Source organism: Rhizobium herbae (assembly GCF_017873135.1).
GTDB classification, from domain to species: Bacteria; Pseudomonadota; Alphaproteobacteria; order Rhizobiales; family Rhizobiaceae; genus Pararhizobium; species Pararhizobium herbae.
Genome location: NZ_JAGGJV010000002.1, coordinates 115,344 through 228,301, shown reverse-complemented (window position 1 = coordinate 228,301; position 112,958 = coordinate 115,344). Strand labels below are relative to the sequence as shown.

Here is a 112,958-nt window from a genome sequence, read left to right as displayed (position 1 = left end):
GGCGCAATTCTGGGCCTACCTGAAGGGGCTGACCGAGGGCAATCTCGGCCGCTCCTATGCCCAGAAGACCGATGTCGGCGCGTTGATCGCGGCTAGACTTCCGGCAACGCTGATCCTGATGGCCGCCGGCATTTTCGTTGAAGTGCTGCTCGGGCTGTTTCTCGGCGTCATCGCCGCCGTCCGGCGCGGCGGCCCGGTCGACCGCTTCGTGATGATGGCCTCGTTCGTCGGCGTCTCGGCGCCGCAGTTCGTCGCGGCCCTCCTGCTTCTCTATGTCTTTGCGGTGACGCTCGCGTGGTTTCCGATGAGCGGCTTCGGTACTTTCGCCCATGTCGTGCTGCCGGCCACCACGCTCGGCATCCTCGGGGCCGGTTGGTATGCGCGCATGGTGCGCTCGGCGATGATCGACGTGCTCAACCAGGATTATGTCCGCACTGCCCGCGCCAAGGGGCTCTCTTCCGCGCGCATCGTCTTCCGCCATGCCCTGCCCAACGCGCTTTTGCCTGTTATCGCCATGATCGGCATCGATATCGGCCAGTTCATGAGCGGCGTGGTCGTGGTCGAGGCGGTCTATGGCTGGCCCGGCATCGGCCAGCTGGCCTGGCAGGCAATCCAGCAGGTGGATATCCCGATCATCATGGGCGTCACCCTGGTCTCCGCGCTCGCCATCGTCCTGGGCAATCTCGTCGCGGACGTCATCGCACCGCTCATCGATCCGCGCATTCGTGCGCGCTAGTCCACATCAGCAACCAAAAAGGGGAACTCAATAATGTTCAAACGCTGGCTTCGAAACTCGACAATCGCGATGGCCCTCGCCTTCATGCCGCTGCCCGCCTTCGCCCAGGATGCCATCAAGCAGGGTGGCGATATCGTCATCACCTACAAGGACGACATCGCCACGCTCGATCCGGCCATCGGCTATGACTGGGTCAACTGGTCGATGATCAAGAGCCTCTATTCGCGGCTGATGGACTACACGCCGGGCACGCCGGATCTGATCCCGTCGCTGGCGGAAACCTACGAGGTCTCGCCCGATGGCCTGACCTACACCTTCAAGCTGCGCAAGGGCGTGAAGTTCACCAACGGCCGCGAGGTCGTTGCGTCCGACGTGAAATATTCGATCGAGCGCGCCGTCGATCCGAAGACCCAAGGCCCGGGCGCCGGCTTCTTCGGTGCCATCAAGGGCTTTGACGCCGTGACCGGCGGCGCATCGACGACGCTGGAAGGCATCGCGACGCCGGATGATTCGACCGTGATCTTCACCCTGTCGCGTCCGGACGCCACCTTCCTGCACGTGCTCGCCATCAACTTCGCCTCCGTCGTGCCGAAGGAAGCCGTCGAAGCGGCTGCCGGCGATTTCGGCAAGAAGCCGGTCGGCTCCGGCACCTTCGTGCTGAAGGAATGGACCGTCGGCCAGCGCCTCGTATTCGAACGCAACCCGGATTATTTCGTCAAGGACATGCCGCATATCGACAAATTCACCGTCGAAGTCGGCCAGGAGCCGCTGGTCGCGCTGCTGCGCCTGCAGAAGGGCGAGGTCGACATTGCCGGCGACGGCATTCCGCCGGCGAAATTCGTGGAAATCAAGAATTCCCCGGAGGGCGCCGACATCATCGTTGATGGTGCACAGCTCCACACCGGCTACATTACGCTCAACACCAGGGTAAAACCCTTCGACAATGTGAAGGTGCGCCAGGCCCTCAACATGGCCATCAACAAGGAGCGCATCACCCGCATCCTCAACGGCCGCGCCACCGCCGCCAACCAGCCGTTGCCGCCACTGATGCCGGGTTATGACAAGAGCTTCACCGGCTACGCCTTCGATGTCGAGAAGGCCAAGGCTCTGCTGGCCGAAGCCGGCTTCCCGGATGGTTTCGAGACCATCCTTTACTCGACCAACACCGATCCGCAGCCGCGCATCGCCCAGGCGATCCAGCAGGATCTGGCCGCTGTCGGCGTCAAGGCCGAGGTTCGCGCGCTGGCGCAGGCCAACGTGATCGCCGCCGGCGGCACCGAAGGTGAAGCGCCGATGATCTGGTCGGGCGGCATGGCCTGGATCGCCGACTTCCCGGATCCGTCCAACTTCTACGGTCCGATTCTCGGCTGCGCCGGCGCGGTTCAGGGCGGCTGGAACTGGTCATGGTATTGCAACAAGGATCTCGACGCCCGCGCGATCGCCGCCGACTCGATGTCGGACCCGGCAAAGGCAACGGAGCGTCAGGCCGTGTGGGGCAAGATCTTCACCGACATCATGGCCGATGCGCCGTGGATCCCGCTCACCAACGAGCGCCGCGTCGTCGCCAAGTCGCCGCGCATGGGCGGCTCCGGCGATATCTACGTCGATCCGACCCGCGTCATCAACTACGACGCGATCTTCGTGAAGGATTAAGACAACGAACCATGGCTCCGGCGACTTTTTCGGGGCCATGATCGTCGGAGCCATGATCGTGAGGGGCGCACGCAAGATGCAGCCTCTTCTCCCCAGCGGGGAGAAGTGCCGAGCGAAAGCGAGGCGATGAGGGGGCGGCACGGCACAAGTGAGGAGTGCTTAGCCCCCTCATCCGACCCTTCGGGCCACCTTCTCCCCGCTGGGGAGAAGAGGGAGCATGCCGCTCCTGCCAACCAAGAATACCGATATGCGAGCACGTCAGTAATCCGATGGGCCGCGCTTCCAAGGGAGAACAACCAATGTGCGTCGCCTGCACCCATACCATCCACCGCGCCCAGCACAATTTCGGCTGGAACAAGGATTTCGAACCGGCTGTCGTCGCCAAGCCGGGTGAGACCATCCATTTCGAATGCCTGGATTCCTCTGGCGGCCAGCTCGGTGCCGGCTCGACGCTGGAGACGCTGGCAGCGCTCGATTTCGGCAAGATCAACCCGGTCACAGGCCCGGTCTATGTCGAGGGTGCCGCCCCCGGCGATGCCCTCAAAGTGACGATCCGCCGCTTCATTCCCTCCGGTATCGGCTGGACAGCGAATATTCCCGGTTTCGGGCTTCTGGCCGACCAGTTCACCGATCCCGCCCTGCATATGTGGTCCTATGATGCCATCAGCATGGCTCCGTCGCTCTACGGCCCCGGCGGCAAGGTGCCGCTCAAGCCGTTTGCCGGCACCATCGGCGTCGCCCCGGCCGAGCCCGGCCTGCATTCCGTCGTGCCGCCGCGCCGCGTTGGCGGCAATCTCGATATCCGCGACCTGACCTCGGGCGTGACGCTTTATCTCCCCGTCGAAGTCGAAGGCGCGCTCTTCTCGATCGGCGACACGCACGCCGCCCAGGGCGACGGCGAAGTCTGCGGCACGGCTATCGAAAGCCAGATGGAAGTCGAGGCGACGATCGAACTGGTCAAGGATGCGCGCCTGCAAAGCCCGCGCTTCACCACCACGGAGCCAGTCACCCGCCATCTCGACGGCATGGGCTATGAGGTTACCACCGGTATCGGCCCCGATCTCATGACCGGCGCCCGCGAAAGCGTCATGCGGATGATCGACCTGCTGGTCGCCGAACACGGCATGAACCCCGTCGACGCCTATATGCTCTGCTCGGTCTGCGGCGATCTGAGAATCAGCGAAATCGTCGACATGCCCAACTGGGTGGTGTCCTTCTACTTCCCGAGGATCGTGTTCGCGTGACATTTCCGACTGCCGCCCCAACGGTTCTGACCGTCAACAAGCTCTGCGTCGATGCCCGCACGCCGGAAGGTCTGCGGCGCGTGCTCGACGATATCAGCTTCGAGCTGAAACTCGGGGAAACGCTCTGCATCGCCGGCGAGAGCGGCTCGGGCAAATCCGTGACCTCGCTCGCCATCATGGGTCTTCTTCCGAAAGCCTCCTTGCAGATCGCCTCCGGCAGCATCGCGCTGGAAGGCCGGGAACTCTCCCGCCTGTCCAACAGCGCCATGCGCAGCGTGCGCGGCGGCGATATCGCCATGGTGTTCCAGGAGCCGATGACCTCGCTCAATCCGGTGATGTCGATCGGCGCGCAGCTGACCGAGGCCATCCGCGAGCATCAGGGGTCGCAGGGCAATACGGCGGAGGCCGTGGCGTTGCGCATGCTCGATGCCGTCCATATCACCGAACCTGCCAAGCGGCTGAAACAGTTTCCGCACGAACTGTCCGGCGGCATGCGCCAGCGGGTGATGATCGCCATGGCGCTCTCCTGCCGGCCGAAGGTGCTGATCGCCGACGAGCCGACAACGGCGCTCGACGTCACCGTACAGGCGCAGATTCTCAAGCTGATGGACGAGCTGAAGCGCGAATTCGGCGCCTCGATCATCCTCATCACCCACGACATGGGCGTCGTTGCCCAGATGGCCGACCGCGTCGTCATCATGCAAGCCGGCCGCATCATCGAACAGGGCAATGCCCTCCCGGTCTTCAATGCCCCGAAGGAACGCTACACGCAGGATCTCTTGGCGGCAGTGCCGCGTCTCGGTGCTCACGCCGGCACCGACGGGCCGCCGCGTGTGAGCCCACAGATTGGAGAGGCGCCCGCGCTCGATCGCGCGCCCGTCCTGACTGTCCGCAGTCTCGACGTCACCTATGGCAAGGCCACCGGCTGGCTCTTCGGCAAGAAGCCGCCGGCTTCCGCCGTCAGCGGCGTTTCCTTCGAAATCCTCCCCGGCCAGACGCTCGGCCTCGTCGGCGAAAGCGGCTCGGGCAAGTCCACCACTGGCAAGGCGGTGCTCGGCTTGATCCCCTTCACCGGCGACGTTGTCATCGACAACTGCAATATCGGCGGCCTTAGCCAGCGGCAGATGCGGCCGGTGCGGCGCAGCGCCCAGATGATCTTTCAGGACCCCTACGCCTCGCTCGATCCGCGCATGGCGGTGGGTGCTGCGATTGCCGAGCCGCTGATCATCCATGGCCTCGCCAACAAGGGCGAACGCGGGGACCGGGTCGCCGAGCTGCTGCGCCGGGTCGGCCTCGATCCGGATGCCGCCAGTCGTTATCCGCATGAGTTCTCGGGCGGACAGCGTCAGCGCATCTGCATCGCCCGTGCGCTGGCGCTGAACCCGAAACTGATCGTCGCCGACGAAAGCGTCGCGGCGCTCGACGTCTCCGTGCGCGCCCGCGTGCTCGACCTGATGCTTGAACTGCAGGAAACGCTGGGGCTTGCCTATCTGCTGATCTCGCATGACATGGCGGTGATCGAGCGCATGTCGCACAATGTCGCGGTCATGCGTTCCGGACGGATTGTCGAGATGGGATCGCGCCGGTCGGTCTTCGAGAGCCCGCGGGATGCCTATACGCAGGCCCTGATGGCAGCGGTGCCTATCCCGGATCCGGCTTTGCGCCACGTGGCGTGAGATACCCGCCGCAAAGCTCGTGTCCATGGCGGTTTTTCAGCCGGAAGCCGGTTTCTCACCCGCAGCTTTTGCCGTCGGCATATTGCGCGCTTCCAGCCGCTCATGCAGATTATCGCGCAGTTTCAGAAATGCAGAGTGGTCGGGGATGAGCTCGATCGCTTTGGACGCGGATCGTAGCGCCTCTTCGTATTTTTCCTGAAACAAAAGCGCGCGCCCCTCCAGCCAGTAGGCATGGGCGTATTTCGGGTCGGCGGTCAAAGCCTTGCGGGCATAGGCGAGTGCCTGCTCCACGCGCATCGTTTCCTTCTGCAGCAGTTTCCTGCCCAGAAAAATCATCGCTTCTGGAGTGGCTCCTTTGCAATCGGCGGCCTGTCGTGCCACCCGCATCCCTTCCTCCCTCTCCTCAAGGTCAAACAGGATCTTGCTCAAGGTAAGCATGGCCCAACTATCTTCCGGCCTTTCCTTGACAAGGTCTCTCCCCAAGGCCGCAGCCCGCGCGGGATCACGCTGCCTTATGATGCCGATACATTTGCGCCAGACATGGCTGCCGGTTTGCCGCAATATCGGCTCAACCATTTGGCCGGCGTTGACTGTCCGAGCGAGAACAACTGACACTTTTTCCTTTTGAACGTCATCCAGATTTTTGTACGTCATCAGGATAAGCTCAATGACGTCGCTCAATTCCTTGCTTGCGCGATGCAAAATCGAAAGAATGGATTTTTCCTGCGACTGCGGCGGCCCGGTTTCTTCCTTCGCTGCTGTGACAAACGCTGAAATATGCGCCTTCAGCCGCTTCGTGATCGCTTCTTCCGAGGAGATATCCACCCAATGCTCATTCAAGAGATAGCCGAGTTGGCTGCGGGTTTCCGGCGGTAACGGGGCGGGAGTGTCAAGGAAAATCCTGTTCAGATCGTCCAGCGTCTCCATCGCGGCCGTCATGTGGGAATATTCGCTGAGGGCAAACGAATAGACGCGCTTGCCGTGTATCAGAGCTTGCAGCCCCACACCGGAATTCGACACCAGTACGCAACGGCTCGCTGAAATAAGCCGATGGATGGAACCCTGGCTTATATGAACGAATGGATGCCCTTCCAGTTCCTTCAGAATTTTGCCGATGGCGACAGAATCGCAGAGTGGATGCCGTTTCAAAACAACATGCCGGCCATGTTGCGTCGCCAGTTCCGCCAGTTTGCGGATGACTTCGAACTGCGTAAACCGCGCAAGTTTGAGCACTTCGTCGGAGTTGACCTGCAACGGATAGAAAACGAAATCGCCGGCAGCGGCGACCTCCGGCTCAAGCTCATTATCTGATTGCTTCAGAGCGGAGAAGTTCTCTTCGAAAAATTTGCGCTTGTAGTGCGCGATAACGCTTTCAGCTTCATCCAGATCGTAGTGCGCGGCCAGTTCCTGCAAGTCCCGACGGTTGGCGAGTTCGCTCCAGCCACTATAGCCCCCCGCGTCGAAGTACCAGAGGCCGGGCAAAGCGCTCGGCTTGATGCAATAGCTGTTCTTTTTCGGTCTCTGCGCATGAAACGCATAGTAGATACCATCCTCGAAATCCAAGTGCTCCTCGTTCCCGAGAAAAGGAACGGTTTTGAACAGCTCAATTGGAATATTGAGACCGATAGCCGCCGATATGATCGTTTGGTAGCCTTGTCTGATCTCGGCATGATTGTGGTAGCGGGAAACCGAGAAACTGTTTGGTATGTCAATAAAAAGTTTCATGGTCCCCGGTCCGCGTAAGGCCTCGAGTGGGTCCGCATCAGCCGGAATGCACCGCTCGATGCTCGTGCAAAAACTGGTGCTCCGGCAGTTTCTCCCGCAAGATCGGCAATCTGCACAACATGCTTTCTTGTGTACGACTGCCGATAGAAATTCAAGTCGGTAGATTCGACTTTGGCGCCGGGCGGTTTTGCGAGCATCGCGACGCGCCCTGCCGGACATGGAGGCCATGGCCTTGCAAGTGTGCTATCGCATTTTTCAAGACGCGTCTTTACAGCATGGTCCTTTTCAATCATTAACTCGCTCCGGCAGGAGGCCAGGGCGGACGAACAGCATGCAGATAGCAATCATTCCGGCGCGCGGCGGCAGCAAGCGCATACCGCGAAAGAACATCAAGCTTTTTGGCGGACAGCCAATGATTGCCTGGCCGATCCGCGCGGCACTCTCCAGCAAACTGTTCGACCACGTCATCGTCTCGACGGATGATGATGAGATCGCCGAAGTCGCCAAGGCTTCGGGCGCCAGCGTCCCGTTCCGTCGTCCGGCGGAGTTTTCGAACGATCACAGCCCGGCACGCGATGCGATCAACGATACCATCGCCCAGGCAGAGGCATTCTACGGCAAAGCGATCGTGTCGGCCTGCTGTATCTACGCGACCAGCCCTCTCATCGAAGCCGAAGACCTCAATGCTGCCCGCAACCTTCTCGACGAACCGCCGGTTCCGAACTTCGTTTTCGCGGCAGCCACCTATCCACATCCGGTTCAGCGGGCCATGCTGCGCGACGAACCGCTCGGCGTCCGCATGCTGTATCCGGAACATATGAAGACCCGTAGCCAGGATCTGCCCGAGGCATTTCATGACGCCGGCCAGTTCTACTGGGGCTGGCGCGACGCCTTCATGGATCGCGAGCCGATGTTTTCGCCCCTCTCGCGCCCCTATCTTCTGCCGCGCAGCAGGGTTCAGGACATCGATACGCCGGAGGATTGGGAGTTCGCCGAACTGCTGTTTGCCGCCAGAAACGGGATATCGCGCGCCGGATGATCATTCCCGTCGTCTTTCGTTGCAATGCGAGTTCGCGCGTCGGCCTCGGCCACCTCATGCGTTGCCGCGAAATGGCCCGCTTGCTGACGGAGCGCGGGCACGTCTGCGCAATCGTCGGCCCATCCGAAGACCTCCGCGAGCCGAATGATGCCAAGCTTTTTTCGCGCTGGATCCCGCTTTTGGGAGACTATAGCTGCGAGCAGGACGCCAGGGATTTTCTGGCAGTGTGCCGCGAGATGAACGCGGTCCATGCGGTAATGGACGACTACCGTGTCGATCCGGCCTATCAGGCGAGCCTGAAGGCGCATGGCATCCGCTTCCTGCAGCAGTTCGATGCGAGCAAACCCTGGGATTTCCACGCCGACATCATCGTCAATTCGAACCCCTACGAGCGGGCGGAAGACTACGCCGCCTATGTCAAGAATCCGAATGCCCGGCTTCTGCTCGGTCCACGCTATGCCGTGTTGCGCCCGGAGTTCAGCGCGCTCGACATTCGGCCGGCCGGCCGGCCGGTGCAGCGGATTCTGGTATCCTTCGGCGGCGGCGACGATCTCGGTGCCATTCGATTGACGCTGGAAGCATTGATGGAGACGGCCGGAGCGCAAAACGTCACGGCGATCGTCGTGTCTGGCAACAGCAATCCGCGCAACAAGGCGAACGAGAACCTCATTGCCGAACTCCCCAAAGGTCGTGCTGAATTTTTTATGCACCCAAAAAAGGTCGCGGAATTGATGAATTCCTGCGATCTTGCCATAATTGCAGGCGGAACGATGAGTTATGAGGCAGCATTGTGCACTCTACCGATGATATTAGTTGCACTTGCGCCCAATCAAGTGCGTCCATGCCGCGGCTGGGCGGACAAGGCCGGAGCAAAAATGCTGGGGACGATCGACAACGTGACGAGGAGCATGATCCGCGAAACCATAGAGCCTCTGCTCGCCGACACGGCGCAGCGGACAGAGATGGCCGTTCGCGGACAGGCGATGGTCGACAAATCCGGCGGGCTGCGCCTGATAGCTGCGCTACTTGAGGAAGACGCGATATGAGGAAGACGGCTCTCGTTCTGGGAACCAATGCAGGTCAGGCCGACCTGATTCGGTACCTGAAAACAGCAGGCTGGAGAGTGGTCGGCTGCTCGCCCATCGTCGGTGAAGTCGGACAGCAGTTCTGTGATGCCGTCGAACACGTCAATATCGTCGATCTCGATGCGCTCGAAGCCGTCGCGCGCAAGCACAGTGTCGATATCATCTATTCCATATCATCGGATGTCGCGATCAAGTCCGTCGTGGCCCTGAGCGAAAGGATGGGCCTGCCGCATTTCTTCGACAGCGCCTTCATCGACCTCCTGGACAACAAGGCAGCTCTCCGGGCGTTCCTGACGCAGCACGATCTCAGCCCTGTGCCCTTTCGCCATGTCGCAACAGTGCAGGACGCCGCGGGCTGGAGCGCCTTTCCCTGCGTGGTCAAGCCTGTCGATGGACAGGGCCAGCGCGGCGTGGTCAAGGTCTCCAACCCCGTTGAACTCGCCGATGCGGTCAACCAGGCGCTGGAAATCTCGCGATCGAAGAAGGCCATCGTCGAAGCCTATCTCGATGGCGTCGAGGTTTCCTGCAACGTGCTGATCTGCGATGGCAAGACACAATTGAAGGTCCTGTCCGAGCGCCTGGTCCACAAGGGCCTCGCCCTGGGTCTGCCGGCCGGTCATCTCATCCCGCCGGTGCATGTGTCTGCCAGGCACCAGGAAGAGGCCCTCGCCCTGGTGGATGCGATCATCGCGAAAATGCAGATCAAGGCAGGCGTGCTTTATTTCCAGATGATCATCACCGAGGGCGGTCCCCGTGTCGTCGAGATCGCACCACGGCTGGACGGCTGCCATATGTGGCGTCTGATCAAGGCGTCGTATGGTGCCGACCTCGTCCAGATGACAGTGGATTGCCTGACCGGAAAATCGGTCGGCAAGGTCGCACCGGAATATTCCGGCCCCAATATGGAACTGATGTTCCAGCAGATGCCGCCAGGTGGAAATTTCGACCGCATGAAATTCCCGAAGCCGGACAATTTTGCCTACCACGAGTACCGATACAAGGACGGCGAGGCTGTAAGGGCCGTGAACGGCACGCTCGAAGTCGTCGGCTACTATGTGCGGGAATCGGCATGAAGATCGAGACCGGCGCGATCGCGATAACAGGCGGTTCAGGGTTCATCGGACGATATCTCGTCGATGACCTGAAAGCAGCGGGTTACGCACCCGTCGTGCTGGGCCGCGCCCCCGCGCCGGATGCCCGTGCCCGGCAGACGGATTACAGTCGCGAAAGCCTCAAGTCCGTGCTCGAAGGCGTGGACGCCGTCGTGCATCTTGCCGGACGTCGCATGACCCGCGAAGACAACCAGGATGATGTGTCGCCGTTTCTCCATCCGAATGTCGAAGTCGTCGGCAACCTCATGGCCGCCTGTGCATCGGCTGGCGTCAGGAAGGTCATCTACGCATCGACGATCGCGGTCTATTCGCCCGCAAGCGGCCTTCCCTACAAGGAAACGTCCCCGCCTCGCCCCATCAATGCTTATGCCCTGTCGAAACTGATGGGCGAATCCTGCGTGGAAATGCATGCGCGTCTTCATGGTTTGGCGGCGCTGTCCCTTCGTTTCGCAGCCGTCTACGGCCATGGCGAAAAAGGCACTCCGGCGCTGATGAAGTTCATCGATCAGGCCGGCAAGCGTGAAAAGCTGGTGCTGAAGGGAAATATGGACTATCGCATCGATCAGATTTATATCCGCGACGCGACGGCGGCCATTCTGTCGTCTCTGCGCACCCCCTGTTCGGCGGGGGTTTTCAATATCGGCGGCGGCCGGGCTTTGCCCGTGCTTGAAATCGCCGAAACGGTCAATGACGTCTTTGACAATACCGGCAATCTTTCCGTCGAAGACGAAGTGAAGAAAGAGGCGCCCAGAACCGTTATGGATCTGGAAGCAGCCCGAGCGACATTGGGATGGGAACCGCGCTTTTCGCTGCGCAGCGGCCTCGAAGATTTTCGCAGTACACGCGACCTCGCAGCCTAGAGGGCTGACGAATTTTCGATATCCGTTTGAAAGGTGTTTATGAATGCTTACATTGAAAGAGGAACTCGGCGCGGCGCATGGTTTGAAGGCGGATGGCTCGCCGTTCATCATCGCGGAAATGTCGGGCAATCATAATGCCTCGCTGCAGCGCGCGCTTGAGATCGTCGATGCCGCGGCCGCCACTGGCGCACATGCCCTGAAGATCCAGACGTTCACCGCCGACAGCATGACGCTGGACCTCGACGAAGGCGAGTTCTCCATCCGCGACCCGAAGTCGCTCTGGGCGGGTCGTCGCCTGTACGACCTTTATGAAGAAGCCAAGACTCCGGCCGAATGGCACAAGCCGATTTTCGATCGCGCCCGCGAAAAAGGGATCCTCTGCTTCTCGACACCCTTCAGCGAAGACGCCGTGGAGTTGCTCGAGTCGCTGAATGCACCCTGCTACAAGATCGCCTCCTTCGAAGCTGTCGACCTGCCGTTGATCAAGGCAGTGGCCAGCACCGGCAAACCGATGATCATCTCCACGGGCATGGCAACGGTCGTCGAGATCGCCGAAGCGGTCGAGGCGGCGATGTCGGCCGGCTGCACGAACCTGACGCTGCTCAAATGCACCTCCAGCTATCCGGCCTCTCCGGAAAACACCAACCTTCTGACCATCCCGCAGATCAAGGCGACCTTCGGCTGCAATGTCGGCCTGTCGGACCATACGCTCGGTATCGGCGTTTCCGTGGCCGCAATCGCGCTCGGCGCCAGCGTCATCGAGAAACACTTCATCATCGATCGCAGCGAAGGCGGCGTTGATTCCGCCTTCTCGCTGGAACCGGGTGAATTCACCAGCCTCGTGGACGAGACCGAACGCGCCTATCAGGCGCTCGGGCGGATCCACTTCGGCGGCACGGCTTCCGAGCAGGCCGGCCGCAAGAAGCGCCGTTCACTTTATATTGGCGAAGACCTGAAGGCAGGCGACATCCTCACCCCTTCATCGTTACGCCGCATCCGCCCTGGCTCGGGCCTCGCACCCAAATACTATGAGATGCTCCTCGGCCGCCGTGTTGGCCGCAATGTCAGCCGCGGCACGCCAATGAGCTGGGATCTACTGGAGGGGGAAGACAGTTGACACCGATCAAACAACAGCCAGCCAAAGGCGGCACTCTTTCACGCCTCAAGCGCGACCTGCTGTACCATGCACCCCGGTTGCTGGGGGGATGGTTATCCGCAAGAAGTCTGCCACGCCTTGCGCTTGCAACCCTGAAAATCGCAGACAGCAACGGCCCGGCCACCCTCAAGATGCTGCGCCAGCTTGAAAGGACGAGCCGTCTATCCGGCCAGTTTACGGCTGCGGAAGAGTATCGGTTGCGGCGGCAGAACGGTGAATTGATCAACTATGCCAAAACCAAGAATTTTCAGAGTATTTTCGAACGTCTCGCACAGTTGGAGAAAGTGGAGCAGCCGGCGCCGATTGAAGTCGGCCGGCTGATCTCCAGGGAGATCGTGACCGAAGGCGGACGCCGCGTTCTTTTGAAAGCGGCCCGGGCCGTGCGCAAGAAACATCCCCGCAGCGTCTACCTTATTCATATCGTCACGATGTGCGAGGCGATGCAGGGCGACTACCGCAAGGCGAGCCAAACCCTCGTCCGCGAACTCGCGCGGCCGCATCTCGCTGATAATCCGAAAGAAAAGCGCCGATTCACGGCCCTGCGCAACTGCTGGCGTACTGTCGATCAGATTGCCCGCGATCAGATGGATTTTGCCGATGATTCCTCAAGCACCAGCACCGTCGTTGAAGCATCGGACACCAAGGCGGATCTGCAGTCCGGGAGCTTGCTCGGGGACGGCGAACAGTCGCTCGAAACCGCAAGCTACGTAAATATTGCAGAGGGAGCGGAAGCGGCGCCGGAGAGCCAGGCCCAGGCTCTTCCCGAAAGCACTCGACAGCTTCTCCGCTTCAAGGAACATTATCTGCAGGGACGTCTGCACTCTGAATATCTTGAGGCGTGCGACCGTGACTTCCAGGAAGCGCCGACACTGATCGCCAAGCTTCATGTTATCGGAGAAATGCTGCGGCAGGGCGTGCGGCGTGTAACCAGCTATGCCGATGCCTACGATCTTGCGAGAACACGGATGCTGGAGCTTGTTGCGGAACATGAAGGCATTTTCGGACGCAACGTAAGGAAGGCCGGTGGGCAGAGGCAGGTCGTTTCCGAATTGTGCATGATGCTCAATCTCTCGCGGAAACTCGGTCTGGCCGAGGAAAGTGCCCAGATCATCCGGAGATGCCTCACTCTCTCGAAGAAACCGGGTTATCAACCGTTGATCTGGGCTGCCGCCGCCGAAATTTCAGCCGAGGCTGAAGACATGAGGCATGCAAACAAAATAATCTCCAACGTGTCGCATATTCTGCCACTCAGAGCACTGGACATTAAAAGCTATTTTCGCTGGGCAAAATCGTCCGGCCGATACAAAGACGCGGTAGCAATGTTCGATAAGCTGCCTGAGAACTTTCGGGTGATGCCGTGCTGTCTCGAATACGTCAATATTGCAGAGCGGCAAGGCCGGTTTAAGCAGGCGCTTGACATTGTCTATGACATTCACGGTCAGATGCTGTCGGAACCTGGGCGCTTCTCCCCCACGCTGAGCTATCAGCTGATCAATCGTATCGGAGAATTGAAATTCCTCGATAAGACGGCAAAGATATTTGCAAGCGTTCCGCAGCCGAGACGCCCGAAAGGCGTCGTCCTGGTTTCTCCGCGCAACATAAGCCAGTTGCGGCTTTATCCGATAAAAGTTCTCGTCGAGATGAAAAAGCAGGGATGGGCCGTCATCCCGACGGTCGAAGGGCTGCTTCCGATCGAAAAAACTGGAATCCGTGCCATCGACGCCATGAACGGCGCCGTGATGCGAATGAGCGCTATTCATCCCAGCCGCGCCAAAATCCTACCGGATGTCTCCGATTTTACGTTCGAACCGGCGAAGGGTAGCCTGCGCTGGGGCGACATGGACCTCTCCCATCCCATCTGGGAAGACGCCGCGATCAATCGTCGTTGCTACAATGTCGACTATGGCTGCCCGTCGCTTCAGCGTTATATCAGCGGACTGGCCAGCTGGACGCGCTGCACGGCGCGCGTTCTCGACTACGCCCACGCAATCCAGCAGGAAACAGGCCTGCGTTTCGCTACGATGTCGTTGTACAATAATCGCCTGCCCGATTCATTGCATCGATTCTTCTGCGAGCAACGCGGCAATCCCGATACGTTCTTCTTCCTGCATGCCGCCAACGGGTATCAAAACTACTTCACCAATTTTTCGACCAATGTATCCCAGCGGCTCGTGCTGCGGAACATGACGCGCCATAAAAACGTCAGGTCGGCGAGCTTCCCCGTTCCGGAGAATTTCGAACGCTACTATCAGGATCGCCGCTTCCAGGCACCGGAAATGCTGGAGCGGTTTGAAAACGTCACAAAAGTGAAGCGCTCGACCAGCGGCGTCAAGACGCTTCCGCCGGAAGCCGTCGAAGCCAGGGAGAAAATCGCGGCCTGGCGCGCGAAAGGCGGCAAGGTCGCCTGTGCTTTCGGAAAAGTGGTCTGCGATTCCGGCCTGCCATTCGATGGCGGTCCCGCCCATACCAGCATGAAGGATTGGATCAACAACTGCGTGGAAGCCGTCGATGGCAGCAATACGTTGCTGCTGATCAAACCGCATCCGCACGAGATAAACAACGAGATCGCCACCTTCCCGAATGAGTTCTTCGCAGATCTGATCGAGAATCCATCGAGCGAGAATGTCATGGTTCTGGGCCATCGCTGGTTCGATATGCATGACATGAAGGACCTCATCGATGTCGGCCTCATATACAACGGAACAACGACGATCGAACTCGGGATCATGGGGATTCCCTGCATTCTCGCGGGCCACTTCGCACCGATCGACTACCCGATCGGACACCCGGTTCCCAAGAACAGAGCGGACTTCGAACGGATGCTTCGCTTTGAAAGCCCGATCGTCGCCGCACGCGACATCCGCGAGCGCGCAGCGTGCTGGCTGGAGTATATGGCCAGCGAAAGCTTCACTCTGCCATATCGGTACCATACCCGGCCGGTGACGAATAAAACGCTGTATCCGCCGATCTGGTATCAGGAAGATCTGAAGAAGCGCCGGGACCCGGCCGTGCGTGAACTGACTGCACGTGCCCTTGGCACGGGGCGGGAGCCGGGCGCAGAGGAAGTTGCCGCATTTCCCGAACCTGCCATGCAGTTGAGCGCCTAACACTCGCAGAGAAAAGTTCTGGAATCATGTTCGATCTTTCTTCAATCTTCGACCGTCTTTTCCCCATTTGCCGAAGCATCACGGGGCCTGGCCTTCGCGAAAGCCTTCAAATCCTTGGGGAATACATACCGCTTGAAATGCATGGGATCGCCAGTGGCCAGACCGTCCTGGACTGGACCGTGCCGGACGAATGGTCCGTCGAAAGCGCGCGGCTTGTCGGGCCGGATGGAAGTGTCATTTGCGACTTCGCGCAGAACAACCTTCATCTCGTGAATTATTCCGTTCCGCATTCAGCCAGCATTTCGCTTGCCGAGCTTCAGCCGCACCTGCATTCGTTGCCCCATCTGCCGGATGCCATTCCCTATGTAACCAGCTACTACAGCCCGCGCTGGGGCTTCTGCCTGACCCACCGGCAGCGCGAAAACCTGCCTGAAGGGCAGTATACGGTCGACATAAGAACGAAGCTTCAGCCTGGAGAGGTCAATTTTGCGACGTCTGTGCTGCCGGGGGAAACCGAAAAGACGATCCTGATTTCATCCTACCTTTGCCATCCGAGCATGGCCAACAACGAACTGTCCGGCCCACTCGGACTGCTTCGCATGTATGAGCGCATAAAGGCGATGCCGCACCGGCATCACACCTATGTCTTCCTGCTCTGCCCGGAAACGATAGGTTCGATCTGCTATCTCAGCCGCTTCGGGGAAGAGATCGGCAAACACCTCGTCGGCGGCATGGTCTTGACCTGCCTCGGCGGTCATCGCGATACGCTGAGCTTCAAGATGTCCCGGCAGGACTGGGTGGCGACGCCCGGCCCGATTGACAGGCTCGCGAGGACTTTTGCCGCGCAGTATCCCAACAGGTTCGAAATCCGGGAGTTCACACCGATATCGGGTTCGGATGAAAGGCAGTTCTGTTCGCCGGGCTTCAACCTCCCCGTCATCCAGGCGGCCCGTACTGTCTACGGGCAGTTTGTCGAATATCACACGTCGGCGGATGACAAGCGGTTTATGCGGATTGAACAGGTGGAGCGCGCAGCCGATGCTCTGAGCGAATTTATCGAAGTATTCGATTTGCACGATAGCTTCCTGGAAAACACGCATCCTTACGGCGAGCCCCAGCTTGGGCGGCGCGGACTTTATCCGACCATCAATTCTCCCATGAACCGGGGCAGCTCCAGTGATGGCTTTACCGATCACCGCACGACCCTGAACAGGCTTTTGATGATGCTTTCGCTTGCGGATGGAAAGCGGGGGTTGTTGGAAATTGCTGCGAAAATCGGTTGCGGAGCCGATCAGTTGATACCGATTCTCAGGGAGTTGCAGAAAATGGACATGATAAAAACGGTTCTAAAAACCTAGTCTAGCAGAGGGAGGAACGACTGCCGTGACAGAATTTTTGACGCGCCAATGGAAAGACGCGGGACTTGACGAGAACGATGTCGTCCTTATTCACAGCAGCATCAAAAGAACATGCGCTCTGGGCTATTCGCCTGCCCAGATCCTTCAATCGTTCATCGATGCCGTCGGGCCGGGCGGCACGGTTATATTTCCGTTGTTCAACTTCGACTTCTGCAAAGGAGCCGATTTCGACATCCGCGAAACGCCGTCCCACATGGGCACCCTTACCGAGGCCGCGAGAGCCTATCCTGGAGCTGTGCGGACAGGTCATCCCGTCTATTCCTTCGCGGTGATCGGCGCCGCGAAGGACCAGTTCTCCACGATTGCCAACAAGAGCGCCTACGGGAAGGACTCTCCGTTCGGAAAAATTATTGAACTGAATGGAAAGGTTGCCGTTCTTGATATGCCCGGCCAGAACAGCATGACCTTTTATCACCACGTCGAGGAAATGTGCGACGTGCCTTACCGTTACCACAAGGATTTTTCGGGAAAATATACGGGATGGGACGGCAGCCCGGATACGAGAACATTTTCCATTTTCGTGCGCGATCTCGAAAAGGGTGTTTTGACAGACGTTGAGGGAATGGAGAAGCGTTTATGGGAGGCGGGGATTTACCGCGGAAGCAGGCCGAAGGAGGGGCCTGGATTGCGCGTTGCTCGAACGAGCGAGCTTTTTGATGCCGTGCGCTCGGTGATCGCGTCGGGACAGGCGGAAGGGGTTCTGTTCAGTTACAAATAGCGAACAGACCGTTTCATTTGCAGGCATTCAAATGTAAGTAACTGATCACCGAGCTAGGTGACTGGAACGTTCATCGAGGCACTGTTCCCGTTTGCACCCAAAATTGGCGAGACAAACGCGATAAAGTCGTTGCCCAGGCTAACAGTGTCCCATAATGGGTACGCAACAAAGAAAACAAGAGTGAAAAAAGATGTTTAACGACAAGAATATCCTTATTACCGGCGGCACCGGAAGTTTTGGCAAAAAATATGTCAGCACGCTGCTTGCCCGTTACAAGCCGCGCAAGATTATCGTCTATTCGCGCGACGAGTTGAAGCAGTACGAGATGGCGCAGACCTTCAATGCGCCGCAGATGCGCTACCTCATCGGCGACGTGCGCGACGGACAACGCCTCGGCGTTGCGATGGAAGGCGTCGATTACGTCATTCACGCCGCGGCCCTCAAACATGTGCCAGCCGCCGAATACAACCCGCTCGAATGCATCAAGACCAATGTTGACGGCGCGCAGAATGTCATTACCGCTTCGCTGCAGAACAACGTCAAGAAGGTGATCGCGCTGTCGACGGACAAGGCAGCCAACCCGATCAACCTCTACGGCGCCAGCAAGCTTGCCTCCGACAAGCTGTTCGTCGCGGCCAACAACATGACCGGTTCCAAGGTAACGCGTTTCGGCGTCGTTCGTTATGGCAACGTGGTCGGTTCGCGCGGCTCCGTCGTGCCGTTCTTCGAAAACCTCGTCGCTCAGGGCGCAACCAGCCTACCGATTACTGATCCGCGCATGACGCGTTTCTGGATTTCGCTGCAACAGGGCGTCGATTTCGTCCTGAAGAACTTCGAGCGCATGCATGGCGGCGAAATCTTCGTCCCGAAAATCCCGTCGGTTCGTGTCACCGACCTCGCGTCGGCCATCGCTCCCGGCCTCGAACAGCACGTCGTCGGCATCCGCCCGGGCGAGAAGCTGCATGAAGTCATGTGCCCGGCCGACGACAGCCATCTGACGCTGGAATTCTCCGACCATTTCGTCATTCAGCCGACGATCAAGTTCTTCGACCGTGACGTCAAGTTCAGCGAGAATGTTCTGGGTGAAAAGGGCACGCTCGTCGAAGAAGGCCACGGCTATGATTCCGGCACCAACCCGCATTTCATGACGGTCGAGGAAATCCGCGCCTTCAACGAGATCGCACAGCAATGATCCCCTACGGTCGTCAGGATATCAGCGACGCGGACGTCGAAGCCGTCCGCGCAGCCCTTTTGAGCGACTTCATCACCCAGGGACCGGCCATCGCGGCCTTCGAAGCCGCGATTTCCGGTTACTGCGGCAGCACCTACGGCGTCGCCATGAGCTCGGCGACCGCCGCGCTGCATGTGGCCTGTATGGCGCTGGATCTCGGGCCGGGCGACTGGCTCTGGACCTCGCCGATCACGTTTGTGGCGTCGGCGAACGCCGCTCTTTACTGCGGTGCGCAGGTCGATTTCGTCGATATCGACAAGACGACCTACAATATGTGCCTCGACGCTCTCGAGGCAAAGCTCGAAGCCGCCGAGCGTGACGGCAAGCTGCCGAAGATCGTCGTTCCCGTGCACTTTGCCGGCCAGTCCTGCGACATGGTCCGGCTCGCCAGGCTGCGCGACACGTATGGCTTCCGCATCATCGAGGATGCCAGCCACGCGATCGGCGGCAGCTATCACAATGCGCACGTCGGCAATTGCGCCCATAGCGATATCTGCGTGTTCTCCTTCCACCCCGTCAAGATCATCACCACGGCGGAGGGCGGGCTTGCCACCACCAACGATCCGGAACTGGCGCACCGCCTGTTCACCCTGCGCACCCATGGCATCACCCGCGATGCGTCGCGCATGGAAAACGGTTCGGAAGGCCCCTGGTACTACGAGCAGCTTGAACTCGGCTACAACTACCGCATGACCGACATTCAGGCAGCACTCGGCACCAGTCAGTTCGCCCGGCTCGATTCGTTCATCGATGCCCGCCACGAGCGGCGCAAGATCTACGATCAGGGTCTCGCGCATCTGCCGCTGACCCTGCCCTATCAACCGGATTTCCAGCGCTCCGGGCTGCATCTCTATCCGATCCTGCTTACCGACGAAGCGCCGGTGAACAGAAGACAGGCCTTCGACGCCCTGCGCGCCGCCGGCATCGGCGTGAACGTCCACTATATCCCGGTCTATCGCCAGCCGTATTACGTCCGCATGGGGTTTGACCGCGCGTCGTTTCCAAATGCCGAGGACTATTACAGCCGGACGATCTCGATCCCGATGTATGCGCAACTGACGGCGGACGACCAGAACACCGTCATGTCGGCGCTGACGGCCATACTCGCCTGAGCCATCCGGAGCGGGCGGCATTGTCCGCCCGCTCCCTGCCATCGATGATCATGTCGACGACCGCCTCAAGGGGGTGATGAGCGAGATGCACCGATCCGGTCCGACAGAATCCTCTCCGACATAAACCGATGCAAAAGGGCCGTCTCCACGGTCCTTTCTTGTGCCTGCCCTGCAAGATGCTGGCGGAAAGAACGTTATTCGATTTTTGATAATTCATTCGATTGACTTATTTCGTAACTCGATCTATATATGCACCATGTCTAAAATTGAAACCGATCCAAATACTCCGTCATCCCGCCGCGACGCGACGCGCGAAAAGCTGCTCGCAGCCGCGCTCGACGTCTTCGGCCGCTATGGCTTCGATGGCGCCTCGACAAGGCAGCTTGCCGATGCGGCGGGCGTCAACCTGCAGGCCATTCCCTATTATTTTTCCGGCAAGGAAGGCCTCTATATCGCCACCGCCGAGTATCTGACGGAGATGATCGGCAGCCATATCGGCGACATGCGCCAAAAGGTCGGCGCCCGCATCGCAGCGCTCGATGCATCGCGCGAAAGCATGACGCCCGCGGAAGCCCGCATCTACCTCTCCGAGATCGCCCAGACGATGGTCGCACTCTTTGTCAGCAAGACGTCCGAATCCTGGGCGCGCTTCATCATCCGCGAGCAGATGGAGCCGACCGAAGCCTTCACCCGGGTCTACCAGGGCATCATGCGGCCGATGATCGAGATTGCCCGACGGCTGATCGGAACCATCCTTGGCGAGGATCCGGCTTCAGAGCATGTGCGGCTGCGTGCCTTTTCCTTTATCGGCAGCATCATGGTCTTTCGCATGGCGCATGCCGCAGTCCTTGCCCAGATGGAATGGGACAGAGCCGGCCCGGACGAGGTCGCAACCCTGCGCAAGCTTGCCGCCGAACTCGTCGCCGTACTCGAGCCTGTCAAAGGAGGTGCTCAATGAAAAAGATCGTCGTTCTCATTCTGCTGCTCGCGGCAGCGGGCGGCGGCGCCTGGTGGTTCGAACTGCCGGCAAAACTCGGATGGCAGGACGCTGGCCGGAAAGACTTCGTCCTCTACGGCAATGTCGATATCCGCCAGGTTTCGCTTGGCTTTCGTGTCAACGGCCGCCTCTCGGAGGTCACCGCCGATGAGGGCGATGTCATCAGGAGCGGCACCGTGCTGGCCAAGCTCGACGGCCGGCCCTACGACTATGCCGTCCGCTCGGCGGACGCCAATGTCGCAGCGCTTCGCGCCACGCTCGACAAGCTGAAGGCGGGACCGCGTCCGACCGAAATCGCCCAGACGCGCGCCGCCTACAATGCGAGCCTTGCCGATCTCCAGAATGCCGAACTCGAGCTCGACCGTGCCCGGCAGCTCCGCCCGCGCGGAACGATTTCGCAGGCGGCTTTCGATCAGGCCGTCGCCGCCAAGGCCATGGCAGCAGCCCGCGCCGAATCCGCCAAAGAAGCGTTGAAGCTGATCGAGGAAGGCAGCCGCGTCGAGGATATCGCCACGGCTGCCGCGCAGCTGCAGGCCGCCGAAGGTGCATTGGAATCGGCCCGCACATCCCTGGAGGATACGGAACTGCGCGCGCCGAATGACGGCATTGTCCTGTCGCGGGTGCGCGAAACCGGCGCGATCGTCGCACCGGCCGATATCGTCTTCGTGCTGTCGCTGACCCAGCCGGTCTGGGTGCGGACCTATGTCTCCGAGCCCGATCTCGGCCGTATCCATCCCGGCATGAAGGTCAAGGTCAGCTCCGATACCCGCCCGGACGACGCCTATGACGGCACGATCGGCTTCATTTCGCCGGTCGCCGAATTCACCCCGAAGACGGTGGAAACGCCGGAACTTCGCACCGACCTCGTCTATCGCCTGCGCATCGTCATCGACAAGCCGGGTGAAGACCTGCGCCAGGGCATGCCAGTCACCGTGCGCTTTCCCTCAACTGCGGCAGACGGACAATGACCACCGGAGCCGGCAAAGCCGAACTGGTCCGGCTGTCTGACGTGACCAAGCGTTTCGGAGACGCGGCACCCGCGCTCGATGCCGTTTCGGGCTCCATCCTTGGCGGCGAAATCACCGGGCTTGTCGGCCCGGACGGCGCCGGCAAGACGACGCTGATCCGGCTCATGACCAGCCTGATGCTGCCCGACGGCGGCACCGTCGAAGTCCTCGGCTTCGATACCGCCAAAGATCCCGCCGCAATCCAGGCGTCGATCGGCTATATGCCGCAGCGGTTCGGGCTCTACGAGGACCTGTCGGTGCAGGAGAATCTCGATCTCTATGCCGATCTGCGCGGTCTGCCGAAAGCCGAGCGCGCGGCGGTCTTCGACGAGCTTCTGACCTTCACCGACCTCAAGCGCTTCACAAGCCGTCTGGCGGGAAAGCTCTCCGGCGGCATGAAGCAGAAGCTGGGGCTTGCCTGCGCGCTGCTCAAGAAGCCGCGCCTGCTTTTGCTCGACGAACCGGGCGTCGGCGTCGATCCGATCTCGCGCCGGGAACTCTGGAAAATGGTCGAGAACCTGACCAATGAAGGCATCGGCGTCGTCTGGTCGACCGCCTATCTGGACGAGGCCGAGGCCTGCGATGGTGTGCTTTTGCTCAATCAGGGCAAGCTTCTCTTCTCCGGCAAGCCGGCGGACATGACCGCCCGGGTGGAGAACCGGGTCTTCAAGGTCTCCGGCATTGTTGGCCGCAAGCGGCAGGTGCTGGCAAAGCTGCTCGACGAAGACGGTATCATCGACGGCGTCATCCAGGGCGAGGCCATCAGGATCGTCACCCGTGACGGTGCCAAGCCGGAAATCCTGTCGGCCGGCGACGGCGCGAAGGCTTCCCCCGCGCCGCCGCGCTTCGAGGACGCTTTCGTCGATATGCTCGGCGGCGGCCCAGGCGGTCGCTCCAAACTTGCCGAGGCCCAGCAGACGCTCACGGCCAGGGACGAGCGGCCTGTCATCGAGGCGAAGGGACTGACAAAACGCTTCGGCGACTTCACCGCAGCAGACGACATCACCTTCGATATCCGCCGCGGCGAGATCTTCGGCCTGCTCGGCCCCAATGGCGCCGGCAAATCCACCACCTTCAAGATGCTCTGCGGCCTGTTGAAACCGACCGCCGGCGAAGGCCGCGTTGCCGGTTTCGATCTGCGCCGGGATGCCGCGGAAGCGCGCAACCAGCTCGGCTACATGGCCCAGAAGTTTTCACTCTACGGCGATCTCAGCATCGGCCAGAACCTCGATTTCTTCGCCGGCGTCTATGGCCTGTCCGGCCAGCGAAAGCGCGAGCGCGTTGCGCTGATGAACGAGATCTTCGATTTCGGCCGCCATGCCGGGCAATCCTCCAAGGATCTGCCGCTCGGCCTGAAACAGCGTCTGGCGCTCGCCTGCGCCGTCATGCACGAACCGCGGGCACTGTTCCTCGACGAGCCCACCTCCGGCGTCGACCCCATCACGCGACGCGAATTCTGGACGCATATCAACGCGCTGGTCGAAAAGGGCGTCACCGTGCTGGTTACCACCCATTTCATGGAGGAGGCCGAATATTGCGACCGGATCTCGCTGATCTATCGCGGCCGCTCCATCGCGCTCGGCTCGCCCGACGAGCTGAAAGCAGGGGTCGTCACCACGGATCAACCGGATCCGACCATGGAAGACGCCTTCATCGCGCTGATCGAGCGGTCGGAAGCGCAAACGAAGGAAGCCGCATGAGCGCGTCATCGGACAGGATCAGGCGATTTGCAGCCCTTGTGCGCAAGGAGAGCTATCAGGCCGTGCGCGACCCCAGCACGGTCCTGATCGCCTTCGTGCTGCCGCTGATCCTGCTCTTCCTGTTCGGTTACGGCGTTTCGCTCGATACCACCCGCACCCGCGTCGGCCTCGTCATGGAGGAAACCACGCCGCTGACCCAGGCGCTTGCCGCCAGCTTCCAGGCGTCACGCTATTTCTCCGTCACCACCAGCCAGGACCGCCGGGTTTTCGAGGAGGACCTCGTCAACGGCCGCATTCGCGGCATCCTCGTCATCCCCGCCAATTTCACCACCGATTATGCCGCCGGCAATCGCCCGCGCATCCAGGTGATCGTCGACGGCTCGGAGCCCAATACGGCAAATTTCGTCCAGAACTATGCGCAGGGCACCGTCGCCAATTGGGAACGGCAGCGCCAGGCGCTGGTGTCCGAGGGTTCGAACACCATTTCCATCGAGCAGCGCTTCTGGTTCAATCCGGAACTCACCAGCCGCTATTTCCTCGTGCCCGGCTCGATCGCCATCGTCATGACGCTGGTCGGCACGCTGCTGACCTCACTGGTCGTCGCCCGCGAATGGGAGCGCGGCACGATGGAAGCGATGATGGCGACGCCGGTGACGGCGATCGAGCTGTTGATCGGCAAGATCTTCCCCTATTTCATCCTCAGCCTCGTCTCGATGACGCTCTGCGTGCTGCTGGCGGTCTTCCTGTTCGGCGTGCCGTTCCGCGGCTCGGTGCTGGCGCTGTATGCCCTGTCGGCGACGTTCCTTGTCCCGGCGCTTGGCCAGGGGCTGTTGATTTCGGCGGCGACGAAGAACCAGTTCCTCGCCTCGCAGCTGGCGCTGATCTCCGCCTTCCTGCCGGCCTTCCTCTTGTCCGGCTTCCTGTTCGAAATCAATTCCATGCCCACCGTCATCCAGTGGATCACCTTCATCGTGCCCGCCCGCTATCTGATCCCGAGCCTGCAGACCGTGTTCCTCGCCGGCGACATCTGGCCGATGTTCCTGCATTCGATGGCCGTCATGCTCCTGATCGGTACGGTGTTTTTCCTGGCTGCCGCCCGCAGCACGCGCAAGAGGATCGGCTGATGTGGTGGACGCGGCTTCGAGCCCTGATCGTCAAGGAATTGCTGGCGGTACTGCGCGACCCGAAGAGCCGCGCCATCCTGATCGGCCCGCCGATCCTGCAACTGCTCGTCTTTTCCTATGCGGCGACGCTCGAGGTGCGCAATGTCGACGTGATGATCCTCAACCGCGATAGCGGCCACTGGGGGCAGGAACTGGTCGAGCGCATCGAGGGGTCGCCGACCTTCCGCCGGATCGAGATGGCTGCCAATCCTGAGCAGGTGCGCGCGGCGATCGATGCTCAGGAGGTCATCGCCGCCGTCGAGATCGGCCCGGATTTCTCCCGCGGCATCGAGGCCGGAACGCCGGTCGACCTGCAGCTCATCCTCGACGGGCGCCGCTCGAACGCCTCGCAGATCGTCTCCGGCTACCTCACGCAGATTGCCGGAACCCTCGCCGCCGAGACACCGGCCGGCAAACGCGGCGCCGCGCGCACGGTCTCGACGATCCCGCGCAACTGGTTCAATCCCAACCTCACCTATCAATGGTTCATGGTGCCGAACCTGATCGCCAGCATCGCGCTGCTGATCGGCCTGATCGTCACGGCGCTGTCGATCGCGCGCGAGCGCGAACTCGGCACGTTCGACCAACTGATGGTCTCGCCGCTGCGCGTCCACGAGATCCTGATTGGAAAACTCCTGCCGCCGATGATGATCGGCCTCTTCCACATCACCGCCTATATCCTCGCGGCCATCTTCATCTTCGATCTGCCGCTCAGGGGATCGCTGGTCCTGCTCTATGGCAGCGCGATCTTCTATCTCGCCTCCGTCGTCGGCATCGGACTGTTCATATCGGCGCTGTCGATGACGCAGCAGCAGGCCATCCTCGGCGCCTTCCTGTTCATGGTGCCCGCCATGCTCTTGTCCGGTTTCGCCACGCCGATCGAGAACATGCCCGAATGGCTGCAACCGGTGACGCTGGTCAACCCGCTGCGCTATTTCCTGATCATCGTGAAGGGCGTCTTCCTGAAAGACATCAGCCTTGCCGAAGTGGTGAACCAGACCATTCCGCTCTGCCTGATCGCCATCGTCACGCTCAGCGCCGCCGCCTGGCTGTTCCGGCGGCGGCTGGAATAGCCGGGCCATTTGACAGTTCGCGCGGAGCGACCCACTCGCTTATGGTTTTGGAAACCACAACCCAGGATAAATAACCCCGACACCTTCTTCATCGTCGCCGTTGCATGTAACCGTACACATCCTGAGCACATCGCTCGTTTTACGGGTGTCTAATTTATGAAGATCCTATTGCAGGCCGTGACCGGCTTTTTGCTCCTTTTCATCATTACCGTCTGGTTGGGTGGGCTGCGCCTGGTGGTCGTTCCACCCGCTTCCCTGTTGATGCACCCGACGACCGCGCTGGTTGCCGATGGACACACCTATCGTATGATCGACAGCCCGCAGGCCATGTGCGGCAGGCTGGCCAATCCCGCCACGGACTGCGAGCAGGTCGCGATCCGGAAACTGTCCAAGGACGCGCTTGTCAAACTTCCCTTCAACCGGTGGCTCTATGAATTCACCGATCCGGAACGGCCGGTACGGGACTTTCTGTTCGGCGAGGCGACCCTGCGAAGCTCGATCTGAACGGCACGGTGCAGGACCTCTTTTGGCAACCGGAAGAGCCTTGCATCCAGCGCAGTCGTCGCTTGCCCTGTCATACTTAAGTTTTTGCGATTGGCTCCCCGCTTGCGCGATCGGCGATTTCCTTCGTCCCTGTTTCCGGCTAAGCAAGAGACAAAGACGACGGGAGGGGACATGCGCAACATCATCGAAACCGTGGAAGCGCGTCGCGCCGAGGCCCGTCTCGGCGGCGGGCAGAAGCGTATCGACGCGCAGCATGCCAAGGGCAAGCTGACGGCGCGCGAGCGCATCGAGGTGCTGCTCGACGAAGGCTCCTTCGAAGAATACGACATGTACGTCACCCACCGTGCCGTCGATTTCGGCATGGCCGAGCAGAAGGTCGCGGGCGACGGCGTCGTTACCGGCTGGGGCACGATCAACGGTCGCCAGGTCTATGTCTTCTCGCAGGATTTCACCGTGCTCGGCGGCTCGCTGTCGGAGACTCACGCGCAGAAAATCTGTAAGATCATGGACATGGCGGTGCGCAACGGCGCTCCCGTCATCGGGCTGAACGATTCGGGCGGCGCCCGCATCCAGGAAGGCGTCGCCTCGCTTGCCGGCTACGCCGAAGTGTTTCGCCGCAATGCCGAGGCCTCCGGCGTCATTCCGCAGATTTCCGTCATCATGGGCCCCTGCGCCGGCGGCGCCGTCTATTCGCCGGCCATGACCGACTTCATCTTCATGGTGCGCGATTCCTCCTACATGTTCGTCACCGGCCCCGACGTGGTGAAGACCGTCACCAACGAGATCGTCACGGCCGAGGAACTCGGTGGCGCCGGCACCCATACGAAAAAATCCTCCGTCGCCGACGCGGCCTACGAGAACGACATCGAGACGCTGGAGCAGGTGCGCCTGCTGTTCGATTTCCTGCCCCTCAACAACCGCGAGAAACCGCCGGTCCGCCCCTTCCACGATGATCCCGCCCGCATCGAAATGCGCCTCGATACGCTGATCCCGGATAGTTCCGCCAAGCCCTACGACATGAAGGAACTGATCCACGCAATCGCCGACGAAGGCGATTTCTTCGAGCTGCAGGAAGCCTTTGCCCGCAACATCATCACCGGCTTCATCCGGCTGGAAGGGGAGAGCGTCGGCGTCGTCGCCAACCAGCCGATGGTGCTGGCCGGCTGCCTCGACATCGACAGTTCCCGTAAAGCTGCCCGCTTCGTCCGCTTCTGCGATGCCTTCTCGATCCCGATCCTGACGCTGGTCGACGTGCCCGGCTTCCTGCCCGGCGTGGCGCAGGAATATGGCGGCGTCATCAAGCACGGCGCCAAGCTGCTGTTTGCCTATTCACAGGCGACTGTGCCGATGGTCACGCTGATCACCCGCAAGGCCTATGGCGGCGCCTATGACGTCATGGCCTCCAAGCATATCGGTGCCGACGTCAACTATGCCTGGCCGACCGCCGAGATCGCCGTCATGGGTGCTAAAGGGGCGACTGAAATCCTCTACCGCTCGGAACTTGGCGACGCAGACAAGATCGCCGCTCGCACGAGCGAATACGAAACCCGCTTCGCCAACCCTTTCGTCGCCGCCGAACGCGGCTTCATCGACGAGGTGATCATGCCGCATTCCTCCCGGCGCCGCATCGCCCGGGCGTTCGCCTCGCTGAGGAACAAGCGCAAGGAACAGCTGTGGCGCAAGCACGACACGATCCCGTTGTGACGGGATCGGCCGGAGAAAACTGATGTCGGTCCAGACAAGCAAATTCCTGAGTTATGTGCTGCGCCATGCGCCGGAAAGCATCGGCTTGACGCTGGACGTCAACGGCTGGGCGGACATTGCCGACCTGATCGACAAGGCGAACGCCGCGAACCAGCCGCTCGATATCGACACTCTTCATGCCGTCGTCACGGAAAGCGACAAGAAGCGGTTCAAGATTTCCGAGGACGGGAAACGCATTCGGGCCGCACAGGGACATTCCGTCCCCGTCGCGCTTGGCCATGCCCCCATCGAGCCGCCGCCGATCCTTTATCACGGGACAGCGACCCGTTTCCTGGACAGTATCCGGGAGAAGGGTCTGCTGGCTGGTGAGCGCCAACAGGTCCACCTGTCGTCCGATATGCTGACAGCCGAGAAAGTCGGCCAGCGGCACGGTAAGCCGGTGGTGCTGACTATTGATGCCGGGCGGATGTTTTCTGAGGGCATTTCGTTCTTCCAGGCGGATAATGGCGTCTGGCTGACCGATACGGTGCCTCCTGCCTATATCGCCATCGAGCCTGAGGGCGGTCTGCCGTGACATCCACCCGCCCCGCCGCCAATGGTGTTGAAATCAGCCGCTGATCGAGGAAAAATGCAGACGACGCCTCCCTATATGCCCATCGTTGCATTTGATTTCTCAAGCCACTATCAAGGACCAAATACATGACCGAAAAATCCCCAGCCGACAATTTCCCCGCCGGCTACGAAGTCCCAAAAGTCTGGACCTGGGACAAGGCGAATGGCGGCGCGTTCGCCAATATCAACCGGCCGATTGCCGGCCCGACCCACGACAAGGTGCTGCCGGTCGGCAAACATCCGCTGCAGCTGTATTCGCTGGCGACGCCGAACGGCGTCAAGGTCACCATCATGCTGGAAGAGCTTCTGGCTGCCGGCCACGCGGGCGCGGAATACGATGCCTGGCTGATCAGGATCGGCGATGGCGACCAGTTCGGCTCCGGCTTCGTCGACGTCAATCCGAACTCGAAGATCCCGGCCCTGATGGACCGCTCGACGCCGGAGCCGACCCGCGTCTTCGAATCGGGCTCGATACTGCTTTATCTCGCCGACAAGTTCGGCGCCTTCCTGCCCAAAGACCACAAGGCGCGCACCGAAACGATGAACTGGCTGTTCTGGCAGATGGCGTCCGCGCCCTATCTCGGCGGCGGTTTCGGCCATTTCTATGCCTATGCCCCGATGCATATCCAGTACGCGATCGACCGTTTCGCCATGGAAGTGAAACGCCAGCTCGACGTGCTCGACCGGCATCTCGCCGACAACCGCTACATGGCAGGCAGCGACTATTCGATCGCCGACATCGCCATCTGGCCGTGGTACGGCAATCTGGCACAGGGCAAGCAGTATGGCGAATCCGGCACTTTCCTCGACGTTCAAAGCTACAAGCATGTCCAGCGCTGGACCGCTGAAATCGCCGATCGTCCGGCCGTCAAGCGCGGCCGCATCGTCAACCGGATGATGGGCGATCCGTCAGAACAATTGCACGAACGCCACGACGCCTCCGACTTCGAGACGAAGACGCAGGACAAGATCGCCCCAGATCAGACCAAGGCCTGAAGGAAACCGGAATGCCCAAACGGCCCGACATGACGAAACACCGAGGCTTTCCCTCCGGCATGCCGGGCCATGGCCATCATTTCACCATCCGGCGCGCAAACGAGAAAGGGGTGACGCCGCTGAAAGCTCTGCAGCGCCTCGCCCGCCCGAACTCGATCGAACACCGGGTGGACGCCGCCTTCCTGCACGCCCTCTGGCACCATTTCGGCGCCGAGCCGTTCGAACGCGGCAATCTCGATGCCGGACGGCTCAACCTGTTGTTCGGCCGCGAGGTCGTGCCGGCCGAGGAGCCGTTCGATCCGACGTCCTATGAGGCCTTGCTGCGGATCGATGAACGGGTGGGACGCAAGAGTTTCCCGGAAGCCTTTGAAGACGTGATGGAAGTGTGACGCCATGGCCAAGACCCCTGAAATGCCCAAGCATCGCGGCTTTCCACCCGGACTGCTCGGAACCCAGTGGCAATTCACGCTGCGCCGGGCCAATTCCAGGGTCACTCCTTTGACGGCCTGGCCGCGGCAGCGGACCATGGACCAGACGGTGGCACTTGCCGACATCGGCTTCGTGCAGGCCCTCTGGCAGTATTTCGGCACGACGCCGTTCCAGCGCGGCAATCTGGACGGAGAACGGTTGTGCCGCCTGTTCGGGCGCGAACTGCTGCCGGCGGAAAGAGGCTTCGATCCGGCCTCATACGAGGGACTGCTGAAGCTCAACGAGCCCCTGGCCCGCAAGAACTTCCCGCAAGCCTTCGAGGAAGCTTGATCCTCAAGTAAGCATAAATACAATGTAATACCCTTGGAGGATATAAATAATGAAGATTTTCATCAGCTGGTCAGGCGATTATTCAAAACACTTGGCCATCGCATTGCGAGATTGGATTCCATGCGTCATTCAATCGTGTGAGGTTTTTGTCTCCGCGCATGATATAGGTGCTGGAGAACGCTGGCAGAATAAAATCAATAGTGCCCTTGATCAGATCGATTTTGGTATCGTAATTCTAACATCTGAAAATAAAGATCGGCCATGGATAAATTTCGAGGCCGGAGCTTTAGCAAAGCACCTGGAAAGATCCAGGGTGATGCCAATATTGTGCGGCATGAAACTACTTGAGCTTTCCAGTAGTCCATTGAACCAATTTCAATGCGTTAATCTAGACAAATCTGGCATTAACAGCGTGATGACCTCTTTATTTGAAGGATTGAGCGATGATGACGCTCTAACAGAGATCGTATTCTCCAGAACTTTTGAGACTTGGTGGCCAAATTTAGATGGTCAAATAGAAGATATAAATAGCACGAAAAAGAAGACAACGGAGCCGAAAAAAACAGAAGAGGATCGGATAGGAAATATAGAAAAGGCTGTATCTGACATTATCGGCCTAATACAAAATAAAGAACCATCTGCGAAGCCCATAGCAACGACGCGTGAAATATCCGCCGAAGAATTTTTTACGCTTCCAGATTCTGAGATAATGACTGCAAGAGTTACTGCTCGCGCTATTACGGCCAAAGCCAAATCCAAGTCGGAAATAGAGAGAGCGATTAACTATATCAGTAAGAGAAAGCCGATCACACTTCAGAAAAGCCACCTTCCTACCTTGCGCGAGAAATTGGCTGCTTTGGATGGTGAATAAAAAATGATCTCTAAAATCCTCATCGCCAATCGCGGCGAAATCGCCTGCCGGATCATCAGGACGGCGAAGAAGATGGGCATCGCCACCGTCGCCGTCTATTCCGACGCGGATGCCGATGCGCTGCATGTGAGACAAGCCGACGAAGCGGTGCATATCGGGCCGGCGCCGTCCAGCCAGTCCTATATCGTCATCGACAGGATTCTTGAGGCGATCAAAAAGACCGGCGCCGATGCGGTGCATCCGGGTTACGGCTTCCTGTCGGAAAATGCCGTCTTTGCGCAGGCGCTGGAGAAGCAAGGCGTCGCCTTCATCGGCCCGCCGGTGGGCGCGATCCAGGCGATGGGCGACAAGATCACCTCGAAGAAGCTCGCCGCGGAAGCCGGCGTCTCCACCGTACCCGGCCATATGGGCCTGATCGCCGATGCCGAAGAGGCCGTCAAGATCGCCGGCGAAATCGGCTATCCGGTGATGATCAAGGCATCGGCCGGCGGCGGCGGCAAGGGCATGCGCATCGCCTGGAACGACGGGGAAGCGCGCGAAGGATTTCAATCCTCGAAGAACGAGGCCAAGGCTTCGTTCGGCGACGACCGCATCTTCATCGAGAAATTCGTCACCCAGCCGCGCCATATCGAAATCCAGGTGCTCGGCGACACGCACGGCACCGTTCTCTATCTCGGCGAGCGCGAATGCTCGATCCAGCGGCGAAATCAGAAGGTCATCGAGGAAGCCCCCTCACCTTTCCTCGACGAAAAGACCCGCCGCGCCATGGGCGAACAGGCGGTCGCCCTGTCGAAGGCGGTCGGCTATCATTCGGCCGGCACCGTCGAATTCATCGTCGACGGCGACCGCAATTTCTACTTCCTCGAAATGAACACCCGCCTTCAGGTCGAGCATCCGGTGACCGAACTGATCACTGGCATCGATCTGGTCGAGCAGATGATCCGTGTGGCTGCGGGCGAAAAACTGCCCTTCGGCCAGAACGACGTGCATCTCAACGGCTGGGCGATCGAAAGCCGGCTCTATGCCGAGGATCCCTACCGCAACTTCCTGCCCTCGATCGGGCGTCTCACGCGCTATCGTCCGCCGAAGGAAGGCGCGCATGCCGACGGCACCATCGTGCGCAACGATACCGGCGTCTTCGAAGGCGGCGAGATCTCGATGTATTACGATCCGATGGTGGCGAAACTCTGCACCTGGGCGCCGGACCGGCTGACGGCGATCGATGCCATGTCCGCGGCACTCGATGACTTCGAGGTCGAGGGCATCGGCCATAACCTGCCCTTCCTGTCGGCCGTCATGCAGCACGACCGGTTTCGCGCCGGCCGGATCACCACCGCCTTCATCGTCGAAGAATTTCCGGACGGTTTCCACGGGGTCGAACCGGACCCGGCGTCGGCGCAAAAACTGGTCGCGGTCGCAGCGCTCGTCCATCAGGCGCTGCAGAGCCGCGCGGCGCAGATTTCCGGCACGATCGGCAATCACCGCCGGGTGATCGGCAAGGACTGGGTCGTCACCTTTGCGGGCCAGGAGCATGCCGTGACGCTCAATGCATCCGCCGATGGCGCCTATGTCGAGCTTTCGGATGGCAATGCATTCGCCGTTGCCGGCGACTGGACGCCCGGCCGCAGTCACGCCACCTTCAATGTCGGCGGCACGGCCATGGGCGTGAAGATCGACCTTTCGGGCACCGCCATCCGCCTGCGCTGGCGCGGCATCGACGTGCGCGCCCATGTCCGCAGCCCGCGCGTCGCTGAACTTGCCCGGCTGATGCCGAAGAAGGAGCCGCCGGACACCTCGAAAATGCTGCTCTGCCCGATGCCCGGCGTCATCACCGCGGTTGCCGTGACCCAGGGCGAAACCGTGGAAGCCGGCCAGACGCTGGCGACGGTGGAGGCAATGAAGATGGAGAACATTTTGCGCGCCGAACGCCGGGGCGTGGTCAAGCGGGTCGCGGTCGCTGCCGGTGCAAGCCTGGCGGTGGATGAATTGATCATGGAGTTCGAGTGATGGGATTCAGATGCTCGATACTCTACTTCCGAGAATCTTCGAAAACTGCGATTTTGGATGCTGCGGGATTTACCGAGAGCACCACGGAAGACTCTTACAACGAAGAGCAATTCAGCGGCGCTTCTATAAATGAAAGCTCTTATCTGATCTGGCAAAATTGGCGGAAAGGCAGTCTCTCTGAGCCCGACTATATTAGAATATCCAACGACATCAGTTTATTAGCGTGCGATGTCTGTGAAACCACAATGTTCTGCAGCACTTCCTTCTTCAGGGGAGGAAAACAGGTATGGAGCGTTGCACACAATCCGGAATACGGGCTTGATCACGTTTCTCTAACCGGCGACGTACCTGATACGATAACCGCGACCGTCACCACGCTTCGTGAAGAAGCAAAAATTAGCCAAGAAGGTGTCGATGACGTGGACTTCTACTTCGAGGTCCCCGTGGAGTTATTTCGGACAATCTCCGGCGTGAGACATGATTTGGTGAACTCATTCTCATTTTATGCTTTGGAGTTCAAACAAGCCGCACCAAAAAAGCGATTTTGGAAGCTGTGGAGATAGTTCGTGAAAGCTGGCCCGGCCGCGATTTTTGCTTCGAGTATTATGGGAGAGGAATGGACGCCTGAAGCTGCAGCTTTGTGCATTGTTAAGGCGCGGAAGGAATGAATCATGACGAGCAGTAAAACGTTGCAAGATTGGGCCGCCCTCGCCGAACGCGAACTCAAGTCCTCGCCCGACAGCCTCACCTGGCAGACCCCCGAGGGAATCGCCGTCAAACCGCTCTATACGGAAGCCGATCTGGAGACCGCCGGCCATCTTGGCTCGCTGCCGGGCCTTGCGCCGTTCACCCGCGGCCCGCGCGCCACCATGTATGCCGGGCGGCCCTGGACGATCCGCCAATATGCCGGGTTCTCGACCGCCGAGGCTTCGAACGCCTTCTACCGCAAGGCGCTCGCCGCCGGCCAGCAGGGCGTCTCCGTCGCCTTCGACCTTGCCACCCATCGCGGCTATGATTCTGACCATCCCCGCGTCGAGGGCGATGTCGGCAAGGCGGGCGTGGCGATCGATTCGGTCGAGGACATGAAGATCCTGTTCGACGGCATACCGCTCGAAAAGATCTCGGTCTCGATGACCATGAACGGCGCGGTCATCCCGATCCTCGCCTCCTTCATCGTCGCCGGCGAGGAACAGGGCGTGCCGCGTTCGGAGCTGTCCGGCACCATCCAGAACGACATCCTCAAGGAGTTCATGGTCCGCAACACCTATATCTATCCGCCCGAGCCCTCGATGCGGATCGTCGCCGACATCATCGACTATACCGCCCGCGAAATGCCGAAGTTCAATTCGATCTCGATCTCCGGCTATCACATGCAGGAGGCCGGCGCGACGCTGGTGCAGGAACTCGCCTTCACGCTCGCCGACGGCCGCGAATATGTCCGGGCAGCCATCGCCAAGGGCCTGAGTGTCGACGAATTCGCCGGTCGCCTGTCGTTCTTCTTCGCCATCGGCATGAACTTCTTCATGGAGGCCGCCAAGCTGCGTGCCGCAAGGCTGCTCTGGACCCGGATCATGGAAGGCTTTCATCCGAAGAAACAGTCCTCGCTGATGCTGCGCACCCATTGCCAGACCTCCGGCGTCTCGCTTGCCGAACAGGACCCCTACAACAACATCATCCGCACCGCCTTCGAGGCGATGTCGGCCGTGCTTGGCGGTACCCAGTCGCTGCACACCAATTCCTTCGACGAGGCGATCGCGCTGCCGACCGAATTCTCCTCGCGCATCGCCCGCAACACCCAGCTCATCCTCCAGCACGAGACCGGCGTCACCAAGGTGGTCGATCCCTTGGCCGGCTCCTATTACGTCGAAAGCCTGACGGCCGAGCTTGCCGACAAGGCCTGGGCGCTGATGGAAGAGGTGGAAGCGTTGGGCGGCATGACCAAGGCCGTGGCCGATGGCCTGCCGAAGCGGCTGATCGAGGAGGCCGCCACCCGCCGCCAGGCCGCCGTCGACAAGGGTGAAGAAGTGATCGTCGGGGTCAACAAATACCGGCTCGAAACCGAAGACGACCACGACATCCTCGACATCGACAATGCCGCCGTCCGCACGTCCCAGATCAGGCGCATCGAGGAGACCCGGCGGCGGCGCGATACGGCAGAAGTCACCGCCGCGCTCGAAGCCCTGACGCAGGTGGCGCGCAGCGGAGACGGCAATATCCTCGAAGCCGCCGTGACCGCGGCTCGCGCCCGTGCCACCGTTGGCGAAATCTCCGATGCCCTGCGCACCGTCTTCGGCGATCACACGGCCGTTCCGGAAGTGGTCAGCGACATCTATGGCCACGCCTACAGGGACGAGCCGGAACTGGCGACACTCGCCGCCCGGCTTTCCGACTTCACGCGGGCGATCGGCCGCAAGCCGAAGATCATGGTCGCCAAGCTCGGCCAGGACGGCCACGACCGCGGCGCCAAGATCATCGCGTCGGCCTTCGGCGATATCGGCTTCGACGTTCTGGCCGGCCCGCTGTTCCAGACGCCGGAGGAAGCGGCCGACATGGCGCTTTCAGCGAAAGTCCATGTCGTCGGCGTCTCGTCGCTGGCCGCCGGCCACAAGACGCTGCTGCCGCAACTGGTCGAAACGCTGAAAACCAAGGGCGGCGGCGATGTCATCGTCGTCTGCGGCGGCGTCGTGCCGAGGCAGGATTACCAGTTCCTGATGGACCATGGCGTCGCCGCCGTCTTCGGTCCCGGAACCAATGTCATGGAGGCGGGCCGGGCCGTGCTCGATCTGCTGGAAGGCCGGCTGCGCAACGCATGAGGCGGCGTTTCACCCCAATTAATCATCGCTCAAAAGTTCTGCTTCCGAATTCAAGGAAATGTCGCATTCTGTTCACGTGCTCGGGTGATTCGCCTCATGTGCCTGCGTTCAGGCCGGACTGAGAGCTGAACGACAACGCTAAATGATTTAGCTGGGGGCAAGCGCCATGCGGAAGCGCGACGACGTCGAAAACTGGGCGGTTTACAGGGCACAACAGATCCTGATGCGCGAGGGCATGGACCTCGCGCTTTCGGCTCGCGATCTTGACAGCAGTACGATCCGGGCGAAGGGAAAGCTGCTGGCGATGGCCATCGCCGCGTCCCTTCTCGAGGCGTCCGCGGTCGCCGCGGAATGACCTGACGCAACAGTCCGTCAGGTCCAGCCCCTGCACGGTGGCCCCGGTCGAGTGCCGGGTTGCCAACCCCCTAAATCTGGGAATTGTCATCGTGTTCGATGGCTCTACACTATCATTCCAAACTAGGTGTGTTTCGAACGATAGGGTGGAGCAATGTCGTTTCTGTCGGACATGGCCTTGAATCAGAGCGAAATCGAAGTGGTCTGCGGCGCGCTGGAGGAATGGTGCGAACGGACGAGCACTACGCTCGATAGCGATGACGGCCGCGATGCCGCCACCGTCATGCTCGGGCTTTACAAGACCGGCCACGGGACCAAGGGCGCCATTCTCGAAGCGATGCGCCGCGTCAACGGCGAATGAGCTTCGTCCGACCCGACTTGCATGGTGCAAGTCCAGGCTCTATTGAGGAGCCATGCAACGCAAGAGCTTCGATGACATGACCTGCCCCATCGCCCGTACCCTCGACCGGGTCGGCGAATGGTGGAGCATTCTCATCCTGCGCGACGTCTTCTTCGGCCGCACCAAGTTCGACGAATTCCAGAAGAGTACCGGCATTGCGCCCAATATCCTGACCCGCCGGCTGAAATCGCTGGTCGAGGCCGGTCTGCTGGAAAAGCGCGCCTATCAGGATCGCCCGGTCCGCTACGAATATCTGCTGACCGACATGGGCCGCGAGTTGCAGCCGCTTTTGATCGCGCTCTCCATGTTCGGCAACCGCCATTTCGCCGATCGCGGCGTGACGATGCGGATCACCGACACGGAAACCGGCGCCGCCGCGCTGCCGGTTTATATCGACAGCCTCACCGGCAAGCCGATCGATGCCGATACCTTCTCCCTGAAATCGGTCCGCCAGGCCTGAATTTTCCCCGCCCTGCCGGGATGCGGTAAACTCCAGCCAGTCGATGCGGTGCGCCGCGATTGTGGGTTTGAAATATCTTTCTCCTGACGTCCCGCGCGTCACCGCCTCTCCATATTTTCGACGACCGACTTGCATGGTGAAAGTTTTTCGATTAGTGGCTTGCATAATGATAGTCTAAAATCGTGAATGCTCTCCCTTATCCGCTTTTCACCGGGAAATCCGACCTTGCTTTCGACAATCCTCTCCAGACGGCTTGAACAGCGCGATGTCCACTACGGCTGGATCGTCGCCGCCACCGCCTTCCTCACCATGCTGGTGACCGCAGGCACGATCGGCGCGCCTTCGGTCCTGATCCTGCCGCTGCAGAAGGAATTCGGCTGGGAGGCGACGCAAATCTCGGCGGCGCTTGCCATGCGCTTCCTCCTGTTCGGCCTGATGGCGCCCTTTGCCGCCGCCCTGATGAACCGCTTCGGCATGCGGCGGATGGCGCTGACGGCAATCACCGTCGTCTTCACCGGCATGGGCTTGTCACTGTTCATGCGCGAGGTCTGGCAGTTGATCGTACTCTGGGGCTTCGTCGTCGGTATCGGTACGGGACTGACGGCCATGGTAATGGGCGCTACGGTTGCCACACGCTGGTTTACCGCGCGGCGCGGCCTCGTCATCGGCCTGCTGACGGCAAGCACCGCCACCGGCCAGCTGGTCTTCCTGCCGCTGATCGCGGCGTTGACGGAAGCTTACGGCTGGCGCGCGGCGATCCTGTTCATTCTCGCCATGCTGCTCGTCTGCGCCGCCACGATGCTGCTGTTCATGCGCGATCGTCCATCGGATCTCGGCCTGCGCCCCTATGGTCAGGTCGTGGATGACCCGCCGGTGACCGGCGGCCTCAAGACCAACTCGCCGATCGACGTTCTGATCGACGCATCGAAGACGCGGATCTTCTGGATGCTGTTCCTGTCGTTCTTCGTCTGCGGCGCCTCGACCAACGGCCTCATCCAGACGCATTTCGTCTCGCTCTGCGCCGATTACGGCATGACGGCGATCACCGCGACCGGCGTGCTTGCTATCATCGGCCTGTTCGATTTCGCCGGCACCGTCGCCTCCGGCTGGCTGTCGGATCGCTACGACAACCGCTGGCTGCTGTTCTGGTATTATGGCCTGCGCGGCCTGTCGCTGCTCTGGTTGCCCTTCACCGGCTTCGAGTTCCTCGGTCTGTCGATCTTCGCCATCTTCTACGGGCTCGACTGGGTGGCCACTGTCCCGCCGACGGTGAAGCTCACCGCCCAGCATTTCGGCCGCGAGCGGGCCAACATGGTGTTCGGCTGGGTGTTCACCGGCCACCAGATCGGCGCCGCCTTCGCAGCCTTCGGCGGCGGCTTCATCCGCGACAACTACGCGAGCTACCTGCCCGCGCTGATGATCGCCGGCGCGCTTTGCCTGATGGCAGCACCCTTGGTGCTTTCGGCGGGCACGGCAAAACTGAAGCCGGCGACGGTCAGTTGACGCTGGTCAATTCACGCTGACGGGCTTGGAGCGCATGCGCGACACCGTCTCGCGCTCCGCCCGCTTGCAGCGCATCGGCGGCAGGTTGCGGTCCATCAGGTCCATGTCCTCCAGCACCATGTCGCCCATCTTCTTGAAGGCGCTGTCGAGCGCGCCGGCCCGGTGGGCGGAGCGCAGGAAGCCCTTGAGACGGCGAACGGGATGATCAATCGGCAGCGGCTCGTCGGGATAGACGTCGCTCGCCGCAACGATATGGCCGCTGGCGACCGCCGCCATCAGTGCGTCGAAATCGACGACGTTGGCGCGGCTGAGCAGGATGAAGGCGGCGCCGGGGCGCATGCTGGCAAAGGCATCAGTGCCGAGGAAATGCTGGTTCTCGCTGGTGACGGCCGCAACGACGAAAATGAAGTCGCTCTGCGTCAGCACCTCCTCGAGGCTCGATGGCTTGACGCCGTTGTCGATCAGGATCGAGGCCGGCATCCAGGGATCGTAGACGCGGGTATTGGTGCGGAAACCGGACAATACGCGGTTCAGCGCCTTGCCGAGATCGCCGAAGCCGATGATGCCGACATCCGCGCCGGACAGCAGCCGCGACCTGGCATTGCCCTCGCCGCCCCAGAGCTCGCGGCCCTCGCGGAAATCGACATCCGCATCGACGATGCCGCGGGCGATGTTGAGCGCCATGGCAAGACCCATCTCGGCGACCGGCTCGGCAAACACCTGCCCCGTCGTCACCACATGGATGCCGCGTGCGAACAGCACCTCGTAGGGCATGTTGTTGATCAGGTTGCTCTCGACGTTGAGGATGCAGCGCAGTTGCGGCATGCGCTGCAGCGTCTCGGCACTTAATGGCGGCTGGCCGATGATGTAACGCGCCTCGCCAAGGATATCGTCGCCCAGCCCTGCAATATCATCCGGATCGGCTTCGACGATGCGATACTTTGCTTTGAGCTGCTCCAGCGCCACTGGTGTGAAAATCAGATCGAGCGTGCGCGGCTCCGGCGCGCAGATGACCAGGGGGCGTAGCGTTTCAGGCATGATATCGTCTCCCAGGCCGGGCTTGGGAAGGCCCGGCACGCCTCGTTGCGGCAAGTTGTATTGATGATCCGGCAATTTGCAAGGAGATCAGCTGCGGGTTGGGGGCCTAATAATTCAAGCCGCGCAGCTGTCGCTCGATCGACCGCGGCGATCGTGGAGACTGGAACACCGGCCCATCGCCCTTACGGCAATTGTTGACGGTCTGATAGCGCTGTCCATGGGTGGGATTGCCATGGATCTCCACGACAGATTGTTCGCAGATGATACGCTTGGCGTCCTCCGCCTCTTCCGGCGACTTGACCCCCGGCAGGTCGGTATAGAACTGGCCGGGCTGAACCGGCTCCAGCCACGATGAACCCGCGTTCGCGGGGAGGACAGAAGCGAGCAATGCCATGGACAGGAAGGCGGCCTGCGGGATCAACATGTGCGTTCCATAACGTTTAACCCGTCTACGAATATGAGGCGACGGTATCGTTTTCAATGAAGTTGCGCTATAGCCCAACACCTTGAACCAATGCGCGGCGCTTGCCCGGCTGATGTGGGGTTTTCCATGGCAAATACAATACGGCTTCACGAAGGCGACATTTCAGTTGAAGACGCCGCCCGCTACAAGGGCGCCATCGCCATCGATACCGAAACGCTCGGCCTCATTCCGCGCCGTGACCGGCTCTGCGTCGTCCAGCTTTCGCCCGGCGACGGCACGGCCGACGTGATCCAGATCGCCAAGGGCCAGAGGCTGGCCCCGAACCTCGTCGCCATGCTGGAAGACCCGACCCGCCAGAAGATTTTCCACTTCGGCCGGTTCGACATCGCCGTGCTGTTCCATACCTTCGGCGTGACGACGACGCCGGTGTTCTGCACCAAGATCGCCTCGCGGCTGACGCGGACCTATACGGACCGGCACGGGCTGAAGGACAACCTGAAGGAACTGCTCGAGGTCGATATTTCCAAGCAGCAGCAGTCCTCCGACTGGGCGGCGGAAAAGCTGTCGCCGGCACAGCTGGAATATGCGGCATCCGACGTGCTGCATCTGCATGCGCTGCGCGACAAGCTGACCGCACGCCTCATCCGGGACGGCCGCATCGATCACGCCGACGCCTGCTTCGCCTTCCTGCCGACACGTGCCAAGCTGGACCTGATCGGCTGGGAAGAGACCGACATCTTCGCCCACAGCTGATGCGACCGGTCGGAGAGCACCAGACCGGCCCATTCCTCGAACCGGTGCGGATCTGGATTCGCCGAGTTCGTTCTGTTCGGACTGAAGCAGGCATGGTCGTGCCTGTTCGGCGCGCTGGCGCCGTTCCTGATCTGCAAACCCAAGCTTCCGGATGATCAGGCGGCGTGCCGCAAGGTTGCTGCCGTGTGACGATGTCCGGCCCGCGCAATCGCGGTTAAGGCCAGGTTAACGGTTGCGCCTTATCCTCCGGGCACAGCCGCTACGATCATGGACCGACACCGATGATGCTGCCCCCGACCCAACAGGCCTCCGCCACGCTTGTCACTTCGATGGTGCAATCGATCGTCGACGACATCGAGAAGCGCCGCCTCGAGGAAGAGGAAAAGGCGAAAGGCAAGAAGGAAGAGGACAAGGTCATCAGAGCCCGCGTTACCTCCGACGAGGTTTCGCAGGCGGCCAATGCCCGGATCAACGAGCATTTCTTCGGCGCGCTGAAGCGCGACGAAAACCCGATGGCGACACTGGCGGCACGCTTCTCGGCCGTGATGGGCGTGACGCAGGGCGCCGATGAATCCGACATGGACTACGGCAGCCGGCTGGAAGACGCGCTGGCAATCACCAAGCTGGTCGCCAAGAAGGACGCGGACGGCAAGCCGACGGTCGTCGGCCTCGCAACCTTCCGGGTCTCGGTCGACGACCTGACCGCGGCGGTTGACGGTACCGACGAGAACCCGACAGGGATGACGGCGCTGCTGGCAAGGTTCGTCCAGCGCAACGATCTTCAGCAGGCCGACGGCGAAGACGACAGCGACTACACGCTTCGCCTGCGGGCCGCCCTGACCAGTGCCCGGGCAGGCCTGACTTCCAGCGTCGCCGAAGTGGAGGCCAAGAGCGGCCTACAGGACATCGGGGTCACCGCGCAGGAGATGATCGAGGCGATCAAGCGCCCGTATGGCGAAACCGCCCAGAAGATCAAGACGATCCTCGACGACAAGGCAGCGGAGGAGAAATTCCTCACAGCCGACGTCAGCAAGGTCCTGCAGCGCCTCGAAGACGTCGCAGATCCCAAAACCGTCGAGGAATTGAAGACCGAACGGCTGGAGAACGACCCGACCAAGGTCGAGGATGCCGAAACCCGCAAGGAACGCGAGGAATCCATCCGCGCACTGGAAGCCGGAGAGAAGCTCGAAGACGTCAAAGAGCTTCACGAGGTGATCCGCAAGGGCAATGAGGCTGCCGCCAAGGGCGAAACCGACGGCAAGACCGACATCGATCAGACCGGCCAAAGTGCCGGCGCCATCGCGATCCAGACCATCCAGGTACTCGCTGCCGGGGTCGAGATTGCCGAGGCACAGGCATCCATCGAAAGCAATCGTGCAAACCAGTCGCCGGCGCTGCAGGACGGCGGGCAGGCCAGTGACGATCCGCACCAGACCCCGAGCGACGAAGATCAGGCCGTCATGCTTGCCCGCGCCGGCCAGGCCAGCGAAGAACAGCGCGATGAAGACGCCACCAAGGACATTCTCGCGGTCACGATCGATGAAAACGGCATCTACGAACTGCTGGCGAAAAAAGACGCCGCCTGATCACGGCTTGCGCCGCACGATCCCGAGCCGGGCCATGACCTCTTTGGGGATACCATAACGCTGGACGGCGTCGCGGTTGGAGCGCAGGCCGCAGATTTCGCGCTGGATGAAGAACGCCCAGACGACGTCGGCGGCATCGTTGAGCAACTGCTCGCGCCGCTCCGGCGTCGTGCCCGCATCCTTCAGCATACTGAGCGCCGCGATCGCCTTTTCCACCTTCAATCCGTGCCGCCCGAGCGCATCCGCCCGCTCCGACATCAGCTCGTATTCCAGGAGGTTGAGGCCGGTATCCCTGGCAAAGGACGGGGACAGGGATTGGGGCGGACGGACCGTCATCTGCAGGCTCCAATGGTGACGGAGCAAAGATGGGACGGTCTCGGCCTTCAGGCAATATCCTATTTCGCCCGGGCGCGAATTTCCTCGAAGCTCCAGTCCTTCAAAAGGTCGCCGTTTTTCCAGACCGTCTCCAGATGATTGCGACGGTCCTTCAGCTCGTCGAGACGGGCCGCCTCAAGGCCGACGAGGCCGCTGACGACCGCCTGGCGGCCGGCTTTCGATGCCTTGACGTTCATCGTGGCCGGACGCTTGAAGACGTCGTGCCATGTGCCGGTGTCGTCCTGCCGGGCATTGGTTTTCATGGCGAAGGAATAGGTGTCGCGATTGACCTTCTGCAACAGGCCGCCGCCCATGCCGAAGGCGATATTCTCGGCGGAAAAGCCGAAGGCTTCCAGCCGGCCGAGGATCTGGCTGATATCGGCGTTGGAAATGCCGTCGCCCTGGATGACGCGGACGGACTTGTCGAGAACCTTGTAGCCCTTGCCGTTCAGCGTCGAGCCGAAATGATAGTCGAGCTGCTTGACCACATGCACCGGCGTCTCGATCGGATCGCCGCTGTCGGGCCGGATGACCACCGTACCGCCGCTGGCTCTGACCTTTTCGCGCAATTGCTCGCCCCAGATTTCCGAGACCGCATAGTTGATATCGTAGCTATCGGAGACGACGGCAAACATGCCTACGCCGGCGAAACGGTCGATCATGTTGGAATAGGCCTCCGCCTCCCGATCGACGCCCCATGCGGTCATGGTCGAATGCTCGGACGCGGGGATAGAGAAACCAGCCATGTCGGCACCATAGTACCGCCGGGCGTAGAGCACGCCGGTCACGGTATCGGTGCCCATGAAGTTGACGAGATGGGCGGCACCGCCAATGCCGGCCTGCTCAAGCGCACCGACGCCGCGGGCGCCAAAATCGTGCAGGCGGAAGGGCAATACGGCTTCCGGATCGTCGCAGGTCTTTTCAAGAATCGGCCGGATGATCTGCTTGATCTTGCGGGCATTGCTGGCGACGGAGGACGGATACCAGACGGCGCGCAGCAGCGCGGTCTCGATATAGGATGTCAGCCAGAATGATTCGGGATCGGTATTGACCACCTGCACCATCGGCACGCCACGTCGCAGCAGGGTGCCTTCCGGCAGGGCCTGGATTTCGAGCGGCAGGTAGCCGCCGAAATGCTCGACGATGCGCATCCAGCCAGCGCGATTGAACGGTAGGCCATGGGCAAGGACGATCGCCTCGGCTTCGGCGACATCGGCCCGTGTCACCGGCTTGCCGAGATATTCCTTCAGGAACATCTGCAGGCCGAAAAACACCACATCGGCCTGATCCGGATGCCCGCGCGTCTCGATATAGGCGGAGATACCCTGCGTGCCCGGCGGATACTGGAGGAAATGGCTGAACTTGTAGCTGTCGGTGTTGAGGATCAGGTTGGTCGGATTCATCGCATTCCTCCCGAAAGCAATTGCATGTCGGCCGCGCGATAAACGGCGGCGCAGCGCAAAGATGTACGCGAGCGGCAAAAAGGCGGCAAGGGCCAACGGGCACCTTGTCGTTTTGGATGACACCCCGTTCGCACCACCAGTATGGTTAATATTCTATCAATCATTCTGTCCTAGTATGAATGGATACAATGCTCGGCCACCTGTGGTCCCGAAGCAGCCGCCGCAACCTGGTTTGGCCGTGAACGAGCCGTCGGGCATGCGCATGAAGCGCCCTCATTCCTTCGACATACGCCTGGCGTCATCCGGTCCCATGGCCGCATGCCGGAATTTATACGGCCCTTCGGCCTCAACCCGAACCTGACGGAGATTGCGATGCTGATGCCCATTCTCACAGTCAAGACGTCGGTTACCGCGGCGGCACAGGCGGCGGCCGTGGTCGAGACCGCCACGCCCAGGGAACGCACTCTGCCACTGCCGGTGCGGATTTCGGGAAACCAGTCGGAGGCGGTGCTCAAGATCCTGGAGACGCTGAACCGCCATCTGGTGGGAAGCGAGCCACTGCCGAAGGAAGCGCTGATCCGCCTGCTCGACACGCTGGCAAAGATCCTCAAGTTTCCGCCGCTGCCGCAGGAGACCCTGCGCGACTTCAGCAAGCGGCTTGCCGTCTTCCTGGAAACGCTGCCGCCGGCGGCACGGCTGGCCCTGGAAAAACAGCTGGGACAGCGCAATCTGGCGGTCTCGATCCGGATTCTCGCCGAGGCGCTGAAGACCCCCTCGATCATCGACACCCCGCGCCTGCTGGACAGGCTTTTCACGCCTGCACCCGTTGCGCGCGCCGTTGTCGGTCAGCCGGATGGAAAACCGGCTCCAGCGCTTCCCGTCCCGCAGGGGCAAGCGGCCGTTCAGGGCCGGCAGATAGCCTTGCCGGCGACACAGGCGCTCGTCGCTGGTCCGGCGATCGTGCCCGATCCCGGCCTGCTGCAGGCAGCTTTGAAGAAGGCCTTCGGCGATGACGACGATCTCGTGCCGCCCGTCATTGCCGTGGAAGAAAACGAGACAGAGCAAAGCACGGTGACGACGCCGCGCCGGGACGATCCGCCGGCAAAGGCGCCGACCGCGCAGCCGCAGCAACCCGCCAAGGCCGGTTCCGAGACGATCCCTCTGCTGCGCGCCGCCGCGGCGTTCCTGGCCGCCGATCCGGAGGCATTGTCGCTGGTCGCCGCAATCGCGACGGGCGATATCGACAGCCGGATAAAGATCGAGCTGGAGCAGGAACTGGGGCTCGATCTTTCCGAGCAAACCGAGCCGATGGATCTGCCGGAGCAGACAACCCAATCGGAACCACGGAAGCCGGCCGAGCAACCGCCACTCGAAAGCAGGCCCGCGTCCGACATCCGGGCGAGCAACGGCAAGGAACTCCCCACCTTCGCCAACCCGCCTGCCTCCAGGCCCGACTTGCCTCTACCGGAAGACTTGCCTTTGGCGGAGGACTTGCCTTTGCCGGAAATCGACGCGGAGCCGACACGCTTTTTCTCCGCCGAGCCGGACGTTGTGGCAGAGACGACCAACACGTCCGCCAAACCTCCCCTTCTCCGGACGATCAACGAAGTCGATGGCTTCAAGGGTCATGATCTCGGCGAATGGGAACTGGAACCGGAAAGCCAATCCCTCGCGTCTGCGGAGGAGGCGCAACCGGCCACGTTCGAGCCTGAGACGGGCCGCCCCGAAAAGACCCTTGTCCAAACGCTGAAGGCGCTGGTCGAAGCCAGCCTGCCGCTGCCGGGCGGAGCCGTTGACGGACCCGATACGCTGTTTGCAGCCCTTGCCGGCGAGACGGCGGACATGGGCGCCGAAACCCTGTTTGCCCAGCTTGAAGCCGCCGACGATGCCGGCGCGCTGCCGGATACGGCGTTGCTCACCGCTGACATCGGCGACAAGGCGGAACCGCTTGGGTTTGAGCCCGACAGCTGGAGCGCCCTGCTGGACGAGCCGGCGGAAAAAACAACGAACCGGCCGGCCCTTGCACCGCCCTCCACCATGGACGAGCGGGCGCGCGAAGCACAGACGCCCCGGCTGGCGGATACAGGCATTGTCAGGGATGCGATCCCGTTTGCGATGATCCCCTACCTGCCGGCAAAGACGCAGGATACGCGAACCACGAAGATCGAAGACGAGGAACAGCCGGCATTTGCTGAAGACGAGGACGAAGGCCGGCGCGAAGAAGGCGGTGACCAGCCGGAGAATCGCGGCGATGATGAAGCCGCCGCATCGCAGACGGAAGCGGAAGAGCCTGAGAACGACGCCGGCGCCGCCTACGATCTCTACCGCCGCATGGGCGGACTCGGCTGAGCAAACAGCCGCCATCGGCAAGAACGAGACAAAAAAAGCCCGCGGAAATCGCTTTCCGCGGGCTTTTTCATTCAGAGAGGCAGAGGCTTATTCGCCGCCGCGGTTCTTCAGGGCTGCGCCCAGGATGTCGCCGAGCGAAGCGCCCGAGTCGGACGAACCGAACTGTGCGACGGCTTCCTTCTCTTCAGCGATTTCCAGCGCCTTGATCGACAGCATGACCTTGCGGTCCTTCTTGGAGAAGTTGGTGACGCGGGCGTCGACAACCTGACCAACGGAGAAACGCTCCGGACGCTGTTCGTCGCGGTCACGCGACAGATCGGCACGGCGGATGAACGAGGTGAGGTCTTCGTGGTTGACGAGCTTCACTTCGATGCCACCGTCGTTGACGGCCAGGACTTCGCACGAGACAACGGCGTTCTTGCGCAGATCGCCGGATGTAGCGGCGTCGCCGACCGCATCCTTGCCGAGCTGCTTGATGCCGAGCGAGATGCGTTCCTTTTCGACGTCCACATCCAGAACGACAGCCTTGACGACGTCGCCCTTGTTGAACTCTTCGATGACCTGTTCGCCCGGACGGTTCCAGTCGAGGTCGGAGAGATGCACCATGCCGTCAACGTCGCCGTCGAGACCGATGAACAGGCCGAATTCGGTCTTGTTCTTGACTTCGCCTTCAACTTCCGTGCCAGCCGGATGGCTGTGCGCGAATGCCTGCCACGGGTTCTCGAGCGTCTGCTTGAGGCCGAGCGAGATGCGGCGCTTGGTCGGGTCGACTTCGAGAACGACAACGTCGACTTCCTGCGTCGTGGACAGGATCTTGCCGGGGTGTACGTTCTTCTTGGTCCAGGACATTTCGGAGATGTGGATCAGGCCTTCAATGCCCGGCTCCAGCTCTACGAATGCACCGTAGTCGGTGATGTTGGTGACGGTACCGGAGATCTTCTTGCCGACCGGGTACTTGGCACCGATGCCATCCCAAGGATCGCTCTCGAGCTGCTTCATGCCGAGCGAGATGCGGTGGGTTTCCTGGTTGATGCGGATGATCTGAACCTTGACCTGCTGGCCGATGTTCAGGATTTCCGACGGATGGTTGACGCGGCGCCATGCCATGTCGGTGACGTGCAGCAGGCCGTCGATGCCGCCGAGGTCAACGAACGCACCGTAATCGGTGATGTTCTTGACGACACCGTCAACAACCTGGCCTTCTTCGAGGTTCTGGACGATTTCCGAACGCTGTTCGGCACGCGATTCTTCAAGAACCGTGCGGCGCGAAACCACGATGTTGCCGCGGCGCTTGTCCATCTTGAGGATTTCGAAGGGCTGCGGGTTGTGCATCAGCGGGGTGACGTCGCGGATCGGACGGATGTCGACCTGCGAGCGCGGAAGGAAGGCAACGGCACCATCCAGATCGACGGTGAAGCCACCCTTGACCTGGTTGAAGATGACGCCTTCGACGCGTTCGCCGGCTTCGAACTTGACTTCGAGACGGATCCAGCTTTCCTCGCGGCGAGCCTTCTCGCGCGACAGAACGGCTTCGCCCATCGCATTTTCGATGCGCTCGACATAGACTTCGACTTCATCGCCGACCTTCAGCGTGCCGTCCTTGGCCTTCGCGCCGAATTCCTTCAGAGCGATGCGGCCTTCGACCTTGAGGCCGACGTCAACGATAGCGACGTCCTTCTCGATGGCCGTTACGATACCCTTGGTGACATAGCCTTCGGCAAGATCCTGCGTGGCAAAGGATTCCTGCAGGAGGGCGGCGAAGTCCTCGCGGGTGGGGTTAGCTTGAGACATGAATACTCCTGATGTGCCTTCATGGGGCACAGGCGCCGGGGGTTAGCGTTGACAGGTCCAAAAACCATCCGCTCCATTCAGATGAGGAGCAAATCCGGCGCGGGGATGGTGGTTCGGACTATTTCGTTATTTCAGTGCGGCATCGATGATGGTCTTTGCCGCCAAGAATGCGGCCTCTATACTCATTTCGGACGTATCTAGCAAGTGCGCATCGGCAGCGGGGCGAAGCGGGCTGTCGGCCCGCCCCATGTCGCGCTCGTCGCGCCTGGTGATATCGGCCAAAATCTCCAGAAAATCGGCGGCAACGCCGTTGCCGACGATCTCGTCGAAGCGGCGGCGCGCGCGCACTTCGGCGGAGGCCGTGACATAGAGCTTCACCGGCGCATCCGGGCAGACGACCGTGCCGATGTCGCGGCCGTCGAGTACGGTTCCAGGCGTTCGCATCGAGAAAGCACGCTGCGCCTCGACCAGCGCCTGGCGGACCAGCGGCATGACCGCGATCCTGGAGGCTGCCTCGCCGATCGCATGGGCGGAGAGAATGTCGCGATCGAGGCCGGCAAGTTCCACGTCGCGCGCCATCTTTTCGGCAATCATCTCGTCGTCGAGCGGCAGGCCGGCATCCAGCAACGCCTTGGCGGTCGCGCGGTAGGTCAGGCCGGTATCGAGATGATGAAACCCGTATTCTTCGGCGATGCGGCGCGACAAGGTCCCCTTGCCGGCTGCGGCGGGTCCGTCGATGGCGATGATCATGGAATGTCCTTAAGAACTGCTCTTCCCAAATTTTCCGGCACTGTTAACGGAAAACGGCGTGAAATGCCAATGCGGCAATGGCAACTTTAACAGCCCGCCCCCGATCCGAATATCGCCCTGTCCCGCCATATATCATCATGCCGGTCATTGACATTTATCGCACACAACTCGAACTCCAGCCGTAGAATTGAGCTTTGCATGGCAAAAACGACCATCCGACAGCCCTCTTGCATGCGTGAGCGAGGGATCGGAAAGTTAGGCTTTGACAGATCAGGCCAAGACCATTATGGGGACCGGCTAATTCATTTCATGTTCAACGCCGGTATTCCGGCAAATGCCGGTAACCCCGGCCATTCAAGAGGCCTTGACTGTGGCAAAAGCGGAACTTGGAACAAAACGCATCGATCCGGAGACAGGCCGTAAATTCTACGACCTGAACAAGGACCCGATCGTTTCTCCCTATACCGGCAAATCCTATCCCCTGTCCTTCTTCGAGGAGACATCGGTCGCCAAGGTGATGGAGAAGGCTGCCGAGGAGGACGAGGTCCAGGAAGTCGATACCGAGAACACCGAGGTCGAACTGGTTTCGCTCGAGGACGCCGACAGCGAAGCAGCCGGCGGCGACGACATTCCGGACCTGGGCGATGACGACGTCGAAATCGAAGGCGACGACGACGACACGTTCCTCGAGGCCGACGAAGACGACGAGGACGGCCTGTCCGACCTGATCGGCGTCTCCGACGACGACGACGAGGTCTAAACCTCACACAATTCAAACAATTGGCGTCCGCGCGCGGTTTTCATCCATCACGCGGACGCAAGGCTCCGGGCTCATTTCACAAAAACTTGGCCCATTGTCTTTTTCGGCTTGCCATCTTCAAGAAGCAGAAGTATGAAGCCGCCACCCGACCGGACAAACAGTTCGGACGGACTTCCCGGAACCGGCACTGCCGGACCCAAAATGGGGCTATAGCTCAGCTGGGAGAGCGCTTGCATGGCATGCAAGAGGTCAGCGGTTCGATCCCGCTTAGCTCCACCAAACCTTTTTCCTCTTTGTTTCTACTGACATCGAACTGCACCGATCGTGTTCGGCCATTGACTATTGGCCGCCTGCGCGCTCCAAACGTCGCCTCAATCATCGACCTCGAGGAGCGGATCATGGATCTCGGAATCAAAGGCAAACGGGCGCTTGTTCTCGGCGGCAGCAAGGGGTTGGGGCGTGGCATCGCCGAGGCGCTGACAGCGGAAGGCGTTATCGTCGCCCTGACCGGCCGCGACCCGCAGGCGGCGGCCGCGGCGGCCGCGCAAATCGATGATTCGGCCAAAGGTCTTTCGCTCGACCTTGCAAACGCTGGTGCTATCGACCCATTCCTGGATCGTCTCGCGGCCGACTTCGGCGACATCGACATCCTGGTGCTGAACGGTGGCGGCCCGCCGCCCAGCCTTGCGGCAGAGATCGATCCGGCCTTCTGGCGTGCCCAGTTCGATACGATGGTGCTGGCGGGCATGCGCATCACCAACAGGCTTCTGCCACCCATGCGGCAACGGGGCTGGGGCCGGATCATGGCCGTTGCCTCCACCAGCATTCGCGAGCCGATCCCGGGCCTCACCGCCTCCAATGCCCTGCGCAGCGCCGTCGCCGGCTGGATGAAGACACTGGCCCGCGAGGTGGCGGCCGACGGCATCACCGTCAACATGCTTTTGCCCGGTCGTCTGGCAACGGACAGAACGCTGAGTTTCGACTGGATGGATGCCGAAAGCGAAGGGCTAAGCCTCGAGACGGTCGCCGCCCGCAGCCAGTCGGATATTCCGATCGGCCGCTATGGCACGCCGGCCGAGTTCGGTGCGGCCGCGGCCTTTCTCGCCAGCCGCCAGGCGGCCTACATTACCGGCATCGCGCTGCCGATCGACGGCGGTCTCAGCCATTCGATGCTGTAGGCCGATCGCCGCTTTCTAGCGATGCGCCGCCCAGGGCACGAACCAGCGCTCCAGCAGCCGGGCCAGGATTTCCAGCAGGAACGCGATCGCGGCAATCACGATGATGCCGGCAATGACGATGTCGGTGACGAGGAACTGGGCGGCGGACTGGATCATGAAGCCGAGGCCGCGGCTTGCCGCCACCAGTTCGGCCGCCACCAGCGTCGACCAGCCGGCGCCGAGCGCGATACGGGTGCCGGTCAGGATCGAGGGGATGGCGCTGGGGAGAATCACGTACAGCAGGACCTGCAACCGGCTGGCGCCGAAGGAACGGGCGGCGTTGACGAAGTCTGCCGGCGCCGATTTGACGCCGGCGGCCGTCGACAGGATGATCGGCGGCAGCATGGCGAGCGAGATGACGGTGATCTTCGAAGCCTCGCCGATGCCGATCCAGATGATGATCAGCGGCAGATAGGCGAGCGGCGGCAGCGGCCGCAGGAACTCGACGATCGGATCGAGAATGCCCTTGCCGATACGGCTAGTGCCGATGGCAAGGCCGGCGGGAATGCCGATGACGATCGAGGCCGCGAGTGCGGCGAAGATGCGCAGCAGGCTGGCGAACGTGTGCTGCGCCAGCGTCGAATCGACGAAACCGTTGACCGCGACATTGTAGATCGCCTTCAGCACGATGAGCGGCGACGGCAGGAAGAGCGGCGAGACGACGCCGTAGACCGAGGCCAGGCTCCAGGCGGCGATGATGACAGCGATCGTCACCAGCGAGATCGGCAACGTGCCGCGGCCGCGCCCTGGCTTGCCGGCGTCAGGCTGGATTTCGACCGGCGCTGTGGGCGCGATGATACCGACCTCGATGGTCATGCCGCATCCTCCTGCGCATCCGCGTGGATGAGGCCGGTGAGCCCATCATGCAGGCGCCTGTACTCGGGCGAATCCTTGATTTCCTGCAGCGATTTGCCGGAAAGCAATTGCCGGCCGAAGCTTGCCGGAATATCCGCGACGATGCGGCCGGGATTGGGCGCCAGCACGACGACGCGGGTGGCAAGCAGCATGGCTTCCTCGATGCTGTGGGTGATCAGAAGCGCGCCCGTCTTGCTGTCCGACCAGACCTTGAGCAGGAACTGCTGCAAACGGGCGCGGGTGAGCGCATCGAGCGCGCCCAGCGGCTCGTCCAGCAGCAGGAAACGCGGATCGGAGGCGAGCGCACGGGCGATGCCGACGCGCTGGCGCATGCCGCCGGACAGCTCCCAGATATTCTTGGCGCCGGCATTGTCCAACCCGACCTTGGCGAGCAGATCGTCGGCCCGCAGCCGGCGTTCGCCCTTGGCGATACCCCGCAGCTTCAGCGGAAAGGCGACATTGTCGCGGGCATTGAGCCAGGGGTAGAGCGCATCGTCCTGGAAGACCACGGCGCGATCGGCGCCCGGCCCGGCAATATCGACGCCATCGACAGAGACACGGCCGGATGTGGGTTTCAGGAAGCCGGCAGCGAGATTGAGGAGGCTGGTCTTGCCGGAGCCGGAGCGGCCGATGACGGCGATGAACTCATCCGAGGCGAGATGCAGCGTGATGCCATCAAGCACAAGCCGCGTCTGACTGATATCGCGATCGACCGGAAACGCAAGAGAGACGGATTGCAGCGACAGCACACTCATGATCACACCGATGGTTTGAAGCGCTGCAACCCCCAAAGGGTTGCAGCGCTTCGTTGGTTACAGACCGGCCTTGGCAGCTTCGACGACCCAGCGCGAGGAGACATAGGGCGAATAATCGGAAAGAACGGCCGGGATCTTGCCCTGCTCCAGCAGGAAGGCCGAGGTTTCCGCGACCGCCTTTGCCGTACCGCCGCCGAGCAGATCGGCGCCCGCCTGTTCTTCAAGCGACGGGAAGTGATAGCCCTTCAGGAGCGCCGGCACTTCCTCGGTCTTGGCGCCGGTGAGCTTGGCGATCTTTTCGGCTTCCGGCGACGTCGCGTTCCAGCTGTCCGGATTGGCGAGGTAAGACGCATAAGCCTTGCCGGTCACCTGGACGAAGCCGGTGACGATTTCGGGGTGTTCCTCGGCGAACTTCTTGCTGACGATCCAGGCATCGAAGGTCGGGCCGCCCCATGCGGCGACATCGGCCGAGGTTGCCAGCACGGTGCCGGTTTTCTTCAGCTGCGACAGGACCGGATCCCAGACATAGGCGCCGTCGATATCGCCGCGTTCCCAGGCGGCGGCGATTTCCGGCGGCCGCAGGTTGAGGATTTCGACCGACTTCGGATCGACCTTCCAGTGCTTCAGCGCCGTCAGCAGGCTGTAATGGGCGGTGGAGACGAAGGGCGTGGCGATCTTCTTGCCGGCGAGTCCTTCCGGCTTGTCTATGCCCTTGACGGCGAGCGCCTCGGCTTCGGAGATCAGGCCGACGACGAAGATCGTCTCGATCGGAATTTCACGGCTGGCGGCGGCGGCCAGCGGCGACGACCCGACATAGCCGATATCGAGAGAACCGGAAGCAATCGCGGTGATCACATCGGCACCACTGTCGAATTTCTGCCAGTTGATCTTGGCGCCGGTGACCTTTTCATAGGTACCGTCGGCCTGCGGCACGCGCGACGGCTCGACGATCGGCTGGTAGCCGATATTGACGTTGACATCGGCGGCGTAGGAAAAATTGCTGTGCGTTGCAAAGGCGAGAACGGCTAAGGTGGCAGTTCCCAAAAGGCGGCGGCGGTTGATTGTCATGGTCCCTCTCCCGGCAATGGTTCAATGGGCATTCCGCGCCGAAGGCTCCGGTGGAATGTTGTTTAATCATTGTAAAATTCATAGAATTTATAGAGATAAAAAATTCCCGGTTTCGGCACGCTTGCGTAATGCGATTCTAAAATACGACGCAGCTCGGGTCGTTTTGCAGTCGATACAGGAATGGACCTTTGGAGTGGCTCGAAAGGCTTGAGGACGGCAGGATGAAGACAATGCAGATCTACGCCTTCGACATGAACTGCGTCGGGCATATCAATCACGGGCTGTGGACACATCCGCGCGACCAGTCGGTGCGCTACACCGACCTCGATTACTGGACGGATCTGGCTATCACCGCCGAGCGCGGCAAGCTCGACGGGCTATTCCTGGCGGATATCGTCGGGGTCTACGATGTCTACAGGGAAAGCCCGGCACCAGTGATCGAGACGGGCGCGCAGATCCCCGTCAACGATCCGCTCATCCCGATTTCCGCCATGGCGCATGTCACCAGACATCTCGGCTTCGGCGTCACGGTCAACACGACCTATGAACAGCCGTTCCTGCTGGCGCGGCGGATGTCGACGCTGGATCACCTGACCAAGGGGCGGATCGGCTGGAACATCGTCACCGGCTATCTCGACAGCGCGGCGCGCAGCATGGGGCTGGAACGCCAGCCGGAGCACGACGCCCGCTACGATGCGGCGGAGGACTATCTCGAGGTCCTCTACAAGCTCTGGGAAGGCAGCTGGGACGACGACGCGGTATTGCGCGACAAGGCTGGACGCGTGTTTGCCGATCCCTCCAGGGTGCGTGCCGTGAAGCATGACGGTCCCTACTACAGAATGGAGGGCATTCACCTGAGCGAGCCCTCGCCGCAGCGCACGCCGCTGCTGTTTCAGGCCGGCGCGTCGGCGCGCGGTCAGGATTTCTCCGGGAAGCATGCCGAGTGCGTTTTCATCGCCAGTACCACACCGCAGGCGGCAAGACCGATCGTCGACGGCCTGCGCCGGAAAGCTGTGGAGTTCGGCCGGGGTGGCGATGCCTTGCGCATCCTCAACCTTTTGACGGTCGTTGTCGGGCGGACGGAAAAGGAGGCACAGGACAAGCTGGAGGATTATCGCCGCCATGCCAGCATCGAGGCTTCGCTGGCGCATTATTCCAGCTCGATCGGCATCGATCTTTCGAAATTCGGGCTGGACGAGCCGATCGGGCAGCTGACCACCAATGCCAACCAGTCGGCTTTAGCAGTTATCACCAGACAGGCGGCGAAACCCGTGACGGTGCGGGATATCACCGAACAGATGGTACTCGGCAGCCGGATGAAGCCGGTGGTCGGCTCGCCCGAGCAGATTGCCGATCATCTGCAGATGTGGATTGATGAGGCCGGAATCGATGGCTTCAATCTGGCGCGCACCGTGGCGCCCGAAAGTCTGAGGGATTTCGTCGATCTGGTGGTGCCGGTGCTGCAAGAGCGCGGACTGTTCAAGGCCGATTACGCAGAGGGGCCGCTGCGGCAAAAGCTGTTCGGCGGCGAGACCGGGAGGCTACCCGCCTCGCATCCCGCCGCCGCGTTCAGATTTCACAAGACTTAGCCGGCTATCGACGATCCAGTTTGGCGACGAGCCGGTCGCCGAACCACTGGATGCCGCAGACGAGGATGATCAGGACGATCACCACGGCGATCATCACCGTCGTCTCGAAACGCTGGTAGCCGTAGCGGATGGCGAGGTCGCCGAGGCCGCCGGCCCCGATGGCGCCGGCCATGGCGGACGCGCCGATCAGGGTCACCAGCGTCACCGTGAAACCGGCGACAATGCCCGGCAGCGCTTCCGGCACCAGCACCTCGCGGATGATCGTCCAGCGATTGCCGCCCATGGCGCGCACGGCGTCGATCAGGCCGCGATCGACCTCGCGCAGCGAGACTTCGGCAATGCGCGCATAGTAGGGCGTGGCGGCAATCGCCAGCGGCACGATCGCCGCCCAGGTGCCGAGCGCCGTGCCGACGATCAGTCGTGTCAGCGGGATCAGCGCCACCAGCAGGATGATGAAGGGCACCGAGCGGAAGCCGTTGACGAGGGCGCCGAGCAGGCTGTTGAGCCAGGGCTTTTCGGCAATGCCGCCACGGCCGGTGACAACCAGCGCCAGGCCCAGCGGCAGGCCGGCGACCAGCGAGATGATGCCGGAAGCGGCGGTCATCAGGATCGTTTCCCACAGGGACCGAAACAGCAGTTCAAGCATGATCGGCGTCATAACCAAGCACCTCCACCCGCGCGCCGCGGGCTTTCAGAAATTGCTGGACCTTTTCCGGCAGCGTGGAATCGCGCGTCGGAACGGCAATGAAGAACCGGGCCACCGGCTGGTCCTGGATATGATCGATACCGCCATGGACGAGGCGGAAGGAGTGCGGCAGCGCCTGCGAGAGATCGGCGAACAGCGCGCCTTGTGCTGCCGGGCCGGCCATATCGACGCTGAGGATCTGCTCAGGCCCGGATATCGGCGACAGGCGAGCGGAAATATATTCGGGCAGCTGCGGGCGGATACCCCCGAGCAGGCTTTGAGTGATCGCAGCCCGCGGATCGGCAAAAACGGACCAGACCGGCCCTTCCTCGACGATACGGCCGGCATCAATGACGGCGACGCGATCGGCGACGCTGCGCACCACTTCCATCTCATGGGTGATGAGCAGGATGGTGAGGCCGAGCTTGCGGTTGATGTCCTTCAGCAGCGCCAGGATCGACCGCGTCGTTTCCGGATCGAGCGCGGAGGTGGCTTCGTCCGACAAGAGCAGCGCGGGCCGGGCAGAAAGCGCGCGGGCGATGCCGACCCGCTGCTTCTGGCCGCCGGAGAGCGAGGACGGATAGGCCTTGGCCTTGTCGGATAGCCCGACGAGATCCAGCAGTTCCGCAGCGCGCTTCAAGCGTTCGGCCTTGCCGAGGCCTTCGATCTTCAATGGCAGGGCGACATTTTCCTCGACCGTCTTGGCCGACAGCAGGTTGAAATGCTGGAAGATCATGCCGATGCGGCGGCGGAGCGGCTGCAACTCCTTTTCCGTCAGGCCTGTGATGTTGCGGCCTTCGATATGTATCTCGCCGCTATCGGCCTGCTCCAGCCCGTTCAGGCAACGGATCAGCGTCGACTTGCCGGCGCCGCTACGACCGATGATGCCGAGGATCTCACCCTTGCGAACCGTCAGCGATACGCCATCGAGCGCCGGTGTGGCTCCGAAGCGGCGCTTTACATTCGCAAGGCTGACGACCTCTTCGAGGCCCTCCCCCGCGATCGTCGACGCGGAAACAAAAGAATTCATGCCATGTCCTTCGTCTGGTTTTCGGCGTTTGGTTTTCGGCGCCCTTGCCAACGCCCAAGGCGGCCCTGGCAAACGAATGCCAGAGCCACCCGGTTTGTTGCCCTCACATGTGAGCGCGGATGTCGATCAATAGGCGCTGATGCCGGTGCCCTTGTAGACCTTGTCGAATTCCGCCTTCACGGCATCGTTCTGGTAGGAGGAAACCAACGTCTTGACCCAGGCCTCGTTCTCATGGCCTGCCTTCACCGCGATGAAGTTGCGGTAGGGATTGTCATCGACCGGCTCCTGGGCAATGCGGTCTGCCGGCGAAAGGCCGCTCTTCAGCGCCCAGTCCGTATTGACGACGGCGGCATCGAGGTCTTCGATCGCGCGGCCGACAACGCCGGCGTCGAGCTCCTTGATTTCGACCTTCTTCGGATTTTCAACGATATCGGCGATCGTCGCCAGGATGCCGGCGCCGTCCTTGAGCTTGATGATGCCTTCGTTCTGCAGAACGCGCAGCGCCCGGCCCTCGTTCGACGGATCGTTCGGCACGCCGATCACAGCGCCTTCCGGCAACTCGGCTGTTGTCTTGAACTTCTTGGTGTAGAGGCCGATCGGCCAGACGCCGGTGTAGCCAACCTTGACGATATGGTAGCCGTGCTGCTTGATCTGGTTGTCGAGATAGGGCTGATGCTGGAAGGCGTTGGCATCGACTTCACCGCGTTCCAGCGCCTCGTTCGGCTGGGTATAGTCGTTGAAAACGACCGTTTCGATCGCCAGCCCCTGCTTGGCGGCTTCCGCGGTGACGACGCGCCAGACATCCTCGTCTTCGCCGCTGATGATGCCAACCTTGATCGACTTGTCTTCGGCGAAGCTTGCGGATGGCGCGGCAAAGCCGGCGATGGCAGCTGCGGAAACGGCAAGAGCGGTCAGGGCCGCGCGGCGCGAAAGGCTGTGAAGAAAAGTCTTTTTTGTCATTGTCTGTCCCGTCCTGTTCTATGAGGCGAAGCCCCGGAGTGGGAGAGTTATCGCAAAAACAAGCGTGAGCAGCGAAGCACGAACGCCTCTTGTCGGATGGTGTGCCGGAATACTCTTGCAAGGGTCCGGCGATTTCGATCATAATTTTCTATAAAAACTATAGACTAATTATCCGTATCGATTTTCGATCTTGCCGGAGGCCCCGACATTGCTTCCACGCGAAGAAAATTCCATGTCAGGTTGATGAACTGACGTGTCGCGAGAGGATGAAATGGCAGAATTGAAGACGAAATCGAGACCAACCGGCGCAACCGCGGTTCTTGCCCGAACCGGATTCCCGCATGTCACGTCGGCGACCAAGGGTGAAATTCATATCGTTACCGGCCCGTCGCAGCCGGGTTTCAACCCGATCGACCTTTTATATGCATCGCTTTCGGCCTGCCTGACGATGAGCGCCCGTATCGCCGCGAGCCAGATGGGCGTGCTTGACAGAGTGAGCGAGATCATTGCCGAGGTCACCGGCGAAAAGGCCGCCGAAGGTCTTTCCCGGGTCCAGACATTCACGATCGCCTTCACGATCAGGGGCGATATCGACGACGATACACGCCGCGCCATCGCCCGCGCCGCGGAGGAGGAAATCTGCACCGTCAGCAACACCATCCGCGGCAATCCCGACTTCTCGACGACGGTTTCCGGATAGGCCGGCCGCTGCCTGTTTAACATGCGGCATTGGCAAGGCGCGCGTGTTTGACTATGGATGCCGCCACGCGCGCACCAAAGAACGGCATGAAACCGGGATGCGCGCGCGATGTCATTCTGGAGTGTGTCATGAAAATCACGATGATCGGTGCCGGGTATGTCGGGCTTGTTTCGGGCGTTTGTTTTGCCGATTTCGGCCATGAAGTCGCCTGTATCGACAAGGACGCAGGCAAGATCGAGGCATTGCTTGCCGGGCGTATCCCGATTTTCGAGCCCGGCCTCGAACAACTGGTGGCCGATAACGTCAAGGACGGACGGCTGAGCTTCACCACGGATCTTGCAACCAGCGTCTCGCAGAGCGACGTGATCTTCATCGCCGTCGGTACACCTTCGCGGCGCGGCGACGGCCATGCCGACCTTTCCTATGTCTACGATGCGGCCCGCGAGATTGCCGCCCACGTGACCGGCTTCACCGTCATCGTCACCAAGTCGACGGTTCCGGTCGGCACCGGCGACGAGGTCGAGCGGATCATGCGCGAAACCAATCCGGATGCCGATATCGCCGTCGTCTCCAATCCGGAATTCCTGCGCGAAGGTGCTGCCATCGACGATTTCAAGCGGCCCGACCGCATCGTCATCGGGCTCAACGACGAGCGCGCCCGCAGCGTGATGACGGAAGTCTACCGGCCGCTCTATCTCAACCAGTCGCCGCTTCTCTTCACCACACGGCGCACCTCCGAGCTGATCAAATATGCCGGAAACGCCTTCCTTGCCATGAAGATCACCTTCATCAACGAAATGGCGGACCTTTGCGAAAAGGTCGGCGCCAATGTGCAGGAAGTTGCCCGCGGCATCGGGCTTGACGGGCGCATCGGCGCAAAATTCCTGCATGCGGGGCCGGGCTATGGCGGTTCGTGCTTTCCGAAGGACACGCTGGCGCTGGTCAAGACGGCGCAGGACCACGACAGCCCTGTTCGCCTGATCGAGACCGTCGTCTCCGTCAACGACAACCGCAAGCGCGCCATGGGCCGCAAGGTCATCGCCGCTGCCGGCGGCGATGTGCGCGGCAAGAAGGTGGCCGTCCTCGGACTGACGTTCAAGCCCAACACCGACGACATGCGCGACAGCCCGGCCATCGCCGTCATCCAGGCGCTCACCGACGGCGGCGCCGTTGTGACGGGCTACGACCCGGAAGGCATGGAGAATGCGAAACGCGTGATCGACGGCATCACCTATGCCGACAGCCCCTACAAGGCGGCTGAGGGCGCCGATGTACTCGTCATCGTCACCGAATGGAACGAGTTCCGCGCGCTCAATCTCGATCGCCTGAAGACGCTCATGAACACGCCGATCCTGGTCGATCTCAGAAACATCTACCAGTCCGGCGAAGTGACGAAACACGGCTTCACCTACACCAGCGTCGGCCGGCCGGAATAAGCGGCGACAGCATCGCGGTCAAAGGCGGATAAGACAATCAAGGAGCCAGCATGCGCTATCTGATCACCGGAACGGCGGGTTTCATCGGGTTTCATCTCGCCAAGCGGCTGCTCGACGACGGCCATTTCGTCACTGGTTTCGATGGCATGACCCCCTATTACGACGTCCGGCTGAAGGAACAGCGCCATGCCATTCTTTCGCGCTCCAACGGCTTCCGGCCCGTGATCGGCATGCTGGAGGACAGAAGCGCGCTGGAAAGGGCCGCGGAGATCGGCGAACCCGACGTCATCGTCCATCTCGCCGCCCAGGCCGGCGTGCGCTACAGCCTGGAAAACCCCAAGGCTTATATCGATTCCAACCTGATCGGCTCCTGGAATATCCTGGAACTGGCCAAGGCCGTTCAGCCGAAACACCTGCTGCTTGCCTCGACGTCCTCGATCTACGGCGCCAACGAGAAGATACCCTTTGCCGAGACCGACCGGGCCGACGAGCCGATGACGCTTTATGCCGCCACCAAGAAATCGAGCGAACTGATGGCGCACAGCTATGCCCATCTCTACGGCATACCGACGACCGCGTTCCGTTTCTTCACCGTCTACGGTCCCTGGGGCCGTCCGGACATGGCGCTGTTCAAGTTCGTCGATTGCATCCTCAACGACCGGCCGATCGATATCTACGGCGAAGGCCGCATGAGCCGTGACTTCACCTATATCGACGACCTCGTTGAAGGTATCGTGCGGCTGATGAGCATCGTGCCGGCGCAGGACAATCGCGTCGAGGAGATCGATACGCTGTCGCGCCATGCGCCGTTCCGTATCGTCAATGTCGGCGGTGGCCAGCCGGTCGAGCTGATGCGCTTCGTCGAGACTGTCGAAGCTGCCGTTGGCCGGCCCGCGATCCGCACCATGCTGCCGATGCAGCAGGGCGACGTCCCGAGAACTTTTGCCGCTCCTGACCTTCTGAACGCGCTGACGGGCTTTAGGCCATCCATCTCGGTGGAAGACGGGGTGAGACGTTTCGTCGAGTGGTATCGCGCCGAAATTGCGGCTTGAGACGAACTGGCCCGCCCGTTTTTAAGCATATCCGGCAAGTGTATTTGACGCCGCGGAAAGCCTGTGGCTTAGATGCTTTCGATGCGACTCAATACTGCAGTGCATGCATTGTAGTTGCTGCATTGCACCGTTTGCCAGCTTTCGAAGCCAATTTACCAGTTGTATCCGGTCCTTATCCGGATTCCACCTTGACATTGGCCATAAGAAAACTCTAATGTGGTTAGCATATGTTTAATTTCGGATAGGCCTCCCAAGTCCGATCCATTTTTTCAAAGGGGTTCATAATGTTTAAGCGGTCTTTGTTGATTTCGACTGTGGCGCTTTGCGCTTCTCTCTCATTCGTACCGGCGCAGGCTGCGCCGTCTGCCGCAACAGTTTCCGGTCTCGCCAGCTGCTCGGGCGCTTGCGTCGAGCAGGCTCAGAGCATTGCCGCCGAAATCAGTGCCATGCCGGCCGGTCCTGCCAAGGACAAGCTGTTGCTGGCACTGGTCAAGTCGATCGGTGCGCTTGCAATCGCCAACCCGGCAATTTCGGTCGCGCTCAGCAGCGTTGCCGCCGAAGCCAAGGCTGGCCTCAGCCCTGCTGCCGCTGCTGCCGTACCGTTCGTTGATCAGGTTGTTGCTGCTCTCGCAGCAGGAACCCCGGGTGAAGCAACCGCTGCGCTTGGCGACGAGAACTTCGGCGACGACGTCGCCAGCTAATCTGGTGTCAGTTCTTGAAAAAGCGCCCTTTGGGGGCGCTTTTTTTATGCCGTTTGCTCGGCGGCTCGCGCAGATAGCCGAGTACCGTTATTGTCACCCGACAGAATTGTGATTGCCTTAACTTACGCTTGATACCGTAGAACCATCGAAATATAAGACACTAATATAGCCCCTGATATAAAATCGAAACCATGTTTCTCGTTCGACCGACAGTCTTGATGCGGCAAGCGTTAATCTGTGATCCTGAACTTGAAGGATCGGATGCCGACTGTTTTCTGACAATTCAGCACGGTTTTTCGGCTGCAAAACATAAATCTGAACGGTATGAATGACATTCTTAGGTCCCGCCAGAGACGGCGCTACATGGTGAAGCAGAGAAAATGGATCGCCATGGTCTGTTGCTTGCTGATTTCGGTGGCAAGCGGCTATGGATTGTGGCGCGAATTGGCTCCTTTTCTGGCCGAGCCTGTCGAGCAGGCGCTGATCGCAGAGGAATTTGCCGGCGAAGATTTTGACTTCGGCCTGTCTTCCTACTCGAAGACACTGGCGATGAAAGACTGCTTCCGGATCACAACGGCCTACAGCAACCTCGACATGGTCGAAGAAACCGCTCGCAATGTGGTCTCGAAATGTGCCGGCCGGGCCGCCGACATCGTTGCCACGACGCCGACGGACTCTTTCGCCTGGCTCGTGCGCGCCGCCGCATCCGTTCGCCTGCTTGCCAGGGACGATTTCAACTTCGCCCTGCAACAATCTCAGTTGACGGGACCCAACGAGCAATGGATCGCCCGGTTTCGCGTCAATCTGGCGGAAAGCTATTTTCCGCAGCTGAACGCGCAGTCCTTGAAATCGGAAGAGGCCGATCTGCGCCTGCTTGCAAGCAGCGAGAAGGGAGTTCTGCTGATTGCGCAACGCTATATTTCCAACCCCGATTTCCGGGCGCGGATCACCGCGATCGTGGAGCAGATGCCACAGGACCGGCAGATCGTCTTTCTGAAAAGCGTCAAGAGATCGATGGGCAAAGGATGATTCCGCTTCTTGTTCGCTACCCAATATCGCGACCGAACATCGGGACTGCCCGAGGGATTGAAGCCAGAAAACTGCACGGAAACCTTCGCTCCGATGCGCCAGCCGCAGGCCTGAGACAATGAAGAAAACGACGCGCTACCACTCGGAACGCTTCCGGTTGAACAACCAGATGATGTGGCCGATCATCCTTGTCGTGTTTCTTGCGCCTTTTGCCTTCGGAAGCACCAAGCCGTCCCTCTGGCTTTTGTGGTCGATGCTGATCTCGCTCTGCGGGGCCATTCTTTTCGGGCGCATGGCAGCGTCCAAGGCCAGATTCCGGATCGCACCGCGCAATCTGCCTGTGCTGTTCGGCCTCTTCGCCGCGCTCGGTGCCTACATGGTTGTCCAGGTGCTGCCGTTGGGCGCCTTGTCTCCGGGTGTTTCCAGCGTGGCGGATCCAACCGCCGTCATCGCCCTCAACACCATCAGCCTGACGCCGCACGACACCATCCTCGCGCTCGCACGCTGGGGGACCTATGGCCTGTTGTTTTTCCTGGTGCTGCAGATCACCAGCAATCCACAACGCGCCCGCGCGTTCATCAACCTCATCTACTGGGCCATCGTCATCCACGCCATCATCGCACTGCTGTTTCTGCTGCAGTTCGGCGACACCATCCTCGGCATTCCGAAATGGAAGTATTTCGGCTCGGCCATGGGCGGCTTCATCAATCGCAATTCCTTCGCCACCTTCCTCGCCTTCGGCAGCGTGCTGGGCATCAACCTGATGATTGATCGAATGACGGAGAAGCCATCGGGAAAGGCCGACACCTCTGTTCTGGGCATCTATCTCGGCAAGGGCGGCGTCGTCACCATCGGCCTCGGCTGGCTGATCCTCGTTATCGCGCTTGTCGCTACGAACTCACGCATGGGCCTGTTTGCCGCCTGCTGCGGCATGGTTGCGTCGATCATCCTGGCGCTTGCCAAAAGGACCGCCAATAGCAGCAAGGCCGGCATCTGGATTCTCCTGCTTGTCATCCCTGTCTTCGTTGGCTTGGGCATGTTCGGCTATGGCTCGATCTTTCTGGAGCGGCTGGGCACGGTCGGTGAAGCATCGGGCGTTAGAATGCAGCTCTACGAGCAGGTGGTCGGCATGATCGAAACCCGTCCCGTGCTCGGTTTCGGCGGGAACAGTTTCGAATATGCCTATCCGCTTTTCCATCAGGCGCCGGTCAGTTTCGATCTCGTCTGGGACAAGGCGCATTCCACCTATCTGGCGCTCTGGGCTGAGTACGGTATCCTCTTCGGCAGCCTGCCGTTGCTGATCGTCGGGATCATTTTCTGGCAACTCGCCGCGGCCTATATAAAGGCACCGGGCCAGGAAATGCTTTTGCGATGCGGGCTCGGTGTCGTGCTCGTTGGTGCCGTGCATTCGCTGGTCGATTTCAGCCTGGAGATCGAAGCCGTGACATTTGCTTTCGTCGCTATTGTCGCCACCGCCTGGGCACGGCAATTCGAACTCGGAAACGCCGGCGACAGGGATGGGGCATGATCCGCGGCATCCTCGATTTTCTGCGCAGCGGCATGGACACACCGGTGCCCGCGCAAAGACGGAAGATTTTCTTCGAAGGCGGCCCGGATCACATTTACGCTGTCGGCGATGTGCACGGCTGCGACGATCTTCTGAGCAGGCTGGAGGATTTGATATTCGAAGACAGCCGCAAGCGTGACGGGACGAAATGGCTGATCATGCTCGGCGACTACGTGGACCGCGGGCCAAAATCGGCATCCGTCCTCGATCGGCTGATAAGCAAGCCTCGCGCGGACATCACGCGCTTCTGCCTTGCCGGCAATCATGAGGACGTGATGCTGGATTTCCTGCGCAATCCGTCCTCGAACCATCGCTGGCTGGACTTCGGCGGACTGGAGACCCTCTATTCCTACGGCCTGCACAAACTGCCAACCAATCGCCAGGCACTGAAGAACCTGCTGCAGTCCCGCATACCGGACGAGCATGTCGACTTTCTCGAATCCTTGCCGTCCATGCTGAGCATACCCGGATTCTGCTTTGTCCACGCCGGCCTTAGGGATGGCGTGGCACTGACCGAGCAAGAGGATGCCGACCTTTTGTGGCTACGCCCCGTCGCGACCGCGAAAGCCGTAGCTACAAATGGCGTCATGGCCATCCACGGGCACACGCCAGTGGCCGATGTGGAGATCGGATCGGCGCGGATCAATGTCGACACTGGCGCCTATATGAGCGGAAGATTGTCCGCAGTGCGTCTTTCTCGCCGCAATGCGCCAGAGATCATCCAGTGCAGTTAATGATGTTTGAATTTCGCAATTGTCGGCCGTCATTAATCTGGTAGAACTTGAGACACAATGCTGCACAGCAGCATTTTTATAATAAAATTCAATTTTTACAATAACAGCGAAAGCTGTACAGATAATGGTTGCACGATAATGGATGCAGAAATTGACCTGAAGGGCATTCTTGGATTGATCCGCCGGCAACTTTGGCTAATATTGTCAACAATTGCCGCAATATTGATCCTGACGATTATATTTACCTATTCCCTGACGCCAAAATATACAGCGACGTCGCTTGTTCTCGTCGATACCAGTACGAAAAATCTTCTTGATTCCAACAATATTCTTTCCAATCCGAATGCTGACAACCCCCGCGTCGAAAGCGAAGTCGGCATTCTGAAATCGGATCGCATCCTGCTCAACGTCGTGCGCGAGAACAATCTCGTCGCCGACAGCGAATTCGGCATCAAGGTTTCCACGAAGGACAGGATACTCAGCTGGCTGCGCATCCCGCTGCCAGCGCCCCCTACCGGCGACGAGGCGCTTTCGCGCGTCCTCAACGCGCTCAAGTCCGCCGTAACCGTCAACCGCAGCGGCCTGACATATCTCATCACAATCGGTGTCGTTTCGACGGACCCGGCCAAGGCGGCAAAGCTCGCCAACTCGATGAGCGAAACCTATATCAAGGAGCAGCTGAACGCGAAGGTCACCTCGACGCTGACCAACCGCGACACGCTTCAAAAGAGCGCCGAAGCTGCCAATGCCGCGCTCATCGAGAATGAGAGGAATTTCGATTCCTACATTACCGACAATATCGACAAGCTGGAGAAACAGCCGAATTCGCTGGGTCTGGCGACACTCAAAGCCGAGCTCGAGAAGGTCAACAACGACCGCACCGCCGAAATGAACCGCATCGATTCGCTACAGAAATCCCTGCAATCGCAGGATTTCTCCACCTTGGTGAAACAGCTCGGTTCCGACGCTCTCAACGAATTGCAGGGCCAGCGCGAAAAACTCGCTACCCGTATCGCATCGACTACGGACAACAGCGCCGAAGCAATCAGCCTGCGGGCGGAACTTGCCAAGGTTGACAATTCCCTGGCAAGCGCGGCCTCGCAGGAAGTCAACAACCTGCAACAGACGGTGACGGGATACCAGCAACGGGCCAACGACGTTCGCCAGAAAATCCGCGCGGCGGTGCTGCAAAGCAATCTGCCGCCGGAAGTGCTGACCGAAATCTACAGCCTTCAGCAATCCTCGGAGATTTCCCGCAACCAGTATCAGAAACTGAAGACCCGCCTGCTGGAACTCGATACGCAATCCGCGCTGCAGCTGCCCGACAGCCGGGTTGTTTCGGCTGCACTGGTTCCAACCACGGCATCCTTCCCCAACAGCAAGGTGATCCTGGCGCTCTCGTTCATCGTGGCCGTCGGTCTCGGCGTCGGCCTTGCGGTGCTGCGCGAATATTTCATCGGCGGCTTCGTCAGCGAAAACCAGATCGAAGCCGTGCTGAAAGTACCGCTGTCGGCGATTGCACCGCGACAGGCGACCGGCGACGAGCACCACAAGCTAGCGAACCCGACGTCCAGTCTCGCCGATCTCATGGTGACCGCGCCGCTCTCCCTTTTCAGCGAAAGCGTCCGGCGGCTTCGGCTGACGCTGGATCAGCAGGAACGGAAACACCCGGCGCCCAATCGGCAGGATAGCGAAGAAGGCGCGATCATCATGGTTTCGTCCGCCCTGCCGGCGGAAGGCAAATCGACCATGGCGCTGTCTCTCGCCCGGGCCTATGCGCTGACGGGAAAGCGGACCCTTTTGATCGATTGCGACCTGCGCAAGCCGAGCGTCAACAAGCACCTCAATCTTGAACCGAACCACGACTTCATCGACTATCTGCGCCAGGATCGCAGTTCGGCGACGCTGACGTCGCTGATCATGCGCGATCCCCTGTCCAACCTGACGGTGCTGCTCGGTGGCCGGCGCAGCGACATCGCCACCGACGAACTGGTGATGAGCGACAAGATGGGCCGGATTCTGGCCAGTGCCCGCAAGCATTTCGACTATGTCATTCTCGATACGCCGCCGGTCGAGCCGGTCGTCGACGGTCTCTATCTTGCCCGCCATGCCGACATGATCGTCTTCGTCATCAAATGGGCGAGTACGCCGCAATCGAGCGCCAAGCGGGCTGTCGCCGCGCTCAAGGAGAACAAGAATCCGAATGCCGGCATCGTCACCCTGCTCAACCAGCAGGACCGAGCCAAGATGTCGGGCAATTACAGCTATTCCGGCTACTACACCGAATAGTTCTCGTGACGCTCAAGACTTGGGAGGGGCCGTCAGCGGCCCCTTTTTCGTGCCCGAAAACTGGCAAGTCATACGCCACAGGCGCTTCCACTTAAAAAAATCGAAGTCGGTAAAATTGTAGCTTTCCGCTTAAGCGCGCCGAAAAACGTCCCTGTGTATCGTGATGATACAGGTGGACGAAACGGATGTGTTCCGCTTCGCAGCATGATGCGCCCTCCGCCTGATCCGAAATGAATTCGGTCCCATAACAAAAGCCTTGGACAGAAGGCTACGAACGACAGGGACACGGGATCATGTTCAAGAAAGCAATCATCGCGCTGGCGACCATAGCCGCCCTTGGCGCCACCAGCATTTCATCCGCTTACGCCATCAACCTCGGTTCGGCGCGCGGTGCCTACAAGGTACAGCGCCAGACGTCGGTGGCACCGATCGCATTTTCGCTCTACTGCCTCGATCATATCGAGGAATGCACCAAGAGCTCGAGGTCGCAGGTCGCCTATACCTCGAAGATCCGCGGTCTTCTCGCCTCGGTCAACCGCTCGGTCAACCGCAGCATCCGCCCGCTGAACGAGCGCCGCGACGTCTGGTCGCTCAACCCGGCCTATGGCGACTGCGACGACTATGTCATGACCAAGCGCAGCCGCCTCATCCGTGCCGGCGTTCCATCCAGCGCCCTGCGCGTTGCCGTGGTGCGCACGCCGCGCGGCGAAGGCCATGCAATCCTGCTGGTCAAGACGTCGGCCGGCGAATACGCCCTCGACAACCTGCGCAAGACGATCGTCAAGCGCAACCAGACCGGCTATCGTTTTCTCAACGTCGCTTCGGCCGATCCGACCCGCTGGTCGGCGCACTAAAAGCAGCGCGGCAGCTCCATCTGCCGGGGTAGGCATAACCAACGGGGAAAGCGCAGGTTTTCCCCGTTGGCATGTTCGCGCTCAAAGAAAATACCCGTCAGATCAATCCGCGGGCGGCAAGGTTGCGCATCAGCGCCGAGGGGCCGAACGTCCAGGGCGGGCATTCTGTCGAGAGACGCACGGTGTTGGTGAGCGATCCCAGTTGCGCATTCGAAATGGTCACGACATCGCCGATCTTGTGGGTAAAACCCTGACCCGGCGCATCGCGGTCTTCGACAGGGGCAAACAATGTACCCATGAACAGCATGAAACCGTCGGGATACTGATGGTGGCGGCCGATCGTCTGGGAGACCAGATCGAGCGGATCGCGGCTGATTTCCCGCATCGTGCTGGCGCCCTTCAAAACGAACCCGTCCGGACCGGCGATGGTCAGCGACAGGTCCGCGCTGCGCACGTCATCGATCGAATACGTGTCGTCGAACAGCCGGATAAACGGGCCGATGGAGGACGATGCGTTGTTGTCCTTGGCCTTGCCCAGGAGCAGCGCCGAGCGGCCCTCGACATCGCGCAGGTTGACGTCGTTGCCGAGCGTAGCGCCCTTGACGCGGCCCTGGCTGTCAACGGCCAGCACGATCTCCGGTTCGGGGTTGTTCCATCTGGAGATCGGATGCAGGCCGACCGACGCGCCCCAGCCAACCGAGGCCAGAACCTGTGCCTTGGAAAACACCTCCGCATCCGGGCCGATGCCGACTTCCAGATATTGCGACCAGACGCCCTCTTCGATCAGCGCCGCCTTGACCCTGGCCGCCTCCGGCGAACCCGCCTTCAGGTCGCGCAGGCTGTCGCCGATGATGGCGGTGACGCGCTCGCGCATCTTTTCGGCCAGAGCCGGATTGCCCGCTGCCTTTTCCTCGATGACCCGCTCGATCATTGACCGGGCAAAGGTGACGCCGCAGGCCTTGACCGCCTGCAGGTCGCAAGGGGCGAGCAGATGGGGGATCGAGAGATCGCCGGCAGCCTCCATCGACCCTGCCATCACGGCTTCCAGCGTGGAGAGACGCTCGCCTTCCTGCCGCGCCAGAAACCCGACGGGATCGTCAAGCTCCAGCAGATCGCGCATTGTCGGCACCTCTTTCGAGGTGATGTCGAACAGCACGCCGCCGCGCAGCACCACCAGCGCCGGACCCGCGGCATCGGGCCGCCAGATGCGTCCAACGAACGTGCCCGTTTCAAAAGCCTCAGTGATCGCCATGCCGCCCCTCCCCAACCAAATGCCGCCGTCGCAAGATAGTCACCACAGGATCGCGAGCAAGGTGCAAAACGGAAAAACAATGCTGCTTGCCAGGAATGAATGCCGCGAAATCCTGCGGAATCACCCAAAGAGTGTTCACCGCGACAGGTGATGAGTATATTTAATTTTACTCATTTTCTGATAGCACCTGTGTCAGTGAATAAGCGTGCCGAACCGGCCGTTAAACGGATGGCACCAGATGGGGGATGAGAGACATGAGTTTTACGGAAACAACAACGACCTCGTGGTTTTCACGGCTGAAAAGCGGTCTTGCCGGCCTGGTCATCGGCCCGCTTCTTGTCATCGGAATGATCTGGCTCCTGTCCTGGAACGAAGGCCGCTCCGTGCAGACCTATCGCGCGCTGGCCGAAGGCGCCGGCATCGTCGTTTCGATCGACAACGGCACCGTCGATCCGGCCAATGAAGGCAAGCTCGTCCATGTTTCAGGCCCGGTAAAGCCGGATGGCACGCCCGAGGATCCGACGCTGGGCGTTTCGGCGGAAGGGGCTGCCGGCCTCAACCGCAAGGTCGAGATGTACCAGTGGATCGAGGACAGCAGCAGCGAGACAAAGAAGACGCTCGGCGGCGGCGAGGAAACGGTGACCACCTATTCCTACAAGAAGGAATGGCGGCCGCGGCGCGTCGATTCATCCGATTTCAAGCAGAGCGACCAACATCAGAACCCCGACATGCCGATCGAGGGCGACCGCTTCACGGTGGCGACAGCGACACTTGGCGCGTTCACGGTCGATGGCAAGGCCGTCGCCAATCTCGGGACGGACAGCCCGGTCAAACTCTCTCCCGATGTCGTGGGACAGGTGACATCGGCGATCGGCTCCGACAAGCCGGTAAAAGCGGACGGAACGACAATCTATGTCTCGCAGAACCGGCAAAGCCCGGCGGTCGGCGACCTTCGCATCAGCTTCAGCCGCGAGGACATTGCCGAGGCCAGCTTCGTCGGTGCACAGAAGGGCACGAACGTCACGGGATACAAGGCGTCCAACGGGCGTGAACTGTTCCTGAGCGCTGCCGGCAATGTCGATGCACCACAGATGTTCGAGGCGGCCCAGAGCGAGAATGCTTTGATCACCTGGCTCATTCGCGCCGGTGGCCTGTTCGGCATGTTCATCGGCTTCGCCATGATGCTATCCATCCTCAGCATCATTGCCGACGTCATTCCCTTCATCGGCTCGATCGTCGGCTTCGGCACGTCGGTTATCGCCGCTATCCTCACGCTGATCCTCGGGCCACTGGTCATCGCCATTGCCTGGATCGCCTACCGCCCGGTCCTTGCGATCGCCGTCATCGCCGTCGGCGCGCTGCTTGCAGGCGGGCTGATCTACCTGAGGCGCAACAAGGCACAGGCGGTTCAGGCGCCGCCGGTTCTCGGCCGGGCCTGAAGAACGCCGGAAATCCGGCACACAAGCCATGGCGGGCCAGCCGCCATGGCGCATTGGCCAACGCCGCTTATGACTGCTACGTTCGCCTTCCCAGTCATGCATCATTTGGAAGAGACGGTAGCAGGCCTCATGTTTCTCGCGTCAAAATTGCTCTGGTTGCTTGCCCAGCCGCTGTCCCTGATCTTCGTCCTTCTGATCCTGAGCTTCATCTTCGGCGGTGCCGGCTTTCAGCGGCTGTACGGGTTTTTGTCCGGGCTTGCGGCGACCCTGTTCTTCTTCACCCTGTTTACCAGCACCGGCGCCGTCATGCTTCAGGGGTTGGAAAACCGCATTGCCCGGCCGGCAAGCCTGCCCGCAGACCTCTCCTGCATCATCATTCTCGGCGGCTCCTTCGAGAACGAAGTGATCGCGGCAAGGGGCGGCATCGAATTCAACCAGGCGGCGGACAGGTTCATCGAGGGCTTGAAACTGGCTCAATCCCATCCCGCGGCGCGTATTCTCGTGTCCGGCGGCGATGGCTCCTTCAGCGGGACGTATGAAGGCGACGCGCAGGCCGCCGAAACCTTCTTTCCGACCTTCGGCATCGCGCCTGAACGCCTGATCCGGGAAGACCAGTCGCGCACCACCTTCGAAAACGCCGCCAACACCAAGCAGTTGCTCGAAGCGAAAGGGCTATCAGACTGCGTCCTCATCACCTCGGCCTTCCACATGCCGCGATCAGTCGGGCTGTTCCGCAAGCTCGGGATAACCGTGATACCCTGGCCGGTGGACTATCGCACCAGCGGTGAGCTTACCCTCGCTCCCGATTTCAGCCAGCCATCGCTGAACGCGCAACTGACGACGACCGCGATTCGCGAGTGGACGGGCCTGATCGCCTACTACATCAGCGGCCGGACGCATGTGCTTTTCCCGCAATAGTGCATGTCGTTGACGTGAAGGCACGGTTGTGGTCCTTCTCGATTGTCTGGCGGGGGGAGAAAAATGCCGATCCTGGAAATTCTCGATTATGCCGGGGTGGCGGTTTTCGCGGCGACGGGCGCGCTGTCGGCGTCGCGCAAGCAGCTCGATATCATCGGCTACATCTTCCTCGCCTCCGTCACCGGCATCGGCGGCGGCACGTTGAGGGATATCATTCTCGGAGCGACCCCTGTCTTCTGGGTCACCAATCCGGCCTACCTGATCGTCTGCGGCTGCGCCGGTCTTCTCGTCTTCTTTTCAGCCCATATGATGGAATCGCGATACAAATTCCTGGTCTGGCTCGATGCCATCGGGCTTTCAGCCTACTGTGTGATGGGGGCTGCGAAGGGGCTGGCCGCGACCGGCTCGCCTATCGTCGCCGTGGTCACCGGCATGTTGACGGCCACATTCGGCGGGATACTGCGAGACCTGCTTGCCGGCGAGCCATCGGTGCTGCTGCGGCCTGAAATCTACGTGACGGCGGCTCTTGCCGGCTCGGGCGTCTTCACCGCTGCCACCTTTTTCGGCGCATCGCTGCTCGTCGCCTCGAGCCTCGGCGTGGTGACAGCCTTTGCAGTGCGTGGTGGAGCGTTGAAATACGGATGGACACTGCCGACCGGCGATCCCCGGCCGGGCCGTCATCCCGACGACGTTATGTAATACGTCGTCGTCGACGTGATGTAGAAAAAGGGATTAGCCGCGCTTGCGGCGCAGGCGGATCACCACGTCGACATGGGCGATTTCCATGCCTTCCGGCGGCTCGGGCAGGTTGCCGATCGAGATATTGTTGACCGGAATGTCGAGCACCTCGTTATGGCCCTCGACGAAGAAATGGTGATGATCGGAAACGTTGGTGTCGAAATAGGTCTTGGCGCTTTCCACGGCCAAAACGCGGATCATGCCGGCTTCTGTGAACTGGTGCAGCGTGTTGTAGACCGTCGCCAGCGAAACCGGAACACCGGCCGTGACGGCTTCCTCGTGCAGCTCTTCCACCGTCAGGTGCCGATCGCCCTTGGCGAAGATCAGGTCGGCAAGCGCCATGCGCTGGCGCGTCGGCCGGAGGCCTGAGCGGCGCAGGCGTTCTTCCGAACAGATCTCGATGGCAGTCGTCATACGGACGGATCCAGACTTTCAAGCTATTGCAGAACACACTTCCAGTGCCGATATAACTTTTGCTGCGATTGCTTTCAATAGTGAGCAGCACGCCTCAAGGCCTCAAGACGTTAAAAACCGCCTGATTCTTGGGGCAAAAGCCAATTATCTCTGGCTGTTGCGACGCCCATCATGTATGCGACGGCGGAAATAAACCTTGTGCTTGGTTGGCTGGGAACACGCGGACAGACTTGAACCCGTCATGCCGACGCTTCAAATCGCGCCTATCTTGCTCTAAACCAAGTCAACGAAAAACGGATGTAGCGGGGAAACGACAGTTCATGACGACCAGACAATCCAGCTTCAACTATGAAGAGATCCTGACCTGCGGTCGTGGCGAACTGTTTGGCCAGGGCAATGCCCAGCTTCCCCTGCCGCCGATGCTGATGGTTCATCGCATCACCGATATCTCCGAGACCGGAGGCGCATTCGACAAGGGTTACATCCGCGCCGAATATGACGTGCGTCCCGACGACTGGTATTTTCCCTGCCATTTCCAGGGCAATCCGATCATGCCGGGCTGCCTGGGCCTTGACGGCATGTGGCAGCTGACGGGGTTCTTCCTCGGCTGGCTTGGCGAACCCGGTCGCGGCATGGCGCTTTCCACCGGTGAAGTGAAATTCAAGGGCATGATCCGCCCCGAGACCAAGCTTCTCGAATATGGCATCGATTTCAAGCGCGTCATGCGTGGCCGCCTTGTGCTTGGCACGGCCGACGGCTGGCTCAAGGCCGATGGCGAGACCATATATCAGGCAACCGACCTTCGCGTCGGTTTGTCGAAGGAAAAAGCTGCCTGAACCGCGGCCCAAGCAGCACTCAGAGACAAATAAGAAGAGGTCATCGACATGAGACGGGTTGTTGTCACGGGTCTGGGCATTGTTTCCTCCATCGGGAACGATGCTGAACAAGTCACCGCCTCCCTGCGTGAAGCGAAGTCGGGTATCTCGTTTTCGAACGATTTCGCCGAACATGGCTTCCGCTGCCAGGTCTGGGGCGCCCCAAACATCGACGTGACCGATCTCGTCGATCGCCGTGCGGCGCGTTTCCTGTCGCAGGGCGGCATGTGGAATCATGTCGCCATGAAGCAGGCGATCGCCGATAGCGGCCTCGAGGACAGCGAAGTCGGCGGCAACGAGCGCACCGGCATCATCATGGGCTCCGGCGGCCCATCGACGCGTACGCTGATCGAAGCGGCCGAGATCACCATCAAGAACAATTCGCCCAAGCGCATCGGCCCGTTTGCCGTGCCGAAGGCGATGTCTTCGACGGCCTCGGCGACGCTTGCCACCTGGTTCAAGATCCACGGCGTCAACTACTCGATCTCGTCGGCCTGCTCGACCTCGGCGCATTGCATCGGCAATGCCATGGAAATGATCCAGTGGGGCAAGCAGGACGTGATGTTCGCCGGCGGCCATGAAGATCTCGACTGGACCATGTCGAACCTGTTCGACGCCATGGGCGCGATGTCCTCGAAATACAACGAGACGTCCCCCACCACCGCATCGCGCGCCTACGACATCAGCCGCGACGGCTTCGTCATCGCCGGCGGCGCGGGTGTCCTGGTTCTGGAAGAGCTGGAACATGCCAAGGCCCGTGGCGCCAAGATCTATGCCGAAATCACCGGCTACGGCGCCACCTCGGACGGCTACGACATGGTCGCGCCATCAGGCGAAGGCGCTGCCCGCTGCATGCGTCAGGCACTGGCGACGGTAAAGGGCGAGGTCGATTACATCAACACGCACGGAACTTCGACGCCCGTGGGCGACCAGAAGGAGATCGGCGCGATCCGCGAAGTGTTCGGCAGCAAGATCCCGCATATCCAGTCGACCAAGTCGCTGACCGGTCACTCGCTGGGTGCTGCCGGTGCGCAGGAATCGATCTATGGCCTTCTGATGATGCAGGCCGGCTTCATCGGCGAAAGCGCCCACATCACCGAGCTCGACCCGGAATTCGAAGGCGTGCCGATCGTGCGCAAGCGCATCGACAATGCCAAGATCGACACGGTTCTGTCCAACTCGTTCGGCTTCGGCGGCACAAACGCGACGCTCGTTTTCCAGCGTTACAACGGGTGACATCATGAACGGTCTGATGAACGGAAAACGCGGCCTCATCATGGGCGTCGCCAACAGCCACTCGATCGCCTGGGGCATTGCCCAGGCAGTCGCAGCGGAAGGCGCGGAACTGGCCTTCACCTATCAGGGCGAGGCGCTCGGCAAGCGCGTCAAGCCGCTGGCTGCCGAACTGAAGTCCGATCTGGTCATCCCGTGCGACGTCGAAGATATCGCCTCGGTGGATAGCGCCATTGCGACCATCAAGGAAAAATGGGGCAAGCTCGACTTCATCGTTCACGCCATCGGATTTTCCGACAAGAACGAGCTGAAGGGCCTCTACGCCGACACCTCGCGCGACAATTTCAGCCGCACCATGGTCATCTCCTGCTTCTCGTTCACCGAGATCGCCAAGCGCGCGGCCGAACTGATGACGGAAGGCGGCACGATGCTGACGCTGACCTATGGCGGCTCCGTGCGCGTCATGCCGAATTACAACGTCATGGGCGTCGCCAAGGCGGCGCTTGAGGCGTCCGTGCGCTATCTTGCCGCCGATTACGGTTCGCGCGGCATCCGCGTCAACGCCATTTCGGCCGGCCCGATCCGCACGCTGGCCGGTGCCGGCATTTCCGATGCGCGCGCCATGCTCTCCTGGCAGCAGAAGAACTCGCCGATGCGCCGCACGGTGACGATCGAGGATGTCGGCAGCTCCGCGCTCTATCTGCTCTCAGGCCTATCGCGCGGCGTCACCGGCGAAATCCACTATGTCGACTCCGGCTACAACATCACCTCGATGCCGGCCCTCGATACATTGCGCACGGCGGACACGGAGTAAAATCCGGGCCGCCGCCCTTTCCGTGCCTCTTGAATTTTGCATCTGCACTTGCCAGTTCAGAGCGCGCAAACCATCCAGACACACGTTGAGGCACAAATCGCATGAGCAATGCCGCTGAAAAACCCGTCGAAAACCATGTCTTCGAGGCCGATGTCGCGCGCCTTTTGCACCTCATGGTGCACTCCGTCTATTCCGACAAGGACGTGTTCCTGCGGGAGCTGATCTCCAACGCCGCCGATGCCTGCGAGAAGCTGCGCTACGAGGCGATCAGCGCGCCGGAACTGCTTTCCGACGATCCGACGCCGCGCATTACCCTGACGCTCGATGCCGACAACAACCGGCTCGTCGTCGAGGACAACGGTATCGGCATGAGCCGCGACGACATGGTCGAGGCCCTCGGTACCATCGCCCGCTCCGGCACCCGCGCCTTCATGGAACGTGTCGAGGCGGCAAAGGCGGGCGAAGGCGCCCAGTTGATCGGCCAGTTCGGCGTCGGCTTCTATTCCGCCTTCATGGTCGCCGACAAGGTCGATGTCGTCTCGCGCCATGCCGGCAGCGCCCATGCCTGGCTCTGGTCGTCCGACGGCAAGGGCAGCTACACGGTGACGGAGGCCAATATCTCCGACGCTCCAGCACGCGGCACCCGCATCACCATGCACCTGATGGACGACGCGAAGAGCTATACGTCGAAATGGGACGTCGAGCGGATCGTCAAGGACCAGTCCGGCCACGTTCCGGTGCCGATCGACCTGATCGAGAAACCCGGTGCCGAGGCGGAGCGGATCGGTGACGGGACGGCTTTGTGGACGAAATCCCGCAGTGACATCACCAAGGAAGAATACGCCGACTTCTATCGCGGCCTTTCCGGCCAGTACGACGAACCGGCACTGACCGTGCATTTCCGCGCCGAGGGGCGGCATGAATATACCGGCCTTGCCTTCGTGCCGGAATCCAAACCGCTCGACATGTTCGACCCTTCGGCCAAGGGCCGGATGAAGCTCTACGTCAAGCGCGTCTTCATCACCGACGATGCCGAGCTTCTGCCGCGCTACCTGCGTTTCGTGCGCGGCCTTGTCGATACATCCGACCTGCCGCTCAACGTCTCGCGCGAGATGATCCAGGAAAGCCCGATCCTTGCCGCCATCCGCAAGGGCCTGACCAACCGCGTGCTGACCGCCATCGAGAAGCTTGCGGAGAACGACGCCGACGCCTTTGCCAAGCTTTGGGACGCTTTTGGCGCCGTGCTCAAGGAAGGCATCTACGACGATTTCGAGCGCCGCTCGCAGCTGATCGCACTGTCGCGCTTCCGCACCACGACGTCCGACGAGGCGACACGGTCGTTGGCGGATTACGTCAAGGACATGAAGGACGCGCAGGCGGCGATCTATTACCTGACGGGCGACAATCTCGACCGGCTGAAGGCCTCGCCGCAGCTCGAAGGGTTTCGCGCCCGCGGGATCGAGGTTCTGCTCCTGACCGATTCGGTCGACAGCTTCTGGGTCACGGCTGCGCCGGATTTCGAAGGCAAGCCGTTCAAGTCGATTACCCAAGGGGCTGCCGATCTCGCACAGGTGCCGAAAGCGGATGGTGAAGCACCAGTGGTGCCAGAGACCACCGAGGCGGTCACGGGCTTTATCGCTTTCGCTAAAACGACGCTTGGCGACACGGTGTCCGATGTACGCGCATCCGAGCGCCTGACGGAAAGCGCCGTCTGCCTTGTGGCACCGGAGCAGGGCTACGACCGCCAGCTGGAAAAGCTGCTGCAGGGGTCCGGCAGGCTGGACTTGATTGCAAAGCCGATCCTCGAGATCAACCCAGGCCACAGCCTGATCGCGGCGCTGGCTTCCGGCGGCAGCGACGAATTCCGCACGGACGCGGTCCAGCTGCTGCTCGATCAGGCCCGCGTTCTCGACGGCGACAAGCCGCAGGACCCGCGCGCTTTCGCGGAGCGGCTGTCGCGGCTGTTTGCGCGGGCGCTGAAGGGTTAAAGTTGAAAAGGTCAGCCTGACGAACCGTCAGGCTGACCACCAGACGGCCAGCAGCACCGCCAGAACCACGATAGCGAAGATACCGAACATCGTCATCTGCCTGCGGGCCTGCCCGAGGACGACCGGATCGACGGGCTGGCGACCGGTCTGGAAGGCCAGCGGCACCTCCGAGGTCGCTCCCCTGCCTTCGCCGCTCTTGATGTCTTTGATCATCACTTCCGCGATGCCCTCGGTCACAGGAGGGTGATGTCCAGAGCCAGAAACCATCGGCACACTCCATTTGCGCACCGCATCAGCGCGCGGCTACGGGAGCCTCAGCCTGTACCTGTTTGAGCCATAAATCAATTGCAAAAACGGCGCCTCAGCGCTTGCCCCAGAGCACCTTGAAACGGGCATTGCGGCAGGTTTCGCCCCATTCCTTGAAGGTCTCGGTCATCACCGGCTCGTAAGGCAGGCCACGGTTGGCGACCAGCATCAACCGGCCGCCGATCTTCAGCGCCTTGGCGGCGGCCTTGATCATCGCGACGCCGAGTGCCGGGTCGGCTGCCTGCGTTTCGTGGAAGGGCGGGTTCATGACGATCAGGTCGTATTTGTCGCGGGTTTCCTCGGAGGTGAGATCCTGCCAGAAGAAACGTGTCGGCACGTTCGGGCAATTGGCCTTCAGGTTTGCCCGTGCGGCTTCGAGGGAATGATAATCGGCCTCGAACAGGTCGATGCCCTTCAGGTTCGGGGCCTTCTCGGCCAGCATCACCGAAAGATAGCCCCAGCCGGCACCGAAATCAGCGGCATGGCCCTTGAAATCATCAGGCAGGCGCGAGGCGAGCAGTTCGGAGCCGGCGTCGATCTTCTCGTGCGAGAACATGCCGGGTGCCGCATCGAAGCGGCCTTCGACGCGAGCGGGCTTCTTGGAAAATTTGGCGATGACGTCGGTGGCATCTTCCGGACGGCCGAACCAGAAGGCGATGCCGTGATATTTCGGCAGGCTGTCGCCGCCCCAGCCGAGCTGGTTGACGCGCTTGCGCAATGACTGGATGCCATCGTCCTTGCCACCGGCGACAACGATCAGGCCGCCGACCTTGACGCGCTTCAGCGCTTCGGCGATCCGGTCCTCGTTCTCGCCCTTGTGCTTGCCACAGAGGATCAGCGCGGCATCATAGTCCTCACCCTCGACAACGGGCGCCACCGCCGCCTTGGCGGCTTCCAGAGCCTTGTACAGCGGCTTTGATGCCTGCACTGCGGTAATCGAACCAAAAAACTCCGCCGGCAGCCGGTAGCCGGCCTCGGCGCCCAAGAACAGCACACGCTCGCCTTCGCCGGGTGCGGGAACCACGCCGGTATCGAAGGGGTGGAAAAGGGTCTTCAGCGTGTCGCGGCTCATGGTCGTGGTCCTCAAGTTTGTCAGGGAAAAATGGACGGCAATTTCCCAAAAAAGACAAACGGTAGCAAAGGGAATGAGAGACTGTCCGGGTCAGACAGCTTTCAGGAAAATAAGAAAGGGCGCGGAACGATCCGCTCCGCGCCCGTAGTCGATTAAACGGTCGAACGCTTATTCAGCGGCTTCGCCTTCGCCCCTGGCGACTTCCTTGCCGGTTGCCTGATCGACAACCTTCATGGACAGGCGAACCTTGCCGCGCTCGTCGAAGCCCATCAGCTTGACCCAGACCTTGTCGCCTTCCTTGACGACGTCGGAGGTCTTGGCAACACGATCGGAAGCGAGCTGCGAGATGTGGACGAGACCGTCGCGCGGGCCAAAGAAGTTGACGAAAGCGCCGAAGTCGGCGGTCTTGACGACCGTGCCTTCGTAGATCTGGCCGACTTCCGGTTCTGCGACGATCGAGTGGATCCACTTGCGGGCCGCTTCGATTTCCTTGGCAGAAGACGAAGCGATCTTGATCGTGCCATCGTCTTCGATGTTGATCTTGGCGCCGGTCTTTTCGACAATTTCGCGGATGACCTTGCCGCCCGAACCGATGACTTCACGGATCTTGTCGACCGGGATGTTCATGACTTCGATGCGCGGTGCGAATTCGCCGAGCTGGCTGCGGCCTTCGGTGATGGCGTTGGCCATCTCGCCGAGGATGTGCTTGCGGCCGCCCTGCGCCTGGCTGAGCGCGACCTTCATGATCTCTTCGGTGATGCCGGCGATCTTGATGTCCATCTGCAGCGAGGTGATGCCGTCGGCAGTGCCGGCAACCTTGAAGTCCATGTCGCCGAGGTGATCTTCGTCGCCGAGGATGTCGGAGAGAACGGCGAAGCGCTCACCTTCGAGGATCAGGCCCATGGCGATACCGGCAACCGGCTTGGCCAAAGGAACGCCGGCATCCATCAGTGCGAGCGAGGTGCCGCAGACGGTTGCCATCGAGGACGAGCCGTTCGACTCGGTGATTTCCGAGACAACGCGCAGCGTGTAGGGGAACTGGTCCGCAGCCGGCAGCATCGGACGGATCGCGCGCCATGCGAGCTTGCCGTGGCCGATTTCGCGGCGGCCCGGGGAGCCCATGCGACCGGTTTCACCGACCGAGTAGGGCGGGAAGTTGTAGTGCAGCAGGAACTTTTCCTTGTACATGCCGGTCAGGCTGTCGACATACTGTTCGTCTTCGCCGGTGCCAAGCGTGGCAACGACGATCGCCTGCGTTTCGCCACGGGTGAACAGTGCCGAGCCGTGGGTGCGCGGCAGGATGCCGACTTCCGAGACGATCGCACGGACGGTGTCGAGGTCACGACCGTCGATGCGGCTCTTGGTGTCGAGGATGTTCCAGCGAACGATCTTGGCCTGCAGGTGCTTGAAGACGGCGCCGATGACTTCAGCGGTGTACTTCGGCTCCACGCCCTCGGGCAGGAAGTGGGCCTTCACCTTTGCCTTGACGGCATCGACGGCAGCGTAGCGTTCGGCCTTCTGGGTGTTCTTGTAGGCAACGCGCAGTTCGGCTTCGGCGATCGAAAGCATTTCGGCTTCGAGTTCGGAATGATCTTCCGGGGTGAAGTCGCGCGGCTCCTTGGCAGCCACTTCGGCGAGCTTGATGATCGCGTCGATGACCGGCTGGAAGCCCTTGTGGCCGAACATGACGGCGCCGAGCATGATGTCTTCGTTCAGTTCCTTGGCTTCCGACTCAACCATCAGGACGGCGTCCTGCGTGCCGGCGACGACGAGGTCGAGGACCGATTCGGGCATTTCGTCGAGATGCGGATTCAGGACGTACTGGCCGTTGATATAGCCGACGCGCGCGCCGCCGACCGGGCCCATGAACGGAACGCCGGAGATCGTCAGAGCCGCGGAGGCTGCAACCATCGACAGGACGTCCGGATCGTTTTCGAGGTCATGCTGCATGACGGTGACGACGACCTGGGTGTCGTTCTTGTAGCCATCTGGGAAGAGCGGGCGGATCGGGCGGTCGATCAGGCGGGAAACCAGCGTTTCCTTTTCCGACGGACGGCCTTCGCGCTTGAAGTAGCCACCCGGGATCTTGCCGGCGGCGTAGGTCTTTTCCTGGTAGTTGACGGTCAGCGGGAAGAAATCCTGGCCCGGCTTCGGCGACTTGGCCGAAACGACGGTCGCGAGAACGACGGTCTCGCCGTAGGTGGCGAGAACGGCGCCGTCAGCCTGACGGGCGATCTTGCCGGTTTCGAGCTTGAGCGGGCGGCCTGCCCATTCAATTTCGACTGTGTGGGTATCGAACATGTTTTGTCCTTCGTGTGCGGCAATGCCGCGCCGCAGCCAGTGTGGCGCGGGCGGCAGTGTTTCCGCTGATATGACACATCACGGGCAAGACAACGGGAGGCTTCCAAATTCGGCTGGCGCTCGTCCCGCTCCCTGAAAGCCTGATGCTCCGGGTGCGTGGATAAACGCGCAAGCGCCGAAGCATCCTGCAATCCTGCCCCATGACAGGTCATCGGTTGGTTCCGCAGAGCCGGCCCATCCGGTCTGCTGGGGTGTCCGCTTCCAACGGCGCCGTTTCGGCTTGGCTGGAGACGCAAACGCGGGATGATCCCGCAAAAAACAAACCGGCGGGCCCCTTTTTGAAGGGTCCCGCCGGTGTAAGGCTTAGCGGCGAATGCCGAGAGCAGTAATCAGCTTGGTGTACCGTGCCTCTTCCTTGCCCTTGACATAGTCAAGAAGCGAGCGGCGGGTAGAAACCATTGCCAGAAGGCCACGACGCGAGTGGTTGTCCTTCTTGTGGCCCTTGAAGTGATCGGTCAGGTTGTTGATCCGCTCGGTGAGGATCGCAACCTGGACTTCCGGAGAACCGGTGTCGCCTTCGACGATTGCGTATTCCTTGATAAGCGCAGCCTTGCGCTCTGCAGTGATCGACATCGTGTCATCCTTTCAATGTTAGGATTTCGGGTCGCCAGCAGCCGGGATGTCGTCTAGCTGCGGCCATGAAGGCACAAGTCCGCAGAGAGCGGGGTCTGATGCTGGCGCTGCCTATAAACTATCCGGCATCAAAAAGAAAGAGGGCGGATAAAGGCGGCGCGACACTTCAATTCGCCGTCATTGCGGGGCAACGCGCGGCCGCATCGGGGCAGACTTGCTGTTGTCGTCAACCATTGCACAATCGAGATAGGCGGCGAATACCCAGCCGAGCGTCTCGCCATTTGCGGTCACCTTTGCCCAGCGCTTGCCGCCATGCAAGCGCTCCTCGACGACCTGCACGGGGACGCCGTTGTCGAGAACCGACAGAACCGTACCTTGAGGCCCGGAACGCACGTTGAGCGGCGTTCCAGTGGGATCGGCCACCACGCAATCGGCGCCGAACGCGGGCGCTGCCGCGCCGGTGAAAACCGTGGCAACGAGAATGGCAGCCGCCATGACATTGTTTCGAGGCATCTGTACTCCTTCCAATACGCGACAAGCCTTGGGCAGACCCTCCCTACGGTTGGACCGACAGGTCGGCGCCCAGTTTTTCGGTCGGGATTTTCACGCGCCATTCGATCCCGTCGGAATGCATGATCCGCTCCAGTTTCGCGTCCAGCGCCATGCCGAGCATACGCTCGAGCACCATGGTGCCGAAACCCTTGCGCAGGCTGCCGGTCTCAATCGGATCGATATCGGCGCCTTTTTCTCTCCAGGCGAGAAGAAACGTGCCGTCGGAGACCGACCATTGCAGGTCGATCGTGCCGCTGCCATTGGCAAGCGCGCCGTATTTCGTCGCATTGGTGGCAAGCTCGTGCAGGGCCATGCCCAGCGTCTGCGATACCTGCGCATCCAGCCGGACGGGCGGCCCCGACAGGTGGACCCGTAGCGGATCGTCGGGAATGAACGGCTGCAGCTGGTTCTGGGCCAGCTCGTGAAAATCGACGCCCTGGGCCGCATTGGCAATCATCAGATCGGTCGAGCGGGCAAGGCCGCTGATGCGCTTGCGGAAGGTTTCGGCGAAATCCACCCGGTTTTCCGCCGCATTGAGCGACTGGTTGAGCATCGACTGGATGACGGTGAGCTGGTTTTTCGAACGGTGCGCCACCTCGCGCATCAGGAAACGGATTTCGTTTTCCGCCTTCCTGCGCGCCTGCGCCGCTTCGGCCAGCGCCGTCGATACGGTCTCGATCTCGGCAATCATGTGTTTGCGCGCCGCGATCGGCCGTCCCGCGCCCAGGAGATGCGCGTCGCGAGCGAGCAGCTTGACACCCTGCGCCAGAAGCCGCGCGATGGCGGCGGATCCCGCTATGGCTATGCCGGCAAAAAGAAGGCCGCCCAGCGACAGCCAGAGATAAGACCACAGCGCCGGCGCATCGACATCGGAACTTTTGGCCCAGGCGACGATTTTCCAGCCGGTCAGCACCGAAAACTCGGTGACCGTCCGGTATTCGACGCCGTCATGAACCGCTTCGCCGACGCCGACACGCAATGCCGGCACGATTTCCATGAAAAATGGCTTGCCGACTGCCAGTGCCTTGTCTGATGAGGCAATCACATTGCCGGCTCCGTCGAGCAATGCCGCATTCCAGCCGGGCGACAGCACATCCCGGTTGACCGCCTTCAGCATATTCTCGGCGTTCTGGGTGAGTGTCAGCAGGTAGTCGCCATTGCCGAGCGGCGTGGTGATCGGCAGGTAGACGTTGAACACCCATCTTTTTGCCGTCTGGCCGAAGAAGACATTCGAAATGAACGGCCCTCCGTTTCGAAAAGCCTGATCGATGGAGGTTGGGTCGGATGCCTTCGCCAGCCGGCTTCCGAACGGTACGCGGGTATTGAAAAGCTGATTGTGGGCGCGATCGATCACCAAAAGGTTCGAATCGGTGTCTGCGAGCGATGAGCGGGCGCGATCGTAGAACTGTTCGAGATTGTTGTTGTCGATGGTGCTGGCCGTGGACAACACCCTGAGCGTGGTCAGCATGCCGTCGATCTCGCGCTCCACCACGCGCGTAACCGATCCGGTCGATGCCCTGAGCAGCGCGGTCACCACGCGCTCCTGCTCGTCGATGCTGCGCTTGAGGATGATCATCGAAAACACGAAGGACGGGACGATGGCAATGAGCAGCAGGACTGTCAGATAAAACGACAGCGGACGCCTCAGCCGCGAGCGCAGGCGTGTTCTCCAACGCGCGCCCGGCGCACTCTTTTTGTCCTGTCCGTCGCTCAAGTGTCCCTCATCCACCGTCCCCGGCCTGGTAAATCGCACAACGCTTAACACCCCGAAGGGTTCGCGAATCCCGATCACAGACCGGAACATGCGCCAGCGATTCTACGAAGGCAACCGATGCCGTGCGGCAAGACCTATGGGGGTGCGGTGAAGTTTCAAGCCGTGACGAAGACGCGCTTCGGGCGGAATTCGCCCTCGCCGATCTCGCCGATGGCGACCAGCTTGCCGCGCGACGTCGCATAGGCTTCCGGCTCCGCCATGGGCGCATCGCGGCCGCGCAGGATGATCGGATTGCCCATTTTCAGGCGATGGGCCTGATCCTCGGTAATGGCGATATGCGGCAGGTTCGACAGGGCTTCGCCGGTATCGATCAGGAAGGCGTCGAGCGCTTCCAGCCGTTCCTCGTCGCTCTCGATCTTTTCCAGTGCCACGAGTTCGGCCAGCGGCACCATCGTCTCTTCCGCGAAAGGCGCGACAAAGCTGCGGCGCAGGGAAGCGATATGGCCGAAACAGCCGAGGTCGCGGCCGAAATCGCGGGCCAGCGACCGCACATAGGTGCCCTTGCCGCATTCGATCTCGAAATGCGCGAGGTTGGCCGTGCAGCCGAGCAGCGACAGGCGGAAGACTTCGACTTCACGGGCCGGAATATCGACGGTTTCGCCTTCGCGCGCAAGATCATAGGCGCGGTTGCCATCGATCTTGATGGCCGAAAACTGCGGCGGCACCTGGCTGATGACGCCGGTATATTTCGGCAGCAGGGCACGGATGTCTTCCTCGGACGGACGGGCATCCGACGATTGCGTGACCTCGCCCTCGAGATCGTCGGTCGAGCGCTCCTCACCCCAGGCAACGGCGAATTCATAGATCTTGCGGCCGTCCATCACATAGGGAACGGTCTTGGTCGCATCGCCAAGCGCGATCGGCAGCATGCCGGAGGCGAGCGGATCGAGCGTGCCGGCATGGCCCGCCTTCTGCGCCTTGAACAACCACTTGATCTTCGACACGGCTTCTGTCGAACCGAAATCCAGCGGCTTGTCGAGGATCAGCCAGCCGGAAATCGGGCGGCCCTTGGGCTTGCGAGGTTTTGACATTGTTCAGGCTCTTTTTTTACGAAACGTCGCTGCAGTCTTGGCAACGCTGCCATCCGGCATTTTCTGGCTGTTGCCCTTTTCGAATCCCAGGGCATAGAGGCGCCTTGCGATCAGGTATCCGGCAGCGATCGTCGCACCATTGTCGGCGCGATAGTCCTCGCCGAGGCCTTCGATAATCAAAGGCTCGATGGCGCCGAGCGGCGGCTTGCCGGAGGCAGCGGCTTCGAGCAGCAGCTTTTCATTATAGGGCGAATAGACGATGGCTTCGAGCGCCTTCATCTCGCGGTCGCCATGGGCGATTTCCTTGCCGCTGCGGAAAGGCAGGCCGGAGGCGACCAGCATTTCGACAAGCCTTACGGCTTCGGCATTGTCGAAACGGGCAAGACCGTTGCGATAGAATGTCTGGCGCTGATCGAAGGTCCAGGCGTTGAGTTCGTCCAGAGTGATATGCTTTGCCATCACTCCCCTTTTTCGTCTTTCAGTCCGTCTTCATCCTTCAGGTCGCGCAGGACTTCCGGCGACCGCAGCAGCTGGTCGATCTTCTTGTAGTTGTCGAAGCTGGTATCGTCCTTGAAGCGGACTTCCGGCATGTATTTCAACTGCCGGAGATGCGGCGTCAGGCGGCCGCGAATATATTTGGCATGGCGGTTCAGCGCCTCGATGATATCGGCATGGTCGGCAACGCCGAGCGGTGTCACGAAGGCCGTGGCCACCCGCAGGTCGGTCGACATGCGGACTTCCGAAATCGAGATCACCGTCGTCTCGATCAGCGGATCGCGCACTTCGCCGCGCTGCAGCACCTGTGTCAGGCCTGCACGTACCTGTTCGCCGACCCTCAGCATGCGCTGCGAGGGGGCAGAGGATGTCACTTTACTCATGGTTTTTCCGCTGTCTGGCGTTTCAAGGAACGCGACCAAGGCGGTCCAATGCTACTTTCAGGCCAAAAGGTCAAGACTAGCGGGCTATTCCAGCCATCAAACGCGCCCTTAAATGACCCGAAACCTCTTGAAAGCCGTCATCAGCCGTGGTCAATCTCAGGGGAATGATGGAGCGAACGGAGAGACAATGCGGGTTCTGGTGGTTGAAAACATGGCCCATTCCGATCTTGGACAGGTGGGCGTGGCACTGGCCGAAGCGGGTGCCGAGATCGACCTGCGCCAGCCCTTTACCGGCGAGGCGCTGCCCGGCGATGTCCATGGCCATGACGCCCTGGTGGTACTTGGCGGCGAACAAAGCGCCATCGACGATCACATCCATCCCTACCTGCCGGAGCTTGCACGCCTGATGCGCGCCTTTACCGAGGCTGACAAGTCGGTACTCGGCATCTGCCTCGGCAGCCAGCTTCTGGCCCGTGCGCATGGGGGCGACAATCTTCTCGGCCGGACCCGCGAATTCGGCTGGCACGGCGTCGAACTGACGAGCGAAGGCAAGCGCGATCCGGTGCTGAGCGCGGCCGGCACAGCCTTCACAAGCTTCGAATGGCATTCCGACAGCTTCACCCTCCCCGAAGGCTCTATCCATCTTGCCGTCAACCCGGCGGTCGCCAACCAGGCGTTTCGCATCGGCCGTGCCGCCTATGGCATGCAATTTCACTTCGAGGCCGGCACCCGTGTGGTCGAGGATTGGAACCGCATTTTCGAGGACCAGATCATGAGCCTCGATCCGCACTGGCTCGGGCGCTATCCCGAGCATGCCGCGCGGCATGCCGAACAGGCGGATGCGGCCGGGCTGGCGCTGGCCCGCGCCTGGGTCGGCACGATCCGGAGCAGCGAACCGGCCGAAAACAATGCCCGGGAGATGGCCGGCGCAACCGCCTGACACCTAAATATGTCCTGGCATTTGCAGCGCGCGCCAGTGATCCTATCTATTAAAACATGGGAAGCTATATAAAGAGCGCAAAGGGGGCTTGTCTGGTTCTGGCAGGCTTTCGAGCGGAGAAGCGGAGCACTCGGATGAAGATCCATTTCGACAAGCAAGCCGGTCAATCGGCACCGGGGGAAGGGACTGCTGCGAGATCCCGGGCACTGGCCTTCGGCCTGCTGCCGGCCATGGCACTTGCAGCCGTTGTTGCCGCCGCTTCGCCGGCAAAGGCAGCCTATTGCAGCGGCACGCCGGAGAAGGGGCTCGACTGGAGCGAGTGCTCCAAGAAGAACCTGATGCTGCCGTCCAGCGAGCTGGAAAGTGCGAACCTGTCCGGCACCGATTTTTCGCTGACCGATCTCAGCGGGTCCAACCTGGTCTCGGCCAACCTGGAAAAGGCCAATCTGGTGCGCGCCTGGCTGGCCGGCGCCAAGGCCGACAAGGCGAATTTCGCCCGTGTCGAAGCCTACCGGTCCAGCTTTGCCAATATTGCCGCCACCGGCGCTTCGTTTGCCGGCGCGGAACTCCAGCGCGCCGATTTCAGCGGCGCCGACCTGACCGGAGCCAATTTCGAGAAGGCGGAGGTCGGACGTGTCCTGTTCAAGGGAGCGGTTCTGACCGGCGCGCGTTTCTCGCTCGCCAACCTCTCCCGCGCCAATCTCAGCGGCGCAATCTTCGAAGGCCCGCTTGTCTTCGATCAGGCCTTCATGTTCCTGACCCATATCGAGGGGCTGGACCTTTCCGCGGCAAAGGGCCTTGAACAGTCCCAGATCGAGCTTGCCTGCGGCGACGCCAAGACGAAGCTACCGGCAGGCCTGACCACGCCTTCGGCATGGCCCTGCAAGTTGGACTGAGCCGGCTAACAAAGTATCGGTTCATTCGGATAAAGCCCTCACCTACGATCATCCATGGCATTGGACATTGTCCGTTCCTCCGCTAGTTTGATCCGAACGACGGGAGGAGCAAATCATGAGCAAACTGAATTTACCCCTGGAAGGCGGTTGCCGGTGCGGGCAGGTGCGGCTGAAGATCAGCGCGCCGCCGATCCTGACCATGGCCTGCCATTGCACCGGCTGCCAGAAGATGAGCGCCAGCGCCTATTCGTTGAGCGCGGCCATCCCTGCCGACGCGTTCGCAGTCATCGATGGCGAACCGGTGATCGGCGGCCTGCACGGCGCAACCCGCCACTATTTCTGCCCGCATTGCAAAAGCTGGATGTTCACGCGGCCCGAAGGTATGGACTGGTTCGTCAACCTGCGCCCGACCATGCTGGACGACGCAAGCTGGTTCTCTCCCTTCATCGAGACCTTCACCAGCGAAAAGCTGCCCTGGGCCACGACGGCCGCGGTTCACTCCTACGAGACGTTTCCGCCGATGGAGGCCTATGAGGGGCTGCTGCAGGAGTTTGCGGAGCAGGCGGTGCGATAATTTTCCGGAAGGCAGGCAGAAGCTTGACCAGGATCAAGACAGGGAAATCCGTCCGCGATAGAATGCGCTCCAGCCTTCGGAGAGTGTTTTGACCGTACCTGCCTTTATTGCCGCCGTCCTCGTTCTTCTTCTGACCCCCGGTCCAACGAACACCCTGTTGGCAGTCGGCGGCGCATCGGCCGGCTTCCGGCGCTCGCTGCCGCTGATCGTCGCGGAAGCGTCCGGCTATCTCCTGACGATCACCCCGCTTGCAACCTTTGCCGGGCCTTATCTTGCAGACCACCCGCTTGCCGCATCGGCCATCAAGCTCTGCTCGGCAATGTGGGTATTGCTGCTTGCAGCCAAGCTGTGGACGGCGCCGTCTGCCGGCGTACCGGCGTCGCTCGTTACCTTCCGTCAGGTTTTCATGACTACCGTGCTCAATCCCAAGGCCCTGATCTTCGGCCTGGTGCTCGTACCGCACGGCACATTCGGCACGGTGCTGCCGTGGCTCGGATTGTTCCTGCTGATGGTCGTATCGGCCGGCTGCGTCTGGCTGAGCGCCGGTGCAGCGATGATTTACCGGAAACGGGCCGAGTTCCCGCCGCTTCTCAGCCGCGTCGCAGCAGGTGCGATGCTGCTCTTTTCGGCAAGTCTCGCCGGTAGTTCACTGGGACTGCTTTGAATGAACGCCTGGCGGAGCGAAGTGACGAAAGCGTCAGAAGCCTTGAAAAAGGAAGTCGGTGGCAGCAACGATATCATCGCCTTTCGCTGAAAGATCGGCAACTTCACTGCCGATCTCCGATACGGGAATGGCCGCCATGCGCTGTGTTGCCATGGCGTGAAGCTCTCCATCGATCAGGAAACGGGGATTGAGCCGCAATATCGACCAGGACATGTCCGCCACCGGGTAAAGCGGTGCCATGACGCGCGACGGCAGATCGTCCAATATGCTTGCCTGAAGATCAACGACCAGGACACCGTCCGATTTCAGCCGGTACACATGGAATCGTGCCATCAGAATTGGCGATATTTCGCCAGCGGCAAGCCGTGCTTCTCGACATATTCGTTTTCAAGCCGGATCGCCTCGGCATTCTCGATCCGCCAGAGACGCTCCCGCTCGGCCTTGACGGCACGTTCGATGCCATCTTCGGCCGCCCGCGACAGATTGATCTTCAGATCACGGGCAAGGGAAACAAGGTCGCTGTCCAGAGACAGGTTGGCAGATTTGCGGACAGGCTGGGACATGTCACCCTCCAGAATGTATGCGCACATAGTATGCGCACAATACTTGGGAGAAAAGAGTTTATTCATCGCCCGGTTACCGCGCCATGATGAACGAGTCCTGCGGAATCTCCACGTTGCCGGACTGGCCCATGCGCTTCCTGCCGGCCTTCCACTTTTCCAAAGGCCGCGCTTGCGGGCGCCGCCACCGATCTGCAAAAGTGAGCGCCTTGTGCAGGAGAATGGCGTGACGGACAGCGAACGGATGAAGATGGAAGCGGGCCAATGGTACAATTGCCTCGATCCAGAACTCGACTCCTTGCGCCAAAGGGCGCGAGATGCGGTGCATCAGCACAATACGCTGCCGCCGGCGGAGCGTGGGCAGGCGGCGCCGGCGCTGCGGGCGCTTTTCCGCGCGGTGCCTGTAAACTTCATGATCGAGGCACCGTTTCATTGTTCCTACGGCATGAACATCGCGCTTGGCGAGAATGTCTACATGAATGCGGGCTGCACCATTCTCGATTCCGCGCCGGTCCGCATCGGGCGGGGCTCGATGCTCGGACCGGTCGTGCAGATCTATTGCGCCATCCACCCCAACGATCCCGCCCTGCGCAGGACCGGACTTGAACTGGCAAGGCCCGTGACAATCGGTGAGGACGTCTGGATCGGCGGCGGCGCCATCCTCCTGCCCGGCGTCACCATCGGCGACGGCGCGATCGTCGGGGCAGGCGCCGTGGTGACGAAAGACGTGCCCGCCGGGGCAACGGTGGTCGGGAACCCGGCGCGGCGGCTGGAGCGATAGAGCGGCGTTCCAGCGGCGATGGTTTCCCTCGATCGCAAGCGCGGAAAGGCGCCTACTCGTCACCCATCTTCAACGCCGCAATGAACGCTTCCTGCGGGATTTCCACCTTGCCGAACTGGCGCATGCGCTTCTTGCCGGCCTTCTGCTTGTCGAGCAGCTTGCGTTTACGCGTTGCGTCGCCGCCGTAGCATTTGGCGGTGACGTCCTTGCGCAGTGCCGAGATGGTTTCGCGGGCGATGACATTGCCGCCGATGGCGGCCTGGATCGGGATCTTGAACATGTGCTTGGGGATCAGCTCCTTGAGCTTCTCGCACATGTCGCGGCCGCGCTTTTCGGCGGCCATGCGGTGGACCATCATCGACAGGGCATCGACCGGCTCGCCGTTGACGAGAATCGACATCTTGACCAGATGGCCCTCCTGATGCTGCGTGATCGCATAGTCGAACGAAGCATAGCCCTTGGAGATCGACTTCAGCCGGTCGTAGAAATCGAACACGACTTCGTTGAGCGGCAGGTCGTAGGTCAGCATGGCGCGGGTGCCGACATAGGTCAGTTCCACCTGGATGCCGCGGCGGTCCTGGCAGAGCTTGAGGATGCCGCCGAGATAATCGTCCGGCGTCAGGATGGTGGCGCGGATCCACGGTTCGTGGATTTCGGCGATCTTGACGACATCGGGCATATCGGCCGGATTGTGCAGCTCGCGCTCGGTGCCATCGGTCATGAACAGCTTGTAGACGACGGACGGGGCGGTCGCGATCAGGTCGAGGTCGAATTCGCGCTCGAGACGCTCCTGGACGATTTCGAGATGCAGCAGGCCGAGGAAGCCGCAGCGGAAGCCGAAACCGAGCGCAGCCGAGCTTTCCATTTCGAAGGAGAAGGACGCATCGTTGAGACGCAGCTTGCCCATGGCGGCGCGCAGGTCCTCGAAATCGGCGGCATCGACCGGGAACAGGCCGCAGAACACCACCGGCTGGGCGGGCTTGAAGCCCGGCAGCATATGGGCGGTCGGGCGCTTGTCCTCGGTGATGGTGTCGCCGACGCGGGTGTCGGCCACTTCCTTGATGGAGGCGGTGATGAAGCCGATCTCGCCGGGGCCGAGCGCATCGACGGTGACCATCTTCGGGGTGATGACGCCGACGCGCTCCACCTGATATTTGGCATCCGTGCCCATCATGCGCACGGTCTGGCCGCGCTTCAGAACGCCGTCGAGAATGCGCACGAGAACGATGACGCCGAGATAGGTGTCGTACCAGCTGTCGACCAAGAGCGCCTTCAGCGGCGCATCCTCGCCGCCCTCGCTCTTCGGCGCCGGCAGCTGGTGGACGATGGCTTCGAGCACATCGGGGATGCCGAGGCCCGTCTTGGCCGAGATCAGCACGGCCTGCGAGGCATCGATGCCGATGACTTCCTCGATCTGCTCGCGGATGCGGTCGGGTTCGGCGGCCGGCAGGTCGATCTTGTTGAGGACGGTGACGATCTCGTGGTTGTTGTCGATCGCCTGATAGACGTTGGCCAGCGTCTGGGCTTCGACGCCTTGCGATGCATCGACCACCAGCAGCGAACCTTCGCAGGCCGACAGCGAGCGCGAGACTTCATAGGCGAAGTCGACATGGCCGGGTGTGTCGATCAGGTTGAGGACATAGGTCTCGCCGTTGTTGGCGACATAGTGCAGGCGCACGGTCTGCGCCTTGATGGTGATGCCGCGCTCCTTCTCGATATCCATGTTGTCGAGAACCTGTTCCGACATCTCGCGCGCGGCAAGGCCGCCGGTCGACTGGATCAGCCGGTCGGCCAGCGTCGACTTGCCGTGGTCGATATGGGCGACGATCGAGAAATTGCGGATATGCGACAGGGGCGTCTTTGAAGGTGTTGTGCTCATGCGCCCGCATACAATGGAACCTTGGAAACTGCAAAGAATTTTACCGATTGCGGCCGACGAAATGCGGAGAATGCAGGCTCTTTGCTGCAAAAGCGCAAGCCCGCGATCCATCAAGCGCCGGTTCTCAGACGATCAGGAAATCGTCGGCCGTCAATTTCAGGTGGGTGTCGAGCTGCGCGATCTGGACCGCAGCAAGCTTGCCGGTTCCGTCGGCGTCGTAAAAAAGCTTGCCGGTCTTGCTGTCGTAAACGATCCGGTCGCCGGCATCCGCCGCCTTCGTGCCGATGAGGAAGGCCGAGGCCTTCAGCGCCCCGACCGGCAACTTGGTGAAGATGTCGTGGTCCAGCACGAGCCGGTCATTGACGACACTGAAATCCGCCACCGTATCCACATTGCCGGTGGACAGCTTGGTGTCAAAGACGAACTGATCCTTGCCGCTGCCGCCGGTGAGGATGTCGTTTCCGGCGCCGCCATAAAGCTTGTCATTCCCGGCTCCCCCGGAGATCTTGTCGTTGCCGGCGCTGCCCCACAGCCTGTCGTTGCCGTCGCCACCCGAGAGCGTATCATTGCCTTCGCGCCCGGTGATTTTATCGTCACCGCCCAGACCGTCGATCGTGTCGGCGAGCTTCGAGCCGCGCAGCGTATCGGCCTCGGCGGTCGGCCGGATATAGGCGGGGTCGCCATCATAGGTGCCGATCAGCCTGTCGAGATCGCGCTCGGGGGCCGCGAACGGGATGAACCCGTCTGCCAGGACCATCTTGTTGAACGCGTCGATGCGCGCGCTGCCGCTGATATAGTCGACCACGAAGACCGGGATGCCCTTGTCGACAAAGTCGCGCTTCAGGATGGCTATCGTCTCCTCGTCCGGCTTCAGCACATTGTTCTCGTCCTTGTCGCCACGATAGTAGAGGTCCTCGACCGCGATGCCGCCGATGACATCGAGATAGGCCTGCTTGCGGGCGCTGTCGCTGCCGAGGTCATTGAGGATCCAGGCGCCGTTCTGGGGGATGACGAAAAAGTCCGGGTTGGTTTTGCGGGCATGTTCGGTCAGGTCGACGACGAAATCGACCATGCGCTGCGCGGCCTGCTTCTGGTTGACGGGGTCGCCGGCCTGCCGATCGGCCTTGGGAACTTCGGCGCCCCAGAAATAATAGGCGTCGATGATATCGAGATAGGCGGCATCGAACCCGGCCTTGACGATGGCGTCGAGGTCGCCGGTCTTCCTGTCGTTGAACATGGTGTTCTGCCAGTCCGGATCCCAGTAGCGCACCTTGCGCCCTTCCGGCCAGTCGGGATTGACAGGCCCCAGCCAGTCCGGCGCCTCATCCGTCAGTTTGCCGGTGGCCTTGCCCGTGGTGGTCCAGTCCTTGTCCCAGTAGTCGCGGAAATCGGACGCCTCGCCGATGGAGATATAGGAGACGACCACGGACCGCCCGCCCATGCCGTCCTTCATGCGGGTCACTTCGTCAGCCGTGAAGCGCCCGCTGTTCGTGCCGTCACGCGAGGAATCGATGACAAGCAGGTCATGGGTGGCCGAGACCAGCAGGTTGACGTTTTGCGGATCGCCGTTCAGCCCCTGCAACTGGTAGCCCCAGTTATCGACGGCAACGGTGCCGGTGGATGTCTTGAACTTGAGCATGATGCGGACCCGGCTTCCTGTTTCCAACGGCATGAATAGGTGATTTCCGCCGGATTGGGATAGCCGGAATATGCAAACAGCCTCAACGAAGTCTTCACATCCCGCTGCCGCTCTTCCCGCCTTCGACCAGCGCGCCGGCATTCGGCATCTGCGCGCTCTTCATCTCGAAATTTTCGCGCAGGTGCGGCGGTACGGTTTCGCGGAATTTCAGCCGAACAGCGACGAAGGCGGCATAGGCGAGCGCGGTGCCCATGGCGGCGTAGATAAAGGTCTTCGGACCGAAAACCGGCGTCAGCAGCGTGATCGACAGCGGAATGATGGTGGCGGCGATCGACCAGCACATCAAAAGCGTCGAGGCGAGCGGCACGAAATCGGCGGGCGCCGTGCGGTCGTTGGCATGGGCATTGGCGATCGAATAGACGGTTTCGACGGCACCGGCGAAAACAGCGAAGACCAGCATCAGCAGGATGAGATTGGCAAAGGAGACGGTGAGCGCGACGACGGCGGCGGCCGAGATCAGCAGGCAGACGAGGATCAGCACGATGCGCCGGTCGATGCGGTCGGACAGCACGCCCATCGGATACTGGATGAAGATGAGGCCGAACTGCATGACCAGCATCAACAGCGCCACATCGCCCTGGCTCACCTGATTGGCGGCTGCGTAGATCGGCGTGAAACCCTGCACGGCCATCGAAAGCCCGCCGGCAGCCAGAACCCCGACGAAGGCAACGGGCGAATTGCGCCAGACCATCGGCACGTCGACGCTGACTTTTGCGGGCGGCGGCGGATTGGGCAGGCGCGTCAGGCCGATCGGCAGGATGGCCATGGTGGTGAAGAAGATGGTGAGCAGCGGCGCCAGATTGCCCTCGGCCGGGATCTGCCCGAACAGCCAGGCGCCAACGCCAATGGCAATGACATAGGTCATGTAGAACACCGACATCGCCTTGCCGCGCCAGCTGTTGGCGCTGGCATGGTTGAGCCAGCTCAGCGAGATGATGAAATTGATATTGCCGGCAGCGCCATAAAGACCGCGTGCAAACACCCAGAGCAGCGGGTGAAACCCGAGCGCAATCAGAAAGGCCGACAGCAGCACCAGCGCCATCGAACAGGAAAACGCCCGCGCATGGCCGACCCGGCGGATCATCGGCCCGGCAACGACGCAGCCGGCGAGGCCGCCGAAGGCAAGCGCTGTCACCGCCGCACCCGCGACCCAGGGCGGACTGTCGCCGCGCGCCAGGAGAAACGGCACATAGGCGAACATCATGCCGTTGCCGATGCCGACGCAGGCCATGGAGAGCACGATGCTGGCGATAGACAGCACGGAGGCTCGCTGTTCCTCCCTCCGGATTTCGTCTGTCACAGCCATCCATCCCCTTATATTTCAGCGAGTCGCCGAAATGCAGCAACTGCTCAAGCGTCCTCTAACATATTGATCACATGGCAGTTTCCTCAACCATGTGCATGGCGGACACCATATCCGGCTGCGGGGAGCTTCGTTGTCGCCACAGCGGCATGCGGCGAATTTATTTGGCGAGCGACGGCTTTTCCGTTGACTCCACTATAAGAAAACTTAATTCTCTTATAATGGAAAGTACACAAGCCTTCGAAACCGGTATCGCCGAACGCATGAAATCCCTGCGGCTGGCGCAGGCGATGACGCTTGACGATCTCGCCACCCGTGCCGGCGTCAGCCGGGCGATGATCTCGCGCATCGAACGCGGCGAGGCCAGCCCCACCGCCCAGCTTCTGGCGCGGCTCTGCAGCGCGCTGGGCACCACGCTGTCGCGTTTCTTTGCAACGGAGGAGACTGTCGTAAGCCCGCTCTCACGCCGCAACAGCCAGCGCATCTGGCGCGATCCGGAGACCGGCTATCTGCGCCGCTCGGTCTCGCCGGATGGAACCGGATCGCCCGTCGATATCGTCGAGGTGGAATTTCCGCCGGGCGCGCGCGTCGTGTTCGAGCAGCAGCAGTTCGACGCCAGCCTCACCCAGCATCTCTGGCTGTTCGAGGGCAGACTCACCATGACGGCCGGCGCGGAGACCTATGTGCTGGAAGCCGGCGACTGCCTGTTCATGCGGCTTGCCGAGGCTCACATCTTTCACAATCCGCACGGCGAGCCTGCGCGCTACGCCGTCATTCTCAATCGCAGCAAAGTATAGTCCCGATGTCTGATGTCACGATCCGCACGCTCACCCCTTCCGAAACCACCGCCGCCCTGCCCTCGCTCGCGGAAATCCTCTCCGATTGCGTTGAGGGCGGCGCCTCCGTCGGCTTCATGTCGCCGCACACGCCGCAGGACGCCATGCCCTACTGGGAAGGCGTCGCCCGCGCTGTGGCCGAGGGAAACACGGTGCTGATCGTGGCAGAGACGGATGGCGACATGCTTGGCACTGTTCAACTCGGCATCGGCACGATGCCAAACCAGCCGCATCGCGCCGACCTGAAGAAACTGCTCGTCCACCGCAAGGCGCGCGGCCTCGGGCTTTCACGGCTGCTGATGGACGCTGCCGAAGCCGAGGCCGCCAGGCACGGGCGACATATTCTGGTGCTCGACACGGCAACCGGGAGCCCGGCGGAATCCATCTACGAGAAATTCGGCTGGCAGCGCGTCGGCGTCATTCCGCAATATGCCTTGATGCCGGACGGCAGCTATTGCGGCTCGACGTTTTTCTACAAATCGCTTGCCGCCGATTGAAGTGCGCCGCGCCGCGCGCATTCCACCTATCCTTGTCACCAAAAATGGCCATATCACACGGAAAAATCAACGGATTTTGTCTGGGTAGCCTATTTCGTGTTTCTAATGTTCATGTTAGCTGATTTTCAGCCGCAAGGCAGATAGTCTTAAGGGGAACCCATGAAAACCATTCGTCAACGCGCGGGTCTGGCCGCGCTGTCCATGTTCCTGGCTCTTGGCGGCGTGTCCGCCGCTTCGGCCGCGGACGTGACCTTCCAGATGAAGAACAGCCATCCGAACGCCGTCGAACTCGAGCTCTACAGCCAGGACCGCGACCATGTCTGGCCGGGCAACAATCAGGTCTATCTGCTGGACGACGGCGAAACCAAGCAGATTCCGCTGTCCTGCGACGAGGGCGAGAAAATCTGCTATGGCGCCTGGATTTCCGGCGACAAGGAAACCTATTGGGGCACAGGGCCGGACAACGCCGAAACCTGCACCGATTGCTGCTACACCTGCCAAGGCGGCAGCACGGAAGAAATCGACCTGACCGAGTAGCGAACAGTGGCACGGGAACGGGAACGGTGTTTTATGCTCGTTCCCGTGCCTTGTTGTGGACGGTTGCGACGCTATTTACCCGTCCTATCCTTTCATGTGGCCGTCCTCTTCATCTTCCTGCCGCAATCGGTAGTATGAAGCTGAGTGAGCACCATTGAGGACCTTTGATTCCATGATCAAGAAAATCGCCGTACTGGCCATCGCCGCCGTCTATCTTTCCGGCTGCACCACCACGGACCCGTATACGGGTCAGCAGAAGATGTCGAACACCGCCGGTGGCGCGCTGATCGGCGCGGGCCTGGGTGCCGCGACCGGTCTTCTGGTCGGCGGAAGTGCGGCCGGCCGGCGTGACGCGGCGCTGGTAGGCGCCGGCATCGGCGCGCTCGGCGGCGGCCTGATCGGCAACTACATGGATAGCCAGGAATCCGAGCTGCGCGCGCAGCTGCAGGGTACCGGCGTTTCGGTTACCCGCGTCGGCGACCGCATCGTTCTCAACATGCCCTCCAACATCACGTTTGCCACCGATCAGGACCAGGTCATGCCGGGCTTCTATTCGACACTGAACTCGGTGGCGATCGTTCTGCGCAAGTTCAACAAGACGCTGGTCGATGTGGATGGCCACACGGATTCGACCGGCAGCGCCAGCTACAACCAGGGCCTCTCCGAACGCCGTGCCATCTCCGTTGCCAACTATCTCGGCTCGCAGGGCGTCGATCAGCGCCGCATGTCGGCCGTTGGCTACGGCCCGGACCGGCCGATTGCTTCGAACAACAGTCCAGACGGGCGGGCACAGAACCGCCGCGTCGAAATCTCGATCGCGCCGATCAAGGAAGGCTGATCGGCAACATCCGCTTCAACAAGCCGGTCACCGCGTGAACTGCCCCGATGTTGGCATCCAACTTTCGGGGTATTTCACGCGGTGACTGGCTTTTTTTGTGCGCGGAATCGGATCAAATGGCGCGTTGGACCCAAGAAAGGGCCCTATTTGCGGGCGAAAGTCCGGCCACACACCATTGACGCGAGAAGTGATCCGAACCTAAAATCTGTTATTGCGAACGTGAGCAGACATGAATGCGCGTGAACGCCGGATTACTCTCCCAGACACTGGACCAAGTCCAGGCCGCTATTTTCGAGCCGTCCTTGTGGCTGCCGACCATTGAAGCCATAGGCAGGGCAAGCGGTGCCCTCGGCGCCAACATCATGGAGCCAGCCGGACGCGGAGCCTTTGGCGCAGCGCTCAGCACGGAGAATCTCGACGATCTTCTGGAAGGCTATGTTCGCGAAGAATGGGGCGCCAGGGATTTCCGCGCGCAACTTTTGCCGCCGCTCCACCGCGAAGGCGTGGTGCTTGAAGCAAGCTTCGTGTCCAGAGAGCAGTTCGACCATCACGAATATTATAAATTCATGAGAAAATACGGGGTCGGCGACTCCGTTCTCATGAACATCTCTTCGGCCAAGGATGAGTTGTATTTCGTTCTGCAAAACAGCCTGTCGGAAGACTCCCCCCCGGCGGCCGACATGCCGCATTTCCACGCCATCCGCACCCGGCTGCTGACAGCCATGCAACTTGCCCGCCATATCGACGCAAGCAGGATCATGGGCATGGCGGCGGCCTTCGAAACCTCGAACATCGGCTGCATCTTCTTCAACCGGAAAGGCCTCGTGACGCTGACGAATCCGAGAGCCGACGCGCTGTTTACGGGTGATTTGCGCATTTCGAGGGGAGAGGTGCGGGCGGGCTCCGCACATGAAACCGCCCGTTTCAGCCGCGAACTGAAGCTCGCGATACAAGCCCCCGGACAATCCTCCGATACATTGTCTGCCGTTCGCCTTTCGCGCGCGGGCAAACGGCCGCTGATCGTCCGCTTCGAGCGGTTCGGCACACAGCTGGCCGACGTGTTTTCGCATTCCTGCGCCATGGCGCTGATCGAGGATCCGGACGAGGACATGCGGCTGAAGCCGGAAACTCTGATGGAGCTTTTCGATCTCACCCCGGCCGAGACGAAGATATCGCTTCTGGTCGCCAGCGGCATGAGCGCCGTCGATATCGCCAGCCGGCAGGGAACCGGTTACGAAACGGTGAGAAGCCATATACGATCGATTTTCCAGAAAACCGGCACCGGCAGGCAATCCGAACTCAGCGCCCTGTTCGGGAAAATTCACCTCTAAAGAGGCTCATTCATTCCGGATGCCGGCCGGACGCCGGCGGATAGGCATGGGTTTCGCCGTTGAAGTCCGAAACCGTATAACAGCCGCCGCCATTGTCTTCGATCGTCGCGGCGCTGATCGCCGTCTTGCCGTGGCCGCCGGGGATATCGAGGATATAGGCCGGCTGGCAGAGGCCGGAGACACGGCCGCGCAGGCTCGCGACCAGCGCCTGGCCCTCCTCGATCGTCAGGCGGAAATGGCTGGTGCCGGGCGCCAGATCGGGATGATGCAGGTAATAGGGCTTGATCCTGTTTTCGACGAAGGCCCGCATCAGCGCCGCCAGCGTATCGGCATCGTCGTTGACGCCCTTCAACAGCACCGACTGGCTGACCATGACGATGCCGCTATCGACCAGCCGTGCGCAGGCAGCGCGAGCATCCGCCGTCAGCTCGCGCGGATGGTTGGCATGCAGCGCCAGATAGGTGGTCTTGCCGCTGGCCTTGAGTGCCGCGATCAGGGCTGCGTCGACGCGGTCGGGCTCGACGACCGGCACACGGGTATGGAAGCGGACGATCTTCACATGATCGATGCCTGCAAGCCGCTCCATGATGGATGCGAGCCGGCGCGGCGACAGCACGAGCGGATCGCCGCCGGTGAGGATCACTTCCCAGATTTCCGGATGATCGGCGATATAGGCAAAGGCATTGTCCATCGCCTGCGATGCAAGCGTGCCGAGCCCCTGCGGCCCGACCATTTCGCGGCGGAAACAGAAGCGGCAATAGACCGGGCAGACATGCACGGCCTTCAGCAGCACACGATCCGGATAACGATGGACGATGCCCTCGACCGGGCTGTGGGCGCCGTCGCCGATCGGATCCTCCCGCTCTTCCGGCAGGCGAACGAGCTCCGCCGCATCCGGAACGAACTGGCGTGCGATCGGATCATCGGGGTCGGAGGGGTCGATCAAGGCCGCCATGGCTGGCGTGACGGCCACCGCATAGCGAGCCGCGACATCGTCCAGCCCGACGCGCCGGGCGGCGGCAACCAGCCCTGCCTCTTCCAGATCGTCGATGGTTTTCAGGGAGCGAAGCGCGGTCACCGGCGGCCCTCGCTCAGAGGATCGGTCTCCGCCACCGGCGCCCAGATGACCTGGTCGATCCGCGATGCGCCGGTCGCCAGCATCACCAGCCGGTCGAAGCCGAGCGCGCAGCCGCTTGCCTGCGGCATGATTTCAAGGGCTCTCAGAAAATCCTCGTCCAGCGGATAGGTTTCGCCATAGACCCGCTGTTTTTCGGCCATCTCCATGCCGAAGCGGCGGCGCTGTTCGCGCGCATCGGTCAGCTCGCCGAAGGCATTGGCAAGCTCGACGCCGCAGGCATAGAGCTCGAACCGCTCCGCGACGCGCGCGTCATGCGGCGCCGGCCGCGCCAACGCGGCTTCGGCGACCGGATATTCGTACAGGATCGTGGCACGGCCAAAACCCAGATTGGGTTCGACCTTCTCGACGATCACCCGGCTGAACAAATCCGGCCAGGTATCGTCGTCGGCAACCCGCAGACCGGCGGCGCGAAGGTTCCCGGCCAGGCGGTCCCGGTCCGTTTCGCCGCCAGGATCGATCGAGCCGAGGAGATCGACATCAGCGAAGCGCTCGAAGGCTTCGGCGACGGTGATGCGGTCCGGCTCCGCGAAGGGATCGGCCCGTCCGCCGCGATAGGTCAGCTGCTTTGCCCCGGCGGTTTCGGCGGCAAGCCCGAGGATGTCAGCGCAGTCGCGCATCAGCGCATCATAAGTCTCGCCGGCGCGGTACCATTCGAGCATGGTGAATTCCGGATGGTGCAGCGGCCCGCGCTCGCGGTTGCGATAGACATGGGCGAAGCAGGCGATGCGCTGTTCGCCGGCCGCCAGCAGCTTCTTGCAGGCAAACTCCGGCGAGGTATGGAGATAGAGAGGCGCGGCGCTGCCGTCGTGATGGATAGCCTGCGTTGCAAAGGCATGCAGATGCGCCTCGTTGCCGGGCGACACCTGCAGCGTTGCCGTATCCACCTCGATGAAATCGCGCGCCGCGAAAAAACCGCGCAGGGCGGCCTGAATCCGGTTGCGGCCGATGAGGAAACCACGGCGGTCGGCATGGACATCGGGGGTCCACCAGGGGGAGGCAGCGGGCATCAAGGTCCTGTGTCCAAACTCTCGGGCAATCCAGTGAGTCGTATAAATTGCACGGTTTCTTCGAGCGTATCCGCCGTCACACTGGCAATTTGCCCGAATATAGGATAGGTGCGGCCCGAAAACGCATTCTGGCGTCTGTGACGCGCATATTTCGTGCGCTCCTCTACGACGCATCAAGCTCAGTTACAAGGAAGACTTATGGTCAAGGTAATCGCCTCATCCGTCCGCAAGGGCAATGTTCTCGAAGTTGACGGCAAGCTCTACGCTGTTCTGACCGCCGCGAACTTTCATCCCGGCAAGGGCACGCCGGTCACCCAGGTCGACATGCGCCGCATCTCGGACGGCGTGAAGGTTTCCGAGCGCTGGCGTACCACCGAACAGGTCGAGCGCGCTTTCGTCGAGGATCGCGATCATACCTTCCTCTATGAAGACGGCGAAGGCTTCCACTTCATGAACCCGGAAAGCTACGATCAGGTCGCGGTTGCACCCGACGTCATCGGCGATGACAAGGCCTATCTCCAGGAAGGCATGGTCGTGCAGCTGAAGATGTTCGAAGGCATTGCTCTGGCAATCGAGCTTCCGACCCGCATGACGCTCGAAATCGTCGAGACCGAGCCGGTCGTCAAGGGCCAGACGGCCTCGTCTTCCTACAAGCCGGCAATCCTGTCGAACGGCGTGCGCACCATGGTGCCGCCGCATATCGGCGTCGGCACGCGCGTCGTCATCCTGACCGAAGATGCATCCTACGTCGAACGCGCCAAGGACTGATCCTTCAATCAGCAATGAAGACGGGCAGACATGAAAAACGGGCGCGGCCTCGAACCGCGCCCGTTTTCTTTTCCGCCGCACTCCTGAGTCTAGTGTTTCAGTTCCGGATAGGCTCCGGATACGTCCTCGCCATCGGCATGCGTGTCGTCATAGCCTTCAAGCGTAACGGACACGGTGTCGTCGACATCCAGCCCGCCCTCGCGGCGCACCGCGATGCGTGAGCCGTTGTCGCGCACGAGAACCGCTTCGCCGCTGAAGCCCTGTTTCAGCAGCCAGTCTCTCGGCGCATTGAGGCGAATACGGACCTGACGGCTATCGTCTTCCTCGCGTGCCTCCACGAGTTCATAGGATACCGGCTGGGAATTGCCGTTGATTTCGAGCCGGCCCTGGCCGCTGCCCTCGGCTGCGAATGTCAGCATGATTTTCTCCTTCGGAAGAATTTATCGGCCAGAAATTTATCGGCGGACGGCACGGCCGACCGCGATCAGAATGCAGGCACCGATGAAGCCGATGGCCAGATAGGCGAGCCAGCCGGCAAAACCCATCCCGGCAAACGCGAGAATGGCGTTGAGGAGGATGGCGCCGACAATGCCGAGAATGATGTTCATGAACATGCCCATATTGGACTTCATGAATTGTTCCGCCAGCCAGCCGGCAAATCCGCCGATGATGATTGCCGCAATCCAGCCTACGCCATTGACGTCCATGTTTCTTCCTCGCGTGAAATATTGCCTTTGCTGAAACCAATAACGGATTGGTCGCCAATATGTTCCCGGCGGTGCCGACCGAGCATCAAAAGCCCTTATGTTAACCCCCACAAATATGAATTTGCCGCAGGAACCCGCCTTCGGTAGAGCCGATGCAGGCGATCGGCATCGCCGTTGGAGGAGCAAGTCTTGGATCAGCGTACAACAGCACCGGCCTATGGAAACGATGGAGCGATCCCGCCGGCGGAGGCGCCCCTGAGCACCGGCACGGCCGCTGCGCTCACTGGCGGGCTGATGTGCCTTCTGTCGATGTCGAGCGTGCAGTTCGGCTCGGCTTTCTCGGCACCGGCGATTGCCGCCTACGGCCCCTTCGGCACCACCTGGCTGCGGCTGATCTGGGCGGCCGCCCTGCTCGCCATCGTCGTTCGTCCGCCGATCCTGCGCTATTCGCGGGCGCAGTGGCAGACGGCGGGGCTGCTTGGCGCATCCATGGCCGGCATGACGCTGTGTTTCTTCGCGGCGATCGAGCGTATCCCGCTCGGCCTTGCCGTCGCCATCGATTTTCTCGGGCCGCTGGCCGTTGCGACCTTCGCCTTCGGCCTCGGCTGGCGGCTGGTCTGGCCGCTGATCGCCGGTGGCGGCGTGCTGCTGCTCGCCCATGACGGCAACGGCTGGATCGGCGACCCCACCGGCATTCTCTTCGCCTTCGGCGCTGCGACCGGCTGGGGGCTCTACATCGTCCTGATGAAGAAAGCCGGCAACGCCTTCGAAGGCCTGCAGGGCCTGTCGATGTCGCTGATCGTGGCGGCGATCGTCGCGACACCGTTCGGCCTGATGGAAGTCTCGCGTATGACGGTCGAGGGCGTCGCCGCCGTCGCCGGGCTCGCCCTCCTCGTGCCGCTGATCCCCTATGCGCTGGAAATGATCGCGCTGCGCCGCATGAGTACGTCGTCCTTCGGCATCCTGATGAGCCTGGAGCCGGCAATCGGCGCCATTGCCGGTTTCCTCGTTCTCAGCCAGCCGATGACGGCGCTGCAGATCGCAGGCACCGTTCTCGTGGTCGCGGCGAGTGCCGGCGCGACCGCCACCGGCCGTTGAATTTTCACCAATTAATGCCGCGCTTTTTGCAAACCCGGTGATAGAGTGACGCTTCGTAAGCGTCGTTTATCCATCGAGGTATGCATGTTTCCACTGTCGCATATGATGAAAGCCTTCATCCGCAAGGGCCAGCTGACCGTCATCGACGCGGACGGAAAACCGCATGTTTTCAAGGGTGAGCCCGGCCCGGAAGTGACCATGCGGCTGACCGATCGCAAGCTTTACCGCACCCTCGTCTTCAATTCCGAACTTGCCGCCGGCGAAGCCTACATGGACGGTACGCTGCGCTTCGAAAACGGCTCGACGCTGCGTGACTTCCTCACCCTGTTTTCAATCAACCGGCTGTCGCTCGGCTCCTATCCGATCCAGAAGGTGCTGCGCGCCATCAAGATGCGCTTCCGCAAGCGCCAGCAGTCCAACGTCAAGGGCGAGGCGCAGCGCAACGTCGCGCATCACTACGATCTCGGCAATGACTTCTACAAATTGTTCCTCGACGAACACATGCTCTATTCCTGCGCCTATTTCCGCGAGCCGGACGAGACGCTGGAGCAGGCACAGCGCAACAAGCTGAGGCTGCTTGCCTCCAAGCTCTGCCTGCGGCCGGGCATGAAGGTGCTCGATATCGGCTGCGGCTGGGGCGACCTTGCGCTCTATCTGGCCCAGCTCGAAGACGTCGAGGTGCTCGGCGTCACGCTGTCGAAGGAACAGCAGGCGCTGGCGACCCAGCGCGCCAGGGATGCCGGACTGGAAGGCCGCGTCCGCTTCGAGCTGCGCGACTACCGCGAGGTCAACGAGACCTTCGACCGGATCGTTTCGGTCGGCATGTTCGAGCATGTCGGCGTCAGCCACTACGACGAGTTCTTCAAGAAGCTGAACACATTGATGCCGGACGACGGGATCGCCGTGCTGCATTCGATCGGTCACATGAGCCCGCCCGGCATGGCCAGCGCCTGGCTGCGCAAATACATTTTCCCCGGCGCCTATTCGCCCGCCCTTTCCGAGGTTTTCGAGGTGGTGGAGCAAAACCATCTCTGGGTGAGCGATCTCGAATTCCTGCGGGTTCACTATGCGACGACGCTGAAGCACTGGGTCGAACGCTTCGAGAAGAACCGCGACAAGGTCGTCGACATGTACGACGAGCGCTTTGCCCGCATGTGGGAATTCTACCTGATCAGCTGCGAGATGATGTTCCGCACCGGCAGCCAGCTGGTTTTCCACATGCAGCTCTCGCGAAGCCGCGATGCCGCGCCGATCGTGCGCGACTACATCACCGACCGCCAGAAGGCCTATATCGTCCGGGAACAGACGCTCAATATCACTCTATGAGAGGCTTGCCGTCCCTGCCTTCCCACTGCAGCCGCTTGTAGTCGAAGCCGTATTCGAGCGTCGGCTTGACGACGGCGAAATAGGGCGAGAGATCGAAATCGCGCGGCGTATAGAGCGAATGATGGCGAATATGCAGGATTTCGGCGCGGGAATATTGCGATGTTGCCGAAGCCCGGCCGGGGGCGCGGGTGATCTCCGGCAGGATCGGATAGCGGATCTGCTCGAAGGCCTCAGCGATCAGCGTCGAGCAGATGGCCCGTGTCGGGTCCCCCGAACCGAAGGCCAGCATGCGGCGGCGCCAGCGCACCGGCACCGGCGGCGTCGGCATGAAGAAGCGCAGCATGTCGAGAATGTTCTTCATGTCGTATTTCAGACCCAGCCTTGAAATCATGAACGACAGGACCGCGTTGCGGTCTTCCGGCGTCAGCCCGACGGGCCGGCAGATGCGGGTGTTGTAGGTCGAATATTTGCTGAGTGGCACAGCGACGCAGCCTTGCCCCAGATTGACCTCGATGAGCTGCGGGCGATCGATGACCGGCAACGTTGCCTGGTCCAGTGTCAGCGGGATTTCATCGCCGGCGAAAAAGGCGGCGTGCGACCAGGTCGATTGGGTCAGATATTTGATCGCGGCGGAGACCTTGTGATTGCCTTCGATCAAAAGGATATCCCCGGGCCTGAGCGTGCGCGCCAGGGTTTCGGGATCGGACGGCGTATAGGGCTCATAGCCCGACGTCTTTGCCGTCAATTTTCCCGCCAGCGCCATGCCGATGCGGTCGAGAAGCGTATCCTTGCTGGACAGGAGCGGGTTCATGCGGGCGGCGGCTTTCGCATAAGCGGTTCATCGTCCTGTTTATGTAGGAAGTTATCCGGCTGCCTGTCGAGTAGGCCTTGCGTGTTTCGGCTTGACCTTTTGGTGATGGACTTCTATTTTTAGAATGATTCTAAACTAGGTCTTTTCCATCATGTTTTCCCGCCTGTTTTCCGCGTCCAGACGTCCGCTCTCATCGCTCTCCGAACAGGAGGTGCTGGCGCTTGCCATTTCTTCCGAAGAGGACGACAGCCGCATCTACTTCGCCTATGCCGATGCGCTGAAGGACAGGTATCCGGATTCCGCCAGGGTCTTCGAGGACATGGGCGAGGTGGAAAACACCCACAAGACCATGCTGATCGACATGCACCGTCGCCGTTTCGGCGAGCGCATTCCCCTCATCCGGCGCGAGCATGTCAGCGGCTTCCTGACCCGCAAGCCGGACTGGCTGCGCCACAACCAGTCGCTCGACGCCATGCGCCGCGAAGCCGAACTGATGGAAACGCAAGCATATAATTTTTATGTCGAGGCGGCGAAAAACACGTCCGATGCCGCGACCCGGCAATTGCTGGGAGACCTGGCGCTGGCCGAACAGGGGCACGAGGACATTGCCCGCATGCTGACGGACAAGCATGTGCCGGAAGATGCGCGCAAAAAGGAAGACGAGGCAGCACACCGCCAGTTCCTGCTCACCTATGTGCAGCCGGGTCTTGCCGGGCTGATGGACGGCTCGGTCTCGACCCTGGCGCCGATCTTTGCCGCCGCCTTTGCCACGCAGGATACCTGGCAAACCTTCCTGGTCGGGCTTTCGGCCTCGGTCGGCGCCGGCATATCCATGGGCTTCACGGAAGCCGCCCATGACGACGGCAAGCTTTCGGGACGCGGTTCGCCGCTCAAGCGCGGCCTAGCCTGCGGCATCATGACGACGCTCGGCGGGCTGGGCCACGCCCTGCCCTATCTTATCCCGCATTTCTGGACGGCAACGATCACCGCCGGCATCATCGTCTTCTTCGAACTCTGGGCCATCGCCTTCATCCAGAACAAATATATGGAGACACCGTTCTTGCGCGCGGCGTTTCAGGTGGTGCTTGGCGGCGGACTGGTGCTGGCGGCGGGGGTTTTGATTGGGAATGCTTGAGCACAGGCTCACCCTCGTCATGCTCGGGCCTGTCCCGAGCATCTGCGAAAGGCATGACAAAACTGACTTTTCATGGAGGTTGATAGATCCTTGGGACAAGCCCAAGGATGACGAAATAGGTTAGTGCTCGCAGCGAGACCGACCGCGGATCAATTCCCGACCGAACCGACCAGAACTTCCGCGCCGTTTTCGATCGTGACCCAGCGGCCGGTGTTGAACGAAGCCTGGCGCTTCAAAAAGCGGTAGGGTGTCTTCGTCCAGAGCTTCACGTCGTTTTCGAGATTGTCGAGGATGAAATCGCCCTGCGCCGTGCGCACGGTCAGAACCGCATGGCCTTCTCCGTCCGGCTTGCGGACGACGGTGATCAGAAGGTCGGATGGGGAGAAGCCCTTCTCCATCAGGCGCTTGCGCTTCAAAAGCACGAAGTCCTCGCAATCGCCAGCCGTATCCGGATAGGCCCAGACCTCATCCTTGCCGTACAGGTCCATGTCGGTCATCGGGGTGATTTCGCGGTTAACGGCAAGATTGACCTGACGAATGACCGACCAGCCGAAATCGGTCACACGCGGCGCGGTCGTCGACTTCGACTTGATCTCGCATTCGGCGCGATATTTCTGGCAGAATTCGTAATGGCCGATCGGCTGCGAGGTGATGGCGCCGGTCTGCATCGACAGCGCTGTGGCGCTCGGCGCCGGGATGGCAGCGCCCGCCGATGCGAAAACAGCCGCAAATGCCACGACCATTTTTCTGATGCCCATCAACTGCGCCATGCATGTCCCCTGTGGCGCGGTTCTCTCCCGGAACAATCCCGAAGAAACCCCCGCGAAAATCTGAAACTGCCGTCAGCTTTCGCGGTCAAACCCCGCCGCGCGCTGCTCTAATCGTTAACAAAGAGTTAACAGCGCGCTCGAAACGAAGTCAATCTGCAGATTTGGGGATTGCCGGATATGGTTAAGATGCGCGGCAAATGCGCATCATGCCCGGTTTTTGAGGGCTTTCAGCCCGTCGGCATGCCATCGACGGCGGCGATAATCCGCTCGATATCCTCCGGCCGCGACAGGCGGTGATCGCCGTCGCGGATCAGCGTCATCACGACGTCGTCGGACGGCAGGTGTTCCATCAGCTTCAGCGCATGGCCATAGGGCACGTCTGGATCCTTCATGCCCTGCAGGATATGCACCGGGCAGCCGGTCTCGATGATGCCGGTGAGCACCCGGTTCTGCCGGCCGTCCTCGATCAGCCGGGCGGTATAGATGTTCGGATCCGGACCGTAGGGCGTCGGCTCCTCGAAATAGCCGCGCGCGGCAAGCGATGTGCGCTCCGCATCCGTCAGGTTCGGCTCGATCAGTTCGCTGGTGAAATCGGGCGCCGGCGCGATCAGGACGAGGCCGGCGATCCGGCCGCCCTCGCCGCGGGCACGCAGCTCGGCGATCAGCCGCAACGCCACCCAGCCCCCCATCGACGAGCCGACAAGGATCATGCGTTCCGGCTTGACGTGATCGATGACCGCAAGGCTTTCCTCCAGCCAGCGGGAAATGGTGCCATCGGTGAAGGCGCCGCCGGACATGCCATGTCCGGAATAATCGAAGCGGATGCAGGCGGCGCCGGTTGCCGCGGCATGGCGCTCGAGTTCGACAGCCTTGGTGCCTGCCATGTCCGAGCGGTATCCGCCGAGCCAGACCAGCGCCGGCAGGTTATTTCCGCTTGCGGCAGGCAGGATGCGCATGGCGATGCGGCGCGATTCGCTGCCGCTGCCGACGTCGAGAGTGTCGGGATCGGCATTCGAGATTGGCAATGACATGCAAATTTCCCTGTTTTGAGCGCTTCCCGCTGATTTTCTTTCTAAAACAGATTCTCCGAATGGCTGACAGGTGGTGATTTTCGTGAAGAGCTGTGTTATTGACTTTTCCGCAGCAATTTACACATGAAGGCCAAGCGGCAGTTGAACGGCATTTTGCCGGGATATAGCGCTATCTTCCGACATTGCAGTCTTAACAGCTCGAGGAGAGTACGACCATTCGCAGACCGTTCAAAACGGACGCCCCGACAAAAGACGGGCCCCGCTCTAACAAGGAAATCCGGTCCCTCCGGGTTCAGCTCATCGACGCCGAAGGTGTCAACCACGGCAGCATTCCCACCGATCAGGCGCTCCGCATGGCGGAAGAACTGGGTCTCGACCTCGTCGAGATCTCGCCGAACGCGGAACCGCCGGTGTGCAAGATCCTTGATCTGGGCAAACTGAAATACGCCACACAGAAGAAGGCGGCGGAAGCGCGCAAGAAGCAGAAGATCATCGAGATCAAGGAGATCAAGATGCGTCCCAACATCGACACGCACGACTACGACGTGAAGATGAAGGCGATGAACCGCTTCTTCGAGGAAGGCGACAAGGTCAAGGTGACCCTGAAGTTCCGCGGCCGCGAAATGGCCCACCAGGAACTGGGCATGAAGCTTTTGCTTCAGGTCAAGGAAGACACCGTGACGATCGCCAAGGTCGAAGCCGAGCCGAAGCTCGAAGGCCGTCAGATGATGATGGTTCTGGCGCCGAAATAAGCGCCTGTCTTTCAGGACGCACCTGATGAAAGCCGCTTTATGGGCGGCTTTTTCATATCGACGACCGGCAATGCGGAAATATCGGGGCGTTTGCCTCAATCCCATTGCACTTTGCGGGCGCTTCGGTTACAAGCCCCCGTCCGAACGGTCCGGCAGGGCATGCCGTGGCCGTTCTTTACGCTGGAGACGACCTCGTCAGTCGATCTCGAAATCAAGAAAAATGGAGTAGCAAAATGCCCAAGATGAAGACGAAATCCTCGGCCAAGAAGCGGTTCAAGATCACCGCGACCGGCAAGGTGATGGCAGCTGCCGCAGGCAAGCGCCATGGCATGATCAAGCGGTCCAACAAGTTCATTCGCGATGCACGTGGCACGATGGTGCTTGCAGAGCCTGATGGCAAGAAGGTCATCAAGAACTACCTGCCCAACGGTCTTTAAGACGTCTGGCACTTTTGGATTTTTTAAGGAGATCATGACATGGCACGTGTAAAACGCGGCGTAACTTCCCACGCCAAGCACAAGAAGACACTCAAGGCAGCCAAGGGCTTCTACGGCCGCCGCAAGAATACCATCCGCGCCGCCAAGGCTGCCGTGGATCGCTCGAAGGCTTTTGCCTATCGCGACCGCAAGGTCAACAAGCGCAACTTCCGCGCTCTCTGGATCCAGCGCATCAACGCTGCCGTCCGCGAGCAGGGCCTGACCTATGGCCGTTTCATCGACGGTCTGTCGAAGGCTGGCATCGAAGTCGACCGCAAGGTTCTCTCCGACATGGCGATCCATGAGCCGGAAGCATTCGGCGCGCTCGTCGCTGCTGCCAAGAAGGCCCTGTCCTACCTCAAGGACGCCGGCACCACCAATGAGTTTGAAAGCGCGGTTCGTTAAGACCAGCGCTTCCCAAGCCTTTTCAATATTAGTTGGGAAACCCGCGCTGGCTCGGCTGGCGCGGGTTTTTCTTTGACCGATCACGGGATGAAACCGGGAAATAAACGATGTCCGATCTGGAAGCACTGAAAGAGAACTTGCTGGCCGAGGTTACCAGTGCCGGCGACGAAGCGGCGATCGAAGCCGTGCGTGTCAATGCGCTGGGCAAGAAGGGCTCGATCTCCGAGCTGCTGAAGACGCTCGGCACCATGACGCCGGAGGAGCGCCAGACGCGCGGTGCCGCCATCAATGCGTTGAAGAATGATGTCTTTGCAGCGATCGCTGCCCGCAAGTCTGACCTCAAGGACGCGGCGATCGCCGAGCGTCTCGCCCGCGAGACCGTCGATATCAGTCTGCCGGTGCGTTCTTCCCCGACTGAACGCGGCCGCATTCATCCGATCAGCCAGATCATCGACGAGATCACCGCGATCTTCGCCGACATGGGCTTCTCGATCGCCGAAGGTCCGGATATCGAGACCGACTATTACAATTTCACCGCGCTGAATTTCCCCGAAGGCCACCCGGCCCGCGAGATGCACGACACGTTCTTCTTCAATCCGGACGCAAACGGCGAGCGCAAGGTTCTGCGCACGCACACCTCGCCGGTGCAGATCCGCACGATGGAAGCGCAAAAGCCGCCGATCCGCATCATCATCCCCGGCAAGACCTACCGGCAGGACTCGGACGCCACCCATTCGCCGATGTTCCATCAGGTCGAGGGCCTCGTCGTCGACACCAAGTCGAACGTCGCCAACATGCGCTGGATCCTCGAGGAGTTCTGCAAGACCTTCTTCGAGGTCGACGACGTGACGATGCGCTTCCGCCCGTCGTTCTTCCCGTTCACCGAGCCGTCCTTCGAGGTCGATATCCAGTGCGACCGCTCCTCCGGCCCGATCGTCAAGTTCGGCGAAGGCACCGACTGGATGGAAATCCTCGGCTGCGGCATGGTCCACCCGAACGTGCTGCGCGCCGGCGGCCTCGATCCCGACGTCTACCAGGGCTTTGCCTGGGGCATGGGGCTCGACCGCATCGCCATGCTGAAATACGGCATGCCGGACCTCAGAAACTTCTTCGACGCCGACGTGCGCTGGATGAGCCATTACGGTTTCCGCCCACTCGACATGCCGACGCTGTTTGGCGGGCTTTCCGCATGAGCGAGCTTCCGGACCGGCTGAAAGGAGCGGTGACATTCTCCTTTGGCGATTCGCCAACGATGGCGGACGACCTGCTGGCGCTGGTCCTTGACGGCAGGAAGACGGCGACCTGCGGGCGCGTCAACGACTACGGCGAGGGTAAGGAAACCTTGCCAGTCGTCGGCCGCCGCGATGTTGTGCTTGACGGCGCCGGCCGGCCGGCCGCCGTTATCGAAACAATGGAGGTCACCGTCCGCAGATTCG

Annotated in this window: 110 protein-coding genes and 1 tRNA gene (2 of these 111 cut by a window edge); 75 read left to right on the top strand and 36 right to left on the bottom strand. The window is 61.0% G+C overall.

Features of this window, described 5'->3' with window-relative positions; translation table 11 throughout:
* From J2Z75_RS06400 to J2Z75_RS06385, 4 genes are all read left to right on the top strand, one after another.
* Window positions 1–736 carry the 3' portion of an ABC transporter permease gene (locus J2Z75_RS06400; RefSeq protein ID WP_209849437.1) on the top strand. The gene continues 185 nt to the left of window position 1, outside the view, so the window shows 736 of its 921 coding nt (coding positions 186–921); its start codon lies beyond the left edge, outside the window; it ends in the stop codon at window positions 734–736.
* Window positions 737–769: 33 nt separating this feature from the next.
* Window positions 770–2,389, top strand: coding sequence for an ABC transporter substrate-binding protein (locus J2Z75_RS06395; protein ID WP_209849435.1), 1,620 nt, complete (start codon window positions 770–772; stop codon window positions 2,387–2,389).
* A gap of 299 nt (window positions 2,390–2,688) precedes the next feature.
* Window positions 2,689–3,633 carry an acetamidase/formamidase family protein gene (locus tag J2Z75_RS06390; protein ID WP_209849432.1) on the top strand — a complete coding sequence of 315 codons (945 nt, stop codon included), beginning with the start codon at window positions 2,689–2,691 and terminating at the stop codon, window positions 3,631–3,633.
* Window positions 3,630–5,309, top strand: a complete 1,680-nt coding sequence (locus tag J2Z75_RS06385; protein WP_209849428.1) for an ABC transporter ATP-binding protein — start codon at window positions 3,630–3,632, stop codon at window positions 5,307–5,309. The genes J2Z75_RS06390 and J2Z75_RS06385 overlap by 4 nt, the downstream gene beginning before the upstream one ends.
* Before the next feature lie 36 nt (window positions 5,310–5,345).
* Here J2Z75_RS06385 and J2Z75_RS06380 read toward each other — a convergent pair whose 3' ends face one another.
* Window positions 5,346–7,034 carry a capsular polysaccharide export protein, LipB/KpsS family gene (locus J2Z75_RS06380; protein WP_209849425.1) on the bottom strand — a complete coding sequence of 563 codons (1,689 nt, stop codon included), beginning with the start codon at window positions 7,032–7,034 and terminating at the stop codon, window positions 5,346–5,348.
* A gap of 331 nt (window positions 7,035–7,365) precedes the next feature.
* On the opposite strand from J2Z75_RS06380, the gene pseF reads away from it, so the two are divergent.
* The 29 genes from pseF (at window position 7,366) to J2Z75_RS06235 (ending at window position 38,795) form a co-directional block, all read left to right on the top strand.
* Window positions 7,366–8,073 (top strand): pseudaminic acid cytidylyltransferase, encoded by a 708-nt coding sequence (gene pseF / locus J2Z75_RS06375; RefSeq protein ID WP_209849422.1) that lies wholly within the window; start codon window positions 7,366–7,368, stop codon window positions 8,071–8,073.
* Window positions 8,070–9,119: a UDP-2,4-diacetamido-2,4,6-trideoxy-beta-L-altropyranose hydrolase gene (gene pseG, locus J2Z75_RS06370; RefSeq protein WP_209849418.1), complete on the top strand. Its 1,050-nt coding sequence runs from the start codon at window positions 8,070–8,072 to the stop codon at window positions 9,117–9,119. Before pseF ends, pseG begins: the two co-directional genes overlap by 4 nt.
* Window positions 9,116–10,231, top strand: a complete 1,116-nt coding sequence (locus J2Z75_RS06365) for an ATP-grasp domain-containing protein (RefSeq protein WP_209849416.1) — start codon at window positions 9,116–9,118, stop codon at window positions 10,229–10,231. Before pseG ends, J2Z75_RS06365 begins: the two co-directional genes overlap by 4 nt.
* Entirely contained in the window at window positions 10,228–11,130 is a 903-nt protein-coding gene (locus tag J2Z75_RS06360; protein ID WP_209849412.1) for an NAD-dependent epimerase/dehydratase family protein, read from the top strand. The genes J2Z75_RS06365 and J2Z75_RS06360 overlap by 4 nt, the downstream gene beginning before the upstream one ends.
* A gap of 43 nt (window positions 11,131–11,173) precedes the next feature.
* Window positions 11,174–12,247: a pseudaminic acid synthase gene (pseI, locus tag J2Z75_RS06355; RefSeq protein WP_209849409.1), complete on the top strand. Its 1,074-nt coding sequence runs from the start codon at window positions 11,174–11,176 to the stop codon at window positions 12,245–12,247.
* Entirely contained in the window at window positions 12,244–15,393 is a 3,150-nt protein-coding gene (locus J2Z75_RS06350) for a hypothetical protein (protein ID WP_209849405.1), read from the top strand. The genes pseI and J2Z75_RS06350 overlap by 4 nt, the downstream gene beginning before the upstream one ends.
* Window positions 15,394–15,419: 26 nt before the next feature.
* A complete protein-coding gene (locus J2Z75_RS06345) occupies window positions 15,420–16,751 on the top strand; it encodes a DUF4910 domain-containing protein (protein WP_209849402.1) in 1,332 nt (443 codons plus the stop codon).
* Window positions 16,752–16,776: 25 nt separating this feature from the next.
* Window positions 16,777–17,529 (top strand): AAC(3) family N-acetyltransferase, encoded by a 753-nt coding sequence (locus tag J2Z75_RS06340; RefSeq protein ID WP_209849398.1) that lies wholly within the window; start codon window positions 16,777–16,779, stop codon window positions 17,527–17,529.
* A gap of 190 nt (window positions 17,530–17,719) precedes the next feature.
* A complete protein-coding gene (gene pseB, locus J2Z75_RS06335; protein ID WP_209849395.1) occupies window positions 17,720–18,721 on the top strand; it encodes a UDP-N-acetylglucosamine 4,6-dehydratase (inverting) in 1,002 nt (333 codons plus the stop codon).
* Window positions 18,718–19,872 (top strand): UDP-4-amino-4,6-dideoxy-N-acetyl-beta-L-altrosamine transaminase, encoded by a 1,155-nt coding sequence (gene pseC, locus J2Z75_RS06330; RefSeq protein ID WP_209849392.1) that lies wholly within the window; start codon window positions 18,718–18,720, stop codon window positions 19,870–19,872. Before pseB ends, pseC begins: the two co-directional genes overlap by 4 nt.
* Before the next feature lie 256 nt (window positions 19,873–20,128).
* Window positions 20,129–20,830, top strand: coding sequence for a CerR family C-terminal domain-containing protein (locus J2Z75_RS06325; RefSeq protein ID WP_209849389.1), 702 nt, complete (start codon window positions 20,129–20,131; stop codon window positions 20,828–20,830).
* Window positions 20,827–21,837, top strand: a complete 1,011-nt coding sequence (gene hlyD, locus J2Z75_RS06320) for a secretion protein HlyD (protein ID WP_209849386.1) — start codon at window positions 20,827–20,829, stop codon at window positions 21,835–21,837. Before J2Z75_RS06325 ends, hlyD begins: the two co-directional genes overlap by 4 nt.
* Window positions 21,834–23,576, top strand: a complete 1,743-nt coding sequence (locus J2Z75_RS06315; RefSeq protein WP_209849382.1) for an ATP-binding cassette domain-containing protein — start codon at window positions 21,834–21,836, stop codon at window positions 23,574–23,576. The genes hlyD and J2Z75_RS06315 overlap by 4 nt, the downstream gene beginning before the upstream one ends.
* Window positions 23,573–24,700, top strand: coding sequence for an ABC transporter permease (locus tag J2Z75_RS06310; protein ID WP_209849380.1), 1,128 nt, complete (start codon window positions 23,573–23,575; stop codon window positions 24,698–24,700). Before J2Z75_RS06315 ends, J2Z75_RS06310 begins: the two co-directional genes overlap by 4 nt.
* On the top strand, window positions 24,700–25,812 hold the full coding sequence (locus J2Z75_RS06305) for an ABC transporter permease (protein ID WP_209849377.1): 1,113 nt from the start codon (window positions 24,700–24,702) through the stop codon (window positions 25,810–25,812). Before J2Z75_RS06310 ends, J2Z75_RS06305 begins: the two co-directional genes overlap by 1 nt.
* 156 nt (window positions 25,813–25,968) lie before the next feature.
* Complete coding sequence (locus J2Z75_RS06300; protein WP_209849375.1) at window positions 25,969–26,316, top strand: hypothetical protein; 348 nt, start codon at window positions 25,969–25,971, stop codon at window positions 26,314–26,316.
* Window positions 26,317–26,487: 171 nt separating this feature from the next.
* The gene (locus J2Z75_RS06295; RefSeq protein WP_209849373.1) at window positions 26,488–28,020 is read left to right on the top strand and encodes an acyl-CoA carboxylase subunit beta; all 1,533 of its coding nucleotides are present in this window, start codon (window positions 26,488–26,490) and stop codon (window positions 28,018–28,020) included.
* Between the two features lie 22 nt (window positions 28,021–28,042).
* Entirely contained in the window at window positions 28,043–28,594 is a 552-nt protein-coding gene (locus J2Z75_RS06290) for an RNA 2'-phosphotransferase (RefSeq protein ID WP_209849370.1), read from the top strand.
* Window positions 28,595–28,719: 125 nt separating this feature from the next.
* Complete coding sequence (yghU, locus tag J2Z75_RS06285) at window positions 28,720–29,628, top strand: glutathione-dependent disulfide-bond oxidoreductase (protein ID WP_209849367.1); 909 nt, start codon at window positions 28,720–28,722, stop codon at window positions 29,626–29,628.
* Window positions 29,629–29,639: 11 nt separating this feature from the next.
* Entirely contained in the window at window positions 29,640–30,017 is a 378-nt protein-coding gene (locus J2Z75_RS06280; protein ID WP_209849365.1) for a hypothetical protein, read from the top strand.
* Window positions 30,018–30,021: 4 nt separating this feature from the next.
* Entirely contained in the window at window positions 30,022–30,387 is a 366-nt protein-coding gene (locus tag J2Z75_RS06275) for a hypothetical protein (RefSeq protein ID WP_209849363.1), read from the top strand.
* 49 nt (window positions 30,388–30,436) lie between these two features.
* Window positions 30,437–31,258 carry a toll/interleukin-1 receptor domain-containing protein gene (locus J2Z75_RS06270; RefSeq protein WP_209849362.1) on the top strand — a complete coding sequence of 274 codons (822 nt, stop codon included), beginning with the start codon at window positions 30,437–30,439 and terminating at the stop codon, window positions 31,256–31,258.
* Window positions 31,259–31,261: 3 nt separating this feature from the next.
* Window positions 31,262–33,265, top strand: a complete 2,004-nt coding sequence (locus J2Z75_RS06265; RefSeq protein ID WP_209849359.1) for an acetyl-CoA carboxylase biotin carboxylase subunit — start codon at window positions 31,262–31,264, stop codon at window positions 33,263–33,265.
* Complete coding sequence (locus J2Z75_RS06260; protein WP_209849357.1) at window positions 33,265–33,828, top strand: hypothetical protein; 564 nt, start codon at window positions 33,265–33,267, stop codon at window positions 33,826–33,828. Before J2Z75_RS06265 ends, J2Z75_RS06260 begins: the two co-directional genes overlap by 1 nt.
* Window positions 33,829–33,936: 108 nt before the next feature.
* A complete protein-coding gene (gene scpA, locus J2Z75_RS06255; protein ID WP_209849356.1) occupies window positions 33,937–36,078 on the top strand; it encodes a methylmalonyl-CoA mutase in 2,142 nt (713 codons plus the stop codon).
* A gap of 166 nt (window positions 36,079–36,244) precedes the next feature.
* Entirely contained in the window at window positions 36,245–36,433 is a 189-nt protein-coding gene (locus tag J2Z75_RS06250; protein ID WP_209849355.1) for a hypothetical protein, read from the top strand.
* 153 nt (window positions 36,434–36,586) lie between these two features.
* Window positions 36,587–36,793: a hypothetical protein gene (locus tag J2Z75_RS06245; RefSeq protein WP_209849354.1), complete on the top strand. Its 207-nt coding sequence runs from the start codon at window positions 36,587–36,589 to the stop codon at window positions 36,791–36,793.
* Window positions 36,794–36,845: 52 nt separating this feature from the next.
* A complete protein-coding gene (locus J2Z75_RS06240) occupies window positions 36,846–37,292 on the top strand; it encodes a winged helix-turn-helix transcriptional regulator (protein ID WP_209849352.1) in 447 nt (148 codons plus the stop codon).
* Window positions 37,293–37,517: 225 nt separating this feature from the next.
* Window positions 37,518–38,795, top strand: coding sequence for an MFS transporter (locus J2Z75_RS06235; RefSeq protein ID WP_209849349.1), 1,278 nt, complete (start codon window positions 37,518–37,520; stop codon window positions 38,793–38,795).
* Window positions 38,796–38,801: 6 nt separating this feature from the next.
* Here J2Z75_RS06235 and J2Z75_RS06230 read toward each other — a convergent pair whose 3' ends face one another.
* Both J2Z75_RS06230 and J2Z75_RS06225 read right to left on the bottom strand, forming a co-directional pair.
* Window positions 38,802–39,833, bottom strand: coding sequence for a hydroxyacid dehydrogenase (locus J2Z75_RS06230; RefSeq protein ID WP_209849346.1), 1,032 nt, complete (start codon window positions 39,831–39,833; stop codon window positions 38,802–38,804).
* A 106-nt stretch (window positions 39,834–39,939) separates the two neighbouring features.
* Window positions 39,940–40,257, bottom strand: coding sequence for a hypothetical protein (locus J2Z75_RS06225; RefSeq protein ID WP_209849342.1), 318 nt, complete (start codon window positions 40,255–40,257; stop codon window positions 39,940–39,942).
* Between the two features lie 126 nt (window positions 40,258–40,383).
* Here J2Z75_RS06225 and J2Z75_RS06220 point away from each other — a divergent pair, with 126 nt between their 5' ends.
* Together J2Z75_RS06220 and J2Z75_RS06215 are read left to right on the top strand one after the other, a co-directional pair.
* A complete protein-coding gene (locus tag J2Z75_RS06220; protein WP_209849339.1) occupies window positions 40,384–41,010 on the top strand; it encodes a ribonuclease D in 627 nt (208 codons plus the stop codon).
* A gap of 281 nt (window positions 41,011–41,291) precedes the next feature.
* The gene (locus tag J2Z75_RS06215) at window positions 41,292–42,596 is read left to right on the top strand and encodes a hypothetical protein (protein ID WP_209849337.1); all 1,305 of its coding nucleotides are present in this window, start codon (window positions 41,292–41,294) and stop codon (window positions 42,594–42,596) included.
* Here J2Z75_RS06215 and J2Z75_RS06210 read toward each other — a convergent pair whose 3' ends face one another.
* Entirely contained in the window at window positions 42,597–42,932 is a 336-nt protein-coding gene (locus tag J2Z75_RS06210) for a DUF6665 family protein (RefSeq protein WP_209849334.1), read from the bottom strand. It abuts the gene before it with no gap.
* Between the two features lie 59 nt (window positions 42,933–42,991).
* Window positions 42,992–44,374, bottom strand: a complete 1,383-nt coding sequence (locus tag J2Z75_RS06205) for a nicotinate phosphoribosyltransferase (protein ID WP_209849331.1) — start codon at window positions 44,372–44,374, stop codon at window positions 42,992–42,994.
* 378 nt (window positions 44,375–44,752) lie between these two features.
* Here J2Z75_RS06205 and J2Z75_RS06200 point away from each other — a divergent pair, with 378 nt between their 5' ends.
* Window positions 44,753–46,723, top strand: coding sequence for a hypothetical protein (locus tag J2Z75_RS06200; protein WP_209849328.1), 1,971 nt, complete (start codon window positions 44,753–44,755; stop codon window positions 46,721–46,723).
* Window positions 46,724–46,810: 87 nt separating this feature from the next.
* Here the strand turns inward: J2Z75_RS06200 and rpsA are convergent, their stop codons facing one another.
* Window positions 46,811–48,514, bottom strand: a complete 1,704-nt coding sequence (rpsA, locus tag J2Z75_RS06195; RefSeq protein ID WP_209849325.1) for a 30S ribosomal protein S1 — start codon at window positions 48,512–48,514, stop codon at window positions 46,811–46,813.
* Window positions 48,515–48,640: 126 nt separating this feature from the next.
* Window positions 48,641–49,264 (bottom strand): (d)CMP kinase, encoded by a 624-nt coding sequence (gene cmk, locus J2Z75_RS06190; protein ID WP_209849322.1) that lies wholly within the window; start codon window positions 49,262–49,264, stop codon window positions 48,641–48,643.
* A gap of 370 nt (window positions 49,265–49,634) precedes the next feature.
* Here cmk and J2Z75_RS06185 point away from each other — a divergent pair, with 370 nt between their 5' ends.
* From J2Z75_RS06185 to J2Z75_RS06175, 3 genes are all read left to right on the top strand, one after another.
* Complete coding sequence (locus J2Z75_RS06185; RefSeq protein ID WP_209849319.1) at window positions 49,635–50,024, top strand: TIGR02300 family protein; 390 nt, start codon at window positions 49,635–49,637, stop codon at window positions 50,022–50,024.
* 203 nt (window positions 50,025–50,227) lie between these two features.
* Window positions 50,228–50,303: transfer RNA gene (locus J2Z75_RS06180), tRNA-Ala, on the top strand.
* A gap of 119 nt (window positions 50,304–50,422) precedes the next feature.
* Window positions 50,423–51,202: an SDR family oxidoreductase gene (locus J2Z75_RS06175; protein ID WP_209849314.1), complete on the top strand. Its 780-nt coding sequence runs from the start codon at window positions 50,423–50,425 to the stop codon at window positions 51,200–51,202.
* 15 nt (window positions 51,203–51,217) lie between these two features.
* Here J2Z75_RS06175 and J2Z75_RS06170 read toward each other — a convergent pair whose 3' ends face one another.
* From J2Z75_RS06170 to tauA, 3 genes are read right to left on the bottom strand one after another with little or no spacing between them, the layout of a single operon-like run.
* Window positions 51,218–52,057, bottom strand: a complete 840-nt coding sequence (locus tag J2Z75_RS06170; RefSeq protein ID WP_209849309.1) for an ABC transporter permease subunit — start codon at window positions 52,055–52,057, stop codon at window positions 51,218–51,220.
* A complete protein-coding gene (locus J2Z75_RS06165) occupies window positions 52,054–52,851 on the bottom strand; it encodes a taurine ABC transporter ATP-binding protein (protein WP_209849306.1) in 798 nt (265 codons plus the stop codon). The genes J2Z75_RS06170 and J2Z75_RS06165 overlap by 4 nt, the downstream gene beginning before the upstream one ends.
* A gap of 57 nt (window positions 52,852–52,908) precedes the next feature.
* Entirely contained in the window at window positions 52,909–53,919 is a 1,011-nt protein-coding gene (gene tauA / locus J2Z75_RS06160) for a taurine ABC transporter substrate-binding protein (protein WP_209849303.1), read from the bottom strand.
* A gap of 221 nt (window positions 53,920–54,140) precedes the next feature.
* Here tauA and J2Z75_RS06155 point away from each other — a divergent pair, with 221 nt between their 5' ends.
* Entirely contained in the window at window positions 54,141–55,508 is a 1,368-nt protein-coding gene (locus J2Z75_RS06155; protein WP_209849301.1) for an LLM class flavin-dependent oxidoreductase, read from the top strand.
* Between the two features lie 4 nt (window positions 55,509–55,512).
* Here J2Z75_RS06155 and J2Z75_RS06150 read toward each other — a convergent pair whose 3' ends face one another.
* The 3 genes from J2Z75_RS06150 to J2Z75_RS06140 all read right to left on the bottom strand — a co-directional run bounded on the left by J2Z75_RS06150 (window position 55,513) and on the right by J2Z75_RS06140 (window position 58,183).
* Entirely contained in the window at window positions 55,513–56,166 is a 654-nt protein-coding gene (locus J2Z75_RS06150) for a methionine ABC transporter permease (RefSeq protein WP_209849298.1), read from the bottom strand.
* Window positions 56,147–57,223: a methionine ABC transporter ATP-binding protein gene (locus tag J2Z75_RS06145; protein WP_209849295.1), complete on the bottom strand. Its 1,077-nt coding sequence runs from the start codon at window positions 57,221–57,223 to the stop codon at window positions 56,147–56,149. The genes J2Z75_RS06150 and J2Z75_RS06145 overlap by 20 nt, the downstream gene beginning before the upstream one ends.
* 126 nt (window positions 57,224–57,349) lie before the next feature.
* On the bottom strand, window positions 57,350–58,183 hold the full coding sequence (locus J2Z75_RS06140; RefSeq protein WP_209849292.1) for a MetQ/NlpA family lipoprotein: 834 nt from the start codon (window positions 58,181–58,183) through the stop codon (window positions 57,350–57,352).
* A gap of 271 nt (window positions 58,184–58,454) precedes the next feature.
* Between J2Z75_RS06140 and J2Z75_RS06135 the strand changes: the two genes are divergently transcribed.
* From J2Z75_RS06135 to J2Z75_RS06095, 9 genes are all read left to right on the top strand, one after another.
* On the top strand, window positions 58,455–58,883 hold the full coding sequence (locus J2Z75_RS06135; protein WP_209849290.1) for an OsmC family protein: 429 nt from the start codon (window positions 58,455–58,457) through the stop codon (window positions 58,881–58,883).
* Window positions 58,884–59,011: 128 nt separating this feature from the next.
* On the top strand, window positions 59,012–60,319 hold the full coding sequence (locus J2Z75_RS06130; protein WP_209849287.1) for a UDP-glucose dehydrogenase family protein: 1,308 nt from the start codon (window positions 59,012–59,014) through the stop codon (window positions 60,317–60,319).
* Between the two features lie 50 nt (window positions 60,320–60,369).
* Window positions 60,370–61,371, top strand: coding sequence for an NAD-dependent epimerase (locus J2Z75_RS06125; RefSeq protein WP_209849284.1), 1,002 nt, complete (start codon window positions 60,370–60,372; stop codon window positions 61,369–61,371).
* A gap of 284 nt (window positions 61,372–61,655) precedes the next feature.
* Window positions 61,656–62,072, top strand: a complete 417-nt coding sequence (locus J2Z75_RS06120) for a hypothetical protein (protein WP_209849281.1) — start codon at window positions 61,656–61,658, stop codon at window positions 62,070–62,072.
* Window positions 62,073–62,435: 363 nt separating this feature from the next.
* Window positions 62,436–63,101, top strand: coding sequence for a hypothetical protein (locus J2Z75_RS06115; protein ID WP_209849279.1), 666 nt, complete (start codon window positions 62,436–62,438; stop codon window positions 63,099–63,101).
* A 118-nt stretch (window positions 63,102–63,219) separates the two neighbouring features.
* Window positions 63,220–64,629 (top strand): O-antigen ligase family protein, encoded by a 1,410-nt coding sequence (locus J2Z75_RS06110; protein WP_209849275.1) that lies wholly within the window; start codon window positions 63,220–63,222, stop codon window positions 64,627–64,629.
* Window positions 64,626–65,402: a metallophosphoesterase family protein gene (locus J2Z75_RS06105; RefSeq protein ID WP_209849272.1), complete on the top strand. Its 777-nt coding sequence runs from the start codon at window positions 64,626–64,628 to the stop codon at window positions 65,400–65,402. Before J2Z75_RS06110 ends, J2Z75_RS06105 begins: the two co-directional genes overlap by 4 nt.
* Before the next feature lie 138 nt (window positions 65,403–65,540).
* Window positions 65,541–67,691, top strand: a complete 2,151-nt coding sequence (locus J2Z75_RS06100; RefSeq protein ID WP_209849269.1) for a GumC family protein — start codon at window positions 65,541–65,543, stop codon at window positions 67,689–67,691.
* A gap of 293 nt (window positions 67,692–67,984) precedes the next feature.
* Window positions 67,985–68,545, top strand: coding sequence for a transglutaminase-like cysteine peptidase (locus J2Z75_RS06095; RefSeq protein WP_209849266.1), 561 nt, complete (start codon window positions 67,985–67,987; stop codon window positions 68,543–68,545).
* A 97-nt stretch (window positions 68,546–68,642) separates the two neighbouring features.
* On the opposite strand, the gene J2Z75_RS06090 is transcribed toward J2Z75_RS06095, so the two are convergent.
* Window positions 68,643–69,797 (bottom strand): fumarylacetoacetate hydrolase family protein, encoded by a 1,155-nt coding sequence (locus tag J2Z75_RS06090; protein WP_209849263.1) that lies wholly within the window; start codon window positions 69,795–69,797, stop codon window positions 68,643–68,645.
* Between the two features lie 254 nt (window positions 69,798–70,051).
* Between J2Z75_RS06090 and J2Z75_RS06085 the strand changes: the two genes are divergently transcribed.
* The 3 genes from J2Z75_RS06085 (at window position 70,052) to J2Z75_RS06075 (ending at window position 72,853) form a co-directional block, all read left to right on the top strand.
* Window positions 70,052–71,236, top strand: coding sequence for a TMEM43 family protein (locus tag J2Z75_RS06085; protein ID WP_209849260.1), 1,185 nt, complete (start codon window positions 70,052–70,054; stop codon window positions 71,234–71,236).
* 129 nt (window positions 71,237–71,365) lie between these two features.
* Window positions 71,366–72,154 (top strand): YdcF family protein, encoded by a 789-nt coding sequence (locus J2Z75_RS06080; protein ID WP_209849257.1) that lies wholly within the window; start codon window positions 71,366–71,368, stop codon window positions 72,152–72,154.
* Window positions 72,155–72,217: 63 nt separating this feature from the next.
* A complete protein-coding gene (locus J2Z75_RS06075; protein WP_209849254.1) occupies window positions 72,218–72,853 on the top strand; it encodes a trimeric intracellular cation channel family protein in 636 nt (211 codons plus the stop codon).
* Window positions 72,854–72,886: 33 nt separating this feature from the next.
* Here J2Z75_RS06075 and irrA read toward each other — a convergent pair whose 3' ends face one another.
* Window positions 72,887–73,306, bottom strand: a complete 420-nt coding sequence (irrA, locus tag J2Z75_RS06070) for an iron response transcriptional regulator IrrA (RefSeq protein ID WP_060501226.1) — start codon at window positions 73,304–73,306, stop codon at window positions 72,887–72,889.
* Window positions 73,307–73,626: 320 nt separating this feature from the next.
* Between irrA and fabA the strand changes: the two genes are divergently transcribed.
* The 4 genes from fabA (at window position 73,627) to htpG (ending at window position 78,216) form a co-directional block, all read left to right on the top strand.
* Complete coding sequence (fabA, locus tag J2Z75_RS06065) at window positions 73,627–74,142, top strand: 3-hydroxyacyl-[acyl-carrier-protein] dehydratase FabA (RefSeq protein WP_209849251.1); 516 nt, start codon at window positions 73,627–73,629, stop codon at window positions 74,140–74,142.
* Window positions 74,143–74,190: 48 nt separating this feature from the next.
* Entirely contained in the window at window positions 74,191–75,417 is a 1,227-nt protein-coding gene (gene fabB, locus J2Z75_RS06060) for a beta-ketoacyl-ACP synthase I (protein ID WP_209849248.1), read from the top strand.
* Window positions 75,418–75,421: 4 nt separating this feature from the next.
* Entirely contained in the window at window positions 75,422–76,228 is an 807-nt protein-coding gene (gene fabI, locus J2Z75_RS06055) for an enoyl-ACP reductase FabI (RefSeq protein WP_209849245.1), read from the top strand.
* A 101-nt stretch (window positions 76,229–76,329) separates the two neighbouring features.
* Complete coding sequence (htpG, locus tag J2Z75_RS06050; protein ID WP_209849242.1) at window positions 76,330–78,216, top strand: molecular chaperone HtpG; 1,887 nt, start codon at window positions 76,330–76,332, stop codon at window positions 78,214–78,216.
* A 27-nt stretch (window positions 78,217–78,243) separates the two neighbouring features.
* Here the strand turns inward: htpG and J2Z75_RS06045 are convergent, their stop codons facing one another.
* The 9 genes from J2Z75_RS06045 to rbfA all read right to left on the bottom strand — a co-directional run bounded on the left by J2Z75_RS06045 (window position 78,244) and on the right by rbfA (window position 86,763).
* Window positions 78,244–78,483 (bottom strand): hypothetical protein, encoded by a 240-nt coding sequence (locus J2Z75_RS06045; protein ID WP_209849239.1) that lies wholly within the window; start codon window positions 78,481–78,483, stop codon window positions 78,244–78,246.
* Between the two features lie 94 nt (window positions 78,484–78,577).
* Window positions 78,578–79,594, bottom strand: coding sequence for a class I SAM-dependent methyltransferase (locus tag J2Z75_RS06040; protein ID WP_209849236.1), 1,017 nt, complete (start codon window positions 79,592–79,594; stop codon window positions 78,578–78,580).
* 168 nt (window positions 79,595–79,762) lie between these two features.
* The gene (pnp, locus tag J2Z75_RS06035) at window positions 79,763–81,895 is read right to left on the bottom strand and encodes a polyribonucleotide nucleotidyltransferase (RefSeq protein ID WP_209849234.1); all 2,133 of its coding nucleotides are present in this window, start codon (window positions 81,893–81,895) and stop codon (window positions 79,763–79,765) included.
* 363 nt (window positions 81,896–82,258) lie between these two features.
* Window positions 82,259–82,528 carry a 30S ribosomal protein S15 gene (rpsO, locus tag J2Z75_RS06030; RefSeq protein WP_113314631.1) on the bottom strand — a complete coding sequence of 90 codons (270 nt, stop codon included), beginning with the start codon at window positions 82,526–82,528 and terminating at the stop codon, window positions 82,259–82,261.
* A gap of 177 nt (window positions 82,529–82,705) precedes the next feature.
* Window positions 82,706–83,041, bottom strand: coding sequence for an SH3 domain-containing protein (locus J2Z75_RS06025; RefSeq protein ID WP_209849231.1), 336 nt, complete (start codon window positions 83,039–83,041; stop codon window positions 82,706–82,708).
* Window positions 83,042–83,084: 43 nt separating this feature from the next.
* Window positions 83,085–84,884, bottom strand: coding sequence for a sensor histidine kinase (locus J2Z75_RS06020; protein WP_209849227.1), 1,800 nt, complete (start codon window positions 84,882–84,884; stop codon window positions 83,085–83,087).
* A gap of 65 nt (window positions 84,885–84,949) precedes the next feature.
* On the bottom strand, window positions 84,950–85,885 hold the full coding sequence (truB, locus tag J2Z75_RS06015) for a tRNA pseudouridine(55) synthase TruB (protein ID WP_209849224.1): 936 nt from the start codon (window positions 85,883–85,885) through the stop codon (window positions 84,950–84,952).
* A 3-nt stretch (window positions 85,886–85,888) separates the two neighbouring features.
* The gene (locus tag J2Z75_RS06010) at window positions 85,889–86,344 is read right to left on the bottom strand and encodes a hypothetical protein (RefSeq protein WP_209849222.1); all 456 of its coding nucleotides are present in this window, start codon (window positions 86,342–86,344) and stop codon (window positions 85,889–85,891) included.
* Window positions 86,344–86,763 (bottom strand): 30S ribosome-binding factor RbfA, encoded by a 420-nt coding sequence (gene rbfA, locus J2Z75_RS06005; protein WP_209849219.1) that lies wholly within the window; start codon window positions 86,761–86,763, stop codon window positions 86,344–86,346. The genes J2Z75_RS06010 and rbfA overlap by 1 nt, the downstream gene beginning before the upstream one ends.
* A 187-nt stretch (window positions 86,764–86,950) precedes the next feature.
* Between rbfA and J2Z75_RS06000 the strand changes: the two genes are divergently transcribed.
* The 4 genes from J2Z75_RS06000 (at window position 86,951) to J2Z75_RS05985 (ending at window position 89,837) form a co-directional block, all read left to right on the top strand.
* Window positions 86,951–87,703 carry a type 1 glutamine amidotransferase gene (locus J2Z75_RS06000; RefSeq protein ID WP_209849216.1) on the top strand — a complete coding sequence of 251 codons (753 nt, stop codon included), beginning with the start codon at window positions 86,951–86,953 and terminating at the stop codon, window positions 87,701–87,703.
* A 230-nt stretch (window positions 87,704–87,933) separates the two neighbouring features.
* Window positions 87,934–88,599 (top strand): pentapeptide repeat-containing protein, encoded by a 666-nt coding sequence (locus J2Z75_RS05995; RefSeq protein WP_209850628.1) that lies wholly within the window; start codon window positions 87,934–87,936, stop codon window positions 88,597–88,599.
* A 115-nt stretch (window positions 88,600–88,714) separates the two neighbouring features.
* On the top strand, window positions 88,715–89,173 hold the full coding sequence (locus tag J2Z75_RS05990) for a GFA family protein (protein ID WP_209849213.1): 459 nt from the start codon (window positions 88,715–88,717) through the stop codon (window positions 89,171–89,173).
* A gap of 88 nt (window positions 89,174–89,261) precedes the next feature.
* Window positions 89,262–89,837, top strand: a complete 576-nt coding sequence (locus J2Z75_RS05985) for a LysE family translocator (RefSeq protein ID WP_209849210.1) — start codon at window positions 89,262–89,264, stop codon at window positions 89,835–89,837.
* Between the two features lie 33 nt (window positions 89,838–89,870).
* Here J2Z75_RS05985 and J2Z75_RS05980 read toward each other — a convergent pair whose 3' ends face one another.
* Together J2Z75_RS05980 and J2Z75_RS05975 are read right to left on the bottom strand one after the other, a co-directional pair.
* Window positions 89,871–90,170 carry a CcdB family protein gene (locus J2Z75_RS05980; RefSeq protein ID WP_209849207.1) on the bottom strand — a complete coding sequence of 100 codons (300 nt, stop codon included), beginning with the start codon at window positions 90,168–90,170 and terminating at the stop codon, window positions 89,871–89,873.
* A complete protein-coding gene (locus J2Z75_RS05975) occupies window positions 90,170–90,400 on the bottom strand; it encodes a type II toxin-antitoxin system CcdA family antitoxin (RefSeq protein WP_209849204.1) in 231 nt (76 codons plus the stop codon). The genes J2Z75_RS05980 and J2Z75_RS05975 overlap by 1 nt, the downstream gene beginning before the upstream one ends.
* A 223-nt stretch (window positions 90,401–90,623) precedes the next feature.
* Here J2Z75_RS05975 and J2Z75_RS05970 point away from each other — a divergent pair, with 223 nt between their 5' ends.
* Window positions 90,624–91,178 (top strand): sugar O-acetyltransferase, encoded by a 555-nt coding sequence (locus J2Z75_RS05970; RefSeq protein ID WP_209849201.1) that lies wholly within the window; start codon window positions 90,624–90,626, stop codon window positions 91,176–91,178.
* Window positions 91,179–91,230: 52 nt separating this feature from the next.
* Here the strand turns inward: J2Z75_RS05970 and lepA are convergent, their stop codons facing one another.
* The 3 genes from lepA to J2Z75_RS05955 all read right to left on the bottom strand — a co-directional run bounded on the left by lepA (window position 91,231) and on the right by J2Z75_RS05955 (window position 96,062).
* A complete protein-coding gene (gene lepA, locus J2Z75_RS05965) occupies window positions 91,231–93,057 on the bottom strand; it encodes a translation elongation factor 4 (protein ID WP_209849197.1) in 1,827 nt (608 codons plus the stop codon).
* A gap of 124 nt (window positions 93,058–93,181) precedes the next feature.
* The gene (locus J2Z75_RS29605; RefSeq protein ID WP_327791232.1) at window positions 93,182–94,729 is read right to left on the bottom strand and encodes an MJ1477/TM1410 family putative glycoside hydrolase; all 1,548 of its coding nucleotides are present in this window, start codon (window positions 94,727–94,729) and stop codon (window positions 93,182–93,184) included.
* Between the two features lie 61 nt (window positions 94,730–94,790).
* On the bottom strand, window positions 94,791–96,062 hold the full coding sequence (locus J2Z75_RS05955) for an MFS transporter (RefSeq protein WP_209849194.1): 1,272 nt from the start codon (window positions 96,060–96,062) through the stop codon (window positions 94,791–94,793).
* Between the two features lie 218 nt (window positions 96,063–96,280).
* Between J2Z75_RS05955 and J2Z75_RS05950 the strand changes: the two genes are divergently transcribed.
* The 5 genes from J2Z75_RS05950 (at window position 96,281) to J2Z75_RS05930 (ending at window position 100,098) form a co-directional block, all read left to right on the top strand.
* Complete coding sequence (locus J2Z75_RS05950; RefSeq protein ID WP_209849191.1) at window positions 96,281–96,856, top strand: helix-turn-helix domain-containing protein; 576 nt, start codon at window positions 96,281–96,283, stop codon at window positions 96,854–96,856.
* Between the two features lie 5 nt (window positions 96,857–96,861).
* Window positions 96,862–97,392, top strand: coding sequence for a GNAT family N-acetyltransferase (locus J2Z75_RS05945; protein ID WP_209849188.1), 531 nt, complete (start codon window positions 96,862–96,864; stop codon window positions 97,390–97,392).
* A gap of 159 nt (window positions 97,393–97,551) precedes the next feature.
* Window positions 97,552–97,929, top strand: a complete 378-nt coding sequence (locus J2Z75_RS05940; protein WP_209849184.1) for a hypothetical protein — start codon at window positions 97,552–97,554, stop codon at window positions 97,927–97,929.
* Between the two features lie 172 nt (window positions 97,930–98,101).
* Window positions 98,102–98,767, top strand: a complete 666-nt coding sequence (locus J2Z75_RS05935; protein WP_209849181.1) for an OmpA family protein — start codon at window positions 98,102–98,104, stop codon at window positions 98,765–98,767.
* 233 nt (window positions 98,768–99,000) lie between these two features.
* The gene (locus J2Z75_RS05930; RefSeq protein ID WP_209849178.1) at window positions 99,001–100,098 is read left to right on the top strand and encodes a helix-turn-helix transcriptional regulator; all 1,098 of its coding nucleotides are present in this window, start codon (window positions 99,001–99,003) and stop codon (window positions 100,096–100,098) included.
* Between the two features lie 10 nt (window positions 100,099–100,108).
* On the opposite strand, the gene J2Z75_RS05925 is transcribed toward J2Z75_RS05930, so the two are convergent.
* Both J2Z75_RS05925 and epmA read right to left on the bottom strand, forming a co-directional pair.
* Window positions 100,109–101,176 (bottom strand): lysine-2,3-aminomutase-like protein, encoded by a 1,068-nt coding sequence (locus J2Z75_RS05925; protein ID WP_209849175.1) that lies wholly within the window; start codon window positions 101,174–101,176, stop codon window positions 100,109–100,111.
* A complete protein-coding gene (gene epmA / locus J2Z75_RS05920; RefSeq protein WP_209849172.1) occupies window positions 101,173–102,243 on the bottom strand; it encodes an EF-P lysine aminoacylase EpmA in 1,071 nt (356 codons plus the stop codon). Before epmA ends, J2Z75_RS05925 begins: the two co-directional genes overlap by 4 nt.
* A gap of 198 nt (window positions 102,244–102,441) precedes the next feature.
* Here epmA and efp point away from each other — a divergent pair, with 198 nt between their 5' ends.
* Window positions 102,442–103,011 carry an elongation factor P gene (gene efp / locus J2Z75_RS05915; protein WP_113003047.1) on the top strand — a complete coding sequence of 190 codons (570 nt, stop codon included), beginning with the start codon at window positions 102,442–102,444 and terminating at the stop codon, window positions 103,009–103,011.
* An 89-nt stretch (window positions 103,012–103,100) separates the two neighbouring features.
* Here efp and J2Z75_RS05910 read toward each other — a convergent pair whose 3' ends face one another.
* Entirely contained in the window at window positions 103,101–103,430 is a 330-nt protein-coding gene (locus J2Z75_RS05910; RefSeq protein ID WP_209849169.1) for a hypothetical protein, read from the bottom strand.
* A 36-nt stretch (window positions 103,431–103,466) separates the two neighbouring features.
* Entirely contained in the window at window positions 103,467–103,718 is a 252-nt protein-coding gene (locus J2Z75_RS05905) for a GlsB/YeaQ/YmgE family stress response membrane protein (RefSeq protein ID WP_209849166.1), read from the bottom strand.
* A 189-nt stretch (window positions 103,719–103,907) separates the two neighbouring features.
* Between J2Z75_RS05905 and J2Z75_RS05900 the strand changes: the two genes are divergently transcribed.
* Entirely contained in the window at window positions 103,908–104,816 is a 909-nt protein-coding gene (locus tag J2Z75_RS05900) for an EamA family transporter (RefSeq protein WP_209849163.1), read from the top strand.
* 84 nt (window positions 104,817–104,900) lie between these two features.
* The gene (locus J2Z75_RS05895; protein ID WP_209849134.1) at window positions 104,901–106,142 is read left to right on the top strand and encodes an SAM-dependent methyltransferase; all 1,242 of its coding nucleotides are present in this window, start codon (window positions 104,901–104,903) and stop codon (window positions 106,140–106,142) included.
* Here J2Z75_RS05895 and J2Z75_RS05890 read toward each other — a convergent pair.
* Complete coding sequence (locus tag J2Z75_RS05890) at window positions 106,132–106,953, bottom strand: C40 family peptidase (RefSeq protein WP_209849131.1); 822 nt, start codon at window positions 106,951–106,953, stop codon at window positions 106,132–106,134. The genes J2Z75_RS05895 and J2Z75_RS05890 overlap by 11 nt on opposite strands.
* Before the next feature lie 151 nt (window positions 106,954–107,104).
* Between J2Z75_RS05890 and mbfA the strand changes: the two genes are divergently transcribed.
* Complete coding sequence (gene mbfA, locus J2Z75_RS05885; protein ID WP_209849129.1) at window positions 107,105–108,088, top strand: iron exporter MbfA; 984 nt, start codon at window positions 107,105–107,107, stop codon at window positions 108,086–108,088.
* Window positions 108,089–108,237: 149 nt separating this feature from the next.
* Here the strand turns inward: mbfA and J2Z75_RS05880 are convergent, their stop codons facing one another.
* Complete coding sequence (locus J2Z75_RS05880; protein ID WP_209849127.1) at window positions 108,238–108,858, bottom strand: transglutaminase-like cysteine peptidase; 621 nt, start codon at window positions 108,856–108,858, stop codon at window positions 108,238–108,240.
* Window positions 108,859–109,085: 227 nt separating this feature from the next.
* Window positions 109,086–109,889, bottom strand: a complete 804-nt coding sequence (locus J2Z75_RS05875) for an alpha/beta hydrolase (RefSeq protein WP_209849125.1) — start codon at window positions 109,887–109,889, stop codon at window positions 109,086–109,088.
* A gap of 215 nt (window positions 109,890–110,104) precedes the next feature.
* Between J2Z75_RS05875 and infC the strand changes: the two genes are divergently transcribed.
* The 5 genes from infC to J2Z75_RS05850 form a co-directional block, all read left to right on the top strand.
* Window positions 110,105–110,641 carry a translation initiation factor IF-3 gene (infC, locus tag J2Z75_RS05870; protein ID WP_209850622.1) on the top strand — a complete coding sequence of 179 codons (537 nt, stop codon included), beginning with the start codon at window positions 110,105–110,107 and terminating at the stop codon, window positions 110,639–110,641.
* Between the two features lie 233 nt (window positions 110,642–110,874).
* Window positions 110,875–111,078, top strand: a complete 204-nt coding sequence (gene rpmI / locus J2Z75_RS05865) for a 50S ribosomal protein L35 (RefSeq protein ID WP_018323613.1) — start codon at window positions 110,875–110,877, stop codon at window positions 111,076–111,078.
* Between the two features lie 39 nt (window positions 111,079–111,117).
* Window positions 111,118–111,522: a 50S ribosomal protein L20 gene (gene rplT, locus J2Z75_RS05860; protein WP_209849123.1), complete on the top strand. Its 405-nt coding sequence runs from the start codon at window positions 111,118–111,120 to the stop codon at window positions 111,520–111,522.
* Between the two features lie 107 nt (window positions 111,523–111,629).
* The gene (pheS, locus tag J2Z75_RS05855) at window positions 111,630–112,715 is read left to right on the top strand and encodes a phenylalanine--tRNA ligase subunit alpha (RefSeq protein ID WP_209849120.1); all 1,086 of its coding nucleotides are present in this window, start codon (window positions 111,630–111,632) and stop codon (window positions 112,713–112,715) included.
* Window positions 112,712–112,958, top strand: the 5' portion of a protein-coding gene (locus tag J2Z75_RS05850; RefSeq protein WP_209849117.1) for an ASCH domain-containing protein. The gene runs 170 nt beyond the window's last position; 247 of the gene's 417 nt are visible here — the first part of the coding sequence; its start codon is at window positions 112,712–112,714; its stop codon lies off the right edge, out of view. Before pheS ends, J2Z75_RS05850 begins: the two co-directional genes overlap by 4 nt.

Bases quoted from the DNA above. Each gene is read 5' to 3' on its own strand.
- J2Z75_RS06020 (WP_209849227.1), bottom strand. From the start codon at position 84,884: ATGTTCCGGTCTGTGATCGGGATTCGCGAACCCTTCGGGGTGTTAAGC.
- J2Z75_RS06045 (WP_209849239.1), bottom strand. From the start codon at position 78,483: ATGGTTTCTGGCTCTGGACATCACCCTCCTGTGACCGAGGGCATCGCG.
- J2Z75_RS06155 (WP_209849301.1), top strand. From the start codon at position 54,141: ATGAAGACAATGCAGATCTACGCCTTCGACATGAACTGCGTCGGGCAT.
- J2Z75_RS06220 (WP_209849339.1), top strand. From the start codon at position 40,384: ATGGCAAATACAATACGGCTTCACGAAGGCGACATTTCAGTTGAAGAC.
- J2Z75_RS06140 (WP_209849292.1), bottom strand. From the start codon at position 58,183: ATGACAAAAAAGACTTTTCTTCACAGCCTTTCGCGCCGCGCGGCCCTG.
- J2Z75_RS06260 (WP_209849357.1), top strand. From the start codon at position 33,265: ATGGGATTCAGATGCTCGATACTCTACTTCCGAGAATCTTCGAAAACT.
- J2Z75_RS06365 (WP_209849416.1), top strand. From the start codon at position 9,116: ATGAGGAAGACGGCTCTCGTTCTGGGAACCAATGCAGGTCAGGCCGAC.
- J2Z75_RS06265 (WP_209849359.1), top strand. From the start codon at position 31,262: ATGATCTCTAAAATCCTCATCGCCAATCGCGGCGAAATCGCCTGCCGG.
- J2Z75_RS05940 (WP_209849184.1), top strand. From the start codon at position 97,552: ATGAAAACCATTCGTCAACGCGCGGGTCTGGCCGCGCTGTCCATGTTC.
- efp (WP_113003047.1), top strand. From the start codon at position 102,442: ATGGTCAAGGTAATCGCCTCATCCGTCCGCAAGGGCAATGTTCTCGAA.
- J2Z75_RS06270 (WP_209849362.1), top strand. From the start codon at position 30,437: ATGAAGATTTTCATCAGCTGGTCAGGCGATTATTCAAAACACTTGGCC.
- J2Z75_RS06325 (WP_209849389.1), top strand. From the start codon at position 20,129: ATGTCTAAAATTGAAACCGATCCAAATACTCCGTCATCCCGCCGCGAC.
- J2Z75_RS05945 (WP_209849188.1), top strand. From the start codon at position 96,862: ATGTCTGATGTCACGATCCGCACGCTCACCCCTTCCGAAACCACCGCC.
- pnp (WP_209849234.1), bottom strand. From the start codon at position 81,895: ATGTTCGATACCCACACAGTCGAAATTGAATGGGCAGGCCGCCCGCTC.
- yghU (WP_209849367.1), top strand. From the start codon at position 28,720: ATGACCGAAAAATCCCCAGCCGACAATTTCCCCGCCGGCTACGAAGTC.
- hlyD (WP_209849386.1), top strand. From the start codon at position 20,827: ATGAAAAAGATCGTCGTTCTCATTCTGCTGCTCGCGGCAGCGGGCGGC.
- J2Z75_RS05950 (WP_209849191.1), top strand. From the start codon at position 96,281: ATGGAAAGTACACAAGCCTTCGAAACCGGTATCGCCGAACGCATGAAA.
- J2Z75_RS06250 (WP_209849355.1), top strand. From the start codon at position 36,245: ATGCGGAAGCGCGACGACGTCGAAAACTGGGCGGTTTACAGGGCACAA.
- J2Z75_RS06200 (WP_209849328.1), top strand. From the start codon at position 44,753: ATGCCCATTCTCACAGTCAAGACGTCGGTTACCGCGGCGGCACAGGCG.
- J2Z75_RS06100 (WP_209849269.1), top strand. From the start codon at position 65,541: ATGGATGCAGAAATTGACCTGAAGGGCATTCTTGGATTGATCCGCCGG.
- J2Z75_RS06175 (WP_209849314.1), top strand. From the start codon at position 50,423: ATGGATCTCGGAATCAAAGGCAAACGGGCGCTTGTTCTCGGCGGCAGC.
- tauA (WP_209849303.1), bottom strand. From the start codon at position 53,919: ATGACAATCAACCGCCGCCGCCTTTTGGGAACTGCCACCTTAGCCGTT.
- J2Z75_RS06040 (WP_209849236.1), bottom strand. From the start codon at position 79,594: ATGAGCCGCGACACGCTGAAGACCCTTTTCCACCCCTTCGATACCGGC.
- cmk (WP_209849322.1), bottom strand. From the start codon at position 49,264: ATGATCATCGCCATCGACGGACCCGCCGCAGCCGGCAAGGGGACCTTG.
- pseC (WP_209849392.1), top strand. From the start codon at position 18,718: ATGATCCCCTACGGTCGTCAGGATATCAGCGACGCGGACGTCGAAGCC.
- J2Z75_RS05935 (WP_209849181.1), top strand. From the start codon at position 98,102: ATGATCAAGAAAATCGCCGTACTGGCCATCGCCGCCGTCTATCTTTCC.
- J2Z75_RS06105 (WP_209849272.1), top strand. From the start codon at position 64,626: ATGATCCGCGGCATCCTCGATTTTCTGCGCAGCGGCATGGACACACCG.
- J2Z75_RS06025 (WP_209849231.1), bottom strand. From the start codon at position 83,041: ATGCCTCGAAACAATGTCATGGCGGCTGCCATTCTCGTTGCCACGGTT.
- J2Z75_RS06395 (WP_209849435.1), top strand. From the start codon at position 770: ATGTTCAAACGCTGGCTTCGAAACTCGACAATCGCGATGGCCCTCGCC.
- pseB (WP_209849395.1), top strand. From the start codon at position 17,720: ATGTTTAACGACAAGAATATCCTTATTACCGGCGGCACCGGAAGTTTT.
- J2Z75_RS06345 (WP_209849402.1), top strand. From the start codon at position 15,420: ATGTTCGATCTTTCTTCAATCTTCGACCGTCTTTTCCCCATTTGCCGA.
- irrA (WP_060501226.1), bottom strand. From the start codon at position 73,306: ATGACGACTGCCATCGAGATCTGTTCGGAAGAACGCCTGCGCCGCTCA.
- J2Z75_RS06310 (WP_209849380.1), top strand. From the start codon at position 23,573: ATGAGCGCGTCATCGGACAGGATCAGGCGATTTGCAGCCCTTGTGCGC.
- J2Z75_RS06245 (WP_209849354.1), top strand. From the start codon at position 36,587: ATGTCGTTTCTGTCGGACATGGCCTTGAATCAGAGCGAAATCGAAGTG.
- J2Z75_RS06145 (WP_209849295.1), bottom strand. From the start codon at position 57,223: ATGAATTCTTTTGTTTCCGCGTCGACGATCGCGGGGGAGGGCCTCGAA.
- pseG (WP_209849418.1), top strand. From the start codon at position 8,070: ATGATCATTCCCGTCGTCTTTCGTTGCAATGCGAGTTCGCGCGTCGGC.
- J2Z75_RS06305 (WP_209849377.1), top strand. From the start codon at position 24,700: ATGTGGTGGACGCGGCTTCGAGCCCTGATCGTCAAGGAATTGCTGGCG.
- J2Z75_RS06390 (WP_209849432.1), top strand. From the start codon at position 2,689: ATGTGCGTCGCCTGCACCCATACCATCCACCGCGCCCAGCACAATTTC.
- J2Z75_RS05875 (WP_209849125.1), bottom strand. From the start codon at position 109,889: ATGTCATTGCCAATCTCGAATGCCGATCCCGACACTCTCGACGTCGGC.
- J2Z75_RS06130 (WP_209849287.1), top strand. From the start codon at position 59,012: ATGAAAATCACGATGATCGGTGCCGGGTATGTCGGGCTTGTTTCGGGC.
- rpsA (WP_209849325.1), bottom strand. From the start codon at position 48,514: ATGTCTCAAGCTAACCCCACCCGCGAGGACTTCGCCGCCCTCCTGCAG.
- J2Z75_RS06120 (WP_209849281.1), top strand. From the start codon at position 61,656: ATGTTTAAGCGGTCTTTGTTGATTTCGACTGTGGCGCTTTGCGCTTCT.
- J2Z75_RS06360 (WP_209849412.1), top strand. From the start codon at position 10,228: ATGAAGATCGAGACCGGCGCGATCGCGATAACAGGCGGTTCAGGGTTC.
- J2Z75_RS06000 (WP_209849216.1), top strand. From the start codon at position 86,951: ATGCGGGTTCTGGTGGTTGAAAACATGGCCCATTCCGATCTTGGACAG.
- J2Z75_RS05975 (WP_209849204.1), bottom strand. From the start codon at position 90,400: ATGTCCCAGCCTGTCCGCAAATCTGCCAACCTGTCTCTGGACAGCGAC.
- J2Z75_RS05995 (WP_209850628.1), top strand. From the start codon at position 87,934: ATGGCACTTGCAGCCGTTGTTGCCGCCGCTTCGCCGGCAAAGGCAGCC.
- J2Z75_RS06315 (WP_209849382.1), top strand. From the start codon at position 21,834: ATGACCACCGGAGCCGGCAAAGCCGAACTGGTCCGGCTGTCTGACGTG.
- lepA (WP_209849197.1), bottom strand. From the start codon at position 93,057: ATGAGCACAACACCTTCAAAGACGCCCCTGTCGCATATCCGCAATTTC.
- J2Z75_RS06135 (WP_209849290.1), top strand. From the start codon at position 58,455: ATGGCAGAATTGAAGACGAAATCGAGACCAACCGGCGCAACCGCGGTT.
- J2Z75_RS06300 (WP_209849375.1), top strand. From the start codon at position 25,969: ATGAAGATCCTATTGCAGGCCGTGACCGGCTTTTTGCTCCTTTTCATC.
- J2Z75_RS06080 (WP_209849257.1), top strand. From the start codon at position 71,366: ATGTTTCTCGCGTCAAAATTGCTCTGGTTGCTTGCCCAGCCGCTGTCC.
- J2Z75_RS06150 (WP_209849298.1), bottom strand. From the start codon at position 56,166: ATGACGCCGATCATGCTTGAACTGCTGTTTCGGTCCCTGTGGGAAACG.
- pseI (WP_209849409.1), top strand. From the start codon at position 11,174: ATGCTTACATTGAAAGAGGAACTCGGCGCGGCGCATGGTTTGAAGGCG.
- J2Z75_RS06085 (WP_209849260.1), top strand. From the start codon at position 70,052: ATGAGTTTTACGGAAACAACAACGACCTCGTGGTTTTCACGGCTGAAA.
- J2Z75_RS05955 (WP_209849194.1), bottom strand. From the start codon at position 96,062: ATGGCTGTGACAGACGAAATCCGGAGGGAGGAACAGCGAGCCTCCGTG.
- J2Z75_RS29605 (WP_327791232.1), bottom strand. From the start codon at position 94,729: ATGCCGTTGGAAACAGGAAGCCGGGTCCGCATCATGCTCAAGTTCAAG.
- J2Z75_RS06240 (WP_209849352.1), top strand. From the start codon at position 36,846: ATGCAACGCAAGAGCTTCGATGACATGACCTGCCCCATCGCCCGTACC.
- J2Z75_RS06125 (WP_209849284.1), top strand. From the start codon at position 60,370: ATGCGCTATCTGATCACCGGAACGGCGGGTTTCATCGGGTTTCATCTC.
- fabB (WP_209849248.1), top strand. From the start codon at position 74,191: ATGAGACGGGTTGTTGTCACGGGTCTGGGCATTGTTTCCTCCATCGGG.
- J2Z75_RS06290 (WP_209849370.1), top strand. From the start codon at position 28,043: ATGTCGGTCCAGACAAGCAAATTCCTGAGTTATGTGCTGCGCCATGCG.
- J2Z75_RS05890 (WP_209849131.1), bottom strand. From the start codon at position 106,953: ATGAACCCGCTCCTGTCCAGCAAGGATACGCTTCTCGACCGCATCGGC.
- scpA (WP_209849356.1), top strand. From the start codon at position 33,937: ATGACGAGCAGTAAAACGTTGCAAGATTGGGCCGCCCTCGCCGAACGC.
- J2Z75_RS06210 (WP_209849334.1), bottom strand. From the start codon at position 42,932: ATGACGGTCCGTCCGCCCCAATCCCTGTCCCCGTCCTTTGCCAGGGAT.
- J2Z75_RS05930 (WP_209849178.1), top strand. From the start codon at position 99,001: ATGCGCGTGAACGCCGGATTACTCTCCCAGACACTGGACCAAGTCCAG.
- rbfA (WP_209849219.1), bottom strand. From the start codon at position 86,763: ATGAGTAAAGTGACATCCTCTGCCCCCTCGCAGCGCATGCTGAGGGTC.
- J2Z75_RS05990 (WP_209849213.1), top strand. From the start codon at position 88,715: ATGAGCAAACTGAATTTACCCCTGGAAGGCGGTTGCCGGTGCGGGCAG.
- mbfA (WP_209849129.1), top strand. From the start codon at position 107,105: ATGTTTTCCCGCCTGTTTTCCGCGTCCAGACGTCCGCTCTCATCGCTC.
- J2Z75_RS05905 (WP_209849166.1), bottom strand. From the start codon at position 103,718: ATGGACGTCAATGGCGTAGGCTGGATTGCGGCAATCATCATCGGCGGA.
- J2Z75_RS05980 (WP_209849207.1), bottom strand. From the start codon at position 90,170: ATGGCACGATTCCATGTGTACCGGCTGAAATCGGACGGTGTCCTGGTC.
- J2Z75_RS05910 (WP_209849169.1), bottom strand. From the start codon at position 103,430: ATGCTGACATTCGCAGCCGAGGGCAGCGGCCAGGGCCGGCTCGAAATC.
- rpmI (WP_018323613.1), top strand. From the start codon at position 110,875: ATGCCCAAGATGAAGACGAAATCCTCGGCCAAGAAGCGGTTCAAGATC.
- fabI (WP_209849245.1), top strand. From the start codon at position 75,422: ATGAACGGTCTGATGAACGGAAAACGCGGCCTCATCATGGGCGTCGCC.
- J2Z75_RS06225 (WP_209849342.1), bottom strand. From the start codon at position 40,257: ATGTTGATCCCGCAGGCCGCCTTCCTGTCCATGGCATTGCTCGCTTCT.
- rplT (WP_209849123.1), top strand. From the start codon at position 111,118: ATGGCACGTGTAAAACGCGGCGTAACTTCCCACGCCAAGCACAAGAAG.
- pheS (WP_209849120.1), top strand. From the start codon at position 111,630: ATGTCCGATCTGGAAGCACTGAAAGAGAACTTGCTGGCCGAGGTTACC.
- J2Z75_RS06095 (WP_209849266.1), top strand. From the start codon at position 67,985: ATGTTCAAGAAAGCAATCATCGCGCTGGCGACCATAGCCGCCCTTGGC.
- fabA (WP_209849251.1), top strand. From the start codon at position 73,627: ATGACGACCAGACAATCCAGCTTCAACTATGAAGAGATCCTGACCTGC.
- J2Z75_RS06115 (WP_209849279.1), top strand. From the start codon at position 62,436: ATGGTGAAGCAGAGAAAATGGATCGCCATGGTCTGTTGCTTGCTGATT.
- J2Z75_RS06075 (WP_209849254.1), top strand. From the start codon at position 72,218: ATGCCGATCCTGGAAATTCTCGATTATGCCGGGGTGGCGGTTTTCGCG.
- J2Z75_RS05880 (WP_209849127.1), bottom strand. From the start codon at position 108,858: ATGGCGCAGTTGATGGGCATCAGAAAAATGGTCGTGGCATTTGCGGCT.
- J2Z75_RS06215 (WP_209849337.1), top strand. From the start codon at position 41,292: ATGATGCTGCCCCCGACCCAACAGGCCTCCGCCACGCTTGTCACTTCG.
- J2Z75_RS06090 (WP_209849263.1), bottom strand. From the start codon at position 69,797: ATGGCGATCACTGAGGCTTTTGAAACGGGCACGTTCGTTGGACGCATC.
- J2Z75_RS05895 (WP_209849134.1), top strand. From the start codon at position 104,901: ATGTTTCCACTGTCGCATATGATGAAAGCCTTCATCCGCAAGGGCCAG.
- J2Z75_RS06165 (WP_209849306.1), bottom strand. From the start codon at position 52,851: ATGAGTGTGCTGTCGCTGCAATCCGTCTCTCTTGCGTTTCCGGTCGAT.
- pseF (WP_209849422.1), top strand. From the start codon at position 7,366: ATGCAGATAGCAATCATTCCGGCGCGCGGCGGCAGCAAGCGCATACCG.
- J2Z75_RS06275 (WP_209849363.1), top strand. From the start codon at position 30,022: ATGGCCAAGACCCCTGAAATGCCCAAGCATCGCGGCTTTCCACCCGGA.
- J2Z75_RS06170 (WP_209849309.1), bottom strand. From the start codon at position 52,057: ATGACCATCGAGGTCGGTATCATCGCGCCCACAGCGCCGGTCGAAATC.
- J2Z75_RS06380 (WP_209849425.1), bottom strand. From the start codon at position 7,034: ATGAAACTTTTTATTGACATACCAAACAGTTTCTCGGTTTCCCGCTAC.
- J2Z75_RS06010 (WP_209849222.1), bottom strand. From the start codon at position 86,344: ATGGCAAAGCATATCACTCTGGACGAACTCAACGCCTGGACCTTCGAT.
- J2Z75_RS06205 (WP_209849331.1), bottom strand. From the start codon at position 44,374: ATGAATCCGACCAACCTGATCCTCAACACCGACAGCTACAAGTTCAGC.
- htpG (WP_209849242.1), top strand. From the start codon at position 76,330: ATGAGCAATGCCGCTGAAAAACCCGTCGAAAACCATGTCTTCGAGGCC.
- J2Z75_RS06110 (WP_209849275.1), top strand. From the start codon at position 63,220: ATGAAGAAAACGACGCGCTACCACTCGGAACGCTTCCGGTTGAACAAC.
- J2Z75_RS06295 (WP_209849373.1), top strand. From the start codon at position 26,488: ATGCGCAACATCATCGAAACCGTGGAAGCGCGTCGCGCCGAGGCCCGT.
- J2Z75_RS06230 (WP_209849346.1), bottom strand. From the start codon at position 39,833: ATGCCTGAAACGCTACGCCCCCTGGTCATCTGCGCGCCGGAGCCGCGC.
- J2Z75_RS06280 (WP_209849365.1), top strand. From the start codon at position 29,640: ATGCCCAAACGGCCCGACATGACGAAACACCGAGGCTTTCCCTCCGGC.
- rpsO (WP_113314631.1), bottom strand. From the start codon at position 82,528: ATGTCGATCACTGCAGAGCGCAAGGCTGCGCTTATCAAGGAATACGCA.
- truB (WP_209849224.1), bottom strand. From the start codon at position 85,885: ATGTCAAAACCTCGCAAGCCCAAGGGCCGCCCGATTTCCGGCTGGCTG.
- epmA (WP_209849172.1), bottom strand. From the start codon at position 102,243: ATGCCCGCTGCCTCCCCCTGGTGGACCCCCGATGTCCATGCCGACCGC.